General features: G+C 71.3%; 82 protein-coding genes, 1 tRNA gene and 1 pseudogene. 42 read left to right on the forward strand and 42 right to left on the reverse strand.

Features of this window, described 5'->3' with window-relative positions:
• Positions 1–46: 46 nt before the first annotated feature.
• From ACZ67T_RS25450 to ACZ67T_RS25460, 3 genes are read right to left on the reverse strand one after another with little or no spacing between them, the layout of a single operon-like run.
• Positions 47–952 (reverse strand): carbohydrate ABC transporter permease, encoded by a 906-nt coding sequence (locus ACZ67T_RS25450; protein ID WP_469987129.1) that lies wholly within the window; start codon positions 950–952, stop codon positions 47–49.
• On the reverse strand, positions 949–1980 hold the full coding sequence (locus ACZ67T_RS25455; protein ID WP_469987131.1) for a carbohydrate ABC transporter permease: 1032 nt from the start codon (positions 1978–1980) through the stop codon (positions 949–951). Before ACZ67T_RS25455 ends, ACZ67T_RS25450 begins: the two co-directional genes overlap by 4 nt.
• Positions 1977–3305, reverse strand: a complete 1329-nt coding sequence (locus ACZ67T_RS25460; protein ID WP_469987133.1) for an ABC transporter substrate-binding protein — start codon at positions 3303–3305, stop codon at positions 1977–1979. Before ACZ67T_RS25460 ends, ACZ67T_RS25455 begins: the two co-directional genes overlap by 4 nt.
• Before the next feature lie 254 nt (positions 3306–3559).
• Between ACZ67T_RS25460 and ACZ67T_RS25465 the strand changes: the two genes are divergently transcribed.
• Together ACZ67T_RS25465 and ACZ67T_RS25470 are read left to right on the forward strand one after the other, a co-directional pair.
• A complete protein-coding gene (locus ACZ67T_RS25465) occupies positions 3560–4606 on the forward strand; it encodes a LacI family DNA-binding transcriptional regulator (RefSeq protein WP_469987135.1) in 1047 nt (348 codons plus the stop codon).
• 200 nt (positions 4607–4806) lie between these two features.
• Positions 4807–4962: pseudogene (locus tag ACZ67T_RS25470) on the forward strand (AroM family protein); the annotation flags it as partial.
• A gap of 242 nt (positions 4963–5204) precedes the next feature.
• Here the strand turns inward: ACZ67T_RS25470 and ACZ67T_RS25475 are convergent.
• Positions 5205–5978, reverse strand: coding sequence for an IclR family transcriptional regulator (locus tag ACZ67T_RS25475; RefSeq protein ID WP_469987137.1), 774 nt, complete (start codon positions 5976–5978; stop codon positions 5205–5207).
• A 222-nt stretch (positions 5979–6200) separates the two neighbouring features.
• On the opposite strand from ACZ67T_RS25475, the gene ACZ67T_RS25480 reads away from it, so the two are divergent.
• Together ACZ67T_RS25480 and ACZ67T_RS25485 are read left to right on the forward strand one after the other, a co-directional pair.
• Complete coding sequence (locus tag ACZ67T_RS25480) at positions 6201–7844, forward strand: OPT/YSL family transporter (protein ID WP_469987139.1); 1644 nt, start codon at positions 6201–6203, stop codon at positions 7842–7844.
• A 61-nt stretch (positions 7845–7905) separates the two neighbouring features.
• On the forward strand, positions 7906–8970 hold the full coding sequence (locus ACZ67T_RS25485) for an S-methyl thiohydantoin desulfurase domain-containing protein (protein ID WP_469987141.1): 1065 nt from the start codon (positions 7906–7908) through the stop codon (positions 8968–8970).
• A 225-nt stretch (positions 8971–9195) separates the two neighbouring features.
• Here the strand turns inward: ACZ67T_RS25485 and ACZ67T_RS25490 are convergent.
• The 4 genes from ACZ67T_RS25490 to ACZ67T_RS25505 form a co-directional block, all read right to left on the reverse strand.
• Positions 9196–9268: transfer RNA gene (locus ACZ67T_RS25490), tRNA-His, on the reverse strand.
• A 121-nt stretch (positions 9269–9389) separates the two neighbouring features.
• Positions 9390–9992 carry an oligoribonuclease gene (gene orn, locus ACZ67T_RS25495; protein ID WP_469987143.1) on the reverse strand — a complete coding sequence of 201 codons (603 nt, stop codon included), beginning with the start codon at positions 9990–9992 and terminating at the stop codon, positions 9390–9392.
• A gap of 10 nt (positions 9993–10002) precedes the next feature.
• Entirely contained in the window at positions 10003–11214 is a 1212-nt protein-coding gene (locus tag ACZ67T_RS25500) for a helix-turn-helix domain-containing protein (RefSeq protein WP_469987145.1), read from the reverse strand.
• Between the two features lie 407 nt (positions 11215–11621).
• Complete coding sequence (locus ACZ67T_RS25505; RefSeq protein WP_469987284.1) at positions 11622–11927, reverse strand: hypothetical protein; 306 nt, start codon at positions 11925–11927, stop codon at positions 11622–11624.
• Positions 11928–12308: 381 nt separating this feature from the next.
• Here ACZ67T_RS25505 and ACZ67T_RS25510 point away from each other — a divergent pair, with 381 nt between their 5' ends.
• On the forward strand, positions 12309–12833 hold the full coding sequence (locus tag ACZ67T_RS25510) for a universal stress protein (RefSeq protein ID WP_469987147.1): 525 nt from the start codon (positions 12309–12311) through the stop codon (positions 12831–12833).
• A gap of 148 nt (positions 12834–12981) precedes the next feature.
• A complete protein-coding gene (locus tag ACZ67T_RS25515; protein WP_469987148.1) occupies positions 12982–13551 on the forward strand; it encodes a GPR1/FUN34/YaaH family transporter in 570 nt (189 codons plus the stop codon).
• Between the two features lie 127 nt (positions 13552–13678).
• On the opposite strand, the gene glmS is transcribed toward ACZ67T_RS25515, so the two are convergent.
• Both glmS and ACZ67T_RS25525 read right to left on the reverse strand, forming a co-directional pair.
• Positions 13679–15496 carry a glutamine--fructose-6-phosphate transaminase (isomerizing) gene (gene glmS, locus ACZ67T_RS25520; RefSeq protein ID WP_469987150.1) on the reverse strand — a complete coding sequence of 606 codons (1818 nt, stop codon included), beginning with the start codon at positions 15494–15496 and terminating at the stop codon, positions 13679–13681.
• A gap of 17 nt (positions 15497–15513) precedes the next feature.
• On the reverse strand, positions 15514–15771 hold the full coding sequence (locus ACZ67T_RS25525) for a hypothetical protein (protein WP_399973705.1): 258 nt from the start codon (positions 15769–15771) through the stop codon (positions 15514–15516).
• A 212-nt stretch (positions 15772–15983) separates the two neighbouring features.
• Here ACZ67T_RS25525 and ACZ67T_RS25530 point away from each other — a divergent pair, with 212 nt between their 5' ends.
• Both ACZ67T_RS25530 and ACZ67T_RS25535 read left to right on the forward strand, forming a co-directional pair.
• Positions 15984–17564: a purple acid phosphatase family protein gene (locus tag ACZ67T_RS25530; RefSeq protein ID WP_469987285.1), complete on the forward strand. Its 1581-nt coding sequence runs from the start codon at positions 15984–15986 to the stop codon at positions 17562–17564.
• Between the two features lie 117 nt (positions 17565–17681).
• Positions 17682–19376, forward strand: a complete 1695-nt coding sequence (locus ACZ67T_RS25535) for a beta-N-acetylhexosaminidase (RefSeq protein WP_469987152.1) — start codon at positions 17682–17684, stop codon at positions 19374–19376.
• An 82-nt stretch (positions 19377–19458) separates the two neighbouring features.
• Here the strand turns inward: ACZ67T_RS25535 and ACZ67T_RS25540 are convergent, their stop codons facing one another.
• The 10 genes from ACZ67T_RS25540 to ACZ67T_RS25585 all read right to left on the reverse strand — a co-directional run bounded on the left by ACZ67T_RS25540 (position 19459) and on the right by ACZ67T_RS25585 (position 32441).
• Positions 19459–21231, reverse strand: coding sequence for an IucA/IucC family protein (locus ACZ67T_RS25540; protein ID WP_469987154.1), 1773 nt, complete (start codon positions 21229–21231; stop codon positions 19459–19461).
• Positions 21228–21788, reverse strand: a complete 561-nt coding sequence (locus tag ACZ67T_RS25545) for a GNAT family N-acetyltransferase (RefSeq protein ID WP_469987155.1) — start codon at positions 21786–21788, stop codon at positions 21228–21230. The genes ACZ67T_RS25540 and ACZ67T_RS25545 overlap by 4 nt, the downstream gene beginning before the upstream one ends.
• On the reverse strand, positions 21785–23065 hold the full coding sequence (locus ACZ67T_RS25550; RefSeq protein ID WP_469987157.1) for a lysine N(6)-hydroxylase/L-ornithine N(5)-oxygenase family protein: 1281 nt from the start codon (positions 23063–23065) through the stop codon (positions 21785–21787). Before ACZ67T_RS25550 ends, ACZ67T_RS25545 begins: the two co-directional genes overlap by 4 nt.
• On the reverse strand, positions 23049–24500 hold the full coding sequence (gene desA / locus ACZ67T_RS25555; protein ID WP_469987159.1) for a lysine decarboxylase DesA: 1452 nt from the start codon (positions 24498–24500) through the stop codon (positions 23049–23051). The genes ACZ67T_RS25550 and desA overlap by 17 nt, the downstream gene beginning before the upstream one ends.
• 153 nt (positions 24501–24653) lie before the next feature.
• Complete coding sequence (locus ACZ67T_RS25560; RefSeq protein ID WP_469987161.1) at positions 24654–25550, reverse strand: siderophore-interacting protein; 897 nt, start codon at positions 25548–25550, stop codon at positions 24654–24656.
• 5 nt (positions 25551–25555) lie between these two features.
• Positions 25556–26599: an ABC transporter substrate-binding protein gene (locus ACZ67T_RS25565; protein ID WP_469987163.1), complete on the reverse strand. Its 1044-nt coding sequence runs from the start codon at positions 26597–26599 to the stop codon at positions 25556–25558.
• Between the two features lie 102 nt (positions 26600–26701).
• Positions 26702–27862: an acyl-CoA dehydrogenase family protein gene (locus ACZ67T_RS25570; RefSeq protein ID WP_469987165.1), complete on the reverse strand. Its 1161-nt coding sequence runs from the start codon at positions 27860–27862 to the stop codon at positions 26702–26704.
• A 5-nt stretch (positions 27863–27867) separates the two neighbouring features.
• Complete coding sequence (locus ACZ67T_RS25575) at positions 27868–28857, reverse strand: hydroxymethylglutaryl-CoA lyase (RefSeq protein ID WP_469987167.1); 990 nt, start codon at positions 28855–28857, stop codon at positions 27868–27870.
• Positions 28854–30791 (reverse strand): acetyl/propionyl/methylcrotonyl-CoA carboxylase subunit alpha, encoded by a 1938-nt coding sequence (locus tag ACZ67T_RS25580; RefSeq protein WP_469987168.1) that lies wholly within the window; start codon positions 30789–30791, stop codon positions 28854–28856. Before ACZ67T_RS25580 ends, ACZ67T_RS25575 begins: the two co-directional genes overlap by 4 nt.
• Before the next feature lie 27 nt (positions 30792–30818).
• A complete protein-coding gene (locus tag ACZ67T_RS25585; RefSeq protein WP_469987170.1) occupies positions 30819–32441 on the reverse strand; it encodes a carboxyl transferase domain-containing protein in 1623 nt (540 codons plus the stop codon).
• A 111-nt stretch (positions 32442–32552) separates the two neighbouring features.
• Between ACZ67T_RS25585 and ACZ67T_RS25590 the strand changes: the two genes are divergently transcribed.
• From ACZ67T_RS25590 to ACZ67T_RS25605, 4 genes are all read left to right on the forward strand, one after another.
• Positions 32553–33146: an SACE_7040 family transcriptional regulator gene (locus tag ACZ67T_RS25590; RefSeq protein ID WP_469987172.1), complete on the forward strand. Its 594-nt coding sequence runs from the start codon at positions 32553–32555 to the stop codon at positions 33144–33146.
• Positions 33147–33239: 93 nt separating this feature from the next.
• Positions 33240–34397 (forward strand): acyl-CoA dehydrogenase family protein, encoded by a 1158-nt coding sequence (locus tag ACZ67T_RS25595; RefSeq protein WP_100594312.1) that lies wholly within the window; start codon positions 33240–33242, stop codon positions 34395–34397.
• A 36-nt stretch (positions 34398–34433) separates the two neighbouring features.
• The gene (locus ACZ67T_RS25600) at positions 34434–35315 is read left to right on the forward strand and encodes an acyl-CoA thioesterase (RefSeq protein ID WP_453776217.1); all 882 of its coding nucleotides are present in this window, start codon (positions 34434–34436) and stop codon (positions 35313–35315) included.
• Between the two features lie 47 nt (positions 35316–35362).
• Positions 35363–36361, forward strand: coding sequence for a cation diffusion facilitator family transporter (locus ACZ67T_RS25605; protein ID WP_469987174.1), 999 nt, complete (start codon positions 35363–35365; stop codon positions 36359–36361).
• Here the strand turns inward: ACZ67T_RS25605 and ACZ67T_RS25610 are convergent.
• Positions 36345–37142: a phosphatase gene (locus tag ACZ67T_RS25610; RefSeq protein WP_469987176.1), complete on the reverse strand. Its 798-nt coding sequence runs from the start codon at positions 37140–37142 to the stop codon at positions 36345–36347. The two genes, ACZ67T_RS25605 and ACZ67T_RS25610, sit on opposite strands and share 17 nt — an antisense overlap.
• Positions 37143–37204: 62 nt before the next feature.
• Entirely contained in the window at positions 37205–38704 is a 1500-nt protein-coding gene (locus ACZ67T_RS25615) for a PucR family transcriptional regulator ligand-binding domain-containing protein (protein ID WP_469987178.1), read from the reverse strand.
• Between the two features lie 179 nt (positions 38705–38883).
• Between ACZ67T_RS25615 and ACZ67T_RS25620 the strand changes: the two genes are divergently transcribed.
• The 7 genes from ACZ67T_RS25620 to ACZ67T_RS25650 all read left to right on the forward strand — a co-directional run bounded on the left by ACZ67T_RS25620 (position 38884) and on the right by ACZ67T_RS25650 (position 50162).
• Positions 38884–40356 (forward strand): sodium:solute symporter family protein, encoded by a 1473-nt coding sequence (locus tag ACZ67T_RS25620; RefSeq protein ID WP_469987180.1) that lies wholly within the window; start codon positions 38884–38886, stop codon positions 40354–40356.
• A 71-nt stretch (positions 40357–40427) separates the two neighbouring features.
• Positions 40428–41408: an agmatinase gene (speB, locus tag ACZ67T_RS25625; RefSeq protein ID WP_469987182.1), complete on the forward strand. Its 981-nt coding sequence runs from the start codon at positions 40428–40430 to the stop codon at positions 41406–41408.
• A complete protein-coding gene (locus tag ACZ67T_RS25630) occupies positions 41405–43078 on the forward strand; it encodes a thiamine pyrophosphate-binding protein (protein WP_469987184.1) in 1674 nt (557 codons plus the stop codon). The genes speB and ACZ67T_RS25630 overlap by 4 nt, the downstream gene beginning before the upstream one ends.
• Positions 43079–43313: 235 nt before the next feature.
• Complete coding sequence (locus ACZ67T_RS25635; RefSeq protein WP_469987186.1) at positions 43314–44240, forward strand: serine hydrolase; 927 nt, start codon at positions 43314–43316, stop codon at positions 44238–44240.
• A 165-nt stretch (positions 44241–44405) separates the two neighbouring features.
• Positions 44406–48146, forward strand: a complete 3741-nt coding sequence (locus tag ACZ67T_RS25640; RefSeq protein ID WP_469987188.1) for an ABC transporter ATP-binding protein — start codon at positions 44406–44408, stop codon at positions 48144–48146.
• Positions 48147–48240: 94 nt separating this feature from the next.
• Entirely contained in the window at positions 48241–48633 is a 393-nt protein-coding gene (locus ACZ67T_RS25645) for a hypothetical protein (protein ID WP_469987190.1), read from the forward strand.
• A 101-nt stretch (positions 48634–48734) separates the two neighbouring features.
• On the forward strand, positions 48735–50162 hold the full coding sequence (locus ACZ67T_RS25650; RefSeq protein ID WP_469987192.1) for an aminopeptidase: 1428 nt from the start codon (positions 48735–48737) through the stop codon (positions 50160–50162).
• Between the two features lie 3 nt (positions 50163–50165).
• On the opposite strand, the gene ACZ67T_RS25655 is transcribed toward ACZ67T_RS25650, so the two are convergent.
• The 3 genes from ACZ67T_RS25655 to ACZ67T_RS25665 all read right to left on the reverse strand — a co-directional run bounded on the left by ACZ67T_RS25655 (position 50166) and on the right by ACZ67T_RS25665 (position 54041).
• Positions 50166–50789 carry a hypothetical protein gene (locus tag ACZ67T_RS25655; protein WP_469987196.1) on the reverse strand — a complete coding sequence of 208 codons (624 nt, stop codon included), beginning with the start codon at positions 50787–50789 and terminating at the stop codon, positions 50166–50168.
• 110 nt (positions 50790–50899) lie between these two features.
• On the reverse strand, positions 50900–52753 hold the full coding sequence (locus ACZ67T_RS25660) for a glycoside hydrolase family 3 protein (protein WP_469987198.1): 1854 nt from the start codon (positions 52751–52753) through the stop codon (positions 50900–50902).
• Between the two features lie 355 nt (positions 52754–53108).
• Positions 53109–54041: a LysR family transcriptional regulator gene (locus ACZ67T_RS25665; protein ID WP_469987200.1), complete on the reverse strand. Its 933-nt coding sequence runs from the start codon at positions 54039–54041 to the stop codon at positions 53109–53111.
• A 196-nt stretch (positions 54042–54237) separates the two neighbouring features.
• Here ACZ67T_RS25665 and ACZ67T_RS25670 point away from each other — a divergent pair, with 196 nt between their 5' ends.
• Both ACZ67T_RS25670 and aroA read left to right on the forward strand, forming a co-directional pair.
• Positions 54238–55173 (forward strand): EamA family transporter, encoded by a 936-nt coding sequence (locus ACZ67T_RS25670; protein ID WP_469987287.1) that lies wholly within the window; start codon positions 54238–54240, stop codon positions 55171–55173.
• Positions 55160–56395, forward strand: a complete 1236-nt coding sequence (gene aroA, locus ACZ67T_RS25675) for a 3-phosphoshikimate 1-carboxyvinyltransferase (RefSeq protein WP_469987202.1) — start codon at positions 55160–55162, stop codon at positions 56393–56395. The genes ACZ67T_RS25670 and aroA overlap by 14 nt, the downstream gene beginning before the upstream one ends.
• A gap of 24 nt (positions 56396–56419) precedes the next feature.
• Here the strand turns inward: aroA and ACZ67T_RS25680 are convergent, their stop codons facing one another.
• Positions 56420–57220, reverse strand: a complete 801-nt coding sequence (locus ACZ67T_RS25680; RefSeq protein WP_469987204.1) for a sugar phosphate isomerase/epimerase family protein — start codon at positions 57218–57220, stop codon at positions 56420–56422.
• Between the two features lie 382 nt (positions 57221–57602).
• Positions 57603–58652, reverse strand: a complete 1050-nt coding sequence (locus tag ACZ67T_RS25685; RefSeq protein ID WP_469987206.1) for a LacI family DNA-binding transcriptional regulator — start codon at positions 58650–58652, stop codon at positions 57603–57605.
• A 175-nt stretch (positions 58653–58827) separates the two neighbouring features.
• Here ACZ67T_RS25685 and ACZ67T_RS25690 point away from each other — a divergent pair, with 175 nt between their 5' ends.
• The 3 genes from ACZ67T_RS25690 to ACZ67T_RS25700 are packed head-to-tail and all read left to right on the forward strand — an operon-like array spanning position 58828 to position 61951.
• Complete coding sequence (locus ACZ67T_RS25690) at positions 58828–59985, forward strand: Gfo/Idh/MocA family protein (RefSeq protein WP_469987208.1); 1158 nt, start codon at positions 58828–58830, stop codon at positions 59983–59985.
• Complete coding sequence (locus tag ACZ67T_RS25695; RefSeq protein WP_469987210.1) at positions 59982–61121, forward strand: dihydrodipicolinate synthase family protein; 1140 nt, start codon at positions 59982–59984, stop codon at positions 61119–61121. Before ACZ67T_RS25690 ends, ACZ67T_RS25695 begins: the two co-directional genes overlap by 4 nt.
• A gap of 32 nt (positions 61122–61153) precedes the next feature.
• Positions 61154–61951, forward strand: coding sequence for a sugar phosphate isomerase/epimerase family protein (locus ACZ67T_RS25700; RefSeq protein WP_469987289.1), 798 nt, complete (start codon positions 61154–61156; stop codon positions 61949–61951).
• A gap of 21 nt (positions 61952–61972) precedes the next feature.
• Here the strand turns inward: ACZ67T_RS25700 and ACZ67T_RS25705 are convergent, their stop codons facing one another.
• From ACZ67T_RS25705 to ACZ67T_RS25730, 6 genes are all read right to left on the reverse strand, one after another.
• Positions 61973–62437 carry a DUF937 domain-containing protein gene (locus tag ACZ67T_RS25705; protein WP_469987212.1) on the reverse strand — a complete coding sequence of 155 codons (465 nt, stop codon included), beginning with the start codon at positions 62435–62437 and terminating at the stop codon, positions 61973–61975.
• 243 nt (positions 62438–62680) lie between these two features.
• Positions 62681–63070 (reverse strand): D-ribose pyranase, encoded by a 390-nt coding sequence (rbsD, locus tag ACZ67T_RS25710; protein ID WP_469987214.1) that lies wholly within the window; start codon positions 63068–63070, stop codon positions 62681–62683.
• Positions 63067–63966, reverse strand: a complete 900-nt coding sequence (locus ACZ67T_RS25715; RefSeq protein ID WP_469987291.1) for a ribokinase — start codon at positions 63964–63966, stop codon at positions 63067–63069. The genes rbsD and ACZ67T_RS25715 overlap by 4 nt, the downstream gene beginning before the upstream one ends.
• An 84-nt stretch (positions 63967–64050) precedes the next feature.
• Entirely contained in the window at positions 64051–65997 is a 1947-nt protein-coding gene (locus tag ACZ67T_RS25720) for an ABC transporter permease/substrate-binding protein (RefSeq protein ID WP_469987216.1), read from the reverse strand.
• Positions 65987–67576, reverse strand: a complete 1590-nt coding sequence (locus tag ACZ67T_RS25725) for a sugar ABC transporter ATP-binding protein (RefSeq protein ID WP_469987217.1) — start codon at positions 67574–67576, stop codon at positions 65987–65989. The genes ACZ67T_RS25720 and ACZ67T_RS25725 overlap by 11 nt, the downstream gene beginning before the upstream one ends.
• A complete protein-coding gene (locus ACZ67T_RS25730; RefSeq protein WP_469987219.1) occupies positions 67573–68646 on the reverse strand; it encodes a LacI family DNA-binding transcriptional regulator in 1074 nt (357 codons plus the stop codon). The genes ACZ67T_RS25725 and ACZ67T_RS25730 overlap by 4 nt, the downstream gene beginning before the upstream one ends.
• Before the next feature lie 283 nt (positions 68647–68929).
• Here ACZ67T_RS25730 and ACZ67T_RS25735 point away from each other — a divergent pair, with 283 nt between their 5' ends.
• The 3 genes from ACZ67T_RS25735 (at position 68930) to ACZ67T_RS25745 (ending at position 73296) form a co-directional block, all read left to right on the forward strand.
• A complete protein-coding gene (locus ACZ67T_RS25735; protein WP_469987220.1) occupies positions 68930–69514 on the forward strand; it encodes a hypothetical protein in 585 nt (194 codons plus the stop codon).
• A 54-nt stretch (positions 69515–69568) separates the two neighbouring features.
• The gene (gene recD2 / locus ACZ67T_RS25740) at positions 69569–71872 is read left to right on the forward strand and encodes an SF1B family DNA helicase RecD2 (RefSeq protein ID WP_469987221.1); all 2304 of its coding nucleotides are present in this window, start codon (positions 69569–69571) and stop codon (positions 71870–71872) included.
• A gap of 134 nt (positions 71873–72006) precedes the next feature.
• Positions 72007–73296, forward strand: coding sequence for a citrate synthase (locus ACZ67T_RS25745; protein WP_469987223.1), 1290 nt, complete (start codon positions 72007–72009; stop codon positions 73294–73296).
• Between the two features lie 577 nt (positions 73297–73873).
• Here ACZ67T_RS25745 and ACZ67T_RS25750 read toward each other — a convergent pair.
• From ACZ67T_RS25750 to ACZ67T_RS25760, 3 genes are all read right to left on the reverse strand, one after another.
• Positions 73874–76375, reverse strand: coding sequence for a heavy metal translocating P-type ATPase (locus ACZ67T_RS25750; RefSeq protein ID WP_469987225.1), 2502 nt, complete (start codon positions 76373–76375; stop codon positions 73874–73876).
• Between the two features lie 91 nt (positions 76376–76466).
• Positions 76467–76784, reverse strand: coding sequence for a heavy-metal-associated domain-containing protein (locus tag ACZ67T_RS25755; protein ID WP_469987293.1), 318 nt, complete (start codon positions 76782–76784; stop codon positions 76467–76469).
• Between the two features lie 116 nt (positions 76785–76900).
• A complete protein-coding gene (locus ACZ67T_RS25760) occupies positions 76901–77851 on the reverse strand; it encodes a PrsW family intramembrane metalloprotease (RefSeq protein WP_469987227.1) in 951 nt (316 codons plus the stop codon).
• 159 nt (positions 77852–78010) lie between these two features.
• On the opposite strand from ACZ67T_RS25760, the gene ACZ67T_RS25765 reads away from it, so the two are divergent.
• On the forward strand, positions 78011–79045 hold the full coding sequence (locus ACZ67T_RS25765; protein ID WP_469987228.1) for a zinc-dependent alcohol dehydrogenase family protein: 1035 nt from the start codon (positions 78011–78013) through the stop codon (positions 79043–79045).
• A gap of 16 nt (positions 79046–79061) precedes the next feature.
• Here the strand turns inward: ACZ67T_RS25765 and ACZ67T_RS25770 are convergent, their stop codons facing one another.
• From ACZ67T_RS25770 to ACZ67T_RS25780, 3 genes are all read right to left on the reverse strand, one after another.
• The gene (locus tag ACZ67T_RS25770; RefSeq protein WP_469987229.1) at positions 79062–79643 is read right to left on the reverse strand and encodes a GNAT family N-acetyltransferase; all 582 of its coding nucleotides are present in this window, start codon (positions 79641–79643) and stop codon (positions 79062–79064) included.
• 98 nt (positions 79644–79741) lie between these two features.
• A complete protein-coding gene (locus ACZ67T_RS25775; RefSeq protein ID WP_469987230.1) occupies positions 79742–79939 on the reverse strand; it encodes a helix-turn-helix transcriptional regulator in 198 nt (65 codons plus the stop codon).
• A 270-nt stretch (positions 79940–80209) separates the two neighbouring features.
• Positions 80210–81112, reverse strand: coding sequence for a sugar phosphate isomerase/epimerase family protein (locus ACZ67T_RS25780; protein ID WP_469987234.1), 903 nt, complete (start codon positions 81110–81112; stop codon positions 80210–80212).
• A 142-nt stretch (positions 81113–81254) separates the two neighbouring features.
• Here ACZ67T_RS25780 and iolC point away from each other — a divergent pair, with 142 nt between their 5' ends.
• From iolC to ACZ67T_RS25835, 11 genes are all read left to right on the forward strand, one after another.
• Positions 81255–82238: a 5-dehydro-2-deoxygluconokinase gene (gene iolC, locus ACZ67T_RS25785; protein ID WP_469987236.1), complete on the forward strand. Its 984-nt coding sequence runs from the start codon at positions 81255–81257 to the stop codon at positions 82236–82238.
• A 62-nt stretch (positions 82239–82300) separates the two neighbouring features.
• Entirely contained in the window at positions 82301–83188 is an 888-nt protein-coding gene (locus tag ACZ67T_RS25790) for a Cgl0159 family (beta/alpha)8-fold protein (protein WP_469987238.1), read from the forward strand.
• A 30-nt stretch (positions 83189–83218) separates the two neighbouring features.
• Positions 83219–84028: a 5-deoxy-glucuronate isomerase gene (gene iolB, locus ACZ67T_RS25795; RefSeq protein WP_469987295.1), complete on the forward strand. Its 810-nt coding sequence runs from the start codon at positions 83219–83221 to the stop codon at positions 84026–84028.
• On the forward strand, positions 84025–85893 hold the full coding sequence (gene iolD, locus ACZ67T_RS25800) for a 3D-(3,5/4)-trihydroxycyclohexane-1,2-dione acylhydrolase (decyclizing) (protein WP_469987240.1): 1869 nt from the start codon (positions 84025–84027) through the stop codon (positions 85891–85893). The genes iolB and iolD overlap by 4 nt, the downstream gene beginning before the upstream one ends.
• Before the next feature lie 42 nt (positions 85894–85935).
• A complete protein-coding gene (mmsA, locus tag ACZ67T_RS25805) occupies positions 85936–87447 on the forward strand; it encodes a CoA-acylating methylmalonate-semialdehyde dehydrogenase (RefSeq protein ID WP_469987241.1) in 1512 nt (503 codons plus the stop codon).
• 459 nt (positions 87448–87906) lie between these two features.
• A complete protein-coding gene (locus ACZ67T_RS25810; RefSeq protein ID WP_469987243.1) occupies positions 87907–89325 on the forward strand; it encodes an APC family permease in 1419 nt (472 codons plus the stop codon).
• A 264-nt stretch (positions 89326–89589) separates the two neighbouring features.
• Positions 89590–92364, forward strand: a complete 2775-nt coding sequence (locus tag ACZ67T_RS25815; protein ID WP_469987244.1) for an alpha/beta fold hydrolase — start codon at positions 89590–89592, stop codon at positions 92362–92364.
• Positions 92361–93224 carry an ABC transporter permease gene (locus ACZ67T_RS25820; RefSeq protein WP_469987246.1) on the forward strand — a complete coding sequence of 288 codons (864 nt, stop codon included), beginning with the start codon at positions 92361–92363 and terminating at the stop codon, positions 93222–93224. The genes ACZ67T_RS25815 and ACZ67T_RS25820 overlap by 4 nt, the downstream gene beginning before the upstream one ends.
• Positions 93225–93373: 149 nt before the next feature.
• Positions 93374–94999, forward strand: a complete 1626-nt coding sequence (locus tag ACZ67T_RS25825; protein ID WP_469987248.1) for a vWA domain-containing protein — start codon at positions 93374–93376, stop codon at positions 94997–94999.
• A gap of 286 nt (positions 95000–95285) precedes the next feature.
• A complete protein-coding gene (locus ACZ67T_RS25830) occupies positions 95286–95426 on the forward strand; it encodes a hypothetical protein (protein ID WP_469987249.1) in 141 nt (46 codons plus the stop codon).
• Positions 95427–95541: 115 nt separating this feature from the next.
• On the forward strand, positions 95542–97296 hold the full coding sequence (locus ACZ67T_RS25835; RefSeq protein ID WP_469987251.1) for an ABC transporter ATP-binding protein: 1755 nt from the start codon (positions 95542–95544) through the stop codon (positions 97294–97296).
• Between the two features lie 105 nt (positions 97297–97401).
• On the opposite strand, the gene ACZ67T_RS25840 is transcribed toward ACZ67T_RS25835, so the two are convergent.
• The gene (locus ACZ67T_RS25840; protein WP_469987253.1) at positions 97402–98364 is read right to left on the reverse strand and encodes an aldo/keto reductase; all 963 of its coding nucleotides are present in this window, start codon (positions 98362–98364) and stop codon (positions 97402–97404) included.
• A gap of 22 nt (positions 98365–98386) precedes the next feature.
• Positions 98387–98560: a hypothetical protein gene (locus ACZ67T_RS25845; RefSeq protein WP_469987255.1), complete on the reverse strand. Its 174-nt coding sequence runs from the start codon at positions 98558–98560 to the stop codon at positions 98387–98389.
• Positions 98561–98756: 196 nt separating this feature from the next.
• On the opposite strand from ACZ67T_RS25845, the gene ACZ67T_RS25850 reads away from it, so the two are divergent.
• The 3 genes from ACZ67T_RS25850 (at position 98757) to ACZ67T_RS25860 (ending at position 103793) form a co-directional block, all read left to right on the forward strand.
• Positions 98757–100700 (forward strand): AMP-dependent synthetase/ligase, encoded by a 1944-nt coding sequence (locus tag ACZ67T_RS25850; RefSeq protein WP_469987257.1) that lies wholly within the window; start codon positions 98757–98759, stop codon positions 100698–100700.
• 128 nt (positions 100701–100828) lie between these two features.
• Entirely contained in the window at positions 100829–101443 is a 615-nt protein-coding gene (locus ACZ67T_RS25855) for a DedA family protein (protein WP_469987258.1), read from the forward strand.
• Between the two features lie 154 nt (positions 101444–101597).
• Positions 101598–103793, forward strand: a complete 2196-nt coding sequence (locus ACZ67T_RS25860) for an MMPL family transporter (protein WP_469987260.1) — start codon at positions 101598–101600, stop codon at positions 103791–103793.
• Positions 103794–104462: 669 nt separating this feature from the next.
• Here the strand turns inward: ACZ67T_RS25860 and ACZ67T_RS25865 are convergent.
• Positions 104463–104771, reverse strand: coding sequence for a hypothetical protein (locus ACZ67T_RS25865; protein WP_469987262.1), 309 nt, complete (start codon positions 104769–104771; stop codon positions 104463–104465).
• Between the last annotated feature and the right edge of the window lie 180 nt (positions 104772–104951).

Raw genomic sequence — 104951 nt, forward strand, 5'->3', positions numbered from 1 at the left:
GAAGGTGTGGGGTGGGGCCGCCGCGTGCGGCGGCCCCCGGGAAACGTCAGCCCTTTACCGCGCCCTGCATGATGCCGCCGACGATCTGCTTGCCGAACAGCAGGAACGCGATCAGCAGCGGCAGCGTGCCGAGCAGGGCGCCGGCCATGATCACCGAGTCGTCGGGGATGTAGCCGGTGCCCAGTTGGTTGAGGGCCACCTGGACCGTCGGGTTCTCTCCGTTGAGCGCGATGATCGGCCACAGGAAGTCGTTCCAGGCCATCACGAACGTCAGCAGCCCGAGCACCGCCATCGCCGGACGCGCGGCAGGGAAGACCACGTGCCAGACGACCCGCAGGCTGCTCGCCCCGTCGACCCGGGCGGCCTCGATGAGCTCGGTGGGCAGCGCCTGGACCAGGTACTGGCGCATGAAGAACGTGCCGAAGGCGCTGACCAGGGTGGGCAGGATGACCGTCTGCAGATGGTTCGCCCAGCCCAGGTCCGTCATCCACAAGTACAGCGGGACGACGGCCAGTTGGGGCGGGATCATCATCGTGCCGATGGTCATCAGCAGCAGCGTGGTCGAGAACCGGAAGCGGAGTTTGGCGAAGGCGAAACCGGCGAGTGTGGAGAACAGCACCGTGCCGACGGTGATGGTCGCCGCCACGAGGATGGTGTTCCACATCGCGGTGCCCATGCCGGCCTGGTTCCAGGCGGTCCCCAGGTTCTTGAACAGATTTCCGCCGAACCAGAAGGGGGGTGGTGTCTGCGCGAGGCGGGTGTTGGTGCGTGAGGCCGCGATCATCGTCCACAGCAGCGGGGCGAGCGAGATCACGGCGAACAGGGTCAGCACGACGTACGTGACCGGACCCGCGTGCAGCTGCTTGCCCGCGCCCAGGATCCGCCGACGACGCGGCGGTTCGGCGTCCTGCTCGGCGACCCGAGGCGGTGTCGCGTCGGTGATGGTGGTCATTGGGATTTCCTCAGCCGTCGGGTGATCAGCAGGTTGATCGCGGCCACGATGAGCAGGATCAGGAACATCGACCAGGCGATCGCGGAAGCCTTGCCGAGGTTGCCCACGATCCAGCCCTGGTCGTACATGTACAGGCCGAGCGTCTGGTACTGGTGCTCGGACCCGCCCTTGGTGCCGCTGACACCGCCGAACAGCAGGGGCTCGCCGAAGAGCTGGGTCGCGCCGATCGTGGAGACGACCACCGTGAACAGGATCGTCGGACGCAGCATCGGAATGGTCACGTGCCGGAACTGCTGCCAGCGGCTCGCGCCGTCCAGGGCCGCCGACTCGTACAGGTCGGCCGGGATGGCCTGCATCGCCGCCAGATAGATCAGCGCGTTGTACCCGGTCCACCGCCAGATCACGATCGAGGAGACCGCTGCCTGCGAACCCCAGTCGGACTCACGCCAGTTGACCGGGTCGATGCCGATCAGGTCGAGCGCCCAGTTGATCATGCCGGTGTCGGGCGAGAAGAGCAGCACGAAGACGAGCGTCGCCGCCGCCACCGAGGTGGCGTACGGGGTGAGCATGACGACGCGCCACACGGTGGAGCCGCGCAGCCGGTAGTTGAGCATGTGCGCGAGCCAGATCGCCGCGATCAGCTGCGGCACGGTCGAGATCACGCCGATGGTGAACGTGTTCTTCAGCGCGTTCCAGAAGAAGTCCGACTGGAAGAGGTTCGTGTAGTTGTCAAGACCCGCCCAGGTCTGGCCGTCCAGGTTCGACAGCTGCACATGGTGCAGGGAGTACCAGGCGGTGTAGAGCAGCGGCACCAGCGAGAAGGCGCCGAAGATGATGAAGAAGGGGGAGATGAACGCGTACGGGGACGCCTTCATGTCCCAGCGGTACAGCCGGCTGCGCCAGGCGCCGGCGCCGGTCGGCGCCGTACCGCGACCCTGAGCGCCCCGGGCCGCGCCCGGCTCCTGGGAGCCGGGCGCGGTGTCGGCGCTCGTCGCGGGCTGCGCGAGAGCCTTGTCGGAGCTGGTCACTGGTCGAGCACGTCCTTGACTTCCTTGGTGGCCGCGTCCCAGCCCTGCGCGGGCGACTTGCCCTTCTGCTCGACCTGGAGGATGCCGGTGTCGGTGATCGCGGTGCTGATCGGCTGGTCCTTGATGCCGAAGACCTGGACCGGGATGGTCTTCGCCGAGTCGGAGAAGATCTGGGTCAGGGGCGCGCCGGAGAAGAACGTCGTCGTCGCGGCCTGCGGCTTCAGGTCGGCGTACGCCGAGGGCGTCGACGGGAAGCTGGCCTGCTTGCCGAAGACCTTGGCCTGCTGCGCGGGCGCGGTCAGCCACTTCGCCAGGGCGATGGCCTCCTTCTGGTGCTTGCTCGCCGTCGGCACACCGATGAACGAGCCGCCCCAGTTGGCCGCGGTCGGCGCGGCCGCCACGTCCCACTTGCCCTTGCCGGAGTCACCGGACTTCTCCTGGATGTAGCCGAGCATCCACGCGGGGCAGGCCACCGTGGCGAAGGTGCCGTTGGCGAAGCCCTGGTCCCACGGCTTGTCGAACTGCTTCAGCTTGGCCGACATGTTGCTCGTCGCCACCTCCATGGCGACGTTCCAGGACTTCTTCACCCCCGTGGACTTGTCCCAGATGACGCTGCCGTCCTTGTCGTAGTACCGCTGCTCCTCGCCGCCGAGGGCCGCGTTGTACACGGAGGACGCGGAGTCCACGTACTTGGTGCCGTTCGGCGCCTTCTTCATGTACTGCTTGCCGAGGTCGACGTACTTGTTCCAGTCGCCGTTCCACTGCGCGGCGAGCTTGGTGCGGTCGGTCTCCAGACCGGCCTTCTCGAACAGGTCCTTGCGGTAGCAGATCGCCATCGGGCCGACGTCCGTGCCGAGCCCGATGAGCTTGCCGTCCTTGGTGGTGGCCTGGGAGTTCTTCCAGTCCAGCCACTGCGACTTGTCGACCTCCTTGCCGAGGTCGACGAACTTGTCGGCCTGCGTCTGGACGGCCTCGGTGATGTTGCCGACCTCGATCGCCTGGATGTCGTCCGTGCCGGATCCGGCCTGCAGCCGGGTGAGCGTCTTCGGCCAGTAGACGTCGGTGCGGGTGGTGACGTTCTCCTTGATCGTCACGCCCGGGTGCAGCTTCATGTACTCGTCGTAGAGCCCGGCCTGCTTGTAACCGAAGACGCCGAACGTGCCGATCGTGAGCGTGGTGCCGCCCTTGTTGCCGGCGCCCCCGCCCGAACCGCCGTCGGATCCTGAGTCGTCATCGGTCGCGCATCCGGCGAGCAGCCCTGTGGCCAGGGCTGCGACGACCGCGAAGGTCATCGCGCGTCGGGACGTACGGGCAGTCGTGCGCATTGCATCCTCCAAAGAACTCAATTGTTCTGAAGTGCCAGTCCCGGCCAACTGCCTTGCTGGATCCGTTCATTCACGTGCGGCTCGGGCGGGGAACGTGCGGCTTCTGTATACGTCCAGTAGAGTGGGAGCGCTCCCACCAGTGATGTGTTGAAGAGTCGTCGCTCGGCCCGGGGGTGTCAAGACACTCGGCAGCGACAACTTGGTCCGGTTATAGGGCTGTTAGATTCCGCGTGAGACTTGGGGAGGTAGGAGTCATGGCGGCTCGCGGCACACACAGCAGGCGTCCGACTCTCGAGGAGGTCGCCGCCCGCGCGGGTGTGGGCCGGGGCACGGTCTCCCGGGTGGTCAACGGATCTCCCCGCGTGAGCGACGCGACCCGCGCCGCGGTCGAGGCGGCCGTCGCCGAGCTCGGCTACGTACCGAACACGGCGGCCCGCGCCCTCGCCGCCAACCGCACCGACGCCATCGCCCTCGTCGTGCCCGAACCGGAGACCCGTTTCTTCGCCGAGCCCTACTTCTCCGACATGCTGCGCGGTGTCGGCGCCCAGCTCGCCGAGACCGAGATGCAGCTCCTGCTGATCTTCGCGGGCAACGACCGGGAGCGGCAGCGCCTCGCCCAGTACCTCGCGGCCCACCGCGTCGACGGCGTCCTGCTGGTGTCCGTCCACGCCGACGACCCGCTGCCCGACCTGCTCAGCCAGCTGGAGATCCCCGCCGTCATCAGCGGCCGCCGCTCCGCCGCCGAGACGCTGCCCTCGGTGGACTCCGACAACTTCGCGGGCGCGCACTCGGCCGTCGAACACCTCCTGAGCCGCGGCCGCACCGCCATCGCCACGATCACGGGCCGGCTCGACGTGTACGGCGCCCAGCGCCGCGTCGACGGCTACCGCGCCGCGCTCGACGCGGCCGGCCGCGAGGTGGACGAGCGGCTCATCGTGCCGGGGGACTTCACCGAGGAGGGCGGCCGGCGCGCGATGACCGAGCTGTTGGCGCGCTGCCCCGCAGTGGACGCGGTGTTCGCCGGGTCGGACGTGATGGCGGCGGGCGCCCGCCAGGTGCTGCGCGAGGCGGGACGCCGTATCCCCGAAGACGTCGCCCTGGTCGGCTACGACGACTCGGCGATAGCCCGGCACATGGACCCGCCCCTGACCAGCGTCCGCCAGCCGATCGAGGAGATGGGCCGCGCCATGATCGACCTGCTCCTCGCCGAGATCGCCGACCGCCGCCCGTTCGCGTCCCGCGCGCTCGACGGCCGCCAACTGGTCCTTCCGAGCGAACTGGTGGAGCGCGCTTCGTCGTGAGGCGCTTCGCCCTCAGGGCCGTGCGTCGTCCTGAGCGGTGAGCGCCACCACGAGCAGGGCCCGGGTTCGAAGGAACCTGAGCCCTGCTCGTTCAGGGCGAGCGCTCAGGCCTTGTGTGCGCCCCGGTGCCGCTCTGTGGTGGTCCATGGGTTCTCATCCGCGTAACAGGTGTCTAGATTTCTGGAACGTAGGTCCAGAATTTGGAACACAGGAAAGCGGGAGACTGTGCGGAACGTGGGTTCCTGACCATCGGCCAAGCGCCGCGCCCCGACCTCTCCGGCGCGATCGAGGCCGCGTTGCCCGCCACGGTGCGGGTGCGGCACGCCGGTGTGCTCGACGGGCTCGACCGGGCCAGGGCCGAGCGGCGCTTCGGGGCCGTGGCCGGCCGGATGGGCTACGCGGAGCGTCATCGCGCGGCTCTTCGTGCGGGCGGCATCACCGTCCCGGTGCTCACCTCCAGCGGGGTCACCGGAGCGTGGACGGGCCTGCTGATGAGCTGGGGCCTTTCGTCTGGATCACGCCGGGCTCGCGGGATCCGGCGTGATCCATGCGAAAGCCCTCAGGCCGTGTCCGGCTGCCCGGTGGGCGGCGCCCGACGTCAGTCGGCGGCTTCGACGAAGCGCAGCCAGTACGGGTCGCCGACGCGCTTGCCGATGCGCAGGGCGGCGTCGCGCACCGCCCTGCCGAGGCGGTCGACCACGTCGTCGCGGAGTTCCGGTGCGGGCAGGGCGATGCCGATGCCGAAGATCTGGCCCGTGTCGCCGTCGAGCACGGCGGCCGAGATGCCGCCGACGTTCTGGACCCACTCGCCGCGCGAGACGTCCCAGCCGTCGACGCGGATCCGGGCGAGCGTGGCGAGGAGTTCCTTGCGGTTGGCGGGTGCCGTGCCCGTGCTGTGTTCGAGGCGGGCGTCGACGAGGCGCAGAACCTGCGCGTCGTCGAGGCGGGCGAGGAGCGCGCGGCCCATCGAGGTGGCGTAGGCGGGGGCGCGGGTGCCGGCCGGAGTGTAGGCCTGGAGGGTGCCGGTGCCGATGCGCATGTGCAGCACGAGCGACTCGGCCCCGTCGAGCACGTCGAGGTATCCCGTGTAGCCGGTGTCGGCGACCAGCCGGGCGACCTCCTCCTCCAGCAGGGAGACGGTGCCGCGCGAGGCCCGGAAGTGGTACGAGGCCTCCATGATCAGGCCGCCGGGGCGGTAGGCGCGGGTGGCCGGGTCACGGTCCAGGAAGCCGTACTCGGCCATCATGCTCAGCGTCCGTGACACCGAACTCTTGGGCAGCCCGAGTTGGGCTGCCACATCGGTCACGGTGACGTCCCGCTGCAGATCCACCATCAAGCGCAGCACGTCTCGTGCGTTGGCGAGTGTGCTCACCGGCTGTCCGCCTCCCCGATCGGTCCCGGGTCCGATCGTATGCGGCGCCGCGGCCCGGCCCCGACCACTGCGCAGCGGTTCACATGCTGAGACCTCACGCCGGGACCTTGACGCATGGAGCACGTTGAACGGAGGATCCAGATATTCGCACTTGGTTCTAGATTCTGGAACATCTAGAACATCCTTAGGTCGCCGCGAAGGCACCGACCGTCAGGAGTACCCATGAGCCCCGACGCCGCGCAGCAGCCCGCCCCGGCCGACGCCCGGGCCCCGCACGACGCGGGCGCCCCGCGCCGCCACCCTCGCGCCCTCGCTCCCGGCAACCTGATCCTCACCGTGGTGCTCAGCGTGTTCGGCGCCGTGGTCGGTGTGCAGCTGATCGCCACCCTCGGCGTCACGCCCAGCACCTCGCTGATCGGCGCCCTCGCGGGGATGACCCTGGCCCGCATCCCGCTCGTCGCCTTCCGCGGCTTCCGCTCGGTGCACGCCCAGAACCTGGCGCAGACGAGCATCTCCTCGGCCACCTTCGGCGCCGCCAACAGCCTGTTCCTGCCGATCGGCATCCCGTTCCTGTTCGGGCTGCACGACATGATCGTGCCGATGCTGATCGGCGTCGCCGCCGCGATGCTCGTCGACGCCTGGCTGCTGTACCGGATGTACGACACCCCGGCCTTCCCCGCGGACAACCCCTGGCCTCCCGGCCTCGCCGCCGCCGAGGCCATCAAGGCGGGCGACGAGGGCGGGCGGCGCGCCAAGGTCCTCGGCCTCGGCCTGGTCACCGGTCTGGCCGGTGCCGCGTTCGCGCTGCCGATGTCGGCATTCGGCGTCGCCCTGATCGGCGGGCTCGCCGCGATGGGCGCGTTCGGCGCGGGCCTGCTGATCATCAGCTACGCCGGCCCGCTGGCCGGCCTCGACCTGAACGCCATGTACGTGCCGCACGGCATGATGATCGGCGCCGGTCTGGTCGCCCTGGTCCAGGTCGGCCGCACCATCCTCAAGGCCCGCGGTACCGCCGCCCCGGCCGCCGGGAACCGTACCGCCGGCCCGCAGCGGGACGCTCGCAGGCTCGGCACATCGATGCGGCTGGGCTTCGGCGCGTACCTCGTCATCTCCGTGCTGCTCTCGCTCGGCACCGGCATCGTCACGCACATGAGCGTCGGCATGCTGATCTCGTTCATCCTCTACGCGACCGTCGCCGCCTTCCTGCACGAACTGCTTGTCGGTATCGCCTCCATGCACTCCGGCTGGTTCCCGGCCTTCGCGATCGCCCTGATCACGCTGCTGATCGGCATCCTCGTCGGCTTTCCGGCCGAGGCCCTGGTGGTCCTGGCCGGCTTCACCGCGGCCACCGGCCCGGCCTTCGCCGACATGGGCTACGACCTCAAGGCGGGCTTCCTGCTGCGCGGAGAGGGCGCCGACCCGGCCTTCGAGCTGGAGGGCCGCCGCCAGCAGCTGATCGCCGCGATGATCGGCTTCGGCGTCGCCATCGTCGTCGTGTCCGTCTCGTACCGGATGTTCTTCGACAACGGGCAGACCGCGCCGATCGACGCCGCGTACGCCGCCGCCATCAAGGCGGGCCCGTCCGCGCAGGCCGCCGGGCAGCTCGCGCTGTGGGCGGTCCCCGGTGCGCTGATCCAGCTCGTCGGCGGCTCGAAGCGCCAGCTCGGCATCATGCTCGCCACCGGCCTGCTGATCACCACGCCGATGGCCGGCTGGATGGTCGTCGCGGGCCTCGCCGTCCGCGTCCTCGCGCCGCGCGTCCTGGGCCCGAAGGCCAAGGAGAACCTCGAGATCTTCGCCGGCGGCGCGATCGCCGGTGACGCCCTCTACTCGTTCGGCAACGGCGTCTGGAAGGCGGCCAAGTAGCCGGCTGCCCCGCCCGATCCCACCCCGCACCACCCCGCACAGAACCACCTCAGGGAGACCCGTGAAGCGACAGCTGACCCATGACGACATCCGCGCGGCCGTGTACGGCGGTGCCGTACTGGGCGGGGGTGGCGGCGGCTTCGTGGAACGGGGCCTGCGCACCGCCGAGCTGGCCCTCCAGGTCGGCACGCCCGAACTGTGGAGCGCCGACGAGTTCGGTCCCGAAGAGCTGACGGCCACCGTCGCCCTGGTCGGCGCCCCGGCCGCCCCCGACCCGCAGGTGCTCCCCACTCACCTGCTGCGCGCCCTGGAACTGCTGCGCCGTGATCTGCCGAGCCCGCCCGCCGCGCTGCACACCAATGAGAACGGCGCGGAGACGACGATCAACGGCTGGTTCCACTCGGCGATGACCGGCCTGCCCGTCATCGACCTGGCCTGCAACGGCCGCGCCCACCCGTCGAGCCAGATGGGCGCGATGGGCCTGCACGCGCGGGACGGCTACCGCTCGTGGCAGGGCTACGCGGGCGGCAAGCCGTACGCCTACGTCGAGGGCGCGGTCTCCGGCCGTCTGGGCGCCACGTCGAACGTGGTCCGGCGTGCCTCCGTCGAGGCGGGCGGCTGGGTCGGCGTGGCCCGCAATCCGGTCGAGGTCGGCTACGCGGTGGAGAACGGGGCACCCGGCGCCATCAGCTCCGCGATCGAACTCGGCCGCCGCCTCCTGGCGGACGGCCCGGCGGGCGCGGCCGCGCACCTCGGCGGTGAGATCGCGGTGACCGGCACGGTCCGCGAGTACCGCTGTGAGCAGCGCGAGGGCCTGGATGTCGGCGTCGCGGTCCTCGACGACGCGGCGGGCACGACGCTGCACTTCGTGAACGAGTACATGACGTTCGAGGCCGGTGGCGAGCGCAAGGCGGCGTTCCCCGACCTGATCACGACGTTCGACGAGGACGGGCAGCCGCTCGCCTCCGCCGACGTGGCGGTCGGCAAGCAGGTCTCCGTCCTGGTCGCCCCCGCCGCGAACCTCCTCCTGTCCTCCACGATGTTCCGGCCGGAGCTGTACGCGCCGCTGGAGGACCTGCTCGGCTTCGCCTTCGCCCCGGCCGTGAAGGTCCTGGCCGGCGCCTGAGCCGACAGTACGCGGACTGGATGCGAACGCTCATGGCCCGAACGAGTCGCTGCACGTGCCGTACGTGCGGCGTCTGACGGGTGCTCCGGCGCTGACCGTCAACGCGTTCGCGCCGACCGCGCGGAGCTGGGCGCGACGTCGCGAGCCTGCATCCAGGTGGTGCACAAGACTTCGGGAACGAGGAAGGCCCGGCCTGCTTTCGCAGGCCGGGCCTTCCTCGTTCAGGGTGAGTGACGGGACTTGAACCCGCGGCCACCTGGACCACAACCAGGTGCTCTACCAACTGAGCTACACCCACCATGTCCGGTCGTTTGTGTTTCTTCCGACCGGCCGAGAAAAAGTGTACAGGGTCCGAAGGGGTGCTCGCGCACGCCTTTTCCGGACCCTGTACACAGGGGACGGAAACGCGGTGCGAGGCGCTATTCCGCAGGCAGCACGTGCTTGGCCGCGATCTTCTTCGCGGTGTCGGAGTCGGGTCCCGGCTGCGGGACGAAGACCGCCTCGCGGTAGTAGCGCAGCTCGACGATGGAGTCGCGGATGTCGGCGAGCGCGCGGTGGTTGCCGTTCTTGTCCGGACTGTTGAAGTACGCCCTCGGGTACCAGCGGCGCGCCAGTTCCTTGACCGAGGACACATCGACGATCCGGTAGTGGAGGTAGTTCTCCAGCGTCGGCATGTCCCGGAGCAGGAAGCCGCGGTCGGTACCGACCGAGTTCCCGCACAGCGGCGCCTTGCCCGGTTCCTTGACGTGCTCGCGTACGTACGCGAGGACCTGCTCCTCTGCGTCGGCGAGCGTCGTGCCGCCGGCGAGCTCGTCGAGGAGGCCCGAGGCGGTGTGCATCTGCCGCACCACCTCGGGCATGGTCTCCAGGGCCTCGGCGGGCGGGCGGATCACGATGTCCACGCCGTCGCCGAGTACGTTCAGCTCAGAGTCGGTGACCAGTGCGGCCACCTCGATGAGCGCGTCATTCGCCAGCGAGAGCCCGGTCATCTCGCAGTCGATCCACACCATGCGATCGTTCATACGCCTTACCCTACGGCGCACTCCTCTGCCCGGGCAGACTCGCGCGCCCCGCCGCATACGCGTCCGAGCTGGGTTTGCCCGGATCTGTCGGCAGTGAGGCGGTGGGTCCCGGGTAGGTTCCGGCCGCCGCGGTGCGCCGTGACTGGGCCGGGACCGGGGGCTCCGGTCCCAGCGCCGCCGCGATCTCCACCGGCTTCTCCGGCTGCGGTCTGCGCGCCCGGTAGGCCGCGCGGTACGCGGCCGGGGACGAGCCGAGCTGGCGCCGGAAGTGCCCGCGCAGGGCGACCGGCGAACGGAAGCCGCAGCGCCCCGCGACCTCGTCGACCGAGTAGTCGGAGGTCTCCAGGAGCCGCTGGGCCTGCAGCACCCGCTGGGTGATCAGCCACTGCAGGGGAGCGCTCCCGGTGAGGGAGCGGAACCGGCGGTCGAAGGTGCGGCGGCTCATGTAGGCGCGCGCGGCGAGGGTCTCCACGTCGAACTGCTCGTGGAGGTGCTCCAGCGCCCAGGCGACGACCTCGGCCAGCGGGTCGGCGCCGATCTCCTCGGGTAAAGACCTGTCGAGGTAGCGCTCCTGGCCGCCGCTGCGGCGCGGCGGGACCACGAGTCTGCGGGCGAGCGCTCCGGCCGCCTCGTTGCCGTGGTCCGTGCGCACGATGTGCAGACACAGGTCGATACCGGCCGCGGTCCCGGCGCTCGTCAGGACGTCACCGTCGTCCACGAAGAGCTCGCGCGGGTCCACGTGGACCGACGGGTAGCGCTTGGCCAGCGTCGGCGCGTACATCCAGTGGGTGGTGGCCGGCCGGCCGTCGAGCAGGCCGGCCGCGGCGAGCACGAAGGCGCCGGTGCACAGTCCGACGATGCGCGCGCCTTCCTCGTGCGCGCGGCGCAGCGCGTCGAGGGCCTCCTCCGGTGGCGGCGAGGTGATCGACCGCCATGCGGGTACGACGACGGTGCCCGCCCGCGAGATCGCGTCGAGCCCGTGGGGCGCGGTGAGTTCGAGGCCGCCCGTCGTGCGCAGCGGGCCCTCCTCGCCGGCGGACACCAGCAGCCGGTAACGCGGAACCCCGGCGTCCTGGCGGTCGATGCCGAACACGGAGAGCGGGATGGAACTTTCGAAGATGGGTCCGCCGCTGAACAGCAGCACCGCGACTATTTCCCGGCGGCGTCGCCCGGAAAGCTTCCGAGCTGCGGCCTCCGGCGCAGCAGTGGAGTCGTGGCTCATCCCGCTAAGCCCCCCTCGGTGGTCGCGGCGCCCTTTGTAGTGTGACGGGCTTGTCGCTCCAGCACGTTTCCCCTCGGTCCTGCAGAGTCCCCCGCCGATGGACAGTCATGATCGAATCTACTGTGTCCGGTGGTCCCGCCGTGACCAGTTGAGGATCCGGCAGATTGTCGACATGGCAACTTGGCGTGAAGCATTCGATCACGAAGCGTGGCACTCGGGGGCGTTGCAGGGAAGTGCGCCTCAACTCAGTGGCCGGTCCCCGTAGGGTGCAAGCGCCTTCTACGGTCCTTTCATGCCTGGTGGCACGGGGGTTGGAGGCAGGTGGCGGCAAGAAATGCATGGCCGGGCGAAGTTGGCTGAAAATATACGCGGTAGTGCGCGGGAATCAGTCAGCCCCCCGGCGTACATCATCCTGTGCGGCGACCGCCCTTGCGCGCCCCCGGCACCGTTCTGCCGCGCCGGCCCCTGTGGTCGCAGGACCGTACCGGAGCCGCCCGCGCCGCGCCCCGTTCGGACTGGCGCAGCAGCACCCGGCAGGCCCCGGTCACCGCGGCGAGCCCGAGCGCCGCGCCCATCGCCCCGGCCAGTGAGATCCCGTATCCCACCAGGACGACCGGGACCAGGACGCAGCTGAACGCCGCCCAGCGCACGACGTCGCTCACCGTGTCCGCGCCGGACGTCTGCGTCACCTCCCGCCCGCCCCCGGGCGGCAGCTCCTCGCATGGGGCGTCGGCGGGCGGGTACACGATGGACGGTCCGGGCACGGCGCGCTCCCTGTTGCTGTGGGTACGCACGTTCAACGCGTGGTCGTGCGACCGGTCACTCGGCCGAACCGGGGGCGCCGGTACCGTACCCAAACCGTCTGTACGGGGCAGCAACCATTGCCATCTGGGCGCGGCCTCGTGCATGCTCCCCTGAACGCCGCGGAGCGTGCGCTTAACCGGGCAGACGACTCTGGGCAGAGGAGGAGTGTCGCCGTACCCTTGGGGGTATGGGCTTGGGAAGATGATTCCCGGACACAGCTCCGCCGCTCCCTGCCGTCCCTCCACCGAGGATCCGTCGAGGATCCAGAGGACCTAATCGCCGAGATACCCATGGCCGGTCACGAATTCCCTGAACCCGCGGACCGCAAGCGGCAGGTCGCCGATCCCACGGCGACCCCCCAGGCGGCGGAAGAAACACGTCACTCCTGCGATCCCGCCTTCAAGCACGGAGTGGTCGTCGGCTTCGACGGCTCGACCTCCAGCGAGCGGGCCCTCGCCTACGCCATCGGCATGGCACACCGCTCGGGCTCCGGCCTGATCATCGTCCACGTCGCCAACCGGCTGCCCACCACGGTGTGGGCGGGCTGCGAGCCGCCGGTCTTCGTCGATGTGCCGGACCACCGCACCGAGGTGCTCGGGCTCGAACTCGCGTGTGCGGAGTACCTGTCCGAGGTGCCCTGGATTCTCGTCGAGCGCGGCGGCGACATCTGCCACGAACTCGAAGAGGTGGGCCGGGAGTACGAGGCCGACGCGATCGTCGTCGGCTCCACGCACGGGATCGTCGGCCGGATCTTCGGCTCGGTCGCGGGACGGCTCGCGCGGCGCGCCAGGCGCCCGGTCATAGTCATCCCGTAACTCCCTTGAGCCCCAGGCGAGATGGGCAAATCCTACTCGCGCGTAGAGGTGCTTTGTGCCTTTGTGAAGGGTACATACCGGTCGCTGGACCATTGCAGGGCCCAGTACCGCGCGCAGCACAACTGCACCCGCACGAAGGGAGCCCGCCGTGGACAAAGACGTCTCCGCGGGAAGCACGACCTCCACTCTCGGCCATCTCGCCCTGGGACTCACCCTGTTGGCCTTCGGCCTCGGTCATACCGAAGTGATCGACGGCGTGACGGCCGCGAACGCCGTATCCCTCGCGACGTACGTCGGTGGCATCGCCCTGTTCGTCGCCGGTCTGCTCGCCTACCGCGCCAGTGACGCCTCGACGGGTACGGCCTTCGCCGCGCTCGGCGCGTTCTGGTTCACCTGGGGCGTCACGGCCGGCAGCGCCATGTCGGCCAACGCGCAAGGGCTGTTCATGCTCCTGTTCGCGATGCTCGCGCTGAGCCTGACCCTCGGGGCGTCCGGCTCCGGGACTCTGGTGCGTGGGGCGTACGCGGCGCTGTGCGTGGCCCTGCTGCTGCTCGCCGTCGCCGCGTTCGGTGACACGGCCGGGCTCGCCAAGGTCGGCGGCTGGTTCGCCGCGGTGGGCGGGCTGCTCGCCTGGTACGCGGCGACGGCCGCGCTGGGCGGGCTGCCCACGGCCCTGCCGGGGCGTGCTGCCGGCCGGGGGGTGACGGCCACCGGCTGACAGCCGGGGGCCGGGGAATGGGCGCCCCGGCTCCCCTCGAAGGAACGGGTCCCCGTGCGCTTGGTGGCGCGCACGGGGACCCGTTCTCCTTTACCGGCAGCTTCTGTACGCGTACCGCGGGGGCTGCCTACTCGACCGTGACGGACTTCGCCAGGTTGCGGGGCTTGTCGATGTCGCGGCCCAGGGCCAACGCCGTGTGGTAGGCGAGGAGTTGGAGCGGGATGCCCATGAGGATCGGGTCGAGCTCGTCCTCGTTCTTCGGGACGACGATCGTGCGGTCGGCCTTCTCCTGCTCCTGGTGCGCGACCGCGAGGATGCGGCCCGAGCGGGCCTTGATCTCCTCGAGGGCGGCGCGGTTCTTCTCCAGCAGGTCGTCGTCCGGGACGATCGCGACCGTGGGGAGCGCCGGCTCGATCAGGGCGAGCGGGCCGTGCTTCAGCTCCGAGGCGGGATAGGCCTCGGCGTGGATGTACGAGACCTCCTTGAGCTTGAGCGAGGCCTCGCGGGCGACGGGGTAGCCGCGGACCCGGCCGATGAACATCATCGAGCGGGCGTCCGCGTACTCCTCGGCGATCTTCTTGATCTGCTCTTCCTGCTCCAGGATCTGCGTGATCTGCCCGGGCAGCTTGCGCAGGCCCTCGATGATCCGCTTGCCGTCGGCGACGGACAGGTCGCGGATGCGGCCGAGGTGGAGGGCGAGGAGCGCGAACGCGACCGTGGTGTTGGTGAAGCACTTGGTCGAGACGACGCAGACCTCGGGGCCCGCGTGGACGTACACACCGGCGTCCGACTCGCGGGCGATCGCCGAGCCGACGACGTTCACGACGCCGAAGACGCGGGCGCCCTTGCGCTTCAGCTCCTGCACGGCGGCGAGGACGTCGTACGTCTCGCCGGACTGGGAGACGGCGATGTACAGGGTGTCGGGGTCGACGACCGGGTTGCGGTAGCGGAACTCGGAGGCCGGCTCGGCGTCCGCGGGGATGCGCGCCAGCTCCTCGATCATCTGCGCGCCGATCAGGCCCGCGTGGTACGAGGTGCCGCAGCCGAGGATCTTCACGCGGCGCACGCTGCGCGCCTCGCGGGCGTCGAGGTTGAGGCCGCCCAGGTGCACGGCGGAGAAGCGCTCGTCGATGCGGCCGCGCAGGACGCGGTCGACGGCCTCCGGCTGCTCGAAGATCTCCTTGTGCATGTACGTGTCGTGGCCGCCCATGTCGTACGAGGCGGCCTCCCACTCGACGGTGGTCGGGGACGCGGTCGTGCGCGTGCCCTCCGTCGTGTAGGTGCGGAAGTCGTCGGCCTTGAGGGTGGCCATCTCGCCGTCGTCGAGGGTGACGATCTGGCGGGTGTGGGCGACGAGGGCGGCGATGTCCGAGGCGACGAACATCTCCTTCTCGCCGATGCCGAGGACGACCGGGGAGCCGTTGCGGGCCACCACGATGCGGTCGGGGAAGTCGGCGTGCAGCACGGCGATGCCGTACGTGCCCTCGATCAGCCGGAGCGCCTCGCGGACCTTGTCCTCGAGCTTCTCGGCGGGGGAGCGGGCGATGAGGTGGGTGAGGACCTCGGTGTCCGTCTCGGAGAGGAAGGTGACGCCCTCGGCGGTCAGCTTGGCGCGCAGGTCGGCGGCGTTGTCGACGATGCCGTTGTGGACGACGGCGACCTTGTTGTCGCCGGACATGTGGGGGTGCGCGTTCTCGTCGGAAGGTGCGCCGTGGGTGGCCCAGCGGGTGTGGGCGATGCCCGTGGTGCCCTTGAAGCGGGCGGGCACCCTGGCCTCCAGGTCACGCACGCGGCCCTTTGCCTTCACCATCTTCAGGCCGCTGGCCTTCGGGCTGGTGATGACGACGCCCGCGGAGTCGTAGCCGCGGTACTCCAGGCGCTGCAGCCCTTCGAGCAGCAGCGGTGCCACGTCACGCTTACCGATGTAACCGACAATTCCGCACATATGTGTACTGATCCCCTCTAGCCGTAGACGATGCGCCGCAGCTGCCGCAGGGACAGCTCGGGCGGCGCGACCGCGCGGTACTTCAGGTCCGCCGAGATCCGTTCGAAGATCTCCGCGTTCACCAGGCCCTGACCCTGGAGCTCGCGGTGGCGGCGACGGACGAACATCTCGGTCGTCTCGTCGAAGTAGGCGAGCACGTCCTGGATCACCCGCAGTGCCTCGCCCCGGTTCAGGGGCGAACTGCGCGTCAGGTGATCAACAAGTTCGTCGTGCACTCGGATGATCCTGGAGGAAGAGGGGGCCGTTCGCAAGAATTCTGCCCGATATCGGGCAGGGCCTGGCAATCCGCTGTGCGTGCCGGGGTTCTTGGGGCGACTGTGGTCAAGGTTTGAAGGGCGCCATGCCGCTTGTTCCGCGCGTGTTCACATGGCGTATCCGGCCGGGATGAGTGACCCGAGCAACTTTTCTGGTCATGGACATTCCCCGTATGGGCGTACCCGAGCAGCTCGCCGACCGGATGAGCCTGGCCGAGCAGCACGAGTACCTGCGCAGCAAGTTCTCCCGCCGCACGATGATGCGCGGCGGCGCCGTCACCCTGGGCGCGATCGCGGGCGGTGCCTTCGTGCCCGGCGCCGCGAGCGCCGCCCCGGTGCAGACCGGCCGCACCACCGGATCCGTCCCGGCCCGCCACGAGGTCGACGGCGCGCTCGTCGCACCCTTCGCCCGCCACCTCGCCTACGGCACCGACGCCCGTACCGAGATGACCGTCTCCTGGCAGGTCCCGGTCGCCGTCAAGAACCCGTACATCCGCGTCGGCGTCCACCCCTGGGACCTCTCGCGGAAGATCGAGGCCGAGGTCCGGCCCCTCTACACGCCGGCCGGAGTCGGCACCGGCGCCGACCACACCCAGTACTACCTCCATGCCCAGCTGACCCGGCTGCGGCCCGGCACCACGTACTACTACGGCGTCGGCCACGACGGCTTCGACCCGGCGGCGGCGCACCTGGCCGGCACGCTCGGCACCTTCAGGACGGCGCCCTCGCACCGCGAGCCGTTCACCTTCACGGCCTTCGGCGACCAGGGCGTCAGCTACCACGCGCTGGCCAACGACAGCCTGATCCTGGCGCAGAACCCGGCGTTCCACCTGCACGCCGGAGACATCGCCTACGCCGACCCGTCGGGTTCGGGCCAGACCGGCGACACCTTCGACGCCCGCACCTGGGACCAGTTCCTCGCCCAGACGGAGTCCGTCGCCAAGCAGGTGCCGTGGATGGTCGCGTACGGCAACCACGACATGGAGGCCTGGTACGCACCGCACGGCTACGGCAGCCAGCAGGCCCGCTTCACCCTGCCGGACAACGGCCCCGACACGAAGAACCTGCCGGGCGTCTACTCCTTCGTGCACGGCAACACGGCGGTCATCTCGCTCGACGCCAACGACGTGTCCTGGGAGATCCCGGCCAACCTCGGCCTGTCCGGCGGCACGCAGACCTCGTGGTTCGAGCGGCAGCTGAAGAAGTTCCGCGCCGACCGCGACATCGACTTCATCGTGGTCTTCTTCCACCACTGCGCGTACTGCACCGCCACGAGTCACGCCTCCGAGGGCGGCGTGCGCAAGGAGTGGGTGCCGCTGTTCGAGAAGTACACCGTCGACCTCGTCATCAACGGGCACAACCACGTCTACGAGCGCACCGACGTGCTCAAGGGCGACCGGGTCACCAAGGAGCTGCCGATCGGCGGCACGGCGTACCCCGAGACCGACGGCATCGTCTACGTCACCGCGGGCGCGGCGGGCAGGAGCCTGTACGCGTTCCCGGTCGACGACACGTACGAGGGGCACGAGAAGAAGATCGACCCCTTCACGTCGTTCGTGGTCCAGCCCGACGGCAGCAAGAAGGACATCACCGTCGACTGGTCGCGCGTGCGCTACACGAACTACTCGTTCCTGCGCGTCGACGTGGAGCCGGCGCCGGCGGGCCACACCGCGAAGCTGACGGTGCGGGGCCTCGCGGAGACCGGCGAGGAGATCGACCGTTTCGTCATCGCCCGCACGGTGCGGCGCGGCTGAGGCGGCCCGTTGTCGGGCCCGCCCCTTTCCTCAGGGGCGGGCCCTTTCGGGATTCCGTCGTCCACCCGGTGAGAATTGGTCTACACCCTTGACCCGCTCATGGGGCGGACGGTACCCATGGTGACTGCTCCGTTGCACAGATGTGAAACCCCCCGCGATCCACGACCCAGTCGCTCGTCGAAGGGACCGTTTGTGAGACAGCAACAGAAGCAGCGCCGCAGGACCGCCCGGCTGTTCGGGTCGCTGCTGCTCGTCGCGGCCGCGGGGGTGTCCGCCGTCGGCGCCGCCCCGTCACCGGGTGCGGGATCCGCCGCCGCGACCCCGCTGGGCCAGGTCGTACCCGCACCGGCCTCGGTGACCGCGGGCGGACCGGCGTACGAGATCACCTCGAAGACGCGGATCCGCGTCGAGAAGGACTCGAAGGAGGCGCGGCGCGTCGCGGGCTATCTCGCGGACGTCCTGCGCCCCTCCACCGGCTATCGGCTGCCGGTCACGGGCGACGGCGGACGCGATGGCATCCGGCTCGAACTGAGCAGCAGGGCGCAGGACTTGGGGGCTGAGGGATACCGGCTCGTGTCCGGTCGCGACTCCGTCACCATCACCGCCCACAAGGCCGCCGGCCTCTTCCACGGCGTGCAGACCCTGCGCCAGCAGCTGCCCGCCGAGGTGGAGAAGAGCAGCGAGCAGGCCGGGCCGTGGCTCGTCGCCGGCGGCACCATCGAGGACAGCCCCCGGTACGGCTACCGCGGCGCCATGCTCGACGTCTCCCGCCACTTCTTCGGCGTCGACAAGGTCAAGCGCTACATCGACGAACTCGCCCTGTACAAGGTCAACAAGCTGCATCTGCACCTGAGCGACGACCAGGGGTGGCGCATCGCCATCGACTCCTGGCCCAGGCTCGCCACGTACGGCGGGTCCACCCAGGTCGGCGGCGGGCAGGGCGGTTACTTCACCAAGGCCCAGTACAAGGAGATCGTCCGGTACGCCGCCTCGCGGTATCTGGAGGTCATCCCCGAGATAGACATGCCGGGCCACACGAACGCGGCGCTCGCCTCGTACGCGGAGCTGAACTGCGACGGTGTCGCGCCGCCGCTCTACACCGGCACGAACGTCGGCTTCAGCTCGCTGTGCGTCAACAAGGACCGTACGTACGACTTCGTCGACGACGTGATCCGTGAGCTCGCCGCCATCACGCCCGGCAAATACCTCCACATCGGCGGCGACGAGGCGCACTCGACCAGCCATGAGGACTACGTCACGTTCATGGACAAGGTGCAGCCGATCGTCGCCAAGTACGGGAAGACCGTGATCGGCTGGCACCAGCTGACCGGCGCCACTCCGGCGAAGGGCGCCCTCGCCCAGTACTGGGGTCTCGACGGGACCAGCGCGGCCGAGAAGGCGCAGGTCGCGGCGGCGGCACAGAAGGGGACGGGGATCGTCATGTCGCCGGCCGACCGGCTCTACCTCGACATGAAGTACAACAAGGACACCCCGCTCGGCCTCGCCTGGGCCGGGTACGTCGAGGTGCAGCGCTCGTACGACTGGAACCCGGGCAGCTACCTTCCGGGCGTGCCGGCGTCGGCCGTCCGGGGCGTCGAGGCGCCGCTGTGGTCGGAGACCCTGTCGACCTCCGCGCAGGTCGAGTACATGGCCTTCCCGAGGCTGCCGGGTGTCGCCGAACTCGGCTGGTCGCCCGAGGCCACGCACGACTGGAACACGTACAAGGTCCGGCTCGCGGCGCAGGCTCCGCGCTGGGACGCGCTCGGCATCGGCTACTACAGGTCGACGCAGGTGCCCTGGCCCGCGGGCTGACGGGCGGACAGGCAGGCGAGTGGGGCTCCGGACCCGCGACGCAGTCGCTATGGACTGCAGCGTTCCGGAGCCCCACTCACGTCTACGCGATCGGGTTCGCCAGGGTCCCGATCAGCTGAAGGGCGCCCGCCGGGTCCGCGAGATCCACCATCTGCTCGTTGTTGCGCAGCTGGAGACGGTTGAGGCAGGACAGCGTGAACTCCGGGGCGAACATGTCGTACTGCCGGAATTTGTCAGCCAGTTGGGGCGCCGACTCCTGGTAGTCGCGGACACAGTCGGCGACCGCCCGCCAGAACGTGTCCTCGTCGAGCACGCCCTCCGTGACCAGGTTCGCCGCGAGGAAGCGGAAGAAGCAGTCGAAGACGTCCGTGAAGACGGACAGCAGTTTCTGGTCGTCGGGAACCTCGACCCGGATCCGGTCGACGCCCGGCGGGAGGACCGCGTCGGGGTCCATCACCGCGATCTCCTCGGCGATGTCCTTGAAGATCGCCCGCTGGACCGTGCCGTCCTCACCGAGTACCAGGATGACGTTCTCGCCGTGCGGCATGTACACGAGGTCGTACGCGTAGAAGCTGTGCAGCAGCGGCGTGAGGTACGACCGCAGGTAGGGGCGCAGCCACTCGGCGGGGGTCAGGCCCGAGCGCTCGACGAGGGCCGCGGCGAACGAGCGGCCGTCGGCGTCGACATGGAGCAGCGAGGCCATCGTGGCGAGGCGCTCGCCCTCGGCCAGGGACGCGACGGGCGACTCGCGCCACAGGGCGGCGAGCATTTTGCGGTACGGGGAGTAGCGGTCGGTCGCGGCCTCGTACTCCAGGTGCCGGTAGCCGACGGCGGCGCGCTCGCGGATGATCGTCAGGCCGGTCGCCTTGAGGATCTCGTCGTTCTCGATGAGCTGCGCGAGCCAGTCGTTGATGGCGGGCGTGGCCTCCATGTACGAGGCCGAGAGGCCGCGCATGAAGCCCATGTTGATGACGGACAGGGCCGTCTTCACGTAGTGCCGGTCCGGGTGCGAGGTGTTGAAGAACGTGCGGATCGACTGCTGGGCGAGGTACTCGTCGTCGCCCTCGCCGAGGAGCACCAGGCGGCGCTGGGCGACCTCGGCCGCGAAGGTGACGGACAGCTTGTTCCACCACTGCCAGGGGTGGACGGGGATGAGCAGGTAGTCGTCCGGGTCCAGGCCCTGGTCCGTGAGCGTGGCGGCGAACCGCGCGAGGGTCTGTTCACCCAGCTCGGCGCGCAGGTGGGACTCGTGGTCGAGCCCGGCACCGGCCGTGAACGCGGCCCGCTCCCGTGTCGCCGCCAGCCAGATCAGCCGGATCGGGCTCGCGGTCTCGGGGGCGTACGAGAGGTACTCGTGGACGCCGAAGCCGAGCCTGCCGTTGTTGGCGACGAAGCAGGGGTGGCCCTCGGTCATGCCCGTCTCGATCTCCTGGAAGGAGCCGTCGCGGGCGAGGGAGGCCGCGGTGACCGGGGTTTTGGCGAGCTTGTAGCAGGTGCCGGAGAGGGTGGAGGAGATCTCCTCCAGGTAGACCGGCAGGATCGCGTCGCTCAGGCCGAGCGAGGTCTTCAGCTCGATGAAGAACTCAAGGGCGCTGAGGGGAAGTTCGGAGCCGTCGCGATGGCGCGAGACGGAGTCCGCGGACACCTGCCAGTGGTCGAGGCGCAGGCGGCGGGCGGCGAAGCGGTACTCGGTCGCGCCGTCGTCGGAGCGCACGGCGTACCGGTCGTCGCCGAGGGGCTCGGGCGTGAGGAGGCGCTCGTGGGTGAACTCGGCCAGTGCCTTGCGGATGAGGAGGCGGTTGGCCTCGGCCCAGCGCTCGGGGGAGAGGTGGGTGACGGCGTCGGAGAGCGTCATGCGGCGGCCACCCCCGAGGCGGCGAGGAACTGCTGTCGCGTGCAGAAGCTGAGCAGCGCCTGCTTCTCCGGCTTCTGGATGACGCGGCCGGGGACGAAGCCGACGGCCTCGTTCAGGGCGTGCACGGCCTTGTTGCGCACGTCGGGCTCGACGACGACGCGCCGGGCCGCCGGGTCGGCGAACAGGAACTCCATCACCGTGGTGATCACGGCGCGGGTGAAGCCGGGGATGCGGACGTCGCTGGGCGCCGTCAGGAAGTGCATGCCGACGTCGCCGGGCTCGGGCGCGTACAGGCCGACGAGTTCGACGTGCGCCGGGTCGTAGCGCTCCATGAGGAAGGCGGGCTCGCCGTCGTGGAGGCCTATGAACGCGTCGTGGTGTTCGGCGGCGGCTATCGCCATGTACTCGCGCTCCACGTCCTGCAGTTTCGCGTCCTGCATCAGCCAGAACGCGGCCTTGGGGTCGGTGACCCAGCGGTGCAGCAGCTCGGCGTCCGCGATGGGGTCGAGGGGGCGGATGCTGAAGGTGCCGGTGGGGGAGCCGGTGGGGGTGCTCATGCGGCGAACTCCTGGAACGCGATGGTCTTTTCTACGGGGTAGTACTCGGTGCCGAGCAGCTCACGGATGATGTACGCGTTGCGGTACGCGCCCATGCCCAGGTCGGGCGAGGTGATCGAGTGCGTGTGCACGCCGGCGTTCTGGACGAACACGCCGCGGCCCGTGGTGTCGACGGAGTAGTTGCGGGCGAGGTCGAAGCGGCCCCGGCTGTCCCAGTTGAGCCGGTCACGGACCGGCTCCAGGAAGGCGGGCGTCTCGTACTTGTAGCCCGTGGCCAGGATCAGGCCGTCGGTGCGCAGCTCGAAGTCCTTGCCCTGCTCCTCCTGGCGCAGGCCGAGCGTGTACGTGCCGTTCTCGTGACGCGCGCTCTGCAGGGCCGAGTTGGTGAGCAGTCGGGTGGGGACGGGCCCGGCCAGGTTCTTCTGGTAGAGCAGGTCGAAGATCTCGTTGATGAGGTCGCCGTCGATGCCCTTGAAGAGGTTCTTCTGCTGGGTCTCCAGTCGGTAGCGGGTCTGCTCGGGCAGCGCGTGGAAGTAGTCCACGTACTCGGGAGAGGTCATCTCCAGCGTCAGCTTCGTGTATTCGAGGGGGAAGAAGCGCGGGGAGCGGGTGACCCAGTTGAGGCGGTAGCCGTGGACGTCGATCTCGCTGAGGAGGTCGTAGTAGATCTCCGCGGCGGACTGGCCGCTGCCGACGAGGGTGATCGAGTCCTTCCGCTGGAGCTCCTGCTTGTGGTGCAGATAGCGGGAGTTGTGGATCGCGTCACCGCCGAGGCCCCGGCAGGGCTCGGGGATGTGCGGCGGGGTGCCGGTGCCGAGGACGAGGCGCGGCGCGCGGTAGGTCTCGCCGCCCTCGGTGCTCACGACGTACACCTCGGCGGCCTCGTCGTACGACACCTGCGTGACGGTCGTGGAAAAGCGGATGCTGGTGAGTTTCGCGGCGGCCCAGCGGCAGTAGTCGTTGTACTCGGTCCGCAGGGGATAGAAGTTCTCGCGGATGTAGAAGGAGTACAGCCGCCCCGATTCCTTGAGGTAGTTCAGGAAGGAGTACGGGGAGGTCGGGTCGGCGAGCGTGACCAGGTCCGACATGAACGGGGTCTGGAGGTGGGCGCCTTCGAGGAACATCCCCGAGTGCCATTCGAAGTCCGGCTTGGACTCCAGGAAGACACCGTTCAGTTCGGCTATCGGCTCGGTGAGGGCGGCCAGGCCGAGGTTGAAGGGGCCGAGGCCGATCCCGATGAAGTCGAGGGGTTCGGGGGACTCAGGAAGCTTCGACAAGGTTCTCTCCCAGGTACTGCTCGGCGTGGCCGGCGATCAGATCGAGGACCGCGACGATGTCGTCGACGGTGGTCTCGGGGTTGAGCAGGGTGAACTTCAGGTAGTGGCGGCCGCCCACCTTGGTGCCCGCCACGACGGCGTCGCCGGAGGCGAACAGGGCCTTGCGGGCGTACAGGTTGGCGCGGTCGATCTCCGCGGGGTCGGTGACGCCGGCCGGGATGTGGCGGAAGACGAGGGTGGACAGCTGCGGCTCGACGACGACGTCGAACCGGGGGTCGGCGGCGAGCAGCTCCCAGGCCTTGCCCGCCAGGTCGCACACCTCGTCGAAGAGCTGCCCGACACCGTCGGCGCCCATCACGCGCAGCGTCATCCACAGCTTGAGCGCGTCGAAGCGGCGGGTCGTCTGGAGGGACTTGTCGACCTGGTTGGGGATGCGCTCGGTGACCATGCGGCGCGGGTTGAGGTAGTCGGCATGGTACGTGGCGTGCCGCAGGGTGGCCGCGTCCCGGACGAGGACCGCGCTCGAACTCACGGGCTGGAAGAACGACTTGTGGTAGTCGACGGTGACGGAGTCGGCGCGCTCGATGCCGTCGAGGAGGTGCCGGTTCCTGACGGAGGCGAGGAGCCCGCAGCCGTACGCGGCGTCGACGTGCATCCAGGTGCCGTACTGGGCGCAGAGCTCGGCGATCTCGGGGAGCGGGTCGATGGAGCCGAAGTCGGTGGTCCCGGCGGTGGCGACGACCGCCATGGGAACGAGGCCCTCCTCGCGGCAGCGCTCCAGTTCACGCGCGAGGGCGACGGTCTGCATCCGCTTGTCGCGGTCCACGGGGACGGTGACCACGGCGTCGGGGCCGAGGCCGAGGAGCGTGGCGGACTTCTTGACGCTGAAGTGGCTGACCTCGGAGGCGAACACCCGCATTTTCGTGGGGTGTTCGGGGTTCTCGGACTTGGTCTCGTCGCGGGCGAGGAGCAGCGCCTGGAGGTTGGACTGGGAGCCCCCCGAGGTGAAGACGCCGTCGGCGGCGGGGCCGAGGCCGATGCGGCTCGTGGTCCAGTCGATGAGCTTGCGCTCGATCAGGGTGCCGCCGGCCGACTGGTCCCAGGTGTCGAGGGAGGAGTTGACCGCGCAGAGCACGGCCTCGCCGACCACGGCCGGGATGACGACCGGGCAGTTGAGGTGGGCGAGGTAGCGCGGGTGGTGGAAGTAGACCGCGTCGCGGAGGTAGACCTCTTCGAGCTCGTCCAGGGCGGCGGTCGTGTCGAGGAGGGGCGTGTCCAGGTCGACGGCGTCGATGCGGGGCGCGAGCTCGTCGACCGTGACCCCGGTGAACGGCCGCTCTGTGGTGGCGAGTTTGGCCGCCACCCGCTCGATTCCCTCGGTCACGGAACGGCGGTAGTGCTCCGCGGTCGTGTCGTTGAGCAGGTGCGAGCGCATGAACGGTCCTCCGGGTGGGGGCAGGAATGCGGGTGAGCGGGAAGACGGGCGGCATGGGAAGAGGGGCGAGGTCCCAGCGCCTGACTTAGGTTAGCCTAACCTAAGTTGCGCTGGCGACCCCGCCCCTCTTCAGTGGCCGGAACCTGCTGCCGGTCAGCTCTCGGCGGCCGCCTCCTGAGCCTCGGCGACGCGCAGCCCGTCCTCGCTGAGCCCCTTGCGCCAGTAGCCGACGAACGTCACCGACCGCTTGTCGTAGGCGCGTTCACGCACGAGATGGCGGCGCAGCTCCTTCATCGTCGCGGACTCGCCCGCGAGCCAGGCGTACGGACTCGACGCGTCCGGCAGTTCGGCGGCGCGGATCGCCTCCAGCGCGGACGGCGCTTTCTCGTCACGCACGAGCCAGGTGAGGGTGACGTCGCCCGCGGTCTCGACGGCCGGGATGTCCTCGCGGTGCGGGACCTCGAGCCAGACGTGCGCGCGCAGCCCCGCGGGCAGCCAGGCGAGGATGCCGAGGGCGGCGGGCAGGGCGGTCTCGTCGCCCCACATCAGGACGTGGTCGGCGCCCTCTTGGGGCCGGCAGCGTACGGCCGTGTTGTCGGCGACGGCCGGGCCGAGGACCGTCACGCGGTCACCGGGCTTCGCCGCCTCGGCCCAGACGCAGGCGGGACCCGCGCCGCCGGGACCGTCGTGGTGGAGCACGAAGTCGATGTCGATTTCACCGGGTTCACCGGGTTCACCGGGCGCGCGGCGCTGCCCGCTGACCGTGTAGGAACGCATCACGGCGCGCACGTCGTCCGGGAGCGCCCGGTACGCGGCGTGCCAGGCGCGGCCGTCGTCACCCGGCTCGGCGGCCGGCAGGACGGGGGCCTCCTGGCCCGGCTGCGGCAGGAACAGCGACAGGCTCTGGTCGCGGCCTCCGGCGTGGAAGTCCACGAGGCCGGGGCCCGTGAACGTGACGCGCTGCAGCGACGGACCGAGCCGCCGCGTCCGCGCTACCTGGAGGTCGAAGAATCGGAAAGGTGCGATCGCGGGCGACTCGGTCGTCGTCATCGGTGTCAGCCGACCTTCTTCGCCTTCTCGATGGCCTCGGCGAGGTCCTCGAGGATCGGGGCGCACTTGTCGTACGAGTAGATGGGCTCGGTGACGCGCGGGACGACCTGGCCGGCCTTGACGGCGGGCAGCTTCTTCCAGGTGGCCTTGTCGATGTCGGCGGGCTGGATGGTGGCCGTGCGGTTGTCCATCATGATGATGTCCGCCGGGTACTTGTCGATGTTCTCCCAGCTCAGGTTCTCGAACCAGCCGCCGGACGCCTTCTTCGCCTTCTCCGACGGCTCGACGAAGTTCACGCCGAGCGACTTGAGGTACTCCAGGTCGGCGGAGAGGTTCGTGCCCGAGACGTAGAAGATGTCCTGGCTCGCGGAACCGACGAGGACCCTGATCTCGGGGTGTGCCTTGGCGGCCTTGCGCAGGCGCGCGGCCGCGGTCTCGAAACGCTGCTTGGCCTTGACGACCTTGTCGGCCTTCACGTCGGCTCCGAGCGACTCGGCGAGGGCGAGCAGGCGCTGCAGCGGCTGCGTCATCTGGCGGTCGTAGACGGAGATGCCGACGCTCGGGGCCAGCTTGAGGATCTTGTCCTTCGACTCGAGCGGGACGGACCAGAGCGTGCCGGCGGTGTCGTACACGGTGGTGACGAGGAGGTCCGGGGCGAGGCTCGCGTACTTCTCGATGTTGAAGCGGCCCCACTCGTTGCCGATGATCGTCACCTTGTCGACGTCCATGTCGCCGGCCTGGACGTCGGCCTTGCCGGCCGAGGTCTTCGTCGGGCCGAAGACGCCCTTGCACTCGATGCCGTAGTCCCACAGGGCGGCGGCGACGCTGGTGAACGCGACGACGTTCGCCGGGACCTTGTCGGCCTTCGCCGTCGTGCCGCGGTCGTCCTTGAAGGACCAGGGGCCGGACTTGGCGCTGCCCGACTTGGCGCCCGAGCCGCTGTCTTTGGAATCGCTGCCGCAGGCGGCGAGCGCGGCTCCGAGGCCGAGGGCGCCGCCTGCGGCGAGGATGCCACGGCGGGAAGGGCTGGTGAGACGGGCGTTGGGCATGACAGTGGCTGCTTTCGTGACGTACGGAGGGCCGCTGGCCGGATTCTGGCTTAGGTTAACCTAACCTAAGCTTTTGTCCAGAGGCCCCCCGCAGCCGCCGGTTCAGCCCGTCAGGCCCAGCTCCCGCGCGATCAGCATCCGCTGCACCTCGCTCGTGCCCTCGCCGATCTCGAGAATCTTCGAATCGCGCCACATGCGGGCCACCGGGTATTCGTTCATGAAGCCGTAGCCCCCGTGGACCTGGGTCGCCTCGCGCGCGTTGTCCACGGCGATCGTCGACGAGTAGAGCTTGGCGAGCGCCGCCTCCTTCTTGAACGGCTCCCCGCTCACCAGCCGCGACGCCGCGTCACGCCACGCGAGGCGGGACGTGTGCGCCTTCATCTCCATGTCGGCGATCTTGAACTGGATCGCCTGGTACGAGCCGATGTTGCGGCCGAACGCGTGCCGCTCCTTGGCGTACTTCACCGACTCGTCCACACAGCCCTGCGCCAGACCCGTCGCCAGCGCGGCGATCGCGATACGGCCCTCGTCCAGGATCCGCAGGAACTGGGCGAACCCGCGGCCCTGTTCGCCGAGCAGGTTCGCCGCCGGGACCCGTACGTCGTCGAAGTGCAGCTCACGTGTGTCCGACGCGTTCCAGCCGACCTTCGAGTACGGCTCCGCGACCGTGAAGCCCGGCGTCCCGGACGGCACGATGATCGAGGAGATCTGCGGCTTGCCCTCGGGGGAGCGGCCGGTGACCGCCGTGACGGTGACCAGACCGGTGATGTCCGTACCGGAGTTGGTGATGAAGCACTTCGTGCCGTTGATCACCCACTCGCCGGTCGCCTCGTCGACCCTCGCCGTCGTACGGGTCGCGCCCGCGTCCGAGCCGCCGTCGGGCTCGGTCAGGCCGAACGCGCCGAGGATCTCGCCGGAGCACAGCCGCGGCAGCCACTCGGCCTTCTGCTCCTCGGTCCCGAACAGATGGAGGGGCATCGCACCGAGCGAGACGCCCGCCTCCAGCGTGATCGCCACGGACGAGTCGACGCGCGCCAGCTCCTCGAGGGCGATCCCGAGGGCCAGATAGTCGCCGCCCATCCCGCCGTACTCCTCCGGGAAGGGCAGGCCGAACAGGCCCATGCGGCCCATCTCCCGCACGATCTCGTACGGGAACTCGTGCCGCTCGTAGAAGTCGCCGATCTTCGGGGCGACGACGTCGTGCGCGAACTCCTCGACGGTGCGGCGGAGTTCTTCGTGCTCGCTGCTCAGGCGGTGGTCCATCTTGTTCACTGCTCCTGTAGGGGCTGTGCCGTCTTCACGAGGGCGCGGACGGTGCGGGACGGGCTGGGCCGGCCCAGCTGTTCGGCCATCCACGCGCTGGTGGCGGTGAGACGGCCGAGGTCGACCCCGGTCTCGATACCGAGGCCCGAAAGCATCCACACGAGATCTTCTGTGGCGAGATTTCCGGTGGCGCTCTTCGCGTACGGGCAGCCGCCGAGGCCGCCCGCGGAGGCGTCCACGGTGGTCACTCCGTGCTGGAGCGCCGCGAGGGTGTTGGACAGGGCCTGGCCGTACGTGTCGTGGAAGTGCACGCCGATCGCGTTCGTCGGCACGCCCTCCTCGTTGAGCTCGGCCAGGAGCGTCTGGACGTGGCCCGGCGTCGCGACGCCGATCGTGTCGCCGAGGCTGAGCTCGTCGCAGCCCATGTCCATCAGGGCCTTGGCGACCCGGACGACCTGGTGGACCGGGACGGCGCCCTCCCACGGGTCCCCGAAGCACATGGAGAGATAGCCGCGCACGTGCGCCCGGCCCTCCTTGGCGCGGGTCACGACCGGCTCGAACATGGCGAGCGCCTCGTCCACCGTCCGGTTCAGATTGGCCTTGGCGAACGACTCGGTGGCGCTGGCGAACACGGCGACGCGGCGCGCCCCGAGTGCGAGGGCCCGGTCCAGACCCCGCTCGTTCGGCACGAGCACGGGCAGGTGCGGGCGCGGCTCGATGTCCTGCAGGAGCGGGAACAGGGCTTCCGCGTCCGCCAGTTGGGGCACCCACTTGGGGTGCACGAAGCTGGTGGCCTCGATGGTGGTCAGGCCCGCGGCCGCGAGGCGGTGCACGAACTCCGCCTTCACCTTGGTGGGAACGGTCGCCTTCTCGTTCTGCAGTCCGTCGCGCGCGCCGACCTCGTGGATCCGCACGCGCGCGGGCAGATCCTGCGAGGGCACGACCATGGGCAGTGCGGCGGGCCCGGGGGATGAGGGGGTTGCGGGGGTGCTCATGCCGTCGTCTCCTCGTGCGGTGTGACGACCGCGAGGATCTGGTCCATCGCGACGGTCGTGCCCGGTGTGACGTCCAGTTCGGCCACGGTGCCGGCGTGCGGGGCGGAGATGACGTGCTCCATCTTCATCGCCTCGACCACCAACAGGCTCTGTCCGGCGACCACTTCGTCCCCCACGGCCACCTTCACGACGGTGACCGTGCCGGGCATCGGGGCGGTGAGGGAGTCGGCGCCGGAGTGCGCGGCGCCGCTCAGCGAGGCCGCCACCGGGTCGAAGTCCTGCACGTGCCAGGCGTCTCCCTCGCGGCCCAGCCAGTCACCGGACCGGTGGAAGGTGTGGGTCAGACCGTCCAGGTGGACGGTGACGCTGTCGGCGCCGACGGTGTGGGTGCCGCGCGCGCGGTGCGTGACGGGTTCGAATCCCGCGGCCTTGAGGTGAAAGTCGACCGGCGCGGGCGTGCCGCCAAGGCGCCAGCCGGTCGGCTGCGCGAACGGGTCGGTCCAGCCGGACCCCGACGGCGTCAAGGCCGCCTGGCGTACCGCGGCCGCCGCCTCGTACACCTCCTCCGGCACCTCACCGGGGACCAGGCCGTCGGCCTCGCGCTCCACGAGCCCGGTGTCCAGCTCGCCCGCCATGACCGCCGGGTGCGCGAGCAGCCGCCGCAGGAACCCGGCGTTCGTCGGCACGCCCAGCGTGACCGTCTCCGCGAGGGCGGCGCGCAGCTTGCGCAGCGCGGTCGCCCGGTCCGGGCCGTACGCGATGACCTTCGACAGCATCGGGTCGTACAGGCTCCCGACCTCCGTGCCCTCGCTGAGCCCCGAGTCGGTGCGCACCCCGCCGCCCTGCGGCTCGCGCAGCGAGACGACCGTGCCGCCCGACGGCAGGAAGCCGCGCGAAGGGTCCTCGGCGCAGATCCGGGCCTCGACCGCGTGCCCGGTCAGCTCGATGTCGCCTTGCGCGTACGGCAGTCGCTCACCGGCGGCGACCCGCAGCTGCCACTCCACCAGGTCGACGCCCGTGATCAGCTCCGTGACCGGGTGCTCCACCTGGAGGCGGGTGTTCATCTCCATGAAGTAGTACGAGGACGGGTCGTTGCCCGGCACGATGAACTCCACCGTGCCCGCGCCGCGGTACCCGCACGAGCGGGCCGCCTGCACCGCTGCCTCGCCCATCGCCGCGCGCGTCGCCTCGTCGAGCAGGACGCTCGGCGCCTCCTCGATGATCTTCTGGTGGCGGCGCTGGAGGGAGCACTCGCGCTCGCCCAGGTGGACCACGTGCCCGTGGCCGTCCGCCAGGACCTGGATCTCGATGTGCCGGGGGCGGTCGACCCAGCGCTCCACGAGGAGCGTGTCGTCGCCGAAGGAGGCGCGGGCCTCGCGGCGGGCGGCCGCGATCTCGTCGCCGAGCAGCGCCTCGTCACGGACCAGGCGCATGCCCTTGCCGCCGCCGCCCGCGGACGGCTTGAGCAGTACGGGCATGCCGATCTCCCGTGCCGCGTCGGCCAGTTGGGCGTCGGTCAGGCCGCTGCCGGACGAGCCGGGCACGACCGGGACCCCGGCCGCCCGCACGGTCTCCTTGGCGCGGATCTTGTCGCCCATGAGGGAGATCGCGTCGGCGGAGGGGCCGATGAAGACGAGGCCCGCGTCGGCGCAGGCCCGTGCGAAGGCGGCGTTCTCCGCCAGGAATCCGTAGCCCGGGTGGACGGCCTGCGCGCCCGTGCGCGCCGCCGCTTCGAGGAGGCGGTCCACGCGGAGATAGCTCTCGCCCGCGGGCGGCGGCCCGATGCGGACCGCCGTGTCGGCCTCGCGCACATGGCGGGCGTCGGCGTCGGCGTCGCTGTACACGGCCACCGAGCGGATGCCGAGCGCCCGCAGCGTACGGATGACGCGGACGGCGATCTCGCCGCGGTTGGCCACAAGAACGGTGTCGAACATGCACGTGTTCATTGGGGTTCCCTCCCCTCACATCCGGAAGACGCCGAAGCCGCCGGACTTCTCCGGCAGCGGCGCGTGGGCACAGGCGGTCAGGGCGAGGCCGAGGACCTGCCGGGTCTCCAGCGGGTCGATCACGCCGTCGTCCCAGAGCCGCGCCGTCGCGTAGTAGGCGTTCCCCTGCTCCTCGTACTGGGCCCGGATCGGCGCCTTGAAGGCGTCCTCGTCCTCGGCGGGCCACTCTTCGCCCCGCGCCTCCATCTGGTCGCGCTTGACGGTCGCGAGGACGGAGGCGGCCTGCTCGCCGCCCATCACGGAGATCTTGGCGTTGGGCCACATCCACAGGAAGCGCGGCGAGTAGGCCCGGCCGCACATCGAGTAGTTGCCCGCCCCGTACGACCCGCCGACGACGACGGTCAGCTTCGGCACGCGGGTGCCGGCGACGGCCGTGACCATCTTGGCGCCGTGCTTGGCGATCCCGCCCGCCTCGTAGTCCCGCCCCACCATGAAGCCCGAGATGTTCTGCAGGAACACCAGCGGGATGCCGCGCTGGTCGCACAGCTCGATGAAGTGCGCGCCCTTCTGGGCGGACTCGGAGAACAGGATGCCGTTGTTCGCGACGATCCCGACCGGGTGGCCGTGGATGCGGGCGAAGCCGGTGATCAGGGTCTGCCCGAACTCCGCCTTGAACTCGGCGAACCGCGAGCCGTCCACCACACGCGCGATGACCTCCCGCACGTCGTACGGGGTGCGCGAGTCGACCGGCACCGCGCCGTACAGCCCCGCGGGGTCCACCTTCGGCTCGATCGCCGGGGTGACCGACCAGGGCAGCTCGCCGCGCTCCGGGAGCGTCGAGACGATCGTCCGCACGATCCGCAGCGCGTGCGCGTCGTCCTCCGCGAGATGGTCCGTGACGCCCGAGACCCGGGAGTGCACCTCGCCGCCGCCCAGCTCCTCGGCGGTGACGACCTCACCGGTGGCGGCCTTCACCAGGGGCGGACCGCCCAGGAAGATCGTGCCCTGATTGCGCACGATCACGGCCTCGTCGCTCATCGCCGGGACGTACGCCCCGCCCGCCGTGCACGAGCCGAGGACCGCGGCGATCTGGGGGATGCCGGCGCCCGACATCCGTGCCTGGTTGTAGAAGATCCGCCCGAAGTGCTCGCGGTCGGGGAAGACCTCGTCCTGCATCGGCAGGAAGGCGCCGCCCGAGTCCACCAGGTAGACGCACGGCAGCCTGTTCTCCAGGGCCACCTCCTGGGCACGCAGGTGCTTCTTCACCGTCATCGGGTAGTACGTGCCGCCCTTGACCGTCGCGTCATTGGCGACGATCACGCACGCGCGGCCGCTGATCCGTCCGATCCCGGCGATCACCCCGGCGGCCGGGGCCTGGTCCCCGTACATCCCGTCGGCCGCCAGCGGCGCCAGCTCCAGGAACGGGGAGCCCGGGTCGAGCAGTGTGTCCACCCGGTCACGCGGCAGCAGCTTGCCGCGCGCGGTGTGCCGGGCGCGGGCCCGCTCGCCGCCGCCGAGCCGGGCCGCGGCCAGCTTGCCGCGCAGCTCGCCGGCCAGCGCCTCGTGCGCCGCCTCGTTGGCCTTCCAGGCCTCCGACGCGGGATCCGCCGCGCTCGTCAGCTCCGGTGCCTCCTGCATCGCGCAGTCCCCTCATTCGGCTCGCGTCGTCCGGCTCCCGCTCGGTTAATGAGCGTTAACACGTTTCCCTCAGGTTAACGACCGCTAACGTCGCTGTCTAGAATTACCTCCATGGCCACCAGAACCGACGCCCCCACCCGCCGCGAGCAGATCCTCAAGGAGGCCGCGCGGCTCTTCGCCGAGCGCGGGTTCCACGGAGTCGGCGTCGACGAGATAGGCGCCGCGGTCGGTATCAGCGGCCCCGGGCTCTACCGTCACTTCGCGGGCAAGGACGCGATGCTCGCCGAGCTGCTCGTCGGCATCAGCGGACGGCTCCTGACCGGCGGCAAGCGCCGGCTCGCCGAATCCGACGGCGGCGACCCCGAGGTGCTGCTCGACTCCCTCATCGAGGGGCACATCGACTTCGCCCTCGACGACCGCCCCCTGATCACCCTGCACGACCGTGAGCTGGACCGCCTGCGCGACAGCGACCGCAAGCTGGTGCGCCAGCTCCAGCGCCAGTACGTCGAGCTGTGGGTCGAGGCGGTGCGCGAGGTCTATCCGGGCCTGGCCGAGCAGCCCGCGCGTGCCGCCGTGCACGCCGTCTTCGGCCTGCTCAACTCGACCCCGCACCTCGGCAGGTCCGGCGGACTGCCCGGCCGCGAGGCGACGGCGGGCCTGCTGCACCGCATGGCCCGCGGGGCATTCGAGGCCGCCCAGGCGTGATCTGCGTCTCTGGACGCTCCAGAAACTGGCGGGTAACGTACGTCTGAGCAAGCGCTTAGTCGTGCAGTGATGCCGTTTCCGAAGGAGCAGGTCGTGCGCCGTACCGTTTACAACGAGGACCACGAGGCGTTCCGGGACACCATCCGCGCCTTCATCGAGGCCGAGGTCGTGCCCGTCTACGACGAGTGGTTCGCGGCCGGGCAGGCCCCGCGCGACTTCTACTACAAGCTCGCCGAGCTCGGCGTCTTCGGCATCCGCGTGCCCGAGGAGTTCGGCGGCGCCGGCATCGACTCGTACAAGTTCGAGGCCGTGATGTACGAGGAGACCTCGCGCGCGGGTGTCCAGTTCGGCGGCTCCGGTGTGCACGTGCTGCTCGGCCTGCCGTACATCAAGATGCTCGCCACCGACGAGCAGAAGAAGCGCTTCCTGCCGAAGTTCGTCTCCGGCGAGGAGATGTGGGCCCTCGCGATGACCGAGCCGGGCACCGGCTCCGACCTCGCGGGCATGAAGACCACCGCCAAGCTCTCCGAGGACGGCACGCACTACGTCCTCAACGGCGCCAAGACCTTCATCACCGGCGGCGTCCACGCCGACAAGGTGATCGTCTGCGCCCGCACCGACGCGCCCACCGCCGAGGACCGCCGCCACGGCATCTCCCTCTTCGCGGTGGACACCAAGTCCGAGGGCTACTCCATAGGCCGCAAGCTCGACAAGCTCGGCCTGAAGACCTCCGACACCGCCGAGCTGGCGTTCGTCGACGTGAAGGTCCCCGTCGAGGACCTCCTCGGCGAGGAGAACAAGGGCTTCTACTACCTCGGCCACAACCTCGCCTCCGAGCGCTGGGGCATCGCTTTCGGCGCCTACGCGCAGGCCAAGGCCGCCGTCCGGTTCGCCAAGGAGTACGTCCAGGAGCGCGCCGTCTTCGGCAAGCCCGTCGCGTCCTTCCAGAACACCAAGTTCGAGCTGGCCGCCTGCCAGGCCGAGGTCGACGCCGCCGAGGCCGTCGCCGACCGCGCCCTCGAGGCCCTCGACGCGGGCGAGCTGACCCCCGCCGAGGCCGCCAGCGCCAAGCTGTTCTGCACCGAGGTCGCGCACCGCGTCATCGACCGCTGCCTCCAGCTGCACGGCGGCTACGGCTTCATGAACGAGTACCCGATCGCGCGCCTGTACGCGGACAACCGCGTCAACCGCATCTACGGCGGCACCAGCGAGATCATGAAGACGATCATCGCGAAGGACATGGGCCTGTAACCCACCCGTCCCTCCGCCTTCTGTAGAACTGGCTGTATGAATCAGGCACTGGAGTCCCTGCTCGATCTGCTCGACCTCGAGCAGATCGAGCAGGACATCTTCCGCGGGCAGTCCCGCTCCGCCGTCGTCCCCCGGGTCTTCGGCGGACAGGTGGCGGCCCAGGCGCTCGTCGCCGCCGGGCGCACCGTCCCCGGCGACCGGCACGCCCACTCGCTGCACGCGTACTTCCTCGTGGCCGGCGACCCGGGCGCGCCCATCGTCTACACCGTCGACCGGATCCGCGACGGGCGCTCCTTCACCACGCGCCGCGTCGTCGCCGTCCAGCACGGGCAGCCGATCTTCCATCTCTCGGCGTCCTTCCAGACGTACGAGGACGGGCTGGAGCACCAGGCGGCCATGCCGCCCGCACCCGACCCGGAGACGCTGCCCACCGCCGCCGAGATGCTGCCGCGCTACGCCGACGCGTTCGTCGAGCCCGGCGTCGCCGAGCGGCTCCTCGAAGCGCGCGAGGCCGTCGACCTGCGGTACGTGGACGCGCCGCCGTTCGGCAGCGTCGGCACCCCGCAGGAGCCGCGCTCGCAGGTCTGGTTCCGTACGAACGGCAAGCTCGACGGCGTCATCGACGAGCCGCTGCTGCACGTCTGCCTCGCCACGTACGTCTCCGACATGACGCTCCTGGACTCCGTGCTGCTCGCGCACGGGCGCGGGGGATGGGCCGTGGGCGACGTGGTCGGCGCCTCGCTCGACCACGCGATGTGGTTCCACCGGCCGTTCCGCGCGGACGAATGGCTCCTGTACGACCAGGAGTCGCCGTCGGCCTCGGGCGGGCGCGGCCTCGGCCAGGCCCGTATCTACACGCGCGACGGACAGCTCGCCATCTCCGTGATCCAGGAGGGCGTCGTCCGCGTCCCGCGGTGAGCCCGTGTGGTTCGCGGCGCGTGGCGATCGGACATACCGTCACGTGCATGGGCACGAGCGCTGAGCAGAGTGGGACGGCCGGGGACGCGGGGGAGGACGACGGGGGCGAGAGCGTCACCACCGTCCTCGTGGCGGCCGCCGCCAATCTCGGGATCGCCCTCGCCAAGGCCGTCGCCGGCATCATCAGCGGGTCGAGCGCCATGCTCTCGGAGGCGGCCCACTCGGTCGCCGACACGGTCACCGAGGTGCTGCTGCTCACCGCGCTGAAGCGCAGCGAGAAGCCCGCGGACGAGGAACACCCCCTCGGCTACGGGCCCGAGCGCTACATCTGGGCCATGCTCGCCGCCGTCGCCACCTTCGTCGGCGGCGCCGTCTTCTCGGTCTACGACGGCATCCACACCCTGATCGCCGGCGAGGAGCTCGGCAACCCGCTCGTCTCGTACATCGTCCTCGCCGTCGCCTTCGTCCTCGAAGGCTTCTCCCTGCGCACCGGGATCAGGCAGGTCCGCGGGGAGGCTGCCCGCACGGGGGCGCCCGTGGGCCACTATCTGCGCCGCACCCCCGACACGGCCGTCAAGGCCGTCGTCATGGAGGACTCGGCGGCCCTCGTCGGCCTGCTCCTCGCCGCGGGCGGACTGCTCGGCGGTCAGCTCACCGGCTCCGGCGTCTGGGACGCCATCGCCTCCCTGTGCATCGGCGCCCTGCTCCTGTACGTCGCCTGGGTCCTCGGACGGTCCAACGCCGAACTCCTCATCGGGCGCCCGCTGCCCAAGCCGGTCCGCCTGGAGATCCGCGAAATCCTCGCGGGCGTCGAGCACATCGAGGCCGTGCTCGAACTGACCACCCTCGTCCAGGGGCCGCGCGAGGCGCTCGTCGCGGCGAAGGTCGACCTGCGCGACACCTCCACCGCCGCGCAGATCGAGTGGGCCTGCGAGGAGGCGGCCGGCCGGCTGCGCGAGCGGTTCCCGAACGTGACCCGGGTCTACCTCGACCCGACGCCCGGCTTCGCGCAGCGGCGCGAGGAGGGGCTCAACCCGTGGGGCTGAGGCCCGCCGCGTCGAGGAGATACGCCGTCATCGGGTCGTAGTGGCGCGGGCTCGTGACGTGGTCGTCCAGCGGCACCGTCACCTGAAGGGTGCCCTCCGCCTCCCCGATGAACAGCGCCGGGTCGTTGCAGTCCGCGTAACCGATGGAGTCGATCCCGCGCCGGCCCGCGCAGCCCGCCCAGCCGTGGTCGGCGACGACCAGGTCCGGCAGGGCGCGCTCCTCGCGCTCCAGGCCGTCCAGGATCCGCGCCATGGGGTCCGGGGAATGCGTGTGCCACAGTGTCGCGCCGCGCTCCAGCATCGCCACGTCCGCGAACTGGAAGACCATGCCCTCGTCCGTGGAGAGGCCCTCGGGAATCACGACGATCTCGCAGCCCGCCGCGCGCAGCGCCGCGGCCGTCGCGCGGTGCACGTCGAGAAGGCCGCCCGGGTGCCCGGTCGCGAACAGGACGCGCTCCTTGCCGGCCGCCGCCTTGCGCAGCCGGGCGCCCATGCGCTCCAGGGCGTCGACCGTGAGCTGCGGGTCGATGGTGTCCTGGCCGAAGCGGTACTCGGGATCGTCGTTCACGCCGCAGCGCTCCGCCATCACCGCGAGGACGTCCTGCTCGTCGGTCCAGCGGTCGCCGAGCTCCAGGCCGAGCCAGTAGTGGCGGTCGCCGTTCGCGAGCCTGCGGTAGTGGGAGAGGTTGTTGTCGCGGGGTGTGGCCACGTCGCCCGCGATGCGGGTGCGGATCAGATGGTCGACGAGCGCGGCGCGGCTGGGGATCCCGGGTATCGGCATGCACCCCATTGTGCCGTCGGGCGCTGTGACGGGCCCCGACGTCCCGGGGGGTGGGACGGGCGTCACTCTGCGTGGCGCAGAGCGAACCACAGCTCCATGCGCACGTCGGGGTCGTCCAGGTCGGTGTCCAGGAGCGTCGCGCACTTCGCGATGCGCTGACGCACGGTGTTGCGGTGGACGGCGAGCGCGGTGGCCGTACGGTCCCAACTCCCGTGCAGGGAGAGCCAGGTACGCAGCGTCTCGGTCAGTGCGGGCGTGTGGGAGATCGGGGCGAGGAGCGTCCGGGCATGGGCCGTCGCCTCCCCCGGGTCGAGGAGCGAGGCGAGTCCCCGCGCGTCCGCGTGGTGGTGGACGAGCGGGACATGGGTCGCCCTCGCCCGGGTCAGGGCGCGGGACGCCTGCGCGTCGGCCGCCGTCAGGTCCTCCGTGGGAGCCGCGCCGCTCACCCCCATCACCCAGCCCTCCTGGGCGATGACCTCCTGGTCCGCCGGGAGCAGGGCGCGTACGAGGGAGTCGGTGGTGTCGACCAGGGGCGTGCCCAGGGAGACGGGCGGCGCGGACGGGTACTCCGGCACGGCGTGGACCACCCGCCACATGCCGTCGCCGAGCAGCGCCGCGACGCCGGCCGGCTCCTCGCCGAGCAGGAGCCGGACCAGGGCCGCCGAGCGGGCCGCCTCGGCCGTCGTCTGGTGTTCGCCCGTGAGCAGGGAGAGCAGGACCACCGCGACCCCCGCGATCGTGTGGTCGCCGGGGTCGCGGTGCCCGACCGCCGTTCCCAGCGCGTAACCCTGGCCGCCGCCCAGCGCGTACGCCGCCAGATGCGCCCCGCCCACCGTGTCCGCCGCCGACGTGGGCGCGGGGAAGAGGCGCGTCTCGCCGGGGCGCACGATCCGCATCAGCTGCGCCATCGCCGCGCTCACCTCGGCCGACGGGTCGGGGCCCGCCCGGCCGACCTCCGAGCCGTCCGGCGCGGTGAGCACCGCCCAGCCGCCGGTGCGCTGCGCCAGCTGCCGCAGCACCGCGGGCACCGGGTAGGGGCGCGCCGCCGCCGTGGCGAGGCCCTGCTGCGCCTCGCTCACCCTGCGCAGCTCCGCGTGCCGCGCCTGCGCCATCAGCTGCCACACCGCGCGCGTCACCCCGCTGAACGTGGAGCGCGGCGGCACCTCGAGGAGCGGCAGCCCGTGCCGCTCGCAGGCCTCGACCAGGGCGCGCGGCACCGTGTCGTGCACCGGCGCGACCCCGAAGCCGAGCGCGGCGCCGCCCGCAGCGACGATCCGCGCCACATAGTCGTCGTAATAGGGACCCGTGCCCGCCGACTCCGTCGCGTGCACCCCGGCGGTCAGCAGCAGCTCACCGCCGAGCAGGTACGGATACGGGTCGGCCATCTCGGACGTGTGCGCCCAGTGGATCACCGTGTCCGGGCCGACGGGCGGGCCCGCGATCTGGCGCAGGCCCAGGTCCTCGCGGGCGAGCAGCGCGGTGAGCGGCACCGGCGGGGTGGGCGGAACGGCCGGTGCGGGGGGCACAGAGGGGCCCGCCGCAGGCCGGGTTGCGTCCGGCATGGTGGATGTTTTCTCCATCCAGTCGCGAGAGAGTGGATAAAAAGTACACTTCAGCGTTGCTTTCAGGCCACCTAAGGTCGTGCCGACCGCAGGCCTCGGGTACGGGCGGATGTCCCCACGGGCCGGTCACCCACCCCCATCTGCACGACACGCCACCGAGGTGCGCGAAGGAGGGCCCTATGGCCGTCGACTACACAGTGATCGTCGTCTATCTCGCCGGCATGCTCGCCATGGGCTGGTGGGGCATGCGCCGCGCCAAGTCCAAGAGCGAGTTCCTCGTGGCGGGCCGCAGGCTCGGCCCGATGATGTACTCCGGCACCATGGCCGCGATCGTCCTCGGCGGCGCCTCCACCATCGGCGGCGTCGGCCTCGGCTACCAGTACGGCCTGTCCGGCGCGTGGATGGTCTTCACCATCGGCCTCGGCCTGCTCGCGCTGTCCGTGTTCTTCTCGGCGCGCATCGCCCGCCTGAAGGTCTACACCGTCTCCGAGATGCTCGACCTGCGCTACGGCGGCCGGTCCGGGCTCATCTCCGGCGTCGTGATGTGGGCGTACACGCTGATGCTCGCCGTCACCTCGACCATCGCCTACGCCACGATCTTCGACGTGCTGTTCGACATGAACCGCACCATCGCGATCATCCTCGGCGGCTCGATCGTCGTCGCGTACTCGACGCTCGGCGGCATGTGGTCCATCACCCTCACCGACATGGTGCAGTTCGTGGTGAAGACCATCGGCGTACTGCTCCTGCTGCTGCCGATCGCCGTCATCAAGGCCGGCGGCTTCAGCGAGATGAAGGCCAAGCTGCCCACCGAGTACTTCGACCCGCTGGGCATCGGCGGCGAGACGATCTTCACTTACGTGCTGATCTACACGTTCGGCATGCTGATCGGCCAGGACATCTGGCAGCGCGTGTTCACCGCCCGCAGCGACAAGGTCGCCCGCGTCGGCGGCACCGTCGCCGGCACCTACTGCCTGGTCTACGCCGTCGCCGGCGCCGTCATCGGCACCGCCGCGAAGGTCATGTACCCGAAGCTGCCGAGCGCCGACGCCGCGTTCGCGACCATCGTCAAGGACGAGCTCCCCATCGGTGTGCGCGGCCTGGTGCTCGCCGCCGCGCTCGCCGCCGTCATGTCGACCTCGTCCGGCGCGCTGATCGCCTGTGCGACCGTCGCCAACAACGACATCTGGTCGCGGCTGCGGGGCGCCATCAAGCCCTCCGGCGGCAACCAGGACGAGCCCCACGACGAGGTGAAGGGCAACCGCCTCTTCATCCTGATCATGGGCGTCGCGACGATCTGCATCGCCATCGCGCTCAACAACGTCGTCGAGGCCCTGACCGTCGCCTACAACCTGCTCGTCGCCGGGCTCCTCGTGCCGATCCTCGGCGGCCTGCTGTGGAAGCGCGGCACCGTGGCCGGCGCCCTCGCCGCCGTCTGTGTCGGCGGACTCTCCGTCATCGGCCTGATGTGGGGCTACGGGATCCTCGCCAACGAGCCCGTCTACTACGGCCTCCTGCTCTCCCTCGCCGCCTTCGTCGTCGTCTCCCTGGCCACCAAGCCCACCGACGCCGCGGTGCTCGCGACCTGGCGTGAGCGGCTCGCCGGGCGCGGGGCGGAGACGGACCCGGAGCCGGCCACCGTCACCCAGTAAGTTCGAAAAGCGCTGCGCAGCCCGCCAAGGGCTGCGCAGCGCCAAGAAGTGTAGGAAAGAAGGCAATTCGCATGAGCAGCAACGAGACGCCCCGCGGTCCGGTCGACTCCTCCCGCGTCCCGCGGTACGCCGGTCCCGCCACCTTCGCCCGGCTGCCCCGCCTCGACGAGGTGGGCACCGCGGACGTGGCCGTCGTCGGCGTGCCCTTCGACACGGGTGTCTCGTACCGGCCGGGCGCCCGCTTCGGCGGCAACGCGATCCGCGAGGCGTCCCGGCTGCTGCGCCCCTACAACCCGGCGCAGGACGCCTCCCCGTTCGCCCTCGCGCAGGTCGCGGACGCCGGTGACATAGCGGCCAACCCGTTCAACATCAACGAGGCCGTCGAGACGATCGAGGCCGCGGCCGACGACCTCCTCGGCACCGGCGCCCGCATGATGACGCTCGGCGGCGACCACACCATCGCGCTGCCGCTCCTTCGCTCGGTCGCCAAGAAGCACGGCCCGGTCGCGCTGCTCCACTTCGACGCGCACCTCGACACGTGGGACACGTACTTCGGCGCCGAGTACACGCACGGCACGCCGTTCCGCCGGGCGGTGGAGGAGGGCATCCTCGACACCGAGGCCCTCTCCCACGTCGGCACGCGCGGCCCGCTGTACGGCAAGCAGGACCTGACCGACGACGAGAAGATGGGCTTCGGCATCGTCACCTCGGCGGACATCTACCGCCGCGGCGCCGACGAGGTCGCCGACCAGCTGCGCCAGCGCATCGGCGACCGCCCGCTGTACATCTCCATCGACATCGACTGCCTCGACCCGGCGCACGCGCCAGGCACCGGCACCCCCGAGGCCGGCGGCATGACCTCCCGCGAGCTCCTGGAGATCCTGCGCGGCCTGTCGTCCTGCAACCTCGTCTCCGCCGACGTCGTCGAGGTCGCCCCGGCCTACGACCACGCGGAGATCACCGCCGTCGCCGCCTCGCACACCGCGTACGAGCTGACGACGATCATGTCCCGTCAGATCGCGCAGAGCCGTCAGGAGGCAGACGCCAAGTGACGCACGACCACGACCTGGAACTGCTGCCCACCGAGGCGCAGACCGAAGCCGCCCTGAACCCTCCGCCCGGCCGCAACGGCGGTGACCTCGTCGTCGAGACGCTGCACGGCCTCGGCGCGTCCACCGTCTTCGGGCTCCCCGGCCAGCACGCGCTCGGCATGTTCGACGCGCTGCGCCGCTCGGACCTGCGGTACGTGGGCCTGCGCGTGGAGAACAACGCGGGCTTCGCGGCCGACGCCTACGGGCGCGTGACCGGTGAGGTCGCGCCCCTCCTGCTCTCCACCGGGCCCGGCGCGCTGATGTCGCTCGCCGCGCTCCAGGAGGCGGCGGCAGCTTCGGCGCCGGTCCTGGCCATCGGCAGCCAGATCCCGGTCGCCGGGCTCGGCGGCGGACGCCACGGCTATCTGCACGAACTCCGGGACCAGCAGGCCTCGTTCCGGGACGTGGTCAAGTCCGTCCACACCGTACGGACGCAGTCGCAGATCCCCTCCGCGATCGCCGCCGCCTGGGAGTCCGCCCTCACCGCGCCGCACGGCCCGGTCTGGGTGGAGATCCCGCAGGACGTGCTCCTCGCACAGACGACCCTTCCGGTCGTCACGGCGATGGACGCGACCCCGCGCGACCTCGTTCCGCGCCCCGAACTGACCGCTGTGGCAGCCGACTTGCTGTCGCGCGCCGAGCGTCCCGTGATCATCGCGGGCGGCGGTGTCGTACGGGCGGACGCCTCCGGCAAGCTGGTCGCGCTCGCGGAACGGCTGGACGCCCCGGTCGTCACGACCTTCGGCGGCAAGGGCGCGTTCCCCTGGGAGCACCCCCTCTCGCTCCAGTCCTGGATGGAGGACCGCCACACGACGGACCTCCTGGAGGACGCCGACGTCCTCCTCGTCGTCGGCTCCGGCCTGGGCGAACTCTCCTCGAACTACCACACGTTCGCGCCGCGCGGCCGGGTGATCCAGATCGAGGCGGACGCCGGAAAGCTGGAGTCCAACCACCCGGCGCTCGGCATCCACGCCGATGCGCGTCTCGCGCTGTCGGCGCTCCTGGAGACGGTCGCGGAGCGCGTGGACCCGTCCGCACCCGAGCGGGTTTCGGCCCTGCTCGCCGCCGTCCGCGAACGCCTCGACGGCCAGGACCTGGCCTTCGAACGGGAGATCCTGGGTTCCGTGAGGGCGGCCCTCCCGGCCTCCTCCCCCTCCTTCTGGGACATGACGATCCTGGCGTACTGGGCCTGGTCGGCATGGCCGGGCGCGCTGCACTCGGCACAGGGCGCGGGCGGCCTCGGCTACGGCTTCCCGGCCGCGCTCGGCGCCGCCGCGGCCGACCCGTCGAAGCCGGTCCTCGCGGTCTCGGGTGACGGCGGCGCGATGTACTCCATCGCGGAACTGGCCACGGCGAAGCAGTACAACCTGCCGGTGACCTGGCTGATCGTGGACGACGGCGGCTACGGCATCCTGCGCGAGTACATGACGGACGCGTTCGGCGAGGCGACGGCGACGGAACTCTCCCGCCCGGACTTCGTGGCGCTGGCGGAGTCCTTCGGGGTCCCGGGCGTACGCACGTCCCCGGAGACGCTCCAGGACGACCTGGCGAAGGCGCTCGCGGAACCTGGCCCGTCGGTCGTGGTGCTCCCGGCACTGCTGAAGATGTTCGCGCCTACGCATCTGGGCTGAGGCGATCAGGGCGATCGGTTGGTCGCGCGGCGGCCCCCGGGAGATGTCTCCCGGGGGCCGCCGGCGTTTGCGGTCCTCGGTCAGCCAGGGGGTGCGTCCACGGGGTGCCGAGCAGCTCCGTCACGCGCTCCCGGATCTGCCGGGGTTTCGTACAACCCTTCGCCCCCACCCGGGAGTCATGTGAGGCGAGCGCGCTCGATCGAGGCGTGCTCGTTTCGTTCCAGGGGGGAAGCCCATGACTCGCCGAACATCCATACGTGCTGCCCGCGTGCTCCCGGCGGTCGTCGCCGCCGGGGTGCTCGTACCCGTGGTCGCGGGCGTCGCGCCCGCGTCCGCCGCCACCGCGCCGCAGGTCAGCTGCACCTCCGGCAAGGCCGGGCTCGCCGCCAAGCTGCAGAAGGACATCACCGCCGCCCTCGCGTCCCGCAAGGGCACGGTCGCCGTCGGGCTCTACGACCGGACCACGAAGACCACGTGCTCGCTGCGGGCCACGTCCTCGTACGACTCCGCCAGTGTCGTGAAGGTGACCGTCCTCGCCACCCTGCTCTGGGACGCCAAGAAGACCAACCGGTATCTGACGACGCGCGAGGCGAACCTCGCCACCGCCATGATCACCAAGTCGGACAACGCGGCCACCACGTCGCTGTGGAAGCAGCTCGGCACCACCAAGGTGAAGGGCTTCCTCAAGGCCGCCGGGATGACGCGGACCGTGCCGGGGTCCGGCGGTTACTGGGGGCTGACCCAGATCAACGTCCAGGACGAGCAGAAGCTGCTCTCGCTGGTCACCGCCAAGAACGCCGTCCTCAGTGACAACTCCCGCGCCTACATCCTCAAGCTCATGGGGAAGGTCGTGTCCTCGCAGCGGTGGGGGACCCCGGCCGGCGCGCCCTCGTCCGTCGCCGTACATGTCAAGAACGGCTGGCTGGAGCGCTCCACGTACGGCTGGCGTGTACACAGCATCGGCGCCTTCCAGGGGGGCGGCCACGACTACACCATTTCGGTTCTGACGCACGGCAACAGCACGATGAGTTACGGCGTGGACACGATCCAGGCCGTGGCGCGGGCCATACACAAGGACCTGACGCCGACCACCCCGGCCGCGTCCCGCTACACGCCGACCAGCACGCCCAAGGAGGCCTTCGTCGCCGTGCCGCAGGGCTGACGTGCCGCAGGACTGAGCGGCAGGGACGGGGCCGGCCGAGGACCAAAGGTCCGGGCGGCCTCCGTCCTTGGTCCCGGTCCGCTCCCCGATGTGTTGCGGCGGGATGAAATCCGCCGGTCTCCGCGTTGGGCCTCTCGGCAGGTCAGGACAACAGGAGGCGGACACGTGGCGGAGCAACGGGGCTGGGGCCGGCGTCTCGCCGGGTACGCATGGCGGTACCCGAAGGACGTCGTGCTCGCGCTCGGGGCGTCCCTGGGCGGCATGGCCGTCATGGCGCTGGTGCCCCTGATCACCAAGGTGATCATCGACGACGTGGTCCAGGACCACACCCGCTCCATGGCCCCCTGGGCGGGCGTCCTGATCGGCGCCGCCCTCGTCGTCTACGTCTTCACCTACATCCGCCGCTACTACGGCGGCCGCCTCGCGCTCGACGTCCAGCACGACCTGCGCAACGAGATGTACGGAACGATCACCCGGCTCGACGGCCGGCGCCAGGACGAGCTGTCCACCGGCCAGGTCGTCGGCCGGGCGACCAGCGACCTCCAGCTCATCCAGGGCCTGCTCTTCATGCTCCCGATGACCATCGGGAACGTCCTGCTCTTCCTGATCTCCCTCGTGATCATGGCGTGGCTGTCCCTGCCGCTCACCCTCGTCGCGCTCGCCGTCGCCCCCGCCCTCTGGTTCATCGCCAAGCGCAGCCGCTCCCGCCTCCACCCCGCCACCTGGTACGCGCAGGCGCAGGCCGCCGCCGTCGCCGGGGTCGTGGACGGGTCTGTCTCCGGCGTGCGCGTGGTCAAGGGCTTCGGGCAGGAGGACCAGGAGACCGGGAAGCTCAGGGAGGTCGGGCGGCGGCTGTTCGCCGGGCGCCTGCGCACCATCCGCCTGAACTCCAAATTCACCCCCGCGCTCCAGGCCGTGCCCGCGCTCGGCCAGGTCGCGATGCTCGCCCTCGGCGGCTGGCTCGCGGTCCGCGGCCAGATCACGCTGGGCACGTTCGTCGCGTTCTCCAGCTACCTCGCCCAGCTCGTCGGACCCGTCCGCATGCTCGCCATGGTCCTGACCGTCGGCCAGCAGGCCCGCGCGGGCGTCGAGCGCGTCCTCGAACTGATCGACACGGAGCCGTCCATCGAGGACGGCAAGAAGGAACTGCCCGCCGACGCCCCCGCGACCGTCGAGTTCGACGATGTCTCCTTCTCCTACGAAGGTGCCGACCGGGCCGTCCTGGACGGACTGTCCTTCGAGATCCCGGCCGGCCAGACCCTCGCCGTCGTCGGCTCCTCCGGCTCCGGCAAGTCCACCGTCTCGCTGCTCCTGCCGCGCTTCTACGACGTCACGCACGGCGCCGTCCTCGTCGGCGGCCACGACGTGCGCGAACTGACCCTCGACTCGCTGCGGGCGGCCATCGGGCTCGTGCCCGAGGACTCCTTCCTCTTCTCCGACACCATCCGCGCGAACATCGCGTACGGCGCCCCGGAGGCGACCGACGAGCAGATCGAGACGGCGGCCCGCGCCGCCCAGGCCGACCGCTTCATCGCCGAGCTTCCCGACGGGTACGACACGACCGTCGGCGAGCACGGCCTCACGCTCTCCGGCGGCCAGCGCCAGCGCGTCGCGCTCGCCCGCGCCATCCTCACCGACCCCCGTCTCCTCGTCCTCGACGACGCCACGTCCGCCGTCGACGCGCGCGTGGAGCACGAGATCCACGAGGCGCTGCGCGGCGTCATGGCCGGCCGCACCACCCTCCTCATCGCCCACCGCCGCTCCACCCTCGGCCTCGCCGACCGCATCGCCGTCCTCGACGGCGGGCGCCTCGCCGCGATCGGCACCCACGAGGAGCTGGAGGCCGGATCGGCCCTCTACCGGCGCCTGCTCACCGACCCCGACGAGCTCGGCGGGGTCTCACCGGGCCACGTCGCGCCCGCGCTCCCCGACGAGGACACCTCCGTACGCGACGAGCTGGACGCCGAGTTCGACGCCGAGCGCGGGATCACGCCCGCCCTGTGGACGGGCGACCGCGAGGCGAAGAACGCCGAGGACCCGGCGCTCGCCGGGATGCCCGCGACGCCCGAACTGCTGGCGCAGGTCGAAGCCCTGCCCGCCGCGACCGACGTCCCGGACATCGACGAGGCGCGCGCGGTGACGGCCGAGGAGTCGTACGGGCTGCGCCGCCTGCTGCGCGGATTCGGCGCGCCCCTGCTGATCAGCCTCGTGCTCGTCGCCCTCGACGCGGGCATGGGCCTGCTGCTCCCCGTGCTGATCCGGCACGGCATCGACGAGGGCGTCTCGCAGCTGGCGCTCGGCGCCGTGTGGGCGGCCGCCGGGCTCGGCCTGGTCACCGTCCTCGTCCAGTGGTGCGCGCAGATCGGCGAGACCCGCATGACGGGACGCACCGGCGAGCGGGTCCTCTACTCGCTGCGGCTGAAGATCTTCTCCCAGCTCCAGCGGCTCGGACTCGACTACTACGAGCGGGAGCTGACCGGGCGCATCATGACCCGGATGACGACCGACGTGGACGCCCTGTCGACGTTCCTCCAGACCGGCCTGGTCACCGCGTTCGTCTCCGTCGTCACCTTCTTCGGCATCATGGGCGCCCTCCTCGTCATCGACGTCCAGCTCGCCCTGGTCGTCTTCGCGACGCTCCCGCCGCTGATCGTCGGCACGGTCTTCTTCCGCCGCTCCAGCGTCAAGGCGTACGAACTCGCCCGCGAGCGCGTCTCGGTGGTCAACGCCGACCTCCAGGAGTCCGTCGCCGGGCTGCGCATCGTGCAGGCGTTCCGGCGCGAACGCTCGGGCGCCGCACGGTTCGCCGAGCGCAGCGGCGCCTACCGCAGCGCCCGTATCCGCGGCCAGTGGCTGATCTCGGTGTACTTCCCGTTCGTTCAGTTCCTGTCGTCCGTCGCTGCCGCCGCGGTCCTGATGGTGGGCGCGGGCCGGGTCGAGGCGGGCACCCTGACGACCGGTGCGCTCGTCGCGTACCTCCTCTACATCGACCTGTTCTTCGCGCCCGTGCAGCAGCTCTCCCAGGTGTTCGACGGCTACCAGCAGGCCACCGTCTCGCTCGGCCGCATCCAGGAGCTGCTCCAGGAGCCGACGTCCACGAAGGACGCCGACGAACCCCTCGACGTGCTCTCCCTGCGCGGCGACATCGCCTTCGAGGACGTCGACTTCGCGTACGGGGCCGCCGACGGCTCCGAGGCGGCACTCAGCGACGTGGCCCTGCGCATCCCCGCCGGGCAGACCGTCGCCTTCGTCGGCGAGACCGGCGCGGGCAAGTCGACCCTCGTCAAGCTCGTCGCCCGCTTCTACGACCCGACGGCGGGCCGCGTCACCGTCGACGGCACCGACCTGCGCGACCTCGACCTGACGAGCTACCGCCACCGCCTCGGCGTCGTGCCGCAGGAGGCGTACCTCTTCCAGGGCACCGTGCGCGACGCCATCGCCTACGGCCGCCCCGACGCGACCGACGCCCAGGTGGAGGCGGCGGCCCGCGCGGTCGGCGCGCACGAGATGATCGCCACCCTCGAGGGCGGCTACCTCCACGAGGTCGCCGAGCGCGGCCGCAATCTGTCGGCGGGGCAGCGGCAGCTGATCGCCCTGGCCCGCGCCGAACTCGTCGACCCCGACATCCTGCTGCTCGACGAGGCGACCGCCGCGCTCGACCTCGCCACGGAGGCCCAGGTCAACCAGGCCACGGACCGCATAGCGGGCAAGCGCACGACCCTCGTCGTCGCGCACCGGCTCACCACCGCGGCCCGCGCCGACCGGGTCGTCGTGATGGCGGACGGGCGCGTCGCGGAGGACGGCACGCACACCGAGCTCCTCGCACTCGGCGGACGGTACGCCGAGCTGTGGCGGACCTTCGTCGGCGAGCCCGAGCCCGAGGCCGGGATCAGCTCTTCGCTGTGACGGGGGATCGGTGCAACCACCGGACCTGTGTGCCGCGTCCGTTCATCAGTACGCTGTGGCACACGTGACGGGAGGGGCGACGGTGGGTGGAGGCATGAGCGAGGGCGCCATACGCAGACGGCTGGCGGCCGGGGCGGCGGTACTGATTTCCTCGGCGCTGCTGGCCCTCGCGGGGCCGGCCGTCGGCACGGCGCAGGCCGCGGCGATCTGCCCCGGCCACAAGGTGCGCACCCTGCCGTTCTCCACCGGCAGGACGGTCCTCTACCGCAGCGGCAACTACCTCTGCGCGTACACCCTCACCAAGCGCGACGGCGTACGGCAGAAGATGTCGGTCAGCGTGCAGGCACGCGGCAGCAGGCCGGTTCAGGACAGCGGGCGCTACCTGCACCACGCGGGCCCGGTGACCGTCCACACGGGCCACCGCTGCGTGTGGGTGAGGGGCACGGTCGGCGGGGCCTCGGTGAGCTCGGGCTGGATCCTCTGCTGAACGCGCGCCCCGTGCGCTGACAGAACACCAAGAACCCCTGACAGAACAGATGTTCCTCCGCTAGGTTCCGGTGCGCATCTGTGTTCTACAGGGGAGTATGCATGCGCAATGCGCTCAGATGGCTGCTCGCGTTCGTGGTGCTGATAGGCACCGTGAGTACGGCCACAGCGGCCACCGCCGCTCAGGCCCGGCCGGCGGCCTCCGACACCAGTACCGACATCAAGGACCGGCTCCTCGCCATACCCGGCATGAGTCTGGTGGAGGAGAAGCCCTACACGGGCTACCGCTACTTCGTCCTCAACTACACCCAGCCGGTCGACCACCGGCACCCGTCCAAGGGCACCTTCCAGCAGCGCATCACCGTGCTGCACAAGGACGTCAGCCGCCCGACGGTCATGTTCACCAGCGGCTACAACGTCTCCACGACGCCCAGCCGCAGCGAGCCGACCCGCATCGTCGACGGCAACCAGATCTCCGTGGAGTACCGCTACTTCACCCCGTCCCGGCCCGCGCCGGCCGACTGGTCCAAGCTCGACATCTGGCAGGCGGCCGGCGACCAGCACGGCATCTACCAGGCCCTCAAGCCGATCTACGGCAAGAACTGGCTGACCACCGGCGGTTCCAAGGGCGGCATGACGGCCACGTACTACGAGCGCTTCTACCCGCGCGACATGGACGGCGTCGTCGCGTACGTCGCGCCGAACGACGTCGTGAACAAGGAGGACTCGGCGTACGACGACTTCTTCAAGACGGTCGGCCCGAAGGACTGCCGCGTGGCGCTGCAGAACGTGCAGCGCGAGACGCTGGTGCGCCGCGACGCCCTGGAGAAGAAGTACGCGGACTACCTGAAGGCCAACAACTACACCGTGGACACGGTCGGTTCGCTGGACAAGGCATACGAGGCCACGGTCCTCGACCTGGTGTGGGGCTTCTGGCAGTACCAGCCGTCGCAGACGGCGTGCGCCGAGGTGCCCGACGCCGCGACGGTCACGGACCAGGCGCTCTTCGACTACGTCGACGCGGTCGGCGGCTGGTCCTCGTACGCGGACCAGAGCCTCGCCACGTACACGCCGTACTACTACCAGGCGGGTACGCAGCTCGGCTCGCCCGACATCAAGCAGCCCTGGCTGGGCAACCTGTCGCGCTACGGCTACCAGCCGCCGCGCAACTTCGTGCCGCGCTCCATCCCGATGAAGTTCCAGCCGTCGGCGATGCGCGACGTGGACTCCTGGGTGCGCCACCACGCGACGCGGATGCTGTACGTCTACGGCTCCAACGACCCGTGGGGCGCCGAGCGGTTCCGCCCGGGCAAGGGCTCCGAGGACTCGTACGTGCTCACCGCCCCCGGCGCCAACCACGGGGCGAACGTCGCCGGTCTGAACGCCGACGACAAGACGTTCGCCACGGAGCGGATCCTGAAGTGGGCCGGCGTCTCCGCCCCCGCCGCGCAGGCCGCGAAGCCGCTGGCGCCGTACGACGCCAGGCTCGACAAGCACGACGTCCGGCGCGAGCCGGCCCTGCGGCCGTAGGGGCTACACCCGGACCGCGCATCCCACCGGTTCGGACCCGCCCAGCGTCACGTACAACGACGTGAGCGCGGGGCACTCGGCGCGGGTGGCCGCCGCGGCGGCCACCCGGTACCGGGGCCTCTCGGTGCCGGAGCCGTCGCAGGCGGTCTCGCGGACCTGGCCGTGGCCCGCCGCGTACACGCAGTCCCCGACGATCGTGCGGGGCCCGCCGCCGCCCCCCGGATCGCCGGGGTGCGGCGGCTCCAGGTTGCGCATGCAGGCGTAGCCCCGCGTGATCCCCCCGTCGCCGCTCTCGTCCGGCGCGGGCCGGTTCTCGCTGATGTGGAGGACGAAGTCGGTGCGGGCCGGGCACATGGGCCCGGCCGCCGCCTTTCCGTCATGGCGCGCGGTGACCCGCGCCACCGCGCGCTCGCTTCTGCACGGCACCTCGGTGAACGTGCCGCGCCCCCGCGAGCTGCACTCGTCCACGGCGAGGAACACCGCCCCGTACCCCGACGGTGACCGGCTCGCCCCCGGCGAAGGCCCGCCGGACCCCGCGTCCGGCGGCCCCTGACACCCCACGGCCGTCGCGGCGAGCAACGCCGCGCACACCGCCCCCACCCACCGCGCCCTGTTCCACGCAATCATGGCAATCCCCCCGATACACACCCCAGCGTGCCCGCCGGGGCGGGCGCACGCCAGGTGTGCAGGGTGGTTCGGGTCGCTCGGGGGTGGCGCGCCGGGTGTGCGGCGTACGTCTAGTACGACAAGCCGTAGCCGATCGGGTACAGCACCTGCGTCGGATCGTCGGCCCGCTGGACGGGCACGGGCAGCTTGCCCCGCGGCCTGGCCCGGCCCGCGATCACCCGGACCGCGGCCCGCAGTTCGACGTCCGTCCACGAGTACGCGGCGAGCGAGGCGCCGACGCCGGGCACCTGCGCGATGTCGTACGGGTTGCGGATCGCGACCGCGACGACGGGGACGCCGGTGGCGGCCAGGGCGTTCACGAGCCGCTGCTGACTGCTGCCCGCTCCGACGTTGTACGTGCCGACCAGGACCGCGTCCTTGCCCTGGGCGGCGGCCACCGCCTCGTCGATCTTCGCCTGGTTCGGCGCGGTGCCGGTCGACAACACCGTGGCGGTGAAGCCGAGTTCGGTCAGCGCCTGGCCGAGCGTCGTCGTGGGCGGGCCCGTCGTGCCGGACGGCGAGGCCGGGTCGGCGCCGACGACGAGGATGTTCCTGTGGGTGCGCCGGGACAGCGGCAGCAGGCCGTTCTTGTTGAGCAGCAGCGTCGTCGTGGCCTCGGCGATGCGGTCCGCGGCGGCCAGGTGGTCGCGCGTACCGACCGTCTTGTCGACGCCGCGGCCGGTGACGTACGGCTCGTCGAAGAGGCCCAGCTTCTCCTTGAGGCGCAGGACGCGCAGGATCGACTCGTCGAGGCGTGCCTCCGTCAGCTCGCCGTTCTTCACGGCGTCGAGGACGGCGTTCCAGGACACCGCGAGGGAGGGCGGGTTGAGGAGCTGGTCCACGCCCGCCTTCAGGGCGAGCACCGGCACGCGGTCGTCGCCGTACTTGTCGCGCACGCCCTGCATGCCGAGGGAGTCGGTCACGATGAGGCCCTCGAAGCCGAGCTCCTGGCGCAGGATGCCCGTCATGATCGGGTGCGAGAGCGTCGCCGGGTCGCCCGAGCCGTCGAGGTCGGGAACCATGATGTGCGCGGTCATGATCGAGTCGATGCCCGCGGCGATGGCGGCCTTGAACGGCGGGGCGTCGATCTTCTGCCACTGCTCGCGCGTGTGCGTGATGATCGGGAACCCGAAGTGGCTGTCGGTGGCGGTGTCGCCATGGCCGGGGAAGTGCTTGGCCGTGGAGGCGATGTCGCTGCTCTGGTAGCCCTTGACCTCGGCGGCGACCAGGCCCGCGACGGCCTCGGGGTCGGCGCCGAAGGAGCGCACGCCGATGACCGGGTTGGCCGGGTTGATGTTCACGTCGGCGTCGGGCGCGTAGTTCTGGCGGATGCCGACCGCGCGCAGTTCGGCGCCGGCGATCCGGCCCAGGGTGCGGGCGTCGGAGCGGGAGCCGCCCGCGCCGACGGCCATGGCACCGGGGAAGAGCGTCGCGGGCTCGCCGACACGGCAGACGATGCCGTGTTCCTGGTCGGTGGAGATGAGCAGCGGGATGCGGCTCGGCTGGGCGAGGCCCGCGCGCTGGATGCCGTTCGAGAGGTCGGCGATCTGGTGCGGGTCCCGGGTGTTGTGAGCCCAGGTGAAGTAGATGATGCCGCCGAGCTTGTACTTGTCGATCAGTTCGGCCGCGGTGCGGACGCCGATCTCGGCGAGGTTGGCGTCGATGTCGGCCTGGTCGGGGTCGGTGGCGGAGTGGCCGTAGACCCGCATCACGAAGAGCTGGCCGACCTTCTCCTCGAGGCTCATCCGGGAGATGAGCTGCTTGAGCCGCGCGTCCTTGCCCTGGCGTGACGCGTCGTCGGCATGGGCCGGGGCGCCGGACAGGGTGACCGCGGCGGCGCCCGCGGTGGCGGCGGCGAGCAGGGTGCGTCTGGACAGGCTGTGGTGCACGTGCGCACTCCTTCCGGAGGAGAACTGGTGATCCATACCCTGAAAGAAACTTCCGAGAGTCACGATTATCCGGAAAGTTTCTGCCAGTCAAGGGTGCGCGCAGGCGGGGCGGCGGAAGGGTCGGGGGGAGGGGCCGTCACCGGCGCGAAGGAGGGGGCGCGCCGATGACGGCGTGCCGCCGGCCGCAGGCGGCGGAGAGGGCGGTCAGCGTTCGCAGCCGGCAGCGAGGCCGACACCGCGCTGCGGAGACTCTCCGGCAGCACGCCGTTCTGACGGAGCGGCACGCGGTCGGGTTCCCCGCTTCGCGGGGATTGCCGGAATGTGGTGCGCCGGTGAAATCAGGGACGGAGCGGGGTTCCTGAGCGCCGGTCGGAGGGGCCGGACGCCCCGCTCAGTGAGCCGGATCCGGCTGGTCCGCCTCCCGGGCGACTTCCCCCCACCGTTCCCGCAGGGTCCGTACCGCCTCCGCGATGGCCGGCCGGCGCGACGCCCCCGTCCGCCACAGCGCGTACAAGTGCCGTACGGGCATGGGGTCGAGCGCCACCGCGACGACGCCGTCCGGCAGCGGGCCGCGGCCGAGCCGGGGGATCAGCGCCACACCGAGTCCGGCCGCGATGAGCGCCGTCAGCGTCGGGTTCTCCTCGGCCTGGTGCCTGATGTCGGGCTCGAAGCCGGCCGCCCGCAGCGTCCGCACCAGCCAGTCGTGGCAGACCCGCCCCGGTGGCTGCGACACCCATCGCTCGCCGCCGAGCTCCTCGCGGCGCACCGTGGCACGTCCCGCGAGCGGATGCCCGGCCGGCACGAGCAGGTCGCACAGGTCGTCCCCGATGGCGGCCTGCTCCACCCCGGCCGGTGCCGGCAGCGGGGCGATGTCCCAGTCGTGCGCCACGGCCATGTCGACGGCCCCCTTGGCGACCAGATCGACCGACAGGTGCGGGTCCACCTCCGTGAGCCGTGCGTCGAGCGCGGGATGCCGTACGGCGAGATCCGCGAGGACGGACGGCAGCAGGCCGCGGGCCGCCGAGGCGAACGCGGCGATCGTCAGGCGTCCCGCGGGCAGCCCGCGGCGCTCCTCCAGATCCGTCTCGGCGCGCTCGACGATGACCATCAAGTCCTGTGCGGTGCGGGCGAGTTCGAGGGCCTCGTCGGTGAGGCGCACGCCCCGCCCGTGGCGTTCGAGGAGTACGGTCCTCGTCTCCCGCTCCAGCTTGGAGATCTGCTGCGAGACCGCGGACGGCGTGTAGCCGAGCGCCGCCGCTGCGGCCCCGACCGTGCCGTGCACGGAGACGGCGTGCAGCGCGCGCAGCCGCTGGAGATCGAGCATGCCGGCCTCCCGGTGGGCCTCGGACAGTCATGAAGCCCCGGACAGGCGTCATGACGCCTCGGACAGTCATGACGCCTGGGGCACTCATTAGCGTTACTGAATTCAACCATGCAGACATTCGCGCTGGTGCTACACGGTCGTTGCCGGTGATCCTCGACGCATGGCTCCCACGCTCCCTCCGCGCCCGTCCCGCAGCATGCGACCGTCCCACATCGCGCTCGCCGTCCTGGTCACCGCCGTCTGGGGCGTCAACTTCGTCGTCATCGAGGTCGGCCTCGACCACTTCCCGCCGCTGCTCTTCTCGGCCCTGCGCTTCCTCGTCGCGGCGCTGCCCGCGGTGTTCTTCGTGGGGCGGCCGAAAGTGGCGTGGAAGTGGGTCGTCGGCGTCGGACTGGCGCTCGGTGTCATGAAGTTCGGGCTGCTCTTCGTCGGCATGAACCAGGGGATGCCCGCCGGGCTCTCCTCCCTCGTCCTGCAGATCCAGGCCGTGTTCACCGCCCTGTTCGCCTTCGTCGCGCTCGGCGAACGGCCCGGCCGGATCCGCCTGGCCGGCATGGCCGTCGCGCTCGCCGGGATCGGCGTCGCGGCCGTCGACGAGGGCGCGGGCGGCCCCCTGCTCGGCTTCACGCTCGTCGTCGTGGCCGCCGTCGGCTGGGGCGTCTCGAACGTCCTCACCCGCAAGGCGGCACCGTCCGCCCCCTTCAACTTCATGGTGTGGACGTCGGCCGTCCCCGTCCTGCCGCTGTTCGCGCTGTCCCTCACCTTCGAGGGCTGGGACCGCGACACCCGGGCGCTCGCGTCCCTCGATTGGACCGGCGTCGGCATCATCGCGTTCGTCGCCTGGGTCACCACGCTCCTCTGCTTCGGCGCCTGGAGCTTCCTGCTGCGCAGCCACCCCGCCTCGTCGGTGGCCCCGTTCACGCTGCTCGTCCCGGTGTTCGGGATGTCGTCCGCCGCGCTCTTCCTCGGCGAGAGCGTCAGCCCCCTGCGCTGGTGCGCCGCCGCGCTCCTCGTCGGCGGTGTCGCCCTCGCGTCGCTCGCGCCCGCTCCCCGGAACCGGGCCGTCCAGCGTGTGGACACTCCGGCGCCCGTGCTGCCCGTCGAGGACCATGAAGCGCATGCCAGTCGTTGAGATCCCCGGTTCCAAGTCCGTGACGGCGAGGGCACTGTTCCTCGCCGCGGCCGCGCAGGGCACCACCACCCTCGTACGCCCCCTCAGCTCCGACGACACCGAGGGCTTCGCCGAAGGGCTGCTCCGGCTCGGTTACGGCGTCGAACGCGGCCCGGACGCCTGGCACATCGAGGGCCGGCCGACCGGCCCCGCCGCGGCCGACGCCGACGTGTACTGCCGCGACGGCGCGACCACCGCCCGCTTCCTGCCCACGCTCACGTCGGCCGCCGCGCACGGCACGTACCGCTTCGACTCCTCGCCCCAGATGCGCCGCCGTCCCCTCGCTCCGCTCAGCAGGGCTCTGCGCGACCTGGGTGTGGACCTCCGTCACGAGGAGGCCGAGGGGCACCACCCGCTCACGGTCACGGCGGGCGGGGTGGAGGGCGGTGACGTGACCCTGGACGCGGGCCAGTCGTCCCAGTACCTCACCGCGCTCCTGCTGCTCGGCCCGCTGACCAGGACCGGCCTGCGCATCACGGTCACCGATCTGGTCTCGGCGCCGTACATCGAGATCACCCTGGCGATGATGCGCAGCTTCGGGGCCGAAGTCCGCCGCGACGGCAACGTGTTCGAGGTCGCGCCCGGCGGCTACCGCGCCACCACCTACGCGGTCGAGCCCGACGCCTCGACCGCGAGCTACTTCTTCGCGGCGGCGGCCGTCACCGGCGGCGAGGTCACCGTCGAAGGACTCGGCGAGAACGCGCTCCAGGGCGACCTGGCGTTCGTCGACGTCCTGCGGCGCATGGGCGCCGGGGTGACGACGACGGCGGACCGCACCACGGTCACCGCGCCCGGCCCCGCGGGCCTGTCCGGCATCACGGTCAACATGCGGGACATCTCCGACACGATGCCGACGCTCGCGGCGATCGCGCCGTACGCGAGCGGCCCGGTCCGCATCGAGGACGTGCACAACACGCGCGTCAAGGAGTGCGACCGCCTGGACGCCTGCGCGCAGAACCTGCGCGCGCTCGGGGTGACGGTGGCGACGGGACCCGACTGGATCGAGATCCAGCCGGGCACCCCGGCCCCGGCACGGATCACCACGTACGGGGATCACCGCATCGCGATGTCCTTCGCGGTGACCGGCCTGCGGATCCCCGGCGGGGTCACGTTCGACGACCCGGGGTGCGTGCGGAAGACGTTCCCCGACTTCCACGAGGCGTTCGCGAAGGTCTTCGGATAGCCGTTCGGACGGCCGCCCGGCGGGCTATGCCGACTCGTTGAGCAGCCGGGCGAGATGCTCACGCCCGGCCGTCAGAAGCCCGGGCAGCGGGGCGGCGTCCGGATACCAGCGCTTCTCGTACTCCCAGCACAGCCACCCGTCCCAGCCCTCGCGGCACAGCACGTCCACGACCTCGGTGAGCGGCAGCACGCCCGCGCCCAGCGCGAGCGGCGTCGTGTCGTCGGCACCCGCGATGTCCTTCACCTGTACGTAGCCCAGGTGCGGGGACAGCGCCGCGTACGACGCCACGGGCTGCTCGCCGCCGAGCCACGTGTGCATGACGTCCCACAGGGCGCCGACCTGACGGTGTCCGACGGGGCCGAGCACGCGCATCGCGTCGGCTCCCGTGCGGTGCGAGTCGTGGGTCTCCAGGAGGATGCGGACGCCGAGGTCCGCGGCGTGCTCGGCGGCGGCGCCCAGGCGCCGGGCGGCCGCCGCGTCGGCCTCGGCGCGGCTCTGCTCCGTGCCGCCGCCCGGGAAGACGCGTACGTGGGGCGCGCCGACGTCGCGAGCGAGTTCGAGGAGTGACCTGATCTCCTCGATCACCGGTTCGTCCTCGCCGGGAGCGGCCACGCGCGCGTATCCGGCGAGCCCGAGGATCTCGACCCCGGCGGCCTTGAACTCGGCGGCGGCGTCGGCCCGTTCGTCGGGCCCGAGCCCTGGGTGTACAGGTTCCTCGGGATGGGCGCGCAGTTCGACACCGTGATACCCGTGCTCGCCGGCGAGCCGCACGACATCAGTGAGGGGAAGCCCGGGAACCCCGAGCGTGGAGAAGGCCAGTTTCATGGCGGGGACGCTACCGGGCCGCGGGGCGGGGTCAAGGGGACGCCCGGCGCGGCTGCGGGCCGGGTGAAGGCCGCGCGCGGGTGGACGGACACGAACGGCCCACACCCGCCCGTGCCGGAGGCGGAGCCGATTCGCCCGTGAGCGCGGAGGTTCCTGGCTCAGTCGCCCCTTCCCGAGCGCCGCACGTTGCCCGCGTCCGAGGGCGGCACCTCGCTCACCGGCCCCGTGTCCGGGGGACGGCGCCTCGTTCGCCCGCACGTGAGGGTCGCGCCTCGGGCACCGGCCCCTGTCCTGGGACGGCGGCTCACTCGCCCGCACCCGAGACCGTGCCTCGCGGCACCGGCCCGCTCCCGAGCGGGGCGCCCGCTCGCCCGCCGGAGGCCTACGCCGTGGACGGTGCCCCGGTCGACCCCCGCACCATCAACTCCCCCTGCACCACGGCCATCCCTCCGGCGGGAGCCGCCTCGCGGCCCATGGCGATGCGGCCCGCGCGGGCCCCCGCCTCCGCCAGAGGCAGCCGGACCGTGGTCAGGGCCGGTACCGCGTCCACGCTGAACGGGAGGTCGTCGAAGCCGGCCACCGAGACGTCGCCCGGAATGCTCAGGCCCGCCTCCCGCAGCGCGGCGCACGCGCCGAGCGCCACCGTGTCGTTCGCGGCGACCACCGCCGTCAACGACGGCTCGCGGCGCAGGAGTTCGACCGTCGCCTCGAAACCGGACCGCCGGTCGTACGGGCCGTGCACGGTCCACCCGGCGTCGTCCGGCACGCCCCGCGCCGCCAGCGCCGCGCGATGTCCCTCCAGGCGGTGGCGGGTCGTCGTCCGTTCCTCGGGGCCCGCGATGTACCCGATCCTGCGGTGGCCGAGGTCGAGCAGGTGGTCGGTGAGTGCCCGGCCGCCGCCGCGGTTGTCGAAGGCGAGTGCCACCGCGTCCGCGTCCGGCACGGGTGGCCGCCCGCACAGGACGACCCGCGTCCCGGCGTCCGCGAGCCGCCGCAGCTTCCCGGAGATCGCCTTGGCGTGTTCGGTGTCCTCGACCGCGCCGCCCGTGAGGACGACGGCCGCGGCCCGCTGGCGCTGGAGGAGCGTCAGATAGGTGAGTTCGCGCTCGGGCGACCCGCCGGTGTTGCACACGACCGCGAGCCGCTCGCCGCCCGCGCGCCCGCCGGGCCCCACGATCTCGGACTGCACGGCCCCCGCCATGATCCCGAAGAACGGGTCGGCGATGTCGTTCACGAGGATGCCGACCAGGTCGGAGGTGGCGGCGGCCAGGGCGCTGGCCGGCCCGTTCAGCACGTAGTCGAGGTCGTCCACGGCGCGCAGCACCCGCTCGCGCGTGGCCGCGGCCACGGGGTAGTTGCCGTTCAGCACGCGGGACACGGTGGCGGGGGAGACCTGGGCGCGTGCCGCCACGTCCGCCAGGGTCACGGTCATCGCATCATCCTCCGTCGGCCGTCCGGCCATGCATCCCGTTTCATCAGCCCCCGGTCTTGTCCGACCGGCTGTGCAGAGGCTAGCTTCTTCCCGTGTAGAAAGCGCTTGCTACGACGAGCGTGTTCTCCATCGGCGTCTCGGTCCGGTCGGTACGAATCTGTACGAAGGGAATCTCGTGACACGCAAGACGGTGCGCATCGCCATGAACGGGGTGACGGGGCGCATGGGCTACCGCCAGCACCTCGTCCGCTCCCTCCTCGCCCTGCGCGAACAGGGCGGCCTCGAACTCGGCGACGGCACGGTGCTGTGGCCCGAGCCGGTCCTCGTCGGCCGCCGCGAGCACGTGCTGCTCGCGCTCGCCGAGCAGCACGGCCTCGACCCGGCGAACGTCTCCACCGACCTGGACGCCGTCCTCGCCGACGACACGGTCGACATCTACTTCGACGCGCAGGTCACCTCCGCCCGCGAGGAGGCGCTCAAGAAGGCCATCGCCGCCGGAAAGCACCTCTACACGGAGAAGCCCTCGGCGACGAGCCTCGACGGCGCGCTCGAACTGGCCCGCCTGGCCAAGGCGAAGGGCATCAAGCACGGCGTCGTCCAGGACAAGCTGTTCCTGCCGGGCCTGCTCAAGCTCAAGCGCCTCATCGACGGCGGCTTCTTCGGGCGGATCCTGTCCGTGCGCGGCGAGTTCGGCTACTGGGTCTTCGAGGGCGACTGGCAGGAGGCGCAGCGGCCGAGCTGGAACTACCGGTCGGAGGACGGCGGCGGCATCGTCGTCGACATGTTCCCGCACTGGGAGTACGTGCTCCACGAGCTGTTCGGCCGTGTGACCAGCGTGCAGGCGCTGGCCTCGACGCACATCCCGCAGCGCTGGGACGAGGGCGGCAAGCCCTACGACGCGACCGCGGACGACTCGGCGTACGGCATCTTCGAGCTCGACGGCGGCGCCGTGGCGCAGATCAACTCCTCCTGGTCGGTGCGGGTCAACCGGGACGAGCTCGTCGAGTTCCAGGTGGACGGCACGGAGGGCTCCGCGGTCGCCGGGCTGCGCAACTGCCGCGTCCAGCACCGGGCTTCGACCCCGAAGCCCGTATGGAACCCGGACCTGCCGGCCACGTACTCCTTCCGCGACCAGTGGCAGGAGGTCCCCGACAACCAGGAGTTCGACAACGGCTTCAAGGCGCAGTGGGAGCTGTTCCTCAAGCACGTGTACGCCGACGCGCCGTACCGCTGGGACCTGTTCGCCGGCGCCCGCGGCGTGCAGCTCGCCGAGCTCGGCCTGAAGTCGTCGGCCGAGGGCCGCCGCCTGGACGTCCCGGAGATCACGCTGTGACGATCCGACTCCCCGGCCCCGACGGCACGCTGCGCGCCTACACCCCGCGCGCCGAGCCCGCCTCCTTCACCACGGGCGCCCCTCTCGTCTCGCGGACCGTCTTCTCGGCCGCGCACGTCGTCGCGGACCCGCTCGCCGGTGCGGGCGCCGTCGACTGGGATGCCACGCTCGCCTTCCGCCGCCATCTGTGGGCGCACGGCCTGGGCGTGGCCGAGGCCATGGACACCGCCCAGCGCGGCATGGGCCTCGACTGGGCGGGCGCGGCCGAGCTGATCCGGCGCTCGACCGCCGAGGCGAAGTCGGCCGGCGGCGCCATCGCGTGCGGGGTGGGCACCGACCAGCTGTCGGGGCCCGCCACGCTCGCCGAGGTCCGCGCGGCCTACGAGGAGCAGCTCGCGCTCGTGGAGGGGACGGGCGCGCAGGCGATCCTCATGGCCTCGCGGGCCCTGGCGGCCGCGGCGTCCGGACCCGAGGACTACCTCGACGTCTACGGGCATCTGCTGCGGCAGGCCGCCGAGCCCGTCATCCTGCACTGGCTCGGCCCGATGTTCGACCCCGCCCTGGAGGGCTACTGGGGTTCGCCGGACCTCGACGCCGCCACCGAGACGTTCCTCGACGTCATCGCCGCGCACCCGGACATGGTCGACGGCATCAAGGTCTCGCTCCTGGACGCCCGGCGCGAGGTCGAGCTGCGCCGCCGCCTCCCGCGGGGCGTGCGCTGCTACACGGGCGACGACTACAACTACCCCGAGCTGATCGCGGGCGACGAGCAGGGGTTCAGCCACGCCCTCCTCGGCATCTTCGACCCGCTGGGCCCGCTCGCGGCGGAGGCGGTGCGCGTCCTCGACACGGGGGACACCGCAAAGTTCCGTGAACTGCTCGACCCGACCGTCGGGTTGTCCCGGCACCTCTTCGAGACGCCGACCCGCTTCTACAAGACGGGCGTCGTCCTGCTCGCGTGGCTCGCGGGCCACCAGTCCCACTTCGCGATGGTCGGCGGCCTCCAGTCGGCCCGCCCGCTGCCGCACCTCGCCCGCGCCTACGAACTCGCCGACGGCCTGGGCCTGTTCCCGGATCCCGCCCTCGCCGAGACCCGGATGAAGTCCCTGCTCAGCGTGTACGGAGTCGACCAGTGAGCCACGCACTCGACCGCTTCTCCATCAACCAGATGACCGTCAGGCAGCTCGGCCTCGAAGAACTCGTCGCGGCCTGCGCCGAGTCGGACGTCCCGGGTGTCGGCCTGTGGCGCGAGCCCGTGCAGACGTACGGGGTCGAGGCCGCGGCGAAGCTCGTACGGGGCGCGGGGCTTGCCGTCACCACGCTGTGCCGGGGCGGCTTCCTCACCGCGATCGACCCGGACGCGCGCATGCGGGCCCTCGACGACAACCGCTCGGCCGTCGACGAGGCGGCGGCCCTCGGCACGGACACCCTCGTCCTGGTCTCCGGCGGCCTCCCCGAAGGAAGCAAGGACCTGCACGGCGCGCGGGAGCGGATCGCCGACGCGCTCGCGGAGCTCGGCCCGTACGCCGCCCAGCGGGGCGTCCGGCTCGCGATCGAGCCGCTGCACCCGATGTACGCCGCCGACCGCTGCGTCGTCTCGACGCTGGCGCAGGCGCTCGACCTGGCCGAGCGCTTCCCCGCCGAGCAGGTCGGCGTCTGCGTGGACACGTACCACATCTGGTGGGACGACCGAGCGCCCGCGCAGATCGCGCGCGCGGGGGCGGGCGGGCGGCTGCACGCCTTCCAACTGGCCGACTGGACCACGCCGTTGCCGGAGGGCGTCCTCAACGGGCGGGGCCAGATCGGCGACGGCGCGATCGACATGCGCGCCTGGCGCGGCCTCGTCGAGGCCGCCGGATACGCGGGCCCCATCGAGGTGGAACTGTTCAACGACGGGCTGTGGGCACGCGACGGGCGCGAGGTGCTCGCGGAGACGGCGGACCGCTTCGTGCGGCACGCCGGCTGAGTCCTTTGGGCGGTCGGCCTCCTACAGGGGGCCCCGGCCCGATTTCCTGCCCGCGGCCCGCTTGGTGAAGACCGCGAGCACCACCGGGACCAGGAGCTCGATGACCCGTGTCACCGTCGCGGGCGGCAGGCCCGTCTTCTTCGCGACGGCGGTCGCGACGGGCCGGCTCATCTTCGCCAGGATCCCGGCCATCAGGCCGCCACCCGCCGGGCCGCCGAGCCCGCCGAGGGTGGCGACACCCTGCAACGGCCGCTGCTCCTCGGTCTCGGCGAGCGCCTGCCGGACCTCCTCGGCCTGCCGGGGATCGGCCGTGGCCTTCTCCCTGAGCCCTCCCGAGAGCTCGGCGACGGTGGTGCCCACGACGTCCTGCGCGCCCGCCGCATCCGTACCGAGCAGCCCGGCGATCTCGCTCAGCCGGTCGTCGCCGAGCTCGTCGAGTACGTCCTCCTGCAGGGAGGGTTCGGCGGATCCGGTGTTTTCGCTCATGCCCGAAACGCTACGTCTGCCCCACTGTGTCGGCACCCCGAAAAGATTCCGGGCCGACCGTGCAACCCTTTCCGTGATTCGCGGGTCGTATGTGGCATCAGGACTTCTGGAGGGGGATCCGGGGGGATCGCGGGGGTCCTGATGGGGAGGGAAGCGTGAGGGGGCCCGGTCCGCCGACCGGGCCCCCTTTTGCGCGCCTGCACGGCGCGCAGGACCTGCCCACACCCCACGAGCAGGACCCGCCTAGAAGAAGACCCCGCAGCGCAGCAGCACATTCGCGTACGGCCGCGCCTCTCCCGTACGGACGACGAGCCGCGCGCCCCGCGAGAGCTCCTTCAGCTCCTCGTGCGGGACGAGGGCGAGCGCGGGCAGCCGCTCCGCGAGCAGCCCCGCGGCCCCGGGGTTCGCGGCCCGGATCTCGGCGGCGGCCGTCCCGCCCTCCACGACCAGCTCGTCCAGGAGCCCGTCGAGGACCTCGGCGAACGACGGGACACCGGCCCGGAACGCCAGGTCCACGACCCGCGGCCCCGCCGGAATCGGCATGCCCGCGTCGCACACGAGCACGCCGTCGCCATGGCCCAGCTCGGCGAGCGCGCCGGCCAGGTGGCGGTTGAGTATTCCGGCCTTCCTCACAGCGCCGCGACCTCGGCGGTCGTCGGGTACGACGCCTGCGCGCCCTCCCTCGTGACCGCCGCCGCGCCGACGCGGGCCGCGAAGGCCGCCGCGTCCGCGAGGCTCTCGCCCGCGCCGAGCCGCCACGCCAGGGCCGCCGTGAAGGCGTCCCCCGCACCGGTCGTGTCCACGGCCGTGACCTTGACGGACGGCACACGGCGCGTCCCCGTGCCGTCGGCCACCAGCGCGCCCTCGGCGCCCAGCGTGATCACGACGGAGCGCGGTCCGAGCGCGAGCAGCGCCGACGCCCAGTCCTCGGGCTCCCCGGTGACGTCCGCGCCGAGCACGACCCGCGCCTCGTGCTCGTTGACGATGAGCGGGTCGCAGGCCGCGAGGACTTCGGCGGGCAGGGGAGCGGGCGGGGACGGGTTGAGGACGAACCGGCTGCCCGGCGCCAGGGCCCGTACGACCTCCGCGACCGTGTCGAGCGGGATCTCCAGCTGCGTCGAGACCACCCGCGACGCCCGGAAGAGCTTGCCCGCGGCCTTGACGTCCTGCGGGGTGAGGCGGGCGTTGGCACCCGGTGACACCACGATGCTGTTGTCCCCGGACGGGTCCACCGTGATCAGGGCGACCCCGGTGGGCGCCCCGCCGACGAGGACGCCGACCGGGTCGACGCCCGCCGACTTCATCGAGTCGAGAAGCAGCTGCCCGTGCCCGTCGTCGCCGACCCGCGCGAGCAGCGCCGTACGGGCCCCGAGGCGCGCGGCGGCGACGGCCTGGTTGGCGCCCTTGCCGCCCGGGTGGACGGCGAGGTCCGAGCCGAGGACGGTCTCCCCGGCGCCGGGGCGGCGCTCGACGACGGTCACCAGGTCGGCGTTGGCCGACCCCACCACCAACAGGTCGTAGTCCTGCATCGCTGTCACTTTCTCCGTGTTCTGGACGGGCGTTCTCGTCGGGCCGGTCGGGCGCCCCGGCCGGTCACTCGAAAACCGCGGCGGTTACTTGAAGCTCGCGACGTTCTTCGAGGTGACGACCTTCACCGGCACCTTGACCATCTGCGCGACCTCCTTGTCCTTCGCCGCCCTGACCGCGTTCTGCACGGCGATCCGGCCGAGCTCCTTCGGCTGCTGCGCGACGGACGCGTACAGCGTGCCCGCCTCGACGGCCTTGAGGCCGTCCGGCGTGCCGTCGAAGCCGACGACGGCGACGGACTTGCCGGCCTTGGAGCCGAGCGCCTTGATCGCGCCGAGGGCCATCTCGTCGTTCTCGGCGAAGACACCGTCGACGCCCGCGTTGGCCTGGAGCATGTTCGTCATGACGTCGAGGCCCTTGGTGCGGTCGAAGTCCGCGGGCTGCTTGGCGACGACCTTGATGCCGGGGTACGCCTTGATGCCCTCGGCGAAGCCCTGGCCGCGCTCCCGGCTGGCGGAGGTGCCGGCCGTGCCCTGGAGAATCACGATCTTCCCGCTGCCGCCGAGCTTGTCGGCGAGGGTCTTCGCCGCCTGGCGGCCGCCCGCGACGTTGTCGGAGGCGACGAGCGTGGCCGTCTTCGCCTTGTTGACGCCGCGGTCCGCGGCGACGACGGGGATGCCGGCCTTGTTGGCGCCGCGCACGGCCGGGCCGACCGCGTCGGAGTCGACGGGGTTCACGATGACCGAGCTCATGCCCTCACTGGTGAAGTTCTGGAGCTGGTTGGCCTGCTGGGACGCGTCGTTCTGGGCGTCCGTGACCGTGAGCTTGACGCCCTCCTTCTCCGCCTCGGCCTGCGCGCCCGCCTTCATCTGCACGAAGAAGGGGTTGTTCAGCGTCGAGACGGACAGGCCGAGCTTGGCCGACGTACCCGAAGAGCCGTTGTTCCAGAGGGAGATGCCGCCGATGACCGCCGCGGCGACGACGGCCGCGATCGTGTACTGGGCGGCCTGTTTGCGCTTGGAGCCGCCCGGTCCGGACGCGGCGCCGGTGGCCGTCGGGGCCGCGCCCGCCTTGCGGCGCACGGTGTCGAGGAGCACGGCGAGCGCGATGACGACGCCGATGACGACCTGCTGCCAGAACGCGGACACGGAAAGGAGGTTGAGGCCGTTCCTGAGCACGGCGAGGATCAGCGCGCCGATGAACGTGCCCGACGCCTTGCCGACACCGCCGGACAGCGAGGCGCCGCCGATGACGACCGCGGCGATGGCGTCCAGCTCGTAACCCTGCGCGGCCTGCGGCTGCGCGGAGGAAAGACGCGAGGCGAGGACGATGCCCGCGACCGCGGCGAACAGGCCCGACAGGGCGTAGATGACGACCTTCTGCCGCTTGACGCGCAGACCCGACAGGCGCGCCGCTTCCTCGTTGCCGCCGATCGCGAACATGGACCGGCCGATGAACGTACGGCCCAGGATCAGCGCCGTGATCAGCCCCATGACGACCATCACGAGCACCGGCACCGGCAGCCAGCCGCCCAGCGTGTCCCCGACCCGCGAGACGGACGACGGGAACGGGATCGGGCTGCCCTGCGAGATGACGAGCGACAGACCGCGCCCCACCGACAGCATCGCGAGCGTCGCGATGAAGGGCGGGAGCTTGCCGTACGAGATCAGTGCGCCGTTGACGAATCCGCAGGCGACACCGGTGACGACGGCGAGGATCACGGCGATCCACACCGGGACGCCCTCACTGGTCGCGGCCCACGCGAGGACCGTCGCCGACAGCGCCGCCACGGAGCCGACCGACAGGTCGATGCCCGCCGAGACGATGACGAAGGTGACGCCGAACGCGAGGATCGCGGTCACGGCGGCCTGCACGCCGACATTCAGCAGGTTCTGCGTGGTCAGGAAGTCGCCGGACAGCAGCGACATCGCTATGACCAGGACGACCAGGGCGCTCAGCGCGCCGTTGTCGAGCAGGACGCGGCGCAGGCCACCCGCGCCGGCCGTGCTGCTCTTGAGCGTGTCAGTGGCCACGGGAGCCCTCCACTTCATTGTGTTCGGGGGTGGTTGCCGGGGAAGACGGGGATGCCGCGGTGCTGACGGCGAGCGCCATCACGGAGTCCTGGGTCGCCTCGCCGGCCGCGAGTTCGCCCGCGATCCGGCCCTGCGCCATGACGAGGACCCGGTCGCTCATCCCGAGGACCTCCGGCAGATCGCTGGAGATCATCAGGACGGCGTGCCCGGCCGCGGTGAGTTCGTTGACGAGCTGGTAGATCTCGACCTTCGCGCCGACGTCGATGCCGCGCGTCGGCTCGTCGAGGATGAGGACCTTGATGTCGGCGAGCAGCCACTTGCCGATGACGACCTTCTGCTGGTTGCCGCCGGACAGGGTGCGCACATGCTGGCCGAGGCCGGCCATGCGTACGCCGAGCTGCTCGGCCATGCGGGCGGCCGCGACGCGCTGCGACTTGCGGTCCACCAGGCCCGCGCGGGTCGCCGAACGCAGGGTGACCAGGCCCAGGTTCTCCTCGACGGAGGCGTCCAGGAGGAGGCCCTGCCCCTTGCGGTCCTCGGGCACGAGCCCGACGCCGGCGGCCATCGCTGCGTTCACGTCGTGCCGCGGCAGCCGCGCGCCCGCGACCTCGACCGTGCCCTTGTCGTACGGGTCGGCGCCGAACACGGCTCGGACGACCTCGGTACGGCCCGCGCCCACGAGGCCCGCGATGCCGACGACCTCGCCGGCCCGCACCTCGAAGTGCACGTCGTGGAAGACCCCGTCGCGGGTCAGTCCCTCGACCCGCAGCAACGGGGCGTCCGTGGCGTCGAGCCGGGGCCGCTCGCGCGGGTACTGCTGCTCGATGCTGCGGCCCACCATGAGCCGTACGAGCTCGGCCTCGGGGGCGGACGCGGGGACCTGGCCGACGCTCCTGCCGTCGCGGATGACCGTGACGCGGTCGCCGAGCGCGGCGATCTCCTCCAGGTGGTGGGTGATGAAGACGACGCCGACACCGTCCTCGCGCAGCGCGCGCACGATCCCGAAGAGCTTGTCGACCTCCTCCGAGGTGAGCACCGCCGTCGGCTCGTCCATGATCAGGACGCGGGCGTCCAGGCTCAGGGCCTTCGCGATCTCCACCATCTGGAGCCGGGCGATGCCCAGTTCGCGCACCCGGGTCCGGGGCGACACCGTCAGGCCGACGCGCCGGAGCAGCTCCTCGGCGTCGGCCTCCATCTTCTTGCGGTCGATCATCCCGAAGCGGCGCGGCTGGCGGCCCAGGAAGATGTTCTCGGCGACCGTCAGATCGGGGACGAGGTTGAACTCCTGGTAGATGGTGGCGATCCCGAGACGCTCGGCGTCCTGCGCCCCGTGGATGCGGGCCTCCCGGCCGTCGACGACGATCCGGCCCGCGTCGGGCCGGTAGGCGCCGGAGAGCATCTTGATGAGGGTGCTCTTGCCCGCGCCGTTCTCGCCGAGCAGCACGTGCACCTCGCCGCGGCGCAGATCGAAGTCGACGCTGTCGAGCGCGACGACGCCGGGGAACGTCTTGCGAATCCCCTCGATGCGCAGCAGCTCGTCGGCCGGCTCCTGGCCGGGCTGCTCTTCCGGGTTGCTCACGGGTTCCTCCTCGTTGAGGTCGTGGCGGTGGGGGTGTCTGCGGGAGCCGTGGGGGCCGGGGTCCGGGCCTGAGAGGTCCCCGCCTCGCCGCAGGACCGGCGGACGACCAGACGCGCCGGCAGCGTCACCGACTGCGGGGGCCTGCCCTCGATGCGGTCGATCAGGGCCCGTACGGCGGCCCGGCCGAGGTCCTTGGTCGGCTGGGCGACCGCCGTCACCGGCGGGTCGGTGTGCACGAACCAGGGGATGTCGTCGAAGGCCGCGAGCCCGATGTCGTGCGGGACGCGCAGCCCGGCGGCCCTGATCGCGTCGAGCGCGCCGAGCGCCATCAGGTTGTCCGCGGCGAACACGACCTCGGGCGGCTCGGACAGGGCGAGGAAGCGCTCCGTCGCGCGCCGGCCGCTGTCCGCCTGGAAGTCGCCCTGCCCGATGTAGGCGTCGGGCAGCGCGATCCCGAACGCGGCGAGCGCCTCGCGGAACGCCTCGACGCGCTCGCTGCCGGTCGTGGTGGCGGCGGGCCCCGCGATGATGGCGAGGCGGCGGTGGCCGAGGGCGTGCAGATGGGCCACGAGGTCACGCACGGCGGCGCGCCCGTCGGACCGGACCACGGGCACGTCCACACCCGGGATCCAGCGGTCGACGAAGACCATCGGCGTACCGGCCCGCGCGGCCTCCAGCATCAGCGGCGAGCCGCCGTCCGTGGGGGAGACGAGGAGGCCGTCGATGCGCCGGTCGACGAGCGTGCGTACGTGGTGGTCCTGGATGTCGGGCTGCTCGTCCGCGTTCCCGATGATGACGCTGTAGCCCAGCGCACGGGCCTCCTCCTCGACGGAGCGGGCCAGTTCGGTGAAGTACGGGTTGAGCACGTCGCTGATGACCAGGCCGAGCGTGCGGGTCTGGGCGGTGCGCAGGGAGCGGGCCACGGCGTTCGGGCGGTAGCCGAGCGACTCGACGGCGCCGAGCACGCGGGCGCGGGCGTCCGGGCTCACGGACGGGTGGCTGTTCAGCACCCGCGAGACCGTGGCGACGGAGACGCCCGCCGCCGCGGCGACGTCCTTGATGCTCGCCATCGCAGGACCACCTCCTTGTGGCTGCATGGTCCGGAACGGGTTCCGGCACCTGGTGCGCAACGGGGCCGACACGTGGTCCGGGACGTGGTCCGACACCGTCATGGAATCGATTACACGGAGGATTGGAATCGATTACACGGGCTCTTGGCAACCCCCGTTCCGCTTGTCGAGACCGGATCGTGATGTACGTCGCCCTCGCGGCCGGTGTCGCACGGCCGTGTCAGTGGTGCGTGAGACGCTGGCGGAGTCAGCCACGCAACCCGCACGGAAGGGGCACACGCCCGTGAACCACGCACAGCTCACCGCGCTCGGCCGGGCCCTGCGCCTCCTCGGCGAGCACGGCGAGGGCCTCAGCGCCGACACGCCCGACAGCAAGCTCCACGAGATGCGCGCGGACGTGAAGCGCGCGCTGGACCTCGTCGAGGACTCCGTCGCGGGCGACGCGCCCACCACCCGCTGCCCGGAGCACCCGACGGGCCCGGTCGACGAGAACGCGCAGGACCTGTGCCTCCTCTGCGAGACCCGCCGCCGAGTCGCCCGCCGCTCCGAGATCAACGGCGCGTACCCCGCCAGACCCCGGCAGGGCGAGGCGGCCGACGCCCCGTCGATGTCGCGGTACGGCGTCCGGGAGGACCGCCCGCAGCCCCAGCAGCGCTGGCTCCCCGAGAAGTGGAACGGCCAGGTGTGGCAGCTGTGCGGCACCCCGCGGCACGACCGCAGGGAGGCCGAGCACTATCTCGCGGCCCAGCGCAGGGAGCCCCGCGCGGCCTCGGCGTACCGCCTGGTCCACGCCTTCACCGACTACGAGGTGGTGCGGGTCTGGGGCACACCCGTCAAGGTGGACATCGAACCCATGGGTGGCCTGTAGTCCGTCATCAGGGCACCGGCCCCCGGTGTCCGACCCCACCGGTACGGTCACCTCATGCCGAACCCGGGGATGGCGGTGCTCGAGGGGGTTCTCGAGCGGATCACCTACGCCAATGAGGAGAGCGGATACACGGTCGCCCGCGTGGACACCGGCCGCGGCGGCGGTGATCTGCTCACCGTCGTCGGCGCGCTGCTCGGCGCGCAGGCCGGCGAGTCGCTGCGCATGGAAGGCCGCTGGGGCTCCCACCCGCAGTACGGCAAGCAGTTCACCGTGGAGAACTACACGACGGTCCTGCCCGCCACCATCCAGGGCATCCGCCGCTATCTCGGCTCCGGCCTGGTCAAGGGCATCGGCCCGGTCTTCGCCGACCGGATCACCCGTCACTTCGGCCTGGACACCCTCGACATCATCGAGCAGGAGCCGGGCCGCCTGATCGAGGTGCCGGGCCTCGGCCCCAAGCGCACGAAGAAGATCGCCGACGCCTGGGAGGAACAGAAGGCCATCAAGGAAGTGATGGTCTTCCTCCAGAGCGTGGAGGTGTCCACGTCGATCGCGGTGCGCATCTACAAGAAGTACGGTGACGCGTCGATCTCCGTGGTCAAGAACCAGCCCTACCGGCTCGCCTCCGATGTCTGGGGCATCGGCTTCCTCACCGCCGACCGCATCGCGCAGTCCGTCGGCATCCCGCACGACAGCCCGGAACGCGTCAAGGCGGGCCTGCAGTACGCCCTTTCGCAGTCCACCGACCAGGGCCACTGCTTCCTGCCGGAGGAGCAGCTGATCTCCGACGCGGTCAAGCTCCTGCAGGTCGACACGGGCCTGGTCATCGAGTGCCTGGGCGAGCTGGCGGGCGAGGAGGAGGGCGTCGTACGGGAGCGGGTGCCGGGCCCGGACGGCGGGGAGGAGCTGGTGACCGCGGTCTATCTCGTTCCCTTCCATCGCGCCGAACTCTCGTTGTCCGCCCAGCTGTTGCGCCTCCTGCGCACGGACGAGGACCGGATGCCGGCGTTCCGGGGCGTCGCGTGGGACAAGGCCCTGACCTGGCTCGCGGGGCGTACGGGGGCCGAGCTCGCGCCCGAGCAGGAGGAGGCGGTGAAGCTCGCCCTGACGGAGAAGGTTGCCGTTCTCACGGGAGGGCCCGGCTGCGGCAAGTCCTTCACGGTCCGCTCGATCGTCGAACTGGCCCGCGCCAAGCGGGCGAAGGTCGTCCTCGCCGCCCCCACGGGCCGCGCCGCCAAGCGCCTGGCCGAGCTGACGGGCGCGGAGGCGTCCACGGTCCACCGCCTGCTCGAACTCAAGCCCGGCGGTGACGCGGCGTACGACAGGGACCGGCCGCTCGACGCCGACCTCGTCGTCGTCGACGAGGCGTCGATGCTGGACCTCCTGCTGGCCAACAAGCTGGTCAAGGCCGTGCCGCCGGGCGCCCACCTGCTCTTCGTGGGTGACGTCGACCAGCTGCCGAGCGTCGGCGCGGGCGAAGTGCTGCGCGACCTGCTCGGTGACGGCAGCCCGGTCCCCGCGGTCCGCCTCACCCGCATCTTCCGCCAGGCCCAGGAGTCCGGCGTCGTCACGAACGCGCACCGCATCAACGCGGGTCAGCACCCGCTCACCCAGGGCCTCAAGGACTTCTTCCTGTTCGCGGAGGAGGACACGGAGGAGGCGGGCCGGCTCACCGTCGATGTCGCCGCCCGCCGCATCCCCGCCAAGTTCGGCCTCGACCCGCGGCGTGATGTCCAGGTCCTCGCCCCGATGCACCGCGGGCCGGCCGGTGCCGGCACCCTCAACGGCCTGCTCCAGCAAGCCGTCACGCCCGCCCGCCCGGACCTGCCCGAGAAGCGCTTCGGCGGCCGGGTCTTCCGCGTGGGCGACAAGGTCACCCAGATCAGGAACAACTACGAGAAGGGGGAGAACGGCGTCTTCAACGGCACCGTCGGCGTCGTCACCTCCCTCGACGCGGACGAGCAGCGGCTGACCGTACTCACCGACGAGGACGAGGAAGTCGTATACGAATTCGATGAGCTGGACGAGCTGGCTCACGCGTATGCCGTGACGATCCACCGCTCCCAGGGAAGTGAGTACCCGTGCGTCGTGATCCCGGTCACGACCGGCGCCTGGATGATGCTGCAGAGGAACCTCCTCTATACGGCGGTGACCCGGGCCAAGAAGCTGGTGGTGCTCGTCGGTTCACGCAAAGCGCTCGGCCAGGCGGTGCGCACGGTCTCCGCGGGAAGGCGTTGCACAGCGCTCCGTTTCCGGCTCTCCGGGGGCACATCCTTCGGTTTGGTAACTTTCGATCGATCAAATGAGTCGGAAACGTCACACGGGCTTTCCGGAAGCGGGGCGAAGGGGGCAGGATGAGCAGGTTGGCGGCACTCAGTGCCGCGAATAGGCCCAATGGTCGACCCCGAGTGCACTCTGCTGGGCCAAGTGGGGGATGGTAGAGAACAGTCAGGGCACCTCGAAGAAGAGGCACTACGTCGGTGAGGGATGACGTGAGCGACAACTCTGTAGTACTGCGGTACGGCGATGGCGAGTACACCTACCCGGTGATCGACAGCACCGTCGGCGACAAGGGCTTCGACATCGGGAAGCTCCGGGCCCAGACCGGTCTGGTGACCCTCGACAGCGGATACGGCAACACCGCCGCCTATAAATCCGCGATCACCTATCTCGACGGTGAGCAGGGCATCCTCCGGTACCGCGGCTACCCGATCGAGCAGCTGGCCGAGCGTTCCACCTTCACCGAGGTGGCCTACCTGCTGATCAACGGCGAGCTTCCGACCGTCGACGAGCTCTCCACTTTCAAGAACGAGATCACCGGGCACACGCTGCTCCACGAGGACGTCAAGCGGTTCTTCGACGGCTTCCCGCGTGACGCCCACCCGATGGCGATGCTGTCCTCCGTGGTCAGCGCCCTGTCGACGTTCTACCAGGACAGCCACAACCCGTTCGACGAGCAGCAGCGCCACCTGTCGACGATCCGGCTGCTCGCCAAGCTGCCGACCATCGCGGCGTACGCGTACAAGAAGTCGATCGGCCACCCGTTCGTCTACCCGCGCAACGACCTCGGCTACGTCGAGAACTTCCTGCGCATGACGTTCTCCGTGCCGGCCCAGGAGTACGAGCTCGACCCGGTCGTCGTCTCCGCGCTCGACAAGCTGCTCATCCTGCACGCGGACCACGAGCAGAACTGTTCGACGTCCACCGTGCGTCTGGTCGGCTCCTCGCAGGCGAACATGTTCGCCTCGATCTCCGCCGGTATCTCCGCGCTGTGGGGCCCGCTGCACGGCGGCGCCAACCAGTCGGTCCTGGAGATGCTCGAGGGCATCCAGGCCAACGGCGGCGATGTCGACTCCTTCATCCGCAAGGTGAAGAACAAGGAGGACGGCGTCCGCCTGATGGGCTTCGGCCACCGGGTGTACAAGTCCTTCGACCCGCGCGCCAAGATCATCAAGGCCGCGGCGCACGATGTCCTCTCGGCCCTCGGCAAGTCCGACGAGCTGCTCGACATCGCGCTCAAGCTGGAGGAGCACGCGCTCTCCGACGAGTACTTCGTCTCGCGCAACCTCTACCCGAACGTCGACTTCTACACGGGCCTCATCTACCGGGCCATGGGCTTCCCGACCGAGATGTTCACGGTCCTGTTCGCCCTCGGCCGGCTGCCGGGCTGGATCGCCCAGTGGCACGAGATGATCAAGGAGCCGGGATCGCGCATCGGCCGCCCGCGCCAGATCTACACCGGCGAGGTCCTGCGTGACTTCGTCCCCGTCGAGGCCCGCTGATCCTCGGCCGGGGATCCGGGGCGCGCCCCCGGGTCCGTCCAGCCCGCGCTGCGTGACCGCACACCATGCAGCGCACCCCGTATGCGGCGCACCCCGCATGGAGCGGGAGCAGAAGTGAAGAGAAAGCGGAAAGCGCCCCGCTGCCAGTCCCCCCACGGGCCGGCAGTCGGGGCGCTTTCCTTTGTCCCGGTGCGGATTCCCCCCACGGGATCCGTCCGGGCGTCTGTGGTGCGGTCTGCCGGGACGCGTACACGGGAGGGCCGCTCAAGCTCTCCGTGGCACGTGTCCCGGCCAACGCGGTCGGGTCCGTCCCCCAAGACGGCCCCGGTCAACACAGAAACGCCCCCCAAGACGTTCCTGCATCGCCTCCTTAGACTCACGAGAACCTCAAATGGTTACGTTCGGATCACTGTGATCTGCGTCTCTTGCATATGTCCTGATCGTGCGCAAGAGACCCCATATGTAGATCGAGGTTCGGACGTGAGAATGCTGCGGTTGTGATGTGAGGCGAATGTGAAGACATCTAAATGATGGGCCAGAGCAGGGGCGATGTGAAGTCCTTCCGGAAAAAGGGCCCTCACCTCGGGGAAAACGTCCGCAGCCGGAGGCTGTTCGTCACCACGAAGACCGACGAGAACGCCATCGCGGCGCCCGCGATCATCGGGTTCAGGAACCCCGCGGCGGCCAGCGGCAGCGCGGCCACGTTGTAGCCGAACGCCCAGAAGAGGTTGCCCTTGATGGTTGCGAGGGTGCGGCGGGAGAGCCGGATCGCGTCGGCGGCCACGCGCAGGTCCGCGCGCACCAGCGTCAGGTCGCCCGCCTCGATCGCGGCGTCCGTGCCGGTGCCCATCGCGAGGCCCAGGTCGGCGGTGGCGAGCGCCGCCGCGTCGTTGACGCCGTCACCGACCATGGCGACGGTGCGCCCCTCGGCCTTCAGGCGCCGGACCACGTCGACCTTCTCCTGCGGCAGGACCTCCGCGTACACGGCGTCCTCGGCGATCCCGACGGCCCGCGCCACGGACTCGGCGACGATCCGGTTGTCGCCCGTCAGGAGCACCGGCGTGAGGCCCAGCGCGCGCAGCTCCGCGACGGCCCGTGCGCTCGTCGGGCGGACCGCGTCGGCAACTGTGATGACACCCCGTGCCACCCCGTCCCACGCGACGGCGACGGCGGTACGGCCCGCGGCCTCGGCGGCGGTCTTGGCGGCGGCGAGCGCGGGCGGCAGGGCGATCCCGTGCTCGGCGAGGAGCCGCTCCCGGCCGACGAGCACGTCGCGCCGGTCCACCACGCCGCGGACGCCGAGCCCGGCGAGCGCGGTGAAGCGGCTGACGGCGGGCAGCGCTCCGGCCCGCTCGGCGGCGCCTTCCGCGACGGCACGGGCGACGGGGTGCTCGGAGGCGTGCTCCACGGCCCCGGCCAGCCGCAGCAGCGTTTTCTCCTCGATGCCCTCGGCGGCGTACGCGTCCTGGAGCGTCATCCGGCCGGTCGTCACCGTGCCGGTCTTGTCGAGTACGACGGTGTCGACGCGGCGCGTGTTCTCCAGGACCTCGGGCCCCTTGATGAGGATGCCGAGCTGGGCGCCGCGGCCGGTGCCGACCATGAGCGCGGTCGGGGTCGCGAGGCCGAGCGAGCAGGGGCAGGCGATGATCAGGACGGCGACGGCCGAGGCGAACGCGGCGGTCACCTCACCGGTGGCGAGCAGCCACCCGGCGAACGTGCCGAGCGCGATGACGAACACCACCGGCACGAACACGCCGGCGATCCGGTCGGCGAGGCGCTGTACCTCGGCCTTGCCGGTCTGCGCGTCCTCGACGAGGCGCGCCATGCGGGCGAGCTGGGTGTCGGCGCCGACGCGGGTCGCCTCGACGACGAGCCGTCCGCCCGCGTTCACCGTCGCGCCGGTCACGGCGTCGCCGACGGTCACGTCCGTCGGCACGGACTCGCCGGTGAGCAGGGCGGCGTCGACGGCCGAGGTGCCCTCGACGACGGTGCCGTCGGTCGCGATCTTCTCGCCGGGCCGCACGACGAACCGGTCGCCGGGCCTCAGCCGCCCGACCGGTACGCGCACTTCCGCGCCCGAGGCGTCCAGTACGGCGACGTCCTTGGCGCCGAGTTCGAGCAGGGCGCGCAGGGCGGTGCCGGCGCGGCGCTTGGAGCGGGCCTCCAGATAGCGGCCGAGCAGGATCAGGGTGACGACGCCCGCGGCGACTTCGAGGTAGATGGTGGACGAGGCATCCCCGAGCTCCCGGCTTCGCCCGAGCAGGGGAGACCCCATGGCGCGGTCGACGGCGAACGTGAAGCCGTGCCGCATCCCGCTCCTCCCGGCGTCGCCGAGGAACAGGGCCCACAGCGACCAGCCGAACGCGGCGAGCGTCCCCACGGAGACGAGCGTGTCCATGGTGGCCGCGCCGTGCCGCGCGTTGGTCCAGGCGGCGCGGTGGAAGGGGAGCCCGCCCCAGACGGCGACCGGGGCGGCGAGGGTGAGGGAGAGCCACTGCCAGTTGTCGAACTGGAGGGCGGGCACCATCGCCAGCAGGACGACGGGCAGGGAGAGCAGCGCGCAGACGACGAGGCGCCGGCGCAGCGGGGCCGTGGGGTCGGGTTCGGGTTGGGCGCAGGTTCCGCCCCGGGTTTCCGTGCGGGCCTCGACCGGGAGCACATCGCGGGCCCCGCCCGGACGACCGTCCGCAGCGGCTTCGACCGCCTCCTCGAGAACGGCCGCCTCCTCGAGAACGGCCGCCTCCTCGAGAACGGCCGCCTCCTCGAGAACGGCCGGCTCCTCGCGCACGACCGGCCCTTCACGGACCACCGGCTCCTCCCGGACCACCGGCTCCTCCCGGGCCACCGGCGCCGCCGTGTACCCGAGCTTCCGCACCGTCGCGACCAGGTCGGCGACCTCGACCCCGGGCGCGTACGCGACCTTCGCCTTCTCGGTCGCGAGATTGACCGTCGCCGTCACGCCGTCGAGGCGGTTGAGCTTCTTCTCGATACGGGCCGAGCAGGAGGCACAGGTCATCCCGCCGACGGCGAGCTCCACCTCGGAGAGCGGCCCGGCCGTGGTGTCCGTGGGCGTGGTCATCGTGGTTCTTTCCAGGGGCGTACGGGACTACCGCCGAGCGTACGACCACGGGCGCCGGGCCGTGGTGGGCGGCCCGGCGCTCCCTGAAGTCTCAGGCCCCGCCGGCCAGCTCGTAGCCCGCCTCGTCGACGGCGGCCCGGACTTCCTCCTCGTCGAGGGGTGCCGCGGAGACCACGGTCACCTGTCCCGTGGAGGCCACGGCCTTCACCGACATGACGCCCGCAAGGCCGGAGATCTCGTCCGACACGGCGCCCTCGCAGTGGCCACAGGTCATGCCGGTCACCCGGTACACGGTGGTGACGGCTCCCTCGGCGCTCGCGGCGGCGTCCGAGTGGCACGAACCGCTGGGCGAGCAGCAGGAACCGGTCGACTCGGTGCCGATCTGGGGGAGCTCGGTCTGGGCGCTCATGTCGTTCTCCTTGTCGAAGGCCGCGTGCGTCCCGGTCTGCGCAGGCATGCGGCGTACCGTGCGAGTGAGGTGCCAGGGCGTCCCCGGGACCTCCTGACCCTCACGACTGTATACCCCTAGGGGGTATTTCTCCAAGGGCTGCCGTGGCGGGCGAGTGACCGTACCCAGGCGGTCCCCGCGAGCGAGACGAGCACGAGACCGCCCACCGAGAAGAGCGTGAAGAGGTGCTTCTGGGTGCCGGTCGGCTGCGGGAAGTAACCCTCGGCGAAGAGCGTGAGGGGCAGGTCCGTGTCGGTGAGCCGGGCGACTGTCCAGAGGGCGATGCCGCGCATGGAGTCCCACAGAGCGTGCAGCAAGGAGACGCCCAGACACGTGAACACCACCGGCGCCGCGAAGCGATAGCGCCCGTTCGGCCTGCGGAACGCCAGCAGGACGGCGCCGGAGATCGCCGTCCACAGGCCGTGCCCGAACGGTGCGAGCAGCCCGCGCAGCACCTCCGTCTCCAGGAGTGAGCGCAGGTCGATGCCCCACGTGCCGACGGCCGCGTCGAGCGCGTAGCCCGCGCTCTCCAAGGCGGCGAAGCCGAACCCGACGGAAGCGCCGAGGACGAGTCCCGCCCGCGGTCCGCGCACCCGGGGCTGTGTGCGCAGCACGTACATCAGGGCGGCGAGCTTGACCGCCTCCTCGATCAGGGCGACCCCGACGGACATCCACGGCGAGGGGTGCAGCAGGCGGTACTCCGTGACCGAGGCGCCGAGCACCCCGAGGGCGCCGCCGGCGGCGAAGCAGCCGAGCACCAGGCTCACGCCCAGGTCGCGCGCGTGCCGCTCGTACGCCCACAGCACGAAGGCCCCCGGGGCGAGGAAGCTGCCGAGCAGGGTCAGCGTCGGCAGCGGCGTGGTGTTCCTGGTCGCGAACGTGACGACGGCGATCAGGGTCCACAGGGCGAGTCCGCCCCACAGCCAGCGCTTCCACAGTCCCGCCCGGATCCGCGGCACGGACGGCGGGGGCCGCTTGGGGCCGGGGATGCGGGCTCGGGGCGCGCCGGGCGGCTGTGCTGGAGTCACGGCAATTCCCTCTGAGTGGGGAAGATTTGTGACGGAGTTTACGTAGTTGTTCGTTTTGTCGCACCGTGAGTTGGAGCAGGGGCGCAGGCGTGGTGACCGGGCCGGGGGTTACGTTCGTCCGGTCGGGTGTCGGCCAGTCGGAAGTGAGGCGCGAGGGCGATGCGGGCTGTGGTGTTCGAGAAGTTCGGGGAGCGAGCCGAGGTCCGGGAGGTGCCCGATCCGGTGCCCGCGCCGCACGGCGTCGTCGTACGGGTCGAGGCGACGGGGCTGTGCCGCAGCGACTGGCACGGCTGGATGGGCCACGACCCCGATGTCCGGCTGCCGCACGTCCCCGGGCACGAACTCGCCGGAGTGATCGAGGCGGTGGGCGCCGACGTGCCGGACCGGCGGCCGGGCGAGCGGGTCACCGTCCCGTTCGTGTGCGCCTGCGGCACCTGCGCGTCCTGCGCGGCCGGCGACCACCAGGTGTGCGAGCGCCAGACCCAGCCCGGCTTCACGCACTGGGGCTCCTTCGCCGAGTACGTCGCCCTGGACCACGCCGCCGTGAACCTGGTGGACGTACCGGACGAGCTGTCGTTCGCGACGGCGGCGGGGCTCGGCTGCCGCTTCGCGACCGCGTTCCGCGCCGTCGTCGCGCAGGGCCGGGTGACCGCCGGCGAGTGGGTCGCCGTGCACGGGTGCGGAGGCGTCGGCCTGTCCGCCGTGATGATCGCGGCGGCGAGCGGGGCGCGGGTCGTCGCGGTCGACGTCTCGCCCGCCGCACTGGACCTCGCCCGCACCTTCGGCGCCGCCCACTGCCTGAACGCCTCCGAGGTGCCCGATACGGCCGCCGCCGTACGCGAGTTGACCGGCGGCGGCGCGCACCTGTCGCTCGACGCGCTCGGCTCTGCGGTCACGTGCGCCGCGTCGGTGGGCGGCCTGCGGCGCCGGGGGCGCCATGTGCAGGTCGGCCTGCTGCCGCAGGACCCGGTCGTCCCCATGAGCCGGGTGATCGGCCTCGAACTCGAACTCCTCGGCAGCCACGGAATGGCCGCGCACGCCTATCCGCAGATGCTGGAGATGGTCCGTGCCGGGGTGCTGCGCCCGGACCTCCTGGTCACCTCCACGATCACCCTGGACGCTGCACCCGCGGCGCTCGAAGCGATGGGCACGGCGCCGGGCGCGGGCGTGACGATCATCGAGCCGTGGGCCTGAGCCCTCTGACCCCTGGTCAGGGCCGCCCGCCGTGCTCCGCCCACTCCGGGGCCAGTACCGACATCAGTGTCGAGTCGTACCACTGCCCGTCGCGCAGTACCGACTGCCGGGCCACGCCTTCCTCGACGAAGCCCGCCTTCTCGTAGACGCGGCGGGCCCGGTGGTTGTGGCTGAAGAGGTCCAGGGCGATGCGGTGCAGGCCCAGGCGCTCGAAGCCGTGGCCCACGATGAGGCGGACCGCCTCGGTGCCGATGCCCCGGCCGCGGCCCGCGGGGCCGACGAGCGTGCGGAAGGTGCAGCTGCGGTGGTCCGGGTCCCAGTCGTAGAGGACGACCTCACCGACGAGTCGGCCCGTGGCGCGGTCGGTCACCGCGAGGTCGAGGCGGTCGGGCTGCGCGGAGCGCGAGCCGTACCAGGTGCGCAGGAAGTCCAGAGTGAGCTCGTTCGACGGGTCCCCGGTGAAGTGGCGTACCTCCGGGTCGTCGATGATCTCGGCCATCGTGTCCGCGTCCGCGGCGGTGAACGGCCGCAGGACGGCTATTTCGCCGGTCAGCACCGGCTTGACGGAGAAGCCGGCGGCCAGGGGTTCTTGAGTCATCCGGGAATTGTCCGGAGCGCCGGCCGCGCGCGGCAATCGAATAACGCGGGCGCCGCCCCGCGCGGTGGCATGCGTGCGGGACGGCGCCGGTGCGGTGGTCACTGACTGAGGCCGCGGTTACGGGGGCGGGAGGCGACCCAGGCGCGGACGGTGTCCGCGTACCAGTACGGCTTTCCCGCCTCCACGTGGTCCGGCGGGGGCAGCAGACCGTGCTTGCGGTACGAGCGCACGGTGCCCGGCTGGACCCGGATGTGCGCGGCGATGTCCTTGTACGACCAGAGCCTTCGGTCGGTCATCTGTGGCTCCTTGCTGCGGGTGCCGCAGCGGCGGCTCGGGGTGGCCGGCGGGGGAGCTGCGGCGCGATCGCTGGCGATCAGTCAGCCTGTGCCCGGACAACGACCCGCCCGGAGCGGAGGCGAGGGGCTGTCGACGGGGTGTGACGCAAGACCCGCGTATACGGGACATGTGTGACAGGAAGCGAGTGTTTGTGACGCGAGTGACGCATTCGCGGCGCGTGGCAGGCGCCTGCGCGGGGGTGACCGGCCCCCTGCGGAATCCCCGTACCGCTACACCCCGCACGACCTCAGATAGCCCCTGGTGCGGCGGGCGATGGGCAGCGGGCGGTCCGGCTCGCACGGGTACATGTCCTGCTCGACGATCGCGAAGAGATCGACGTCCAGACGCCGGGCCGCCGCGATGACGGGCTCCAGCGCGGGCTCCCCGGCCGGGGGTTCGCACATCACGCCGCGCGCCACGGCGGGCCCGAACGGGATCCCGCCCGCGCGGACTCCGGCGAGCACGGCCGGGTCGACCTGCTTGAGGTGGAGGTAGCCGATGCGCTCGCCGTACGTCTCGATGAGCTTGACGCTGTCGCCCCCGCAGTACGCGTAGTGGCCCGTGTCGAGGCAGAGGGAGACGAGGTCCTGGTCCGTGGAGTCGAGGAAGCGGGCGACGTTCTCCTCGGAGTCGATGTGCGTGTCGGCGTGCGGGTGGACGACGGTCCGCAGGCCGTACCGCTCGCGGACCTCGTGGGCGAGCCGCTCGGTCTGCGTGGTCAGGTCGCGCCACTGTGCCGCGGTGAGCGAGGAGTCCTCGATGACCTCGCCCGTCTTGTCGTCGCGCCAGAACGCGGGGATGACGACGAGATGCCCGGCGCCGGTCGCGCGCGTGAGGTCGGCGATGGCCGAGACGTGCTCCCATGTCGCGTCCCAGACGCCGGGGCCGCGGTGCAGGCCCGTGAAGACGGTGCCCGCCGAGACCTTCAGGCCGCGCCGTCCCGTCTCCTCGGCGAGCACGGCCGGGTCCGTGGGCAGATAGCCGTACGGGCCGAGCTCGATCCACTCGTAGCCCGCTTCGGCCACCTCGTCGAGAAAGCGCCGCCAGGGGACTTGGCGGGGGTCGTCGGGGAACCACACGCCCCAGGAGTCGGGTGCCGAGCCGATGCGGATGCGGGGTGACATCGTCGTCATGGAGCCAGCCTTCAGGGCGCCGCGGACGAGTGTCAAGACGTGGTCCGAATGTCCGGACAAAATGTTGACAGGGTCTTGTGGCAGGGCTAGACCTGAGCCTGAGACCGCCGAAGGGGCGCGCGCCCCGCCGAAGGGAATCCGTATGCAGCCCAGTCCCGGCGAGCCGTACGACCTCATCACGATGGGCCGGATCGGCGTGGACCTCTATCCGTTGCGGACGGGCGTGCCGCTGGCGGAGGTGGACACCTTCGGCAAGTTCCTGGGCGGCTCCTCGTCGAACGTCGCGGTGGCGGCGGCCCGGCTCGGGCGCCGCACGGCGACGGTCACCCGCACCGGGGCGGACCCCTTCGGGGAGTATCTGCGCCGCCGGCTGCGGGAGTTCGGCGTCGACGACCGCTGGGTCACTCCCGTGCCCGGCCTGCCGACACCCGTCACCTTCTGCGAGGTCTTCCCGCCGGACGACTTCCCGCTCTACTTCTACCGCCTGCCCAAGGCGCCCGATCTGGAGATCCACACCGCCGAACTCGACCTGGACGCCCTCAGGGCGGCCCGGGTGTTCTGGATGACGGGGACCGGGCTGAGCGAGGAGCCGAGCCGCTCGGCGACTCTGGCCGCGCTGGCGCACCGGGCGAAGGCGGGCATCACCGTCTTCGACCTCGACTGGCGGCCGGTGCTCTGGGGAGGTGCGGCCTGGACGGATCCGGGGGCCGCCCGCCCCTTCTACGCCGAGGCCCTGCGCCACACGACCGTCGCCGTCGGCAACGTCGACGAGGTCGAGATCGCCACCGGTGAGCGCGAACCGGCCGCCGCGGCCCGGGCGCTGCTCGCCGCCGGGGTGCGCCTCGCCGTCGTCAAGCAAGGACCCAAGGGCGTGCTCGCCATGAGTGCGGACGGCGAGTACGCGGAGGTGCCGCCACTGCCCGTCGACGTCCTCAACGGGCTGGGCGCGGGCGACGCGTTCGGTGGCGCCCTGTGCCACGGACTGCTCGCCGGCTGGGAGTTGGAGAAGGTCATGCGGTACGCGAACGCGGCGGGCGCGATCGTCGCGTCCCGCCTCGAATGTTCGTCGGCGATGCCCACCCCCGAAGAGGTAGAGGCCGCACTCACGGCGGGAGAGGTCCGATGAGCCGTGCGGGCAAGGTCGGCACGAGCAGTCCGGGACACGTTCCCGAGCGGAGCGGCCGGGGTGTGAGCGTGGATCCCCTGAAGCTGGTGCGGCTGCGGGCCCATCATCCCGAGGCCGTCGCCGAGGCGGCGGCGCGGCGGGAGCGCAGGCCGCTGATCACGCACGACGCCGGGCGTCTCCTGATCGTCGCCGCCGACCACCCCGCGCGCGGCGCCCTCTCCGTGGGGGAGCGGCCCTTCGCCATGGCCGACCGCGCCGACCTCCTCGGGCGGCTCTGCCTAGCCCTGTCGCGGCCCCGCGTCGACGGGGTGCTCGCCACCGCCGACATCCTCGACGACCTGCTCCTGCTGGGCGCGCTCGACGGCAAGGTCGTCCTCGGCTCGATGAACCGGGGCGGGCTCGCCGGGGCCTCCTTCGAACTCGACGACCGGTTCACCGGACACCGGCCCGCGGACCTGCACCGGCTGCGGTTCGACGCCGGCAAGCTGCTCCTGCGCATCGACTACGACGACCCGGGCTCGCTGCGCACCATGGAGTCCGCGGCCCGCGCCGTCGACGAGATGGCGGCGCTCCGCCTGCCCGTGTTCGTCGAGCCGTTCCTGTGCCACCGCGACCCCGCGCGCGGGACCCTGCGCAGCGACCTGAGCGCGGCGGCCGTCACCACGTCCATCGCCATCGCCTCCGGCCTCGGCGGCAGCTCCGCGTACACCTGGCTCAAGGTGCCCGTCACCGACGACCCCGACGACATGGCGCGCGTCATGGAGACCTCGACGCTGCCCGCGGTGCTGCTCGGCGGCGATGTCGGGGGCGACCAGGACGCGGCGTACGAGAAGTGGCGGCACGCGCTCCAACTGCCCACCGTTCAGGGCCTGGTGGTGGGGCGTTCGCTCCTCTACCCGGCCGACGGGGATGTGGCGGGCGCGGTCGACACCGCCGCGTCGCTGCTGTAGGAGGAGACGGTGACGAACGCGAAGGACCCCATGAACCCGTACCTGCCGTGGGGGAGCGCCGCCGACGGGCCCTACGCGCTGTCCGTCGGCCCCGAGCGGGCCGGCTGGTCCCGCGCGGGGCTGCGAGTGATCGAACTGGGGCCCGGACAGACCCACGACCTGGACACCGGTGAGAGTGAATGGATTGTGCTGCCCCTGTCGGGTGGTTGCACGGTGCGCACAGAAGGCCGGATCATCGAACTGCTGGGCCGGGAGAGCGTGTTCGGCGGGGTCAGCGACTTCGCGTACGTGCCCCGCGACGCCCATGCGCAGATCGCCTCCGGCGCGGGAGGCCGCTTCGCCCTGGCAGGAGCGAAGTGCGAGCGTCAGCTCCCCGCCCGCTACGGCCCCGCGCCGGAGGTTCCGCTCGAGCACCGGGGCACCGGCACCAGCGCCCGCCAGGTGCGCAACTTCGCGTCCGCCGACGCCTTCGAGTGCGACCAGCTCATCGCCGTAGAGGTGATCACACCCGGCGGCAACTGGTCCTCGTACCCGCCCCACAAGCACGACGAGCACCGGCCGGGCGTCGAGACCGAGCTGGAGGAGATCTACTACTTCGAGATCGAGGGGCCCGGCGGGTACGGGTACCAGCGCGTCTCGCCGTCCAGGCCCGGCGGCACCGACCTGCTCGCCGAGGTCCGTACGGGCGACGCGGTCCTCGTCCCCGACGGGTGGCACGGCCCGTCGATCGCGCAGCCGGGACACACGATGTACTACCTGAACGTGATGGCGGGACCGGGCGAGGAACGGGAGTGGCGGATCTGCTTCCACCCCGATCACCTGACGGAGGGATACCGATGACGCGGCTCACCACAGCACAGGCCCTCGTGCGGTTCCTGTCCCGGCAGTACACCGAGCGTGACGGCGAGCGGCGCCGCCTCATCGACGCGACCTGGGGCATTTTCGGGCACGGGAACGTCGCCGGGATCGGCCAGGCGCTCCTGGAGTACGCCGACGACATGCCCTACCACCAGGGCCGCAACGAACAGGCCATGGTGCACGCGGCCGTCGGCTTCGCCCGGCAGAGCGGCCGGCTCTCGGCGCAGGCCGTGACCACGTCCATCGGGCCCGGCGCCACCAACCTCGTCACCGGCGCCGCGCTCGCCACCGTCAACCATCTGCCCGTCCTGCTGCTGCCCGGCGACACCTTCGCGACCCGGCCCGCGGACCCCGTCCTCCAGCAGCTCGAAGTCCCTTACGCGGGCGACGTGTCGGTCAACGACTGCCTGCGCCCCGTCTCCCGCTACTTCGACCGCATCACCCGGCCCGAGGCCCTGATCCCCGCGGTCCTCGCCGCGATGCGCGTCCTCGCCGACCCGGTCGACACGGGCGCGGTCACCCTCGCGCTGCCGCAGGACGTGCAGGCCGAGGCGTACGACTGGCCCGACGCGTTCTTCGACGAGCGGGTGTGGGGCGTGCGCAGGCCCGCGCCCGACCCGCGCGAGCTGGACGAGGCCGTCCGCGCGGTGCGGGCCGCGGGCAGGCCGCTGCTCGTCGCGGGCGGCGGTGTCCACCACAGCCGCGCCGAGGAGGCGCTGCAGGAGTTCGCCGACGCGACCGGCATCCCCGTCGCCTCCACCCAGGCCGGCAAGGGCTCCCTGCGCTGGGACCACCCGTCGGACGTCGGCGGCATCGGCCACACCGGCACCGCGACCGCGAACGAACTCGCCCGCACCGCCGACCTCGTCATCGGCGTCGGCACCCGCTACACCGACTTCACGACCGCGTCCGGCACTCTCTTCGGCACCGGCTCCGTGCGCTTCCTCAACCTCAACATCGCGGCCTTCGACAGCCACAAGATGGCGGGCCTGCCGCTGGTCGCGGACGCCCGCACCGGCCTGGGGGAGCTCACGGCGGGGCTCCGCGGCCACCGCGCGGAGCCCTCCTACGTCATGGAGTACACCGACGACAAGGAGCGGTGGGAGTACCGCGTCGACGCCTGCTTCGCGGCCGACGACGACCTGGTGCACCCGACCCAGCCGCAGGTGCTCGGCGCGCTCGACGAACTCGTCACCGAGGACGACATCCTGATCAACGCGGCCGGCTCGCTCCCCGGTGACCTGCACAAACTGTGGCGCGCCCGGTCGCGCGACCAGTACCACGTCGAGTACGGCTACTCCTGCATGGGCTACGAGATCCCGGCCGCGATCGGGGTCGCGCTCGCCGCGCCGGGCCGGCCCGTGTGGGCGCTCGTCGGCGACGGCACGTATCTGATGATGCCGACCGAGATCGTCACCGCCGTCCAGGAGAACATTCCGGTCAAAGTGGTCCTCCTGCAGAACCACGGGTACGCGTCCATCGGCGGCCTCTCGGCCTCCGTGGGCGGCGAGGGGTTCGGTACGGGCTACCGCTTCCCGGCCGCCGACGGCACGTACACGGGCGCCCCGCTGCCCGTCGACCTCGCGGCCAACGCGGCCAGCCTCGGCATGACGGTGCTGCGCGCGAAAACCGTCCGTGATCTGCGGGAAGCCCTCGCGGCGGCACGCGCGGCGGACGGTCCCACATGTGTCTACGTGGAGACCGAAACGGCAGACACAGTGTCGGGCGCGCCCCCCGCGCAGGCATGGTGGGATGTGCCCGTGGCCGAGACAGCGACGCGACCGTCGGCGGTCGAGGCCCGCGAGGAGTACGACCGGCACGTCACCGCTCGGCGCCGCCGGCTGTGAAACACCCGAAACACCCGTAGGACCCCAAAGGAGCTTGCCCTCATGACGACCGACGTCAAGACCGTCAACCACTGGATCGGCGGGAAGACCGTCGAGGGTGTCTCGGGCAATTACGGCCCGGTCACCGACCCCGCGACCGGCGCTGTCACGACGCAGGTCGCCTTCGCCGACGTCGACGAGGTCGACGCCGCGGTCGCCTCGGCCAAGGCCGCGTACGCGACGTGGGGCACCTCGTCCCTCGCCAAGCGCACGGCGATCCTCTTCAAGTTCCGCGCGCTGCTCGACGCCAACCGCGACGCGATCGCCGAGCTGATCACCGCCGAGCACGGCAAGGTCCACTCGGACGCGCTCGGCGAGGTCGCCCGCGGCCTGGAGATCGTGGACCTGGCCTGCGGCATCACCGTGCAGCTGAAGGGCGAGCTGTCCACCGAGGTCGCCTCGCGCGTCGACGTGTCGTCGATCCGCCAGCCGCTCGGCGTCGTCGCCGGCATCACGCCGTTCAACTTCCCGGCCATGGTGCCGATGTGGATGTTCCCGCTCGCCATCGCGTGCGGCAACACCTTCGTGCTGAAGCCGTCGGAGAAGGACCCGTCGGCGTCCATGAAGATCGCCGAGCTGCTCTCCGAGGCCGGCCTGCCCGACGGCGTCTTCAACGTCCTGCACGGCGACAAGACCGCCGTGGACCGCCTCCTGGAGCACCCGGACGTCGCCGCCGTCTCCTTCGTGGGCTCGACCCCGATCGCCCGGCACATCCACACCACCGCCTCCGCCAACGGCAAGCGCGTGCAGGCGCTCGGCGGCGCCAAGAACCACATGCTGGTCCTGCCCGACGCCGACCTGGACGCCGCCGCCGACGCCGCGGTCTCCGCCGCGTACGGCTCCGCGGGCGAGCGCTGCATGGCCATCTCGGCCGTCGTGGCCGTGGGCTCCGTCGCCGACGAGCTCGTCGCGAAGATCAAGGACCGCGCCGAGAAGATCAAGATCGGCCCCGGCAACGACCCGACCTCGGAGATGGGCCCGCTCATCACCGCCGCGCACCGCGACAAGGTGGCGTCCTACGTCACCGGCGCCGCGGCCGAGGGCTGCGAGGTCGTCCTCGACGGCACCGGCTACACGGTCGAGGGCCACGAGAACGGCCACTGGATCGGCCTCTCCCTGCTCGACCGCGTCCCCACGACCGCCAAGGCCTACCGGGACGAGATCTTCGGCCCGGTCCTGTGCGTGCTGCGCGTCGACACGTACGAGGAGGGCGTGGCGCTCATGAACGCCTCGCCGTTCGGCAACGGCACCGCGATCTTCACCCGGGACGGCGGCGCCGCCCGCCGCTTCCAGCTGGAGATCGAGGCGGGCATGGTCGGCGTGAACGTGCCGATCCCGGTGCCGGTGGGCTACCACTCCTTCGGTGGCTGGAAGGACTCGCTCTTCGGCGACCACCACATCTACGGCAACGACGGCACGCACTTCTACACCCGCGGCAAGGTCGTCACCACGCGCTGGCCCGACCCGTCCGACGCCCCCGCGGGCGTGGACCTGGGCTTCCCGCGCAACCACTGAGGTCACAGCAGCACCAGGTGCCCCGGCCGCTGTGCAGCGCGGCCGGGGCACCTCTGCGTGCACCTCTGCAGGTGCCCGGGGCGCCGGGAGAGTGTCCGGAGTGCGGACAAATTCCGACGGACTTCGGAGCGGGGGCTGCGGTTCCCGTACGTAGGGGATGTATCGGGTGTCCCAGTCGACATCACCTGTTCACCTGGGAAAGCAAGGTCATTAATCCGGGACGCCTGATGGAATGCACTTGCTGCGGCGAACCGTCTTGGAAGTGGCCGCAGTTAGAGCATGTGTCCGGTGCGAAATCCGCAGCTGAACGGCCGTTGACGTTCCGGATTTCGCACGGTGCAATGACGCGCCGGGAGCGGACGAACAACCCCCCATCGCGACAGCCCTTCGGAGGCGATAGCGCTCCCGGCCCGAGTATCAGAAACATCTGCACCACGAGTCGATCGGAACCGCTCCCCCATGTCCGACACGCTTCGCACAAGCCCCACGACCGTCACCGAGGAGCCCCTCGCGCCCCTCGGCAACACGGCCAGTCCCCAGAAGCTCAAGCGTTCCATCGGCGTCGTCGGCGGCACCCTGCTCACGCTCTCGTGCGTGACGCCCGCCTCCACGCTCTTCGTGGTCGTCCCCGACCTGTTCTCCTCGCTCGGCACCGCCACCGCGCTCACCATCGGGATCGGCTCGCTGCTCTGCATAGCCGTCGCGTTCTGCTACTCGGAGCTGGGCACCCTCATCCCCAGCGCGGGCGGCGAGTACGCCATGGTGTCGACGCTCGCGGGCCGCCTCGCCGGCTGGCTCGTCTTCGTGCTCTCGCTGCTCGTGGTCATGATCGTGCCGCCCGTCATCGCGATGGGCACCGCGGACTACCTCGCCCCGCTCGTGCACCTGCCCGCCGCCGGCGCCGGAGCGGGCGTCATGCTCCTCGCCACCCTCGCGGGCCTGCTCGACCTGCGCGCCAACGCCTGGATCACCGGCATCTTCCTCGTCCTCGAGGTCATCGCCGCCGGAGTCGTCGCCGTCCTCGGCTTCTCGCACTCCGAGCGCGGCGCCGGATCCCTCGTCGACCTGCACGTCACCGGGGCGGGCGGCCACACCGACACCGTCACCGCGATGCTGATCATCTCCGGCCTCGCCATCGCCCTCTTCATCACCCAGGGCTTCTCGACCGCGGTGTACCTCTCCGAGGAGCTGGAGAACCCGCGCCGCAACGTGGCCCGCACCGTACTGCTGACCCTCGCCATCTCCACCGTGGTCATCCTGGTGCCGGTCGTCGCCATCACCATGGGTGCCCCCGACCTCGCCGCCCTCAGCAGCGGCGACATCAGCGGCATGGTCGAGGCCTGGTCCAACTCCGCCGTCGGCACGTTCGTCAGCCTCTGCGTCGCCCTCGCGATCATCAACGCGGGCATCGTCATGGTCATCCAGAACTCCCGCGTCCTGTTCGCCTCCGCCCGCGACAAGTCCTGGCCCGAGCCGGTCAACAACGCGCTCTCCAAGCTCGGCCGCTTCGGCTCCCCGTGGGTCTCGACCCTCGTCGTGGGCGTGCCCGGCGCGGCCCTGTGCTTCGTCAACCTCGACACCCTGTACGGCGTGACCGGCGTCTCCGTCACCGGCATGTACCTCCTGGTCGCCGTCGCCGCGCTGCTCGCCCGCCGCGGCTCCCACCGCGACCAGCCGGCCTGGCGCATGCCGCTGTGGCCCGCGGTGCCGGTGGTCCTGATCGCCGTACTCGCCTACATCCTCAGCCAGCAGGAGGTCTCCTACCTGCTGTGGACCGGCGGCATCACCGCCGTAGCCACCCTCTACTGGGCGTTCTACCTGCGGCCGCGCAAGGACACCCGCTGGCTGGTGTCGATCCCCGAGGACGCGCAGGCCTGAGCGTCACCGGAAAGGGAATCGGGCCGACCGCCCCCGCTGCCCAAAGGGTGTAGGGGTACCCCCGGCAGGGCCGCCGGGCCGTCGAACAGGGGTCCGGCAGCGGTCAGTTCGTCGACGGCGCGCGCACGGCGGATGCCGGATTTCTGCACGACGCTTCGTACCACGAGCGGTGTACGCGGGGGCGGGACCCTACTCCCCAGGGAGGTCCGGCGGTTCAGACCGGGGGCTGCTCCCGTTGTCGGCGGTCGCCCGTACCGTTGACGCATGGATCTACGACTGACCGGTCCGCGGGCCAGGCAGCGGCGGTGGGCGGCCACCGCCGCTGCCGTCGTGGTGCTCGCGGGCGCCGGTACGTGGACGGCCGCGGCCTCCTCGGACGACGCGCCTCCCGTGCAGCGCCGCGACACGGTGATGGACACGGGCGGAGCAAGGATCGACACGTCGTACTTCACGACGCCCGGCTCCGAGCGCCGCCCCGCCGTCCTGCTCGCCCACGGCTTCGGCGCCAGCAAGGACGAGCTGCGCGCCCAGGCCGAGGACCTCGCCCGCGACGGATACGCCGTGCTGACCTGGTCGGCGCGCGGCTTCGGCCGCTCCACCGGCAAGATCGGGCTCAACGACCCGAAGGGCGAGGTCGCCGACGCGTCCAGGCTCATCGACTGGCTGGCGAAGCGGCCCGAGGTCCGGCTCGACAAGAAGGGCGACCCGCGCGTCGGCGTCACCGGCGCCTCGTACGGCGGCGCGGTCTCCCTGCTCGCCGCCGGATACGACGACCGGGTCGACGCCATCGCCCCGCAGATCACGTACTGGAACCTCGCCGACGCGCTGTTCCCCCAAGGCGTCTACAAGAAGCTCTGGGCCGGGCTCTTCATCAACACCGGCGGCGGCTGCGAGCGGTTCGAGCCGCAGCTGTGCCGCATGTACGAGCGGGTCGCCGAGGCCGGCAAGCCGGACGCCGCGGCCCGCGCACTCCTCGAAGAGCGCTCGCCGGTCGCCGTCGGCAAGCGCATCAAGGTGCCCACGCTCCTGATGCAGGGCCAGACCGACTCCCTGTTCCCGCTCGGCCAGGCCGACGCCGCGGCCAGGGCGATCCGGGCCAACGGCGCCCCCGTCGACGTCGACTGGATCGCGGGCGGGCACGACGGCGGAGACCGGGAGACCGGGCGCGTCGAAGCCCGTGTCGACTCCTGGTTCGACCGCTATCTGAAGGACGACAAGGGCGCCGACACCGGCCCCGCCTTCCGCGTCACCCGCACCGGAGGGATCCACTCCACCGACGGCGCCGCCCAGTTGCGCGGCGCGAGCGGCGACACGTACCCGGGCCTCGGGAACGACCCCCGGCGCGTGCCCCTGACCGGGCGCGAGCAGCGCGTCACCAATCCCGCCGGCGCGAGCCCGCCCGCCATCTCCAACCTGCCGGGGCTCGGAGGCGGTGGAGGCGGTGGACTCGGCCGGCTGTCCTCCCTCGGCGTCGGCCTCTCCCTCGACTTCCCCGGGCAGTTCGCCCGCTTCGACTCGGCGCCCCTGCGCGACGACCTGCGCATCACCGGGTCCCCGAAGGTGACGGTGCACGTCGCCTCCGACAGCGACGACGCGGTCCTGTTCGGCAAGGTGTACGACGTCGGGCCGGGCGGCGGTTCCCAGCCCGTGCTGCCCTCCCAACTCGCCTCACCTGTAAGGGTGGTGGGCTCCGGAGCCGACGGCGGCAAGGACGTCACCCTCACGCTCCCCGCCGTCGACCACGAAGTGCAGAAGGGCCACCGGCTGCGCCTCGTCCTGTCCTCCACGGACCTCGGCTACGCGTCCCCGACGCACCCCGCCACGTACACCGTCTCCCTCAAGAGCGACCTGTCCGTGCCCACCGCCCCCGCCGTGCGGACGGCCGCAGCGCCGCTGCCCGCCTGGGTGTGGTGGCTGCCCCTCGCCGGCGTCCTGGCGGCGCTCGCCCTGCTGTTCACCGGCCGCCGCCGCGCGGGCGCGGGAGCCCCCGACCCGGACCTCGCCGAAGTCCCGCTCCAGATCACCGACCTGAGCAAGAAGTACGCGAAGTCCGCCGACCGGTACGCCGTCCGTGACCTGTCCTTCCGCGTGGAGAAGGGCCAGGTCCTCGGCCTCCTCGGGCCGAACGGCGCGGGCAAGACCACGACCCTGCGCATGCTCATGGGCCTCATCAGGCCCGACGGCGGCGAGATCCGCGTCTTCGGGCACGCCATCAGGCCGGGCGCGCCCGTCCTGTCGCGGGTCGGCGCGTTCGTCGAGGGCGCGGGCTTCCTGCCGCACCTGTCCGGCCGCGAGAACCTGGAGCTGTACTGGGCAGCCACGGGCCGCCCCGCCGAGGACGCCCACCTGGACGAGGCGCTGGAGATCGCCGGGCTCGGCGACGCCCTCGCCCGAGCGGTGCGCACCTACTCGCAGGGCATGCGCCAGCGGCTCGCCATCGCACAGGCCATGCTGGGCCTGCCGGACCTTTTCATCCTCGACGAGCCGACGAACGGCCTCGACCCGCCCCAGATCCGCGAGATGCGCGAGGTGATGATCCGGTACGCGGCGGCGGGCCGCACCGTCATCGTCTCCAGCCATCTGCTCGCCGAGGTCGAGCAGACCTGTACGCACCTGGTCGTGATGGACCGCGGGCGCCTCGTGCAGGCGGGCCCGGTCGCCGACATCATCGGCGCCGGCGACACCCTCCTGGTCGGCCTCGCGGCGGACATCTCCGACGCGCTGGTGGAGAAGGTGGAGGCGCTGCCCGACGTGGAGTCGGCGGTCCGCGCGGACGGCGGACTCCTCGTACGGCTCGCGGCCCCCGCGCACGCGGGCGTCCCGGCGACGGTTCCGGCGGCTGCCACGGCGACCGCGACGGCGGCATCCGACGGTCCGGCCCGGTCCGCGGCCCTCGTGCCACCCTCCGCCGACCGGGAGACGGCCGCCGCCGGACTCGTCGCCGAACTGGTCCGTCTGGACGTGCCGGTCGCGTCCCTCGGCCCGCACCGCCGCCTCGAAGACGCGTTCCTGACCCTGATCGGAGGCGAAGCCGGATGACCGCGCTCGTCGAGTCCACCGAGGTGGCGCCCGGATACCGGGCGCGCCGCACCCTGCCCCTGCGGGTCGAGGCCGTACGCCAGCTGAAGCGGCGCCGCACGCTCGTCATGGGCGCCGTCCTCGCCCTGCTGCCGTTCGTCCTGGTCGTCGCCTTCGCCATCGGCGGTGACCCGGGCGCGCGCAACGGCCAGGTGACGCTGATGGACACGGCCACCGCGTCCGGCGCCAACTTCGCCGCGACCTGCCTGTTCGTCTCGGCCGGGTTCCTGCTCGTGATCCCCGTGGCGCTGTTCTGCGGCGACACGGTCGCCTCCGAGGCCGGCTGGTCCAGCCTGCGCTACCTCCTCGCGGCGCCCGTGCCCCGCGCCCGCCTCCTGTGGAGCAAGCTCACCGTCGCGCTCGCCCTCAGCCTCGCCGCGATGATCCTGCTCCCCGTCGTCGCGCTCGCGGTCGGTACGGCCGCGTACGGCTGGGGCCCGCTGGAGATCCCGACCGGCGGTGCGCTCTCCGCGGGCACCGCGGCGCAGCGGCTGCTCGTCGTGATCGCGTACATCTTCGTGTCCCAACTGGTCACCGCGGGGCTCGCGTTCTGGCTGTCGACGAAGACGGACGCGCCGCTCGGCGCGGTCGGCGGCGCGGTCGGGCTCACCATCGTGGGCAATGTGCTCGACGCGGTGACGGCACTCGGCGACTGGCGCGACTTCCTGCCCGCACACTGGCAGTTCGCGTGGGCGGACGCCATCCAGCCGCGCCCGGAGTGGGGCGGGATGATCCAGGGGGCGGCCGTCTCGGTAACGTACGCCGTCATCCTGTTCGCCCTGGCCTTCAGGGGTTTCCGGCGCAAGGACATCGTCTCGTAGGTCTCCGGACGATTGCCTTCCGGCCTCGGCGGGCCCCCTCCGTAGCCGCATCGAGATTCATCCGCAACGCCTCCGACTGCTCGTTCCGGCCGTCTCGGACGTCACATTCACAAGTGCTGACGCACGATCGGCGAACCGAGGGGGCACGCATGAGGCCTGACAGCGAGTACCGGGCAGAGGACCGCGAGCGGACGCGGGCATCGGCGCGGGCGCGAAGGCGCCCACGGACGCGGGGCCGGGGGAGGGCGCGGGCGGCCGGGCTGATCGCGGCGGCGCTCGTGGGCGGGCTCCTCGCCACCGGGTGCGGCGGCGCGAGTGACGGTTCCTCGGCGGACCGCGGCAAGGCGCGGGGCTCGGGCCCGCTGCCCGCGCCCGCCCCGGCCCGCCCGTCCGCACCGGCGACGCCCGCGCCGGGCACCGAGGCCGACGGCGAGCAGCGCGACATCGCGCCGACCCCGTCCCCGACGCCCGCGGACTACCTCTCCACGTTCGCCCTCGACGTCGACACCGCGTCGTACGGCTACGCCCGCCGCACACTCGCCGACGGGCGCCTGCCCGACCCGAAGACCGTGCGGCCCGAGGAGTTCATCAACAGCTTCCGCCAGAACTACCCGCGCCCCGAGGGCAACGGCTTCTCGGTCACGGCCGACGGAGCCCGCGCCGGCGAAGAGGGCTGGTCCTTCCTCCGGGTCGGCCTCGCCACCGGCCCGGCGGCCCCGGCGTCGCAGCGCCCGCCCGCCGCGCTCACCTTCGTCATCGACGTCTCCGGCTCCATGGCCGAGCCCGGCAGGCTCGACCTGGTCAGGCAGTCCCTCGACGTCATGACCGACCAGCTGCGCTCCGACGACTCCCTCGCCCTCGTCGCCTTCAGTGACACGGCCGAGACCGTGCTGCCGATGACGCGCGTCGGTGGCGGCCGGGGACGGGTCCACGACGCGATCGACAGCCTGCAGCCGAGGTCCTCCACGAACCTCGAGGCGGGCGTACGCACGGGGTACGACACCGCGGTCGAGGGCGCGCGGCCCGGCGCGACCAACCGCGTCGTCCTGCTCTCCGACGCACTCGCCAACACCGGTGAAACCGATGCCGACGCGATCCTCGACCGCATTTCCGACGCCCGCCGCGAGCACGGCATCACGCTGTTCGGCGTAGGCGTCGGCAGCGAGTACGGCGACGCCCTGATGGAGCGCCTCGCCGACAAGGGCGACGGCCACACGACCTACGTCTCCACGCCCGAGGAGGCCCGGAAGGTCTTCTGCGACCAGCTGCCGCAGAACATCGAGCTGCGCGCCCGCGAGGCCAAGGCGCAGGTCGCCTTCGACCCGGGGACCGTGCAGAGGTTCCGCCTCATCGGCTACGACGACCGCCAGGTCGCCGACGACGACTACCGCAACGACCGCGTGGACGGCGGCGAGGTCGGCCCCGGCCACACCGTGACGGCGCTGTACGCGGTACGGCTGCGCCCGGGCGCGAGCGGCCACGTCGCCACGGCGGGCGTGCGCTGGCTGGACCCCGACACGCGGGCCCCGCACGAGGAGACGGCCCAGATCGAGGCCTCCGCACTGGACACGGACGTCTGGCGCTCCAGCCCCGGCCTGCAGCTCACGGCCACGGCAGCCTATTTCGCCGACTCCCTGCGCCAGGGCGCACTCCCGGGAGCCCCCACGCTGCCTCAACTGGCGTCACACGCCGACACGTTGGCCCGCGTGATGGAGGACAAGGACGTGCGGCAGCTCGCGGAAGCGATACGCAGGGCCGACGAACTGCGGAGCTGATTCTCCGGTGATTCTCCTGCAGATCAAAGAAGCTGTCATTTCGCCCTGTAAGTTCTGGGTGAATATCGAGACGGAGTCATTGGCCGCCGAATGGGGCGGCGTAAATTCTGTGTGAATGGCTGCTCTGTTCCTGAAGGATGATGAGAATCGGCCTCAGACGTAACTGATCGAGTTCTCATCCAATTTGGTCATTCCGGGGGTCGGGGTCCGCGTAATGTTTTCCGTGTCGAAGCCGAACAGGGCTTACGGCAAACGGAAAAGCGTCACCGAGAAAGGGACAACCCTCATGAGCTTCCACAAGGTCGCCCCCGTCAAGAAGACCCGCAAGCCCGGCCCGAAGCCGGCCGCCGCACACCACGCCGCGCCCAAGCCGAAGCGGCAGCCCCGCCGCCGTCCGGTCGGCAACAAGGCCGGCAAGGACTGCTGAACCGTGCCATCGAGGCGGGCCCCCGGCGTGTGCCGGGGGCCCGCCTCGGCCGTGTTCCCGGTTGGGGCGGAGAGAGTTGAAAAAGTCGGAGGAGTCGGATGGACCGGGGGAGTCGGTGGAGAGGGTGGAGTCGGTGGAGCAGAAAAGCACGGGTGCTAGTCAGGCGTTCCGGCGTTTCTGGCCGTTGACGCGTGGTGACCGCGGATGGCTGGTCCTGATCATTGTCTGCGTCGTGGTCGCCGCGCTTGCCGAGACGGCCTCGATCCTGATTTTCGCGCATCTCACCGACCATGCGCTGGCCGCGGGATCGCTCTCCGCATTCTGGGTGCCCGCCGCGCAGTGGCTCGGTGTTGCCGTGCTCGGCGCCGCGGTCGGGTATGCCGGAAACTCGCTCGCCGTATGGACCGCGGAGCGGTTCGTCCTGCGGCTGCGCGCCGGCGTGTTCCGCCACGTGCAGGGGCTGCCCCCGCACTTCTTCCAGAAGCACCGGCAGGGTGACCTCGTCGAGCGGCTCACCGGTGATGTCGAGGCCATCGAACAGATGGTGGTGTCCGGCGTGGTCGGCACCGTCTCCGCGTTGTTCTCCACCGTCTTCTACGCGGCCGCCGCCCTCTGGCTCCGCTGGGACCTCGCCCTCGTCACGTTCCTGCTAGCCCCTCTCTTCCTCCTCGCCGCCCGCCGCTTCGCCGGCCGCATCAAGTCCGCGGCCCGTGACGAGCGCATCGCCGACGGCGCCATCACCTCGGTCGTCGAGGAGTCCCTCGGCAATGTCGTCCTCACCCAGGCCTACAACCTGCGCAGGGACGAGGAACGCCGGCTCGACCGGGAGGCCCGTGCGTGGCTGCGCGCCTCCGTGCGCGGCGCCCGCGCGAGCGAGCTGTACGAGCAGGTCGTCGAGGTCGTCGAGACGCTGTGCGTGCTGGCCGTCATCGGATGCGGCGCCTGGGAGATCGCCGCGGGCCGTATGACGCTCGGCGATCTGCTCGCCTTCGCGGCCTTCATCGGCTACCTCTATCCGCCGATCCGCAACCTCGGGCAGCTGGGCCTCACGCTCACCGCCGCCACGGCCGGAGCGGAACGGATCCAGGAGGTGCTGGACGCGGAACCCGCCGTGAGCGACCCCGTCTCACCCCGGCCCGCCTGGCCCGTGCGCGGCCGCATCAGTCTCGAGGGCGTCACCTTCCGCTACCCGGACGCTCCCGCGGAATCGCTGACAGACGTGTCACTGACCGCCGAGCCCGGCGAACTCGTCCTGATCACAGGGGAAAGCGGAGCAGGCAAGTCGACCCTCTCCAAGCTGCTGCTGCGCTTCTACGACCCGACGGCGGGGACCGTACGCCTCGACGGGGTGCCGCTCACCGACGTACCGCTGGAGTTCCTCCGGGAGAACGTGGCCCTGCTGCCCCAGGAGACCCTGATCCTGCACGGCACCATCCGCGAGAACATCGCCTGCGGCCTCCCGGGCGCCGGCGAGCGGGAGATCCGGCAGGCCGCACTGGACGCGGCGGCCCACGAGTTCATCACCGACCTGCCCGAGGGCTACGACACCCGGATCGCCCCGGGCACCGCCGCCCTCTCCGGCGGTCAGCTGCAGCGCATCGCGATCGCCCGTGCCATGCTGCGCGGCGCCCCCGTCCTCGTTCTCGACGAGCCGACCGCCGGACTCGACGCGCTGGCCGCACGGCGCGTGGTGTCGCCGCTGCGCCGGCTGATGGCGGGCCGCACGACCATCGTGATCACCCACGATCTGGCGCTGGCGCCGGACGCGGACCGCATTCTCGTCGTGGAGGGCGGCCGTCTCGTGGAGTGCGGTACGCACAGGGAACTCCTCGCCCAGGGCGGGGCGTACGCGCGGCTGCGCAGCGCCTAGTGCTGGGGCCTGTCCTCACCTTCCCGCCTGTCCCGCAGGGTCTGGCACGCACCAGACCCTGCGGGCCCGCCGTCCGGGCGGACGACGGGAAGGCGAAGGCAGGACCTAGGGGAGTGCCGCCCCCCGGGCCGTCACCCACAGCTCGTACCACTCCTCGTGGGTGAGTTCGGGGGCGCGGCGGGCGGCGTCGGCGCAGGCCCGGATGCGGGTCGGGTTCGTGGTGCCGATGACCGGGGCGATGCGGGACGGGTGGTGCTGGAGCCACCAGAGGATGATCGTCTCCGGGGTGGTGTTCTTCTTCTCGGCGAGGTCGGCGACCAGTCGTGCCGTGGAGTACTCGGCGGGCGTCGCCTCGCGGCCCGTGTAACTGCCCTGGGCGAGCGGGCCCCACGCCTGGAGGCGGATCCCGTGCTCGGCGCAGTGTTCCAGGGTGCCGAGCGGGAAGCCGTTCGAGGCGGCCCCGGGCGTGTTGACCAGCACCCCCGCCTCCACCCAGTCCCGGCTCTTGAGGCTCATCTCCAGCTGGTTGGCGACGAGCGGGAAGTCCAGATGGGACTGGAGGTGCGCGATCTGATGGGCACTCATGTTGGAGACGCCGAAACTCCGTACGAGGCCCTGCTCCTGGAGCGAGGTGAGGGCCTTGGCGACATCGCCCGGGTCCGCCAGCGGGTCGGGGCGGTGCAGCAGCAGGACATCGACGTGGTCGGTCCGCAGCCGGGTCAGGCTCTCCTCGACACACCGCACGATGCGGGCGCCGCGCAGGTCGTACACCCCCGGACGGTCGCCGTCGGCGAGACGGATCCCGCACTTCGTCTGTACGGTGATGCGCTCGCGCAGCCCGGGCGTCCGGGCGAGCACCTCGCCGAACACGGCCTCGGCCTTGCCGTCGCGGTAGATGTCGGCGTGGTCGAACGCGGTGATGCCGCTGTCCAGGGCCGCCTGTACGGCGGCCTCGGCGGCGTCGATGTCGGAGGGCCGGAAGGGCGCGGAATCCCAACTCCCGCCCAGTCCCATGCATCCGTAGATCAGCCGGTCCTGGTCGGTGTGCGCGTGCGGTGGTGTAGTCACACGCGCAGCGTAGGCCGCGGACTCACGTCTTGGGGATGTCGAAGTAGCGGTTGAGGCCCGCGGCGAGCGGGCCCTTCACGATCTCCGCGTGCTCGGGCGTCACCGCCGGACGCCGGCGCCGTGTCCCGCGTCGCGAGCGTGAGCAGCAGATGATCGACGTCGCCGTGCGCGTCTGGTGCGGGTGGGGACGCGGCACGTCCTCGACGGCGAGGTCTGGACCCCGCGCGACGCCTGACCTCCGGGGCCGTCCCCCGGGGCGCTTGCGTCGGCTGATCGCGTCCGACCCATTGAATTTCCCTTACGCGTGAGTAAGTTGACGCCCGGGTAAGTCTGCAGTTCTGCGTGGGACGAGCGAGACGCAGGGATCACGTCAGCCGCGACCTGGAGCCGTCATGGGTGTACGCAAGGATCTTCAACGGGCACAGCAGCGCAGTGATTTGACGGACCGGGCCACCGTCGAGACCGTCAAGGACGAGCACGGCACCGTGCGCGAGGTGCGCACGGCCGCCCTCGCCGCGGACCCCGGCGGGAGCACGCCCGCCGACATCCCCTTCACGAACGCCGCCGAGGCGCCCGACGCCGTGGTCCTGCGACGCAGGGAGGGCGAACACTGGCGTCCCGTCACGGCGGCGGCCTTCGCGCGTGAGGTGACCGCCGCGGCCAAGGGCCTGATCGCGGGCGGCCTCGAACCCGGCGGGCGCGTCGCCCTGATGTCCCGTACGCGCTACGAGTGGACCGTCCTCGACTTCGCCGTCTGGGCGGCCGGCGGGCAGACCGTGCCCGTCTACGCCACGTCGTCGGCCGAGCAGATCGAGTGGATCGTACGGGACTCGGGTGCGCGCCATCTGATCACCGAGACCCCGGAGAACACGGCCACCGCGCGGGCAGCGCTCGCCGCGCTGCCCGAGGAGGAGCAGCCGCGCTGCTGGGAGCTGGACGCGGGCGCGGTGCTCGAACTCGCCACCCTGGGAAGGGGGACGGACGACGAGGAGGTGACCAAGCGGCGCGCCGCCCTCACCCCCGACACCGTCGCGACCGTCTGCTACACCTCAGGGACCACCGGGAAGCCGAAGGGCTGCGTCCTCACCCACGCCAATCTGCACGCCGAGGCCGCGAACACGGTGGAGCTGCTGCACCCCATCTTCAAAGAGGTGACCGGACAGGCGGCCTCGACGCTGCTGTTCCTGCCCCTGGCGCACATCCTCGGCCGCACCATCCAGATCTCCTGCATGCTCGCCCGTATCGAACTGGGCCACTGCCCCGGCATCAAGCCGGACGAGCTGCGGCCCCAACTGCGCTCGTTCCGGCCGACGTTCGTGGTCGGAGTGCCGTACCTCTTCGAGAAGATCCACGACACGGGCCGGGCCACCGCGGAGAAGCTCGGCCGCGGCGCGTCGTTCGACCGGGCCGACCGGATCGCGGTGAACTACGGCGAGGCCCACATGGCCCGCTTCCTCAGCCGCGGCAAGGGCCCCGACGGCAAGGGCGGCCCGTCTCTCGGTCTCCGCCTCGCCCGCGGCCTCTACGACCTGCTGGTCTTCCGCCGCGTGCGCAAGGAGCTCGGCGGACGCCTGCGTTACGCGATCAGCGGCGGCTCCCCCCTCGACCGGCGCCTCAACCTCTTCTTCTACGCCGCCGGAATCCTCGTCTACGAGGGGTACGGCCTGACCGAGACCAGCGCCGCCGCCACGATCACCCCGCCGCTCGCCCCGCGCCCCGGGACGGTCGGCCTCCCGGTGCCGGGCACGGCCGTGCGGATCGCCGACGACGGGGAGGTCCTCATCAAGGGCGGCATCGTGTTCGGCGCGTACCGGAACAACCCCGAGGCGACGGCGGACGTGCTCGACGGGGGCTGGTTCGCCACCGGTGACCTGGGGGCCCTCGACGAGGACGGCTACCTCACCATCACCGGCCGCAAGAAGGACATCATCGTCACGTCCGGCGGCAAGAACGTCTCGCCGGCCGTCCTGGAGGACCGGCTCCGCAGCCGCCCGCCGGTCGGCCAGTGCATCGTCGTGGGCGACAACCGCTCCTACGTCGGCGCGCTGATCACGCTGGAACCGGAGGCGGTCGCGCACTGGCTGTCCGTACGGAAGATGCCCGCCGACACCCCGATGGCCGATGTCGTCCGTGATCCGCGGATGATCGCGGCGGTGCAGGAGGCCGTGGACTACGCGAACGAGGCCGTCTCGCGGGCCGAGTCGATCCGCAGATTCGCCCTGGTGGAAGGCGAGTTCACCGAGGACAACGGGCTGCTCACCCCCTCCCTGAAGATCAAGCGGCATGCGGTCGCGGCCGCGTACGAGCGGGAGATCGAGGCCCTCTACCGAGGCTGACCGCCCGCCGCGGAGGAGGGCGTGGGCGAAGAGCGCGGAGAGTTCGGCGGGTGCCGGAGGAATCTCCGGAGTCACGTGTGTGGTCCTACCTGTTTCTTCGGCTGGGGTCCCCCTTTTCTTCGGCCGGCGTGCCTCGAGGACTGCTCGCGCAGAGCCTGTCCACCCGGATGTCGGGCGCCGCCTGCTGGGCGTACGCGATCCTCGCGGTCACCACGCTGCCGCCCCTGCTGCCCAACGCGGTGCTTCTGATCACCGGTGGGACGCTCGCCGCACGCGGCGAGATGTCCCTCGTCCTGGTCCTGCTCTCGGTGGCCGGCAGCGCGCTCGCCGGCGACGTCCTCATCCACCGCTTCGGCTGGTTCGCCGGCCGCAGGGTGCGCGGCGGCGCCGTGGGGCGCGGACGCAGGGGCGAGCTGTTCGACTGGGCCGCGGGGCGGGTGCAGCGCGGCGGCATCCCGTTCGTCGTCGGCGTCCGCTTCCTGCCCAGCGGGCGCCTCCTCGGCGGGCTCGCGGCCGGCGCGGCGCGCTACCCGGCCCGCAAGTTCGCGGTCGGCGCCGCGCTCGCCGAAGTCGTCTGGGCCGCCTGTTCGGTGGGTGTGGGCTACGTCGGCGGGGCGGTCAGTGACGATCCCGTGTACTCCGTCGCGACAGGCCTCGGCCTGTCCGTCGCCGTCGGCGCCGTGGCGGCGCTCGCTCAGCGCAGGGCCGCCGCACCGGCGGCGGAGGTTTCGAAGGGGGAATAGCGCATTCCCCGTGACGCGGATGTCGGACGCGCGCTTTTCCCGGAAGTCCCGGAAATCGTGTGCTGAGGCCCGAAACGCATTTCGCCGACCATCGCCGACGTCACGTGCCATGGACGTCTGCCACACGCCGTCTGATTGATTCAGGGAGACAGAAGTGTTTGCCGCTATCGGAAAGTTCACCGCGCGGCGCCGGAAACGGGTCGTCATCGCGGCGGCCGCCTTCACGCTGTTCGCCGGCGTGTGGGGCACCGGGGTCTTCGGCTCGTTCACCGGCGGCGCCGGCTTCGACGACCCGGCAAGCGAGTCCGTCCGGGCCGACAAGGTCCTCGCCGGCTCGCTCGGCCGCGAGTCCGACGACCTCATCGTGCTGTACGAGTCGAAGGACAAGGGCGCCACGGTCGATTCCTTCGGCGCGGCAGTCCGTGCCGCACTCGACGACGTCCCGCGCGCCGGCATCGCCCGCCTGAACTCGTTCTGGCACCCCGGCACCCAGAACCCGAGCGCCTACTTATCGAAGAACAGCCGACAGACCTACGCGACCGTCCAGTTCACCAGTCACGACGACCAGAAGCAGGTCGAGGCACTGGAGAAGATCAAGGGCGACTTCGCGGCCGACGGCGTCACCGTCCGCTACGGCGGCGTCGCCGCGATGACCGACCAGGTCAACACCCTCACCGGCTCGGACATCGCGCGCGCCGAAACGCTCTCGGTGCCGATCCTGCTGATCCTCCTGGTCCTGATCTTCCGCAGCGCGATCGCGGCGCTCCTGCCCCTGGCCGTCGGCTCGTTCGTGGCGCTGGGCTCCTTCGTCGTGCTCCGCGTCCTGACGATGTTCACGGAGATCTCCAGCACCGTCATCAACGTCATCACGGTCCTCGGCCTCGGCCTGGCGATCGACTACGCGCTCTTCCTCGTCAACCGCTTCCGCGAAGAACTCCACGCGGGCGCCGACGTCGACACGGCCGTGGAGCGCACCACCGCGACCGCGGGCCGCACGGTCGCGTTCTCCGGCATCGCCGTGGCGATCTCGTTTGCCGGACTGACCCTCTTCCCCTCCCGCTTCCTCTCCTCGATGGGGTACGCGGCGGTCGCCGTAGTCGCGTTCGCGGTGGTCGGCTCCCTCACGCTCCTCCCCTCCCTCCTCCGCTGCACCGGGCACGGCATCGACAAGTGGCGCATCCCGCTGGGCGGCAGGAACCGCGCCCCCAGGCCGGAGAGCGAAGGCCGCTGGTACCGCACGGCGCACGCGGTCATGCGGAAGCCGCTGATCTCCTCCGTGGCCATCGTCGCCGTCCTCGTAGGACTGGGCGCACCGCTCCTGGGCGTCAACTGGGCACGCCCCGGGGAGTGGGTGCTGCCCTCCGACGCGGACGCGAAGGTGGTCGGCAAGACACTGGCATCGGACTTCGGCACCAACCCCGCACAGATCATGACGTCCGTGGTCCAGGGCTCCACCGGCCCCGTGGACCGTGCCGAAGTGACGGCCTACGCAGCCAAGTTGGCCGACGTGGACGGCGTGGCCTCGGCGACCCCCACGGCGTTCGAGGGCAACGACGCGCGCATCACGCTCCGCTACACGCCGGACGCCATGTCCGACGCCGCGCAGAGCATGGTCCACGACCTGCGCGCCACGGCGCCCCCGGCCGGCGCGGACGCACTCCTGACGGGTACGCCGGCGTCCCGGACCGACATCGTCGGCATGATCGGCGACCGTCTCCCGTGGATGGCCCTGTTCACGGCGGTCGTCTCGTTCCTGGTCCTCTTCATGGCTTTCGGCTCCCTGCTCCTCCCGCTCAAGTCGGTGATCCTCAACCTCCTTTCGCTCCTGGCCGCGTTCGGAGCGATCAAGTGGATCTTCCAGGACGGCCACCTCTCGGGGCTCCTCGGCTTCGAGCCGATCGGCGCGGTGGACGCCAACTTCCCCGTCCTGGTGGTGGCGATCGCGTTCGGCCTCGCGATGGACTACGAGGTGTTCCTGCTCTCGCGTGTCCGCGAGGAGTGGGAGGTGAACGGCGACCCGGTCGAATCGGTGGCGCTCGGCGTCCAGCGCACAGCCAAGATCATCACGAGCGCGGCGCTGCTGCTCGTCGTGGTCGTCGGCGGCTTCATGGCCTCGTCGATCCTCTTCATGAAGATGATCGGGGTCGGCCTGGTCATCGCGGTCCTCGTGGACGCGACGATCGTCCGAGGCCTGCTGGTGCCCGCGACGATGGCACTCCTGGGCAAGTGGGCCTGGTGGGCACCGGCCCCACTGGCCCGCTGGTGGTCGAAGTACGGCTTCCGCGAGCCTTCGTCCCCGCCGCCCCCGCCGGCGCCCGCACCGGCATCGCGCTCAGGGGCGCTGGGGTGACGTTGTGCTCCGCGGGGCGGGCGGGTGAGGGGCCGAGCGCGGAGGCGCCGCGGTGACGTTGCGCTCCGCGGGGCGGGCAGGTGAGGCGTCGGGCATGGAGGCGCCCGGCCCGTCCGCCCCCGAACCGGGACGGCCGGCAACCCCGGTCCGGCGGTCCCTCCCCCGTGCCGCGCCCCGGCTCCGTCACCTCCAGGTCGAAGGCAACCGGGGCGCGGCGTCCGCCCTGACCGATGAGCGGGCGGGCCCTGCCTCGGATGCCCCGGCCGTTCCCGTATCCGATGGGAACGGCCGGGACGTCTTCGTCCCGAAGCGATTTGGGTGGGCCCGTACGTGCGGCCGACTTGAGGACTGAGATCCGCGTCCGTCCGATACGCCGATTGGCAGATGCGGGACATCTGTGGCGGCTTGAAGTGGCCGTGGATCTCCCCAGTCCCGATTCCGGAGGGGGCGAGGCTTCTTGGCGTCGCGTCCGGTACGTCCCCTGCGCAGAAGAAAGGCCCTACCGCAGTAGGGCCTGAGGGCGGCGCCCCTGGCAGGACTCGAACCTGAGGCCAAGCGTTTAGAAGGCGCCTGGACAGTGCGGGAGAGGACACTGCCTGAACTGCCTATATCTGCTAACGCTGTTGGCTGGCGAACTCGCTTCGACGCGCATTCGACACGACGGCGTCACTACCAGTCGCGCCACCGGTCAGTGAGTTCGTAGCGCCCCAAGCCGTGTCGTGTGGTCAGAGCAACGACATCGATTCCCTGCTCGGCGAGGGCTTCGTCGATGTAGTGGCACAGTTGCTCACGTTCGTCCGTCTCGTAAGCGGCCCCGTCGTGCTCGGCGTTGACAGCGTTCAGGGCCAGGACAACACGCTGAACCGCAGCGAAGACGCGCTCGTCGGAGGCGTCCTGGAGCGCTGAGATATCTGCTTCGAACGCGTCCAGGACGCTGTCTGTGGCCGTGATCAGACTCTCCGGGAACAGTTCAGCCATGCACGCACAGTCCGCATCCAACGTGCCAAAGGCCAGCTCGCGTTGCTCCCTTTCTATGCCCTTGCGCCAACCTGTCGTGGGTCTTGGTCACGTCCGCTGGAGTGGTGTATCGACGGCCACTCGGTGATCTCGTTTTGAGGCTAGGCGGTGAGTTCGGTGGGCAGGTCGGTCTCGTCGGTT

Source organism: Streptomyces sp. NPDC107517, from assembly GCF_055582645.1.

Bases quoted from the DNA above. Each gene is read 5' to 3' on its own strand.
- ACZ67T_RS25450 (WP_469987129.1), bottom strand. From the start codon at position 952: ATGACCACCATCACCGACGCGACACCGCCTCGGGTCGCCGAGCAGGAC.
- ACZ67T_RS25460 (WP_469987133.1), bottom strand. From the start codon at position 3,305: ATGCGCACGACTGCCCGTACGTCCCGACGCGCGATGACCTTCGCGGTC.
- ACZ67T_RS25465 (WP_469987135.1), top strand. From the start codon at position 3,560: ATGGCGGCTCGCGGCACACACAGCAGGCGTCCGACTCTCGAGGAGGTC.
- ACZ67T_RS25480 (WP_469987139.1), top strand. From the start codon at position 6,201: ATGAGCCCCGACGCCGCGCAGCAGCCCGCCCCGGCCGACGCCCGGGCC.
- orn (WP_469987143.1), bottom strand. From the start codon at position 9,992: ATGAACGATCGCATGGTGTGGATCGACTGCGAGATGACCGGGCTCTCG.
- ACZ67T_RS25500 (WP_469987145.1), bottom strand. From the start codon at position 11,214: ATGAGCCACGACTCCACTGCTGCGCCGGAGGCCGCAGCTCGGAAGCTT.
- ACZ67T_RS25510 (WP_469987147.1), top strand. From the start codon at position 12,309: ATGGCCGGTCACGAATTCCCTGAACCCGCGGACCGCAAGCGGCAGGTC.
- glmS (WP_469987150.1), bottom strand. From the start codon at position 15,496: ATGTGCGGAATTGTCGGTTACATCGGTAAGCGTGACGTGGCACCGCTG.
- ACZ67T_RS25530 (WP_469987285.1), top strand. From the start codon at position 15,984: ATGGGCGTACCCGAGCAGCTCGCCGACCGGATGAGCCTGGCCGAGCAG.
- ACZ67T_RS25535 (WP_469987152.1), top strand. From the start codon at position 17,682: ATGGTGACTGCTCCGTTGCACAGATGTGAAACCCCCCGCGATCCACGA.
- ACZ67T_RS25540 (WP_469987154.1), bottom strand. From the start codon at position 21,231: ATGACGCTCTCCGACGCCGTCACCCACCTCTCCCCCGAGCGCTGGGCC.
- ACZ67T_RS25545 (WP_469987155.1), bottom strand. From the start codon at position 21,788: ATGAGCACCCCCACCGGCTCCCCCACCGGCACCTTCAGCATCCGCCCC.
- desA (WP_469987159.1), bottom strand. From the start codon at position 24,500: ATGCGCTCGCACCTGCTCAACGACACGACCGCGGAGCACTACCGCCGT.
- ACZ67T_RS25560 (WP_469987161.1), bottom strand. From the start codon at position 25,550: ATGACGACGACCGAGTCGCCCGCGATCGCACCTTTCCGATTCTTCGAC.
- ACZ67T_RS25565 (WP_469987163.1), bottom strand. From the start codon at position 26,599: ATGCCCAACGCCCGTCTCACCAGCCCTTCCCGCCGTGGCATCCTCGCC.
- ACZ67T_RS25570 (WP_469987165.1), bottom strand. From the start codon at position 27,862: ATGGACCACCGCCTGAGCAGCGAGCACGAAGAACTCCGCCGCACCGTC.
- ACZ67T_RS25575 (WP_469987167.1), bottom strand. From the start codon at position 28,857: ATGAGCACCCCCGCAACCCCCTCATCCCCCGGGCCCGCCGCACTGCCC.
- ACZ67T_RS25580 (WP_469987168.1), bottom strand. From the start codon at position 30,791: ATGTTCGACACCGTTCTTGTGGCCAACCGCGGCGAGATCGCCGTCCGC.
- ACZ67T_RS25585 (WP_469987170.1), bottom strand. From the start codon at position 32,441: ATGCAGGAGGCACCGGAGCTGACGAGCGCGGCGGATCCCGCGTCGGAG.
- ACZ67T_RS25590 (WP_469987172.1), top strand. From the start codon at position 32,553: ATGGCCACCAGAACCGACGCCCCCACCCGCCGCGAGCAGATCCTCAAG.
- ACZ67T_RS25600 (WP_453776217.1), top strand. From the start codon at position 34,434: ATGAATCAGGCACTGGAGTCCCTGCTCGATCTGCTCGACCTCGAGCAG.
- ACZ67T_RS25605 (WP_469987174.1), top strand. From the start codon at position 35,363: ATGGGCACGAGCGCTGAGCAGAGTGGGACGGCCGGGGACGCGGGGGAG.
- ACZ67T_RS25610 (WP_469987176.1), bottom strand. From the start codon at position 37,142: ATGCCGATACCCGGGATCCCCAGCCGCGCCGCGCTCGTCGACCATCTG.
- ACZ67T_RS25615 (WP_469987178.1), bottom strand. From the start codon at position 38,704: ATGCCGGACGCAACCCGGCCTGCGGCGGGCCCCTCTGTGCCCCCCGCA.
- ACZ67T_RS25620 (WP_469987180.1), top strand. From the start codon at position 38,884: ATGGCCGTCGACTACACAGTGATCGTCGTCTATCTCGCCGGCATGCTC.
- speB (WP_469987182.1), top strand. From the start codon at position 40,428: ATGAGCAGCAACGAGACGCCCCGCGGTCCGGTCGACTCCTCCCGCGTC.
- ACZ67T_RS25635 (WP_469987186.1), top strand. From the start codon at position 43,314: ATGACTCGCCGAACATCCATACGTGCTGCCCGCGTGCTCCCGGCGGTC.
- ACZ67T_RS25645 (WP_469987190.1), top strand. From the start codon at position 48,241: ATGAGCGAGGGCGCCATACGCAGACGGCTGGCGGCCGGGGCGGCGGTA.
- ACZ67T_RS25650 (WP_469987192.1), top strand. From the start codon at position 48,735: ATGCGCAATGCGCTCAGATGGCTGCTCGCGTTCGTGGTGCTGATAGGC.
- ACZ67T_RS25655 (WP_469987196.1), bottom strand. From the start codon at position 50,789: ATGATTGCGTGGAACAGGGCGCGGTGGGTGGGGGCGGTGTGCGCGGCG.
- ACZ67T_RS25660 (WP_469987198.1), bottom strand. From the start codon at position 52,753: ATGGATCACCAGTTCTCCTCCGGAAGGAGTGCGCACGTGCACCACAGC.
- ACZ67T_RS25665 (WP_469987200.1), bottom strand. From the start codon at position 54,041: ATGCTCGATCTCCAGCGGCTGCGCGCGCTGCACGCCGTCTCCGTGCAC.
- ACZ67T_RS25670 (WP_469987287.1), top strand. From the start codon at position 54,238: ATGCGACCGTCCCACATCGCGCTCGCCGTCCTGGTCACCGCCGTCTGG.
- aroA (WP_469987202.1), top strand. From the start codon at position 55,160: ATGCCAGTCGTTGAGATCCCCGGTTCCAAGTCCGTGACGGCGAGGGCA.
- ACZ67T_RS25680 (WP_469987204.1), bottom strand. From the start codon at position 57,220: ATGAAACTGGCCTTCTCCACGCTCGGGGTTCCCGGGCTTCCCCTCACT.
- ACZ67T_RS25685 (WP_469987206.1), bottom strand. From the start codon at position 58,652: ATGACCGTGACCCTGGCGGACGTGGCGGCACGCGCCCAGGTCTCCCCC.
- ACZ67T_RS25700 (WP_469987289.1), top strand. From the start codon at position 61,154: ATGACCGTCAGGCAGCTCGGCCTCGAAGAACTCGTCGCGGCCTGCGCC.
- ACZ67T_RS25705 (WP_469987212.1), bottom strand. From the start codon at position 62,437: ATGAGCGAAAACACCGGATCCGCCGAACCCTCCCTGCAGGAGGACGTA.
- ACZ67T_RS25715 (WP_469987291.1), bottom strand. From the start codon at position 63,966: ATGCAGGACTACGACCTGTTGGTGGTGGGGTCGGCCAACGCCGACCTG.
- ACZ67T_RS25730 (WP_469987219.1), bottom strand. From the start codon at position 68,646: ATGGCGAGCATCAAGGACGTCGCCGCGGCGGCGGGCGTCTCCGTCGCC.
- recD2 (WP_469987221.1), top strand. From the start codon at position 69,569: ATGCCGAACCCGGGGATGGCGGTGCTCGAGGGGGTTCTCGAGCGGATC.
- ACZ67T_RS25750 (WP_469987225.1), bottom strand. From the start codon at position 76,375: ATGACCACGCCCACGGACACCACGGCCGGGCCGCTCTCCGAGGTGGAG.
- ACZ67T_RS25755 (WP_469987293.1), bottom strand. From the start codon at position 76,784: ATGAGCGCCCAGACCGAGCTCCCCCAGATCGGCACCGAGTCGACCGGT.
- ACZ67T_RS25765 (WP_469987228.1), top strand. From the start codon at position 78,011: ATGCGGGCTGTGGTGTTCGAGAAGTTCGGGGAGCGAGCCGAGGTCCGG.
- ACZ67T_RS25770 (WP_469987229.1), bottom strand. From the start codon at position 79,643: ATGACTCAAGAACCCCTGGCCGCCGGCTTCTCCGTCAAGCCGGTGCTG.
- ACZ67T_RS25775 (WP_469987230.1), bottom strand. From the start codon at position 79,939: ATGACCGACCGAAGGCTCTGGTCGTACAAGGACATCGCCGCGCACATC.
- ACZ67T_RS25780 (WP_469987234.1), bottom strand. From the start codon at position 81,112: ATGACGACGATGTCACCCCGCATCCGCATCGGCTCGGCACCCGACTCC.
- iolC (WP_469987236.1), top strand. From the start codon at position 81,255: ATGCAGCCCAGTCCCGGCGAGCCGTACGACCTCATCACGATGGGCCGG.
- iolB (WP_469987295.1), top strand. From the start codon at position 83,219: ATGAACCCGTACCTGCCGTGGGGGAGCGCCGCCGACGGGCCCTACGCG.
- iolD (WP_469987240.1), top strand. From the start codon at position 84,025: ATGACGCGGCTCACCACAGCACAGGCCCTCGTGCGGTTCCTGTCCCGG.
- mmsA (WP_469987241.1), top strand. From the start codon at position 85,936: ATGACGACCGACGTCAAGACCGTCAACCACTGGATCGGCGGGAAGACC.
- ACZ67T_RS25810 (WP_469987243.1), top strand. From the start codon at position 87,907: ATGTCCGACACGCTTCGCACAAGCCCCACGACCGTCACCGAGGAGCCC.
- ACZ67T_RS25815 (WP_469987244.1), top strand. From the start codon at position 89,590: ATGGATCTACGACTGACCGGTCCGCGGGCCAGGCAGCGGCGGTGGGCG.
- ACZ67T_RS25820 (WP_469987246.1), top strand. From the start codon at position 92,361: ATGACCGCGCTCGTCGAGTCCACCGAGGTGGCGCCCGGATACCGGGCG.
- ACZ67T_RS25825 (WP_469987248.1), top strand. From the start codon at position 93,374: ATGAGGCCTGACAGCGAGTACCGGGCAGAGGACCGCGAGCGGACGCGG.
- ACZ67T_RS25830 (WP_469987249.1), top strand. From the start codon at position 95,286: ATGAGCTTCCACAAGGTCGCCCCCGTCAAGAAGACCCGCAAGCCCGGC.
- ACZ67T_RS25850 (WP_469987257.1), top strand. From the start codon at position 98,757: ATGGGTGTACGCAAGGATCTTCAACGGGCACAGCAGCGCAGTGATTTG.
- ACZ67T_RS25865 (WP_469987262.1), bottom strand. From the start codon at position 104,771: ATGGCTGAACTGTTCCCGGAGAGTCTGATCACGGCCACAGACAGCGTC.